The following is a 115,343-nucleotide window of genomic DNA, read 5'->3' as shown; positions in this document are numbered from 1 at the left end:
GGTCAAGAAGACGTGATTCTCGGCCCGCGCGGTGCCGACAACATACGCGCCGCGAGCCTTGGCGACCTGCACCGCCAGATGCCCGACCCCACCGGCCGCGGCATGGATCAGGACGCGCTGCCCGGGCCCGAGATGGGCAAGCCCGACCAAACCCTGCCATGCGGTCAGCCCGGACAGCGGCAACGCGCCCGCCTCCGACATCGACAGAGCCGCAGGCTTGGCCGCCAGCTCGGCAGCGGGCGCCACCAGGTATTCCGAGTAAGCACCCGCCGCCTTCGGGAACAACGGCATCCCGAAAACCTCCACACCAACCTCGAACCTCGTCACCCCAGGACCCACCGCCTCGACAACACCCGCGAGGTCCCAGCCCAGCGCGAACGGCGGCGACGGAAACAGCGGGAAATACCCGGCCCGAACGGCCGAGTCCACTGGGTTCACCCCCGCCGCCCGCACCCGAACCAGCACCTCGCCGGAACCGGGCTGCGGCCGCTCGACCTCCGTGCGATACAGCACCTCGGGCCCGCCGAACCGGTCTTGAGTGATCGCGTACATCAGATCTCCATTTAGTTGACATGAGGATTATTGCTCATGCAAATATTTACCCCACATTGTTCCTCGCGTCAACTATCCGCACATCAAGCATGTGTTGAGGCGGACCGAACCTGGTCGAGTCGGCACTCATTGGCGACGTCCCGGCGTCGGATCACGGCCACGGCTCCGAAGGCCTGACGATATCGAACTGCAACCCGCTGGAGCCTTCACCGCTACCGGGGTTCTTCTGCCTGCGGACCCAGGAGTGCCAGGAACCGTCGAACCATCGAGCCAGCACCGGGCGGCGCGTCACCAGTGCGCCGTCACGCGGGACCTCCTCTTCGTGCACCCAGTCATCGGTGTGCAGCAGCCTGCCGTGCGGCTCGGATGTGAACCCCGGCTGCTGTAGTGGCACCAGCGCGAAACGGATCTGGTCGAGGGTCACGGCGTGCGGAACCAGCGGCAGCCAATAGTCCGGGACGATGGTTTGCACCGCGTAGGAACCGATATCGCGCGGCGGCGGGCTCTCCGGCGCGATGCGCAACCACCGTTCGCGGCGGTCGACACGGTCGCCCTGCGGGTCGGTGAAGGACTTCTCCACCGCCCACCCGAGGTTGGCGAGTTCGTCGCGCAGCAGTGCGACGGTCTCCAACGGCTCGCCGACAGCGCCGCGTTCGGACGGCATGACCAGCAGACCGTCGTCGGTGCCGCTGACCGTGAACAGATTCCAGCCCTCCTCTTCGCTACCGGCACGGTTGATTTCGTGTTTGCCACCGAACGAATCCGAGACGACGAGTTTGTCCAGCACGGTGAGCGAGCCTGCCGGCACCTCCAGCGGAAGCAGGAAACGGTCGTTGCCGTACACCTCCGCGAACGCGATCAGCAGCAGCCTGCCGGTGTCGAGCTTCTCGACGTCGGTCGAGCCGAGATCGATCTGCGCGTCTTCCATTTCCCAGAACCGGTCCGCGGGAATACCGCCGTATCGGACGGTCGAGGGGATCGCCTCCCTGGTGAACATGTGCAGCGCGCCCGGTGTCGTCGGTGCGGGTGTCGCGGCCGGATCGAGATCGACGGTGAACCAGTCCAAACCGTCGCCGAGGTACTCCTCGGAGTGGAAGACCTTGTCGCCGAAGGACATATCGACGCGATGCTCGAAACGGTGTGGGTCGAAGGTGTCCGGTCCGGCGGCGGGGAACAGGCCGCGCCACCAGGTCAGCCAATCGGCCGGGACGGAACCGAGCCCAGCAACGACGGGTGCGCCGTCGGTGAAGTCGGCCACCAGCCGTTCGGCGTCCGGCACTTTCGGCGCGAGTAACGTCACCAGGTTCGACGGGGCGGTCGGCGGCTGTTGGAAACCGTAGGCCACGAGCACATCCGGCGTGCGTGCCCGTAGACCCTTCTCATCGAGCATCCGCAGGAAATGCGCGCCGCCTTCGATTCTGGTCAGTTCGTCCAGGACCGTGACGTCCTCGGATTCCACCATCTCGTCCAGGGGTCCCGATGCCGGGTCATAAGGCACCCAGGAGTGGTCGACCGCCAGCTCCCCGGTACGGCCCGCGGGCCGCCATGCGGAGATGACGGTGCTGTGCCCGGACAATTCCACCAGCACCGGGGATCCGGCGTCCTGTCCGGCGAATTCGCCGAACTGCCATTGTCTCGTCAATGCCCAGGCGGGGTCGTGCATACGGGCGGTGAGGCCGGAGGCGACCTCATTGCTGCGCGGCAACGGCTCCAGCCGGTAGCGGTCGTCGAGACGGAACCTCGGGTTCCCGAGGATATCGACCATTCTTCGCGGCATCGTTCACTCCTCTGCCAGGGTGCGCCAGAACTCGCTGATCATCGATCCGTGTAGTTGCCCGAGTCCGTCGACGCGCACGGCGGGCAGAATGTCGTCGAGCAATGGCAGATCGCCGATGTCGACGGCGCGCAGCTTGGCCAGCTCTAACGTGTCGCGAACGACCAGGGCCAGACCGTCGGCGGTCCAGCCGCGCTTCGGGTCGGGTGGCACCGCAAGCAGGATCGCCTGTGGCGCTTTGGCATCCGGCCGATCGAAGTGGAACGACACCCCGGTCAACTCTGATTCCACCGGAACCGCGTCGGGCCCGACTTTGGTGGCCGCCAGCGCGTCCGAGCCGGGCAACACCTCCACCCATTCGTCGAACACCATGCCGGTCAGCGGCTGCCCGGCAGGCAGATCGAAGGGGGTGTGCCGAACCAGGTGCTGGCGAGCGAGCGGGCGCTGCAACGGGTTGAATGTGCCGCCGATCCAGGCCCCGTCGCCGGGCAGCTGAGAGGCGGCAAGCGGGCATGGTCGCCCGGCCCGCACGCCGGCCAGCAGCAGGGTCTCGTGCCAGGTGCGGGTGGTCGGGCGAATCGCAGCGAACCGCAGCACCCAGTCCGCCACAGTCGATCCCGTTGCCACCGGCGGCGGCAGCGCCAGCCCGGAGAGCTCCGCGGTGAGCGGAATGTTGGTGCCGAGGAAGTCGGCGAGCGCGAGAGTGACCGCGGTGAGCCAGCCGGGAGTGGTTGCGTCAGTGGACAATGTGACGAGTCGTTGCGGCAGTTGCGCCTCGATGCCGAGTGCACTGCGCTGCTCGACGGTGTCGACGGCGGTGAGGAATCGGGCGACTCGATCGCGCACCTCGGCCAAATCCGGTTCTCCGACCTTCGTCTGCTCACCGACGACATGCCTCGGCAGCAGGGCGGACGCACCGCCGAGTAACCGGTTGATCCGCTCGGTGACGGCACGCACCTCGGCGAAAGTGTCGTCGAATTCGGCTACCGCGCCGGGTATTCCGTGCTGCTTCGCCAGTCGGGCGATGATCCGACGCTGCCCGCTGACGGCGACATCGAGCACGAATCCGAGTGCGCTGAGCCCGAGTACGTCGGCGGTGACCGTGAACGACTGCGAGTGCTGTCCCAGCCTCAATTTTCCGGACAGCCTCCACCCGACGGCCGGCCCGAGCAGGCCCGCCACCCATGCCTCGACCCGAGGCTCCAGCTCGGCGAAAGCATCCGTGCCCCAGCCGGGCTCGCGCGGCGGATCGGGCGGCAACACCGTCGCGAGCCGATGGGTCACCGCACGTCCCCGATGGGGAGTGCGCAGCACGTCGAACCGATCGGGCACGTCCTCGCCGCGACCGAGGGTATCGGCGGCGAGCCCGGAGCGCATGGGGTTGCCGCCGACGAGCTGATGCACGCTCTCGGCGAGCAGCAGGTCACCGACAGCGTCGAGTGCGTCGACCACGTCGTCGAGGATGGGCTTGATCTTCTCCCCTTGCTCGAACAGCAATCCGTGCTCGGTCAGTAGAGCGGGCACCGCACCTTTGGCGTGCGCACGGGCCAACCGCATACCGTCGACGACATTCGCCGCGGCGATGGCGTCGGAACTGCGCTGCCAGAGGTCGGTCGGCGGGTTGGCGTCCGCGGGTTCCGGTACCACCGGTGTCGGAAACACCGTGCGATAGCGCGCTTTCTGGGGATCGAGGTTCGCCTCGTGCAGCGCCCGCTCGAATCGGTACCCGAGCAGGGCGCCGAGGGTCTGACCGCGCCGCACACCGCCGAGCAGCCAACGAGCAACGCGGGCCCGTCGTGAAGTCAGGTCGACAGCGAGCGTGGAATCGCCCTTGTGGGAAGTGAATCCCGAGCGCAGGACCGCGGCGGTCGCCGCGTGATGCAGCGACGGCGCATGGATATAGCCGTCGGACTCCTGCACCGTGCCCGGACGCAGATTCTCCACCCAGCCATATCCCCCGAGACGTATCCCGGACACACCCTCGGCGCGTGTTCGGCTGAGCCGCTGCGTGGCCAACGAGGTCACCCAGGCATCGAGACGGTGCGAGGTGATGTCGAACAATTCGAACAACAGCGGCAGAAAGTCCTGCGGCGCAACCCGGGACAGCGCCTCCAGGCCCGCGAGCAGTTTGCCTGCGGCGGGCAGGCCCTGGCGGCCGAAATCACCGATCGCGTCGAGTTCGGCCTTCGGCGTCAGGGGGGCCATGATCAGTTGTGACAACAGCCGGTCCACCGTCGCGGGTATCGACAGCGCCGACTTCGCGAGATCAGGTCCCTCTTGACCGAACGGCGCGTCGTTGCCGCTGCTCACCAGCCAGGGGAGGAAGTCGGTCGGTGATCCGGACTCATCGGCGAAGCCGACCGTCCCGAAGATCGTCGCGCGCCGATCGGGTGAGACGCCGTCGATAGTCAGCGGCCACCGCTCGAGGTACTGCTCGTGGGTGATTCGGTCGGTCAGCACGTCGATGGCGTCGTGCAGCTGGTCGCGGCTGTTTGCGAACAGCGCGGGGTATTTCGCCGCGTTGGGCGCGAGGCGCTCGGCGACCTTCGCGTAGTCCGGTGGCTTGGAATCAGACACCCACGCGAGATTGCTGACATCCTCGGTGGGCTGCGCCCAGCGCAGTCCGGAAAGAATGCCGCCGACAGCCACGGCGGGCCCAGGAGAACGCAGACTCAGCTTGTCGAACTTCTCCCGGCCACCATTCGGGGACAGCACGCGGCGGATCACAAGATCGTTCGACACCGGGAGACGGGACAGGATGTCGGCTGCGACCTGGTCGGCGGGCAAGCCGTCGGTCACTCGTGGAATCCAGCCGGAGACCAGCGCGGCACGCCAGTGATGTCGTAGCCGCAACAGCCAGGGCAGCATCAGCGTGGCCGCATCGTCGGGCCGGTCGGTCGTCCATTCGTCGACCGTCGAGACCGGAAGCACACCGTAGGGCTGCCGTCCGACCCGGATGGTCGGCAAAGGTCCACGGCTGCGGACGAATTCGGCCATGTGATCCCTGATGGTCAGCCAGAGTCCGAGTCGCGACACCTCCTCCGGTGTGCTGAACAGCCCTTGGTCTTCGACCATCTTGAACGCGAGACCCCACCAGGCCAGGATCGCCAAAGTCTCTGCCGCCGCGTCATCGGTGTGCTCGGCACCCTGGCATTCGGTGAGAAATCCCGCGTCGGTGAGTCCGAGTGCACGAGCCATTCGGTCGGCATCGGTCGGACTCGGTTCGGGTTCACCGGGTTTGGCGGGAATCACGAGCAGCTGGCCCTTTTCGATGACACTCGGATCGGGGATCCGGTTGGCGGCAGCGATGATGGGGAACAGTTCTCCGTCGCCGTAGAAACGTTTCGCCAGCCCGAACAGCGTGTCGTTCGCCACCACCCGGTGGGTGCGCGGGGCGATGTCGGGTTCGCGTGGGGGCGTCGGTCCCGGCGGCGTGCCATCGGGACGCGACGACCACGAGGCTCGGCTCTGCGGCGTGTTGTTGGTCGGTGTACCCGGCGGGAGGAAGGCGAGGCCGTCTGTGTACGCGTGACCGTGCAATGTCGCGCGCAACCGGTCGGCGGCCTCGGCGGGCGCGCGCTGGCTCACGCCGATGACGAAGAGTTCGTCGAGATGGTCCACCTCGGCGGGCAGCCTCAGCACTGTGGCCATGCCCTCGTGCACTGCGTCTTCGAAATCGATGGCCCAGGCGGCATGCCGGCGATCGGGTGCGGCTTCGTCGGCGGCGAGAAAACCCAGCGGCAAGGGGTCGGGGATGTCGGCGCCGACTTCGTCGACCACCACCAGCCCGCCGACCAGGCCCAGGAAGCGCCAGCGCGCGGGCATGGTGGTGACCTCGGGGGCACGTCGCTGACGTGGATTACGCACGGCGGGGTCGGGTAGACCGGGACGCGACACCCTGGTCGCCCAGGCGGCGCGATTCGGGCTGAGGGTCTCGAGCAGGGTGTGCCAGGCTTTGTCACCCGGGTTCAGCCAGTACTCGCGCGCCGCGGCGAATTCGCCGGGGGTGAGTGCGGGGTCGAAGCCGTCGATGTGGATGTCGTCGGGGTAGACGCGGACCTTGATGCTGCGTTTGTCGGCGGTCCATTTCGTCTCGATACGGACGGGCAGCAATACGATCGGCTCTGCACTGTGCTCGCCGAACAGCGGAGAACCCGAATCGAGCACTGCGGCAAGGTTTTCGGTGGTCTCGTCGAGCCTGGCGCGTAAGTGGTCCAGTTCCGCGCGCCTGGCCGCCTGCGCCCGCTCCACCGGCCTCAGTACCGTCTGTGGCGTATTGCCGTGCGGTACCTCGGTGGGGGGCGGATCGCTGGCCACCCAGGCCCGTACCCGGCCGAGCTCGAATTCCTTGTCGTCGGCCAGCGCCAGCTTGTTGTCGTGCTCGAGCCGGACCATATCCAGGGTGCGACGCAGCATGAACGGGCTGACGTCGGGAGTGACCGGACCGGTACCGATGTCGGGAATGATCAGCAGTTGGCCGGGGAAGATCAGATCGGGGTTCGGGATGGCATTGGCGACCGCGATGATCGGAAACAGCTCACCGTTGCCGTAGAAGCGTTGCGCCAGCCCGAACAACGTGTCGTCGGTGACAACACGGTAGGTCCTGGTGACGGGTGGAATGATCAGTCGTCGCCCGATGGCGAGCTTCGTAGGGTCGGCGATTGCGTTGGCGGCGGCGATGATCGGGAAGAGCTCACCGTTGCCGTAGAAGCGTTGCGCCAGCCCGAACAGCGTGTCGCCGGCCACGACGATGTGGATCCTCGCTGTCCCGGGGATCACCGGTGGGCGGCGCTGTCCGGTGAGTTCCGGGATGACCAGCACTTGGCCGACGGCAATGTGGTCGGGGTCCGCGACCCGGTTGGCGGCGGCGATGATCGGGAAGAGCTCACCGTTGCCGTAGAAGCTTTGCGCCAGCCCGAACAACGTGTCACCGGCCACCGCGGTGTGCGTCTTGATGATATCGGGAATGATCAGCGTCTGGCCGACGGCGATGAGGTTCGGGTTGATGATTTCGTTCGCCGCCGCGATCACCGGGAACAGCTCACCGTTGCCGTAGAACTGCTGTGCCAACCGGAACAGTGTGTCGTGTGCGACCACCCTGTGAGTCCTGGCCATGGCTACTCCTGTCGTGTCACGCCGAGCCGAGCATGGTGTTCGGCGAGAAGGCCATCTGGAATGGCCGTTGGAAGATGATGCGGGCGAAGTCGGCGGGATCCGCGCTCTGCCAGGTCGTGGGGTCCGGGCTGTGCGGGGCGGGTGGCGCTGCGCCGCCGAGCCGCTTCACGAAACCGTTGGTGAGGGGCACCTCCGGCCAGCCGAGGTCGTACCAGTGCTCGTACGGGTTGGTCGAGGACTGATCGAATCCGAACTGCGCGCCACGCATCGGTTCGCGCAGCACGAACATCCAGTTCTGGGTGCGGACGGTCGGCTCATCGAGATCGAAGCAGTACAGGTTCGTCCGCTCGTCCACCGGCAGCACGAACTTCGGCTCCTGCCATTGCACCTGGTCGCTTTCGACCTTCTTGTCCACAGACTTCGCGGCAAGCACCAGCGTGCCGGGATAGCGCCGCAGCACCTCGCCGCGCACCAGGAGTACCAGCAGATCCTTCGCGCCTTCGGCACTGTGTTCACCGAGCGGGATATGGGGGTCCCACAGCGCGATCTCGCCGTACTGGGGTTGCACACCGCCGGGGGGCCAGAAGCGGGAAAACGGAGTTCCCGCTTCGTCGGTCGGGAATTCGCGCCAGCGCAGCTCCCTGTTGAACTCCTGGTTCAGGCCGACGAGCAGTGCTTCGACGAACCCCGAGTTGATTTCCAGCAGGGTCACGCTGTTGTCGGGGAAGGTGGTGATTCCCGGGACCGCCCACTCGGGCCAGCGAGCGAGAATCTCCGCGGCAATGGGGAATCCGAATTCGGGATGCGTCATGATCTGGCGCAGCGGTCGCGGATCGCTGTCCGCGCGGGCCGTGACGGCCGCTGACGGGATGATCTCTTTCATCCGCTCGAGCTGCAGCGGCAGCGGCCGAATGACCTTCTGCACACTGCTCGCGATCGCCGCGATGCCCATGTTCACCCGGAATTCGGTGGGTTTCTGGGTCGCCAAGCTCTCGGCCAGCACCGATCGGCGCAGCCCGCGCAACTGCATCGGACGCGGCACCGGGAGCGCGCCGCCCGCCATCGTCTCCGACATCGAGGTGCCGACCTCGGCGAGTTGGCGCGCGGCGTCCGCACCGCCGAAAGCCGCACGCGCGGTGAACGATTCCTGCTGGGCGCCGATCAAGCCGACCAAGGTCTGTGCGGCGAACAACGAGGACGGGTCGCGGGCGACAGCTGTTGCGGCCATCGGCCCGACCGCATCGGAGATTGCGGCGAACCACAGGGCCGGTTTGGCGGGCACCACCTCGGTGCCGCCCGCCGCGGTGGTCAGTACCGAGCCCGTCGGCATTTCTCCTGCGGAAGCCCCCGCGGCACGTGCGCATCGCCGTGCCAACGCGCCGTGTGGGCGGGTGAGCCGGACGAACGCGGTGGATCCGGAGCCGTCGGGAACCGCCGAATCGGCGAGCACCTGCTCGAGCGAACCCTGATCGGCCACGTGGACTTTGGTGCGCAGCAGGTCGGCAAGGCCGGTCAACGGCGCGGGCGCCATCGTCGCAAGGTGTTTGGCTTGCGCGTCCGTACCGGTCTGCTCGGCCAATTCGGTGGCCGCGAGCAGCCGATTCGCCTCGTTGACGGCGCCCACCTGTTCCCAGGCCCGTGCCATCAGGAATTCCTGTTCCAACTGGACATAGCGCGCACCGAGCGCGGCCGCGACACGGAACTGCACCTGGGTGTTCAGCGTGCGCACCCAACCGGATTGCGGCAACGTCTGATCCCCGGTGTGATGACTGCCGTACAGCGGTGGCGCGACGGCCTTTTCGTCACGATCGGGGGGCACACCGACCCGGCCTTTGCGGCCAGCGGGCGCGTCGACCCGCTGCGTGATGAGCTCGCGGTAGCGCTGCATGCTCGCGAGATCCGACCAATGCTCGTCGTGTGTCTCTGATCCCGGAAGCCGCAGCGCGCCTTGCACTTTCACGGTGACCTCGGCTGGTGTACCCGCCGGTGGCTGCTCGTGCGGCCACGGCTGGTGCACATCGATCGGGCGGGACCCGAAGCCGTGCAATGTCGCTAATGTCTCCCCGGCGATCGGTGCGATCCTTCGGGCCAGGTCCTCGAAGGTGCCTTCCTCTCCCGTGCCGAATTCCCACCAGTCATAGACCGGGAGCACAACCCCGCCCTGCTGCCCCGGCGACCAGGCGGCCGCCGCGCCGTCTGCGGGGATCGGCTGGTCGAACCCCGCAGCGACACCAGCCTTCGTCGTCGGTACCACGCACGCAATCCACTGCTTGCCTGCCGCTAGCCGTCGCGGGCAGATCAGCCGAGAAATGACGGTGTCGAGCCCGGTTCGATAGTCCCGGTCGACGGCGTCGTTGGGCGGTCCGTCGCCTTCCACGCGCGCCTCGACATGCACCCAGGAAGCGGCGTCGGCGAGGTCGGGCAGTGCGGTCGCGGGCACGTTGACCGACCACAGCGGACTACCCTGCATGGGCCGTCCTTCCTCGACGGCCAGCACGAGCAGCGCCAGCCAGGGCCTTTTCACCGGTCCTGGAATACTGAACAGCCAAGGCAGTGTCGCGTCGGCGAATTCGATCAGCGCGAGATAGTCGGCTGCGCCATCCAGTGCGCCAGGCGGCGGCTCACGTCGGACCACCATCGACGGCTCGAATCCCACAGTGTCACCGGGGCCCAGTAGTTGCAGGTCGGGACCGGGGAACGGACGGGGCTCCTCCGGCGGCTGATCCTTGACCGACCGACCCACCTCAACCGTGGGAGTGAAGCTCGGCCGCGCATTCTTCGTTTTCCGCGCGACCGCGGCCGCGCCGATCTCGACCGACGATACGAACCAACGACGACTCATCGGTTCATCACCACCTTGGGAACCAGATTCTCGAATGGGCGCTGCGCGAGCCGCCACCGGTCCACTCGTTCGGCGGCGGTGATCGTGCGCGCGAAAGTCTCCGTGAGGAAGCTGCCGCGCAAGCGCAGAATGATTCGTGGTGCCGGCGGGGCGGGGAACCAACCGAGTTCCACCTTGTAGCCGGTCTCGTATCTGTCGTCCATCACATGCGCAGGCCCGGGCTTGACAGCAGCGGTGTTCGACAGCGCGAAACCGCCGGTGTGCTGCTCGAACGCGCCACGGCCGAGTTGTTCGTCATCGCTCATCGCGAAGTACTCGCCGGGCACGAACTGCTCAGGAACAGGTTCGGTCCGCGGCATCTCTATCCCGGGATCGAGATGGGCCGAGGTGATCTGCCACGTCTGCTCGGGCACACCGAGTCGGTGGAATCGATTGATCGCGATGCCGAGCGGCACGACCGACTGACTGACCTGCAACGACGAATCAGGTTGCGCGACTAGGCCTTTCGCGAGATCCTGCTTCGCCGTCTCGGTGAACTTGATGCCCGCGCGTTTCGCGGCCCGGCGCTCCACCGCCCACGCGTCCCGTTGGCCGACGGCCTTGGCCACAAGGTCGAAGATATCGTCGGTCGATTTTGCGAGCGGCGCCGGATCACCCCACCGGACATCGAAATCCAGCGAGACCTCCCAGAACAACACCTCGATGCTGCCCTTGCCGTAGGCATGCCATGGCGCGGGGCCCTCCAGCGTGAAATCCAATCCGATGCCTGCCAGCCGCTCGCCGAAGGCAAGGACCGCGACACCCGCGTAAACGTGCGCTTGGAACGCCAGGGTCGGCTCCCAGACGAACAGCGCGTCGAGTCCGAGCCAACCCTCGAGCCCACACTCGGCGACCGTCGCGTCCAAGTGGAGCTGCGCGCCGAATTGCAGTGAGTTGGACGTCAGGGCCAAGTAGGACTCCGCGCGCAACCCGAGGACGCCGCCGCCGAGGTCCATCGAGAGCCGAGCCAGCTGCGGCACGCCGGGCGGACGGGTGTACTTGGGGTGAAAACCGCCCGCGGACAACACGAATACCGCGTCGTCGCCGCCGCGGAAGAGCAGGTAGATGTCGCCGGTCACCGGAATCCCGACGATCCAGGACCCGGCGAGGGAGACCAGGAAATCGACCATCGGCACCCCGGGGTCGAATTGGCCGTACACGCTGGCTTGCAAGCGGATCAGCGGCACCGCAGGATCCGGCAGCGCGATCAGCGCCCGCCCGAGCATCAGCGCGCGAACCGGAGCCGGCAGTTCGAGAATCACCGCGACGGCGACACTGACCATGCGGCCGCCCCAGTTGATCCGGACCATCGGGCCGACGACAAATCGCCCGGGGGTCACCGGGAAGCAGGATTCCAGCGCACCGACGATCTCATCGGCTCGGGCAATCGCATTGCCGGGAAACAGGATTCGATCGGCATTGCCTTCGCTGACCAGTCCGCGCAGGTGATCGGTGTCGGCGCGTCGGTTGATGCCGACCAGGCCGCCGACCGCGTCGATCGCAAAGCCGAAGCCCAACTGGATACCGGGATAGGGGAATTCGGCGGCCAGCAGGACGAGCAGCGACAGTGGCGGATTGTTGTTGTTTCCCGGCAGTTGCAGGAGTCCGAAAGCGGTGACATGCAGCACGCCGAGAGTGACATCGAGTCCGCCCGCGTAGGCATTCGCGCCGCGCCTCTTGAAGAAGCCACCGCCGGATACCGGTCCGAGCAGCAGCTCGATGCCCATGCCGGACGGGAGTTCGGCCACGAGGTCGGTGCCGATGCCGATCCGGTTGGGCAGCAGGATCGGAATACCGATACCCACCTCGTCGAGGCTCGCGCTCATCGGCAGCGCGGGCGGCTTCGCCAGTACCGACACACTCGGCCGCAACACGAGCCTGCCGCCCTCGTCAATGGCGAGTGCGACCGCGAAATTGCGCACCGAGATGCCGGGCAACTGAAGGTTGATCCTGCGCTCGACGCGCACACTGCCCTCGGCGAAGCGCAGACCTTCGGTCCGGCTCATCGTCAGGGTGAGATCGGTCGGTGAGGTCTCCGCGCCGCTGCCGCCCAACAACCCGGCCAGGATAGCGGGCAACAGTCTGGCCGTGAACTTTTCGACATTGATCTCGACGTGCGCCGGGGTGGCCGGGGACGCGACCAGGGTTGCCGCGAGGCGCTGCGTCGAGATCCCGAGTCCGCCCGCTCCCACAGTGAGTGATTTCTTGCCGACGGTGACGGTGACAGTGCCCGCGGGCGCCGCCGCGGCGCCGCCAGGGGTGAACGTCGCGGTCCACGCGTTGTCGGTTCGGACCGACACGGTCAGATCCCACTCCGCACCGATCACCGAATGGTCGAGTACCGCGTTGGGGGTGACGACCAGATCGATGACCGGGCCCGGGGACACCGCGAGCACCCCACGAGAGCCGTTCTTGGTGAGCACGAAGGCGAGCCCGCGAGTCCCGTCGGACCGCTTCCAGCCATGGGCACGCAGCGGCGATCCGGCGTCACTGACATTGCCGACCAGGTCGTGCACCAGTTTCAACAGACTGTGTTGATCGGGCAGGTTCACCAGCGGCTCGAGTAACTTGCCACTCAGCGCGGGATCGGCCTCCCCCGTGAGCACCGGCAAGTCGAGAGCATTGGCGAGCGAGGCCACCGCCCCGTCCGCCAGCCCCCACAGCAGAGTCGCGACTTTCGCCAATAGTTCCTCGGGGTCCATGGCAGCCTCCTCGCCATATCCGCCGATCGGAGCTACCGATCAGCCATCCCCAAGCTATTGCGCGCACGCGGACCGAACACGAGTAGCGACTACTCGAAATCTCGCTGGCCTCGGATCGGGAACACGCGAGACGTTCGGCCTGTCGTGGTGTTGCCTCACACCACAATCAGCGGCAATCATCACCGTGTGACATACGCCTGACCTCCCACTGCAGGTGGCCGAATGCGAGCCGCCGCGGGTCCCTCGGTCACGCCCAGCCGACCACTCTGATGATTCCCGAGCGGGTGCCGTTCTTCGTCGAACTGGCAAAGGTGACCACACAGGAGATCGCTGCCGAGTTCGCCACAGCGGGAAATATTTCCGTGCGGGAATAGCTGAGGCCACGATACGTTCGACCGGGATGGTTAGTCGAACGAACGAGAGGGGCCGCCCGGTGGCGATCGAGACAGTGGAGTCATCTGTCGGCTTCCGATCCGAGCGAGGACCGATCCTCGGTGCGTTGATGCTGGCGACGGCGCTGGTCGCGCTGGACTCGACGATCATCGCCACCGCGGTGCTCACCATCACGAGCAACCTCGGCGGCTTCAACCAGTTTCCCTGGCTGTTCTCGATCTACCTACTCGCGCAAGCGGTTACGGTCCCCGTATACGGAAAGTTGGCGGACACGGTCGGGCGGAAACCGGTGATCCTGTTCGGAATCGCGGTGTTCGCGCTGGGTTCGCTGCTGTGCGGACTCGCGACGAGCATGCTCGGTCTGATCATCTTCCGCGCCGTACAGGGCATCGGCGCGGGCGCCATCCAGCCCATGACCATGACCATCGCAGGCGACATATACACGCTCTCCGAGCGGGCCAAGGTGCAGGGGTATCTGGCCAGCGTGTGGGCGATGTCATCGGTCCTGGGCCCACTGCTGGGCGGGGTGTTCGCCGAGTACGTCGACTGGCGCTGGATCTTCCTGATCAACCTGCCGCTGTCGGCGCTGGCCGCGTGGATGCTGCTGCGCAGCTTCACCGAGAGCACGCCACGCCGCAAACAGCGCGTCGACTATCTCGGAGCCGCGCTGCTCACCCTCGGCGCGGGGGCACTCATCCTCGGACTTCTCGAGGGCGGTCAGGCCTGGGCCTGGTCCGCCCCGACCAGCATCGCCCTCTTCGCAGGCGGCGCCGTGGCGCTGACGCTGTTCGCCCTGGTCGAGCGGCGGGCCGAGAACCCGATACTGCCGCTGTGGATATTCACCCGGCGGGTGATCGTCGCGAGCAGCCTGGTGTCCATGCTCGTCGGCGCCATCCTGCTCGGAATGACCTCCTACGTGCCGACTTTCACCCAGGGCGTGCTCGGCACCGGCGCCCTCGTCGCCGGGCTGACGGTCGGCGCGCTGACCCTCGGCTGGCCGCTGGCGGCATCCCAGGCCGGAAAGGTGTACCTGCGCATCGGCTTCCGCTTCACCGCATTGATCGGCAGCACCCTGGCCGCCCTCGGCGCCGCGTCGACGCTGCTGATCGACGAGGACTCCACGGTGATCCAGGTCGCGGCGTCATGTTTCGTCATCGGTATCGGGATGGGCTTGGTCGCCACCCCGACCCTTATCGCGGCACAGACCAGCGCGGAGTGGACCGAACGCGGCGTCGTCACCTCGACGAACATGTTCGCGCGGTCCATCGGCAGCGCGGTGGGCGTCGCGGTGTTCGGCGCGATCGTGAACGCCCGCATCGGCGATACCGACCACCCCGCCCCCGCCACGCTGTCCTGCGCGGTGCACCTGGTGTTCGTGACCGTGGCGGCGATGGCCCTGGTGATGGTGGTCGCGTCCGCGATGATGCCGAGCCGGGGCACGAACCTCGCGTAACCCTGGTCTCGATCAGGGTGGTGTAGCCGGATGCGGTCGCGCAGTGACGAACCGCTGACGGACACGGACACCGGTCGCCACAGGATGACGTGTTGCTACGAAACGGCACGCCGATCAGCGATCTCGGCCAGCGCCCTGGCACGCAGATCCGACGGCAGCTGCTCCGCTGCGGTGCGTACCGCATCGACAGCGAATTCCGACAGTGCGTCGAGGGTCGGGCGATACTCCGACCACAGGTCGTGTTCGGCGGCGGCACAGAGCATTTCGGCGAGCTTCGCGGCGGAGGCCAGGTTGACGAAGCGTTCCAGGTGCCGAGCGTCGTCGACCCAGTGCGCGGAACGGATCAGTGCGACTCCGTCGAGGGTCGCTTCGGTTGCCCGCGCGGCATCGTCGGAGATGGTGGCGACCAGATCGCCGAGAGTGATCCAATCCTGGCGGGCGGCAAGCACTTCGGCGACGGCGACCACGGTCGCTGTAGGCAACCCGGCGATCATGGGTGCTGATCGGCGTGCATCGAGGTGCGCCGCGACGTCGGCCAGGAAGTCGGCGGGCAGGCGTTCGGCCACGTCCACGGCGTGCGACACCTCGAGCACTTCCGATGTCTTCGCCGCGAACAGCGCGTTGTGGTTGCGGGTCACCAGTTTCGCGATGATCGGGTTGGGGATCACTTTGCTCGCGGCGACGACCCGGCGCAGACCTTCGGACTGGCCTTCGAAGAACAGGTCGCCGATCTGGAATCGGAAGTCACGCAGATCCGAGGCGGACACGTCGGCGAGGGCGGCGAGCTGATCGACCGGGACACCGAGTGCCCGGGCGAGTTTGATCAGCTGGACGTTCACCGTCGTCTCGGTGCCGCTCACAGCCCGGCCGCCTTCTTGACCGCCGCGCGCAGCAAACGTGGCACGAAGTCCAACAGTGACATCGCCGCGGCGCCGAGATCCTCGCCCTGTTTGCGCCGAGCCTGGTCCAGCACGGCCACGAGTTCGGCCTGCACGTCCTGCGGCAGCGCGGCGATACCGGCGGGCAGGTCGCCGGGCACCAACTCGGCCAGCGTCTTCGTGGTCATCCCTAACCTCCATACGACAGTGGAGTTCCGGCGGATCGCGAGAGCAGGCCGCGCGTCCGGGTGATTACCGACGCGGCCGCGACTACAGCTCACAGTGCTTGCCTCCATGATCATCAGCGATCAGCTCCGACGCAATGCGGGCGCGCCGTTGCGGGAACTCGGTTCGCGCGGGCACCTGGTTGACGGTGCTGCCCGCATGGCCATAACGTCTCGTCGAACGACGAGTCGTCGACCGACGACGGCGCGGAGTCGGCAGATCGGTGGTCGTCATGAGCTTCGGGCACACGGTAGATGTCGCGGTGATCGGCGCAGGCCTTGCCGGTCTGGCGGCGGCGCGGGCACTGCGTGGGCACGGCCTCGAGGTGGTGGTCATCGAGGCACGTGATCGTGTCGGCGGGCGCACACTCAATCACCCGATCGGCGATGGCAAAATCGTCGAAATCGGCGGCCAATGGGTCGGGCCCGGTCAGGATCGGGTACTCGCGCTGATCGCCGAATTGGGCCTGGAAACCTTTCCCACGTATACCGAGGGCCAGCATCTGTTCGAGCATCGTGGCCGACTGCATCGCTACCGCGGCCGAATCCCGTTGATCGCCTCCCCCGCGCTACTCGAGGCATGGATCGGCCTGCAGCGCCTGGATCGGATGGCTCGCGCGGTACCCGCGGACGCACCGTGGTCGGCGCCGCGGGCACACACCTGGGACACCGAGACTGTCGAAACATGGATGCGGCGAAACCTGCGCACCACGGTCGCGCGGCAGGCGATCACCATGGTCTGCAAGGCGGTCTGGGCTGCCGATCCCGCCGACGTCTCGCTGCTGCATCTGCTCGCCTACCTGAATGCAGGCGGCGGGGTCGATCCGATGATCGAAACCGAGGGCGGCGCACAGCAAACCCGCATCGTCGGCGGCTCCCAGCGCATCGCACTCGCGATGGCGGCCGAGCTCGGTGATCGTGTACTGCTGAACACTCCGGTGCGAAAGATCGAGCAGCTCAACGCTTCCGCCGTCGTGCACAGCGACGAGGCCCGTATCGACGCCCGCCGGGTGATCGTGGCGATGAGCCCGGCACTTGCCGGTCGGCTCGTCTACTCCCCAGCACTGCCCGCCGACCGCGATCAGCTCACCCAACGCATGCCCAACGGCTCCGTCATCAAGTGCATGGCGGTCTACGACACCCCATTCTGGCGCGCCGACGGACTGTCCGGACAGGTCACCGCCGCAACGGGTCCGGTGAAAGTCACTTTCGACAACTCTCCTCCCGACGGCGATCCCGGTGTCCTCCTCGCCTTTCTGGAAGGCGGCGACGCGCGGGCGCTGGCTCGCCACACCGCCGAGGATCGCCGCGCGATCGTCTTGTCCTGCCTGGCCCGATTTTTCGGCGCGGCCGCCACCACCCCACGCGACTACGTCGAAAAGGACTGGTCTGCCGACGAATGGACCAGAGGCTGCTACGGCGCCTTCATGCCGCCCAACACCTGGACCGAGTACGGTCCCGCGCTGCGCTCCCCCGCCGGCCGCATACACTGGGCGGGCGCCGAAACCGCGACGACCTGGATGGGTTACATGGACGGCGCCATCCGCTCCGGCGAACGCGCCGCCGCCGAAATCGCCACCATCGCCGAAGTCCCGGCCCGTCCCGGGACGGCCGGCACCGGATAGCCGAAAGCAGTCTTCAGACAGTCACTGCGGCGTACACGAGGTTGTGGTCCGACAGGGCGTCGACGTCCTGGACCGCCGCGTCGCCCACAACGGCGTCGCGCACCACGAGGTGGTCGATGAACTGCGATTTCGGGCCCGAGGTTCGCGGGCGAGTCGGCAGGGCGTCCGAGGGGAGGTCCGCGATGTCGAAGCCGGGGTCGAGGCCGGACTGCGCGGCGGCTCGGTCGATAGTGAAGTCCGATGACCTCCGCTCCCCAGTTCTCCGCATGCACACGATGCAGAACATTCCAGGTGGCCACGGCAATCATCAGTCGCGATGGTAATGACTCGGGCGGCCCCCGCACGACGCAACACCTCGGTGCCGCCTTAGGCCGTGGGACACTCCGCCGCTTCGACGCCACCGCTTCGCTGCGCCGCCGATGATCGTGACCGTGCACGCTCCTCGATCGTTGTCGAACGGCCTGCCGAAGGGCGGCCCTTACTCGACGGGTTCGGGTACGACGGTGCGCTTTCCGAGTCTGTCCAGCACCATGTACCCCGCGCACACCAGCACCGCCCAGACTGCACCGACCACGAGCGCGGTGCGACCGCTTTCGGTGCACAACAGCAGCACGACCACCAGTCCGAGGAACGCGAGCGCGAGCACCGTCGTGTAGGGCGCGGCGGGCAGCCGGTAGTCACTGGCAGGCAGCTCACCGCGCACCACCTTGGCGCGGTAGATCAGGTGGCAGACCAGGATCATGCTCCAGACGAAGATGATGCCGATGGTGCTGACCGAGGTGATATAGGCGAAGGCTTTGTCCGGCGAGATGATGTTGACGATCACGCCGATGACCATCGCCGCGGCCGAGGCCGCGATGCCCGCGAACGGGACCGAACGCGAACTGAGCTTGCCGAGCGCGGCAGGCGCTTCCCCGTGCAGCGACAGGGTGCGCAGCATGCGACCGGTCGAATAGATGCCCGAGTTACACGAGGACAGTGCCGCGGTCAGCAGCACGAAATTGATGATGCCCGCCGCGCCGGGGATGCCGATCTGCTCGAACACCTCGACGAACGGGCTGCGCCCCGCGTGGAAGTTGCGCCAGCTCGACACCGACATGATCACCAGCAAGGCGCCGACGTAGAACAGACCGATCCGTAACGGCAGCGTGTTGATCGCCTTGCGCAGGGTCTTGCGCGGCTCGCGCGCCTCACCCGCGGTGACGCCGACCAGTTCCACACCCACATACGCGAACAGCACGATCTGCAGGACCAGCAGTGATTGCCCGAGACCGTTCGGGAACACTCCGCCGTCGGCCCACAGGTTGGTGACCGTCGGGTTGGCCGCGTGCCCGAAGCCGAAAATCAGCACCCCGATGCCGATCAAGATCATGCCGATGATCGCGGTGACCTTGATGGTGGAAAACCAGAACTCACCCTCACCGAACAGCCGCACCGAGATGAGGTTCGCGGCGAACATCACCGCGAGCACCACCAGCGCGGTGATCCAGGGTTCGATATCGAACCAGTACTGGACGTATTTGCCCGCGACGGTGATCTCGGCCATGCAGGTGGCGACCCACACCGCCCAGTAGGTCCAGCCGGTGACAAACCCGGCGAAGCGTCCGAGGAATTCGTGTGCGTACTCCGCGAAGCTGCCCGAGACGGGCCGATAGGTGAGCAGCTCACCGAGCGCCCGCATGATGACGAAGATGGCGGCGCCCGCAGCGAGATAAGCCAGGATCAGGGCGGGACCGGCTTGTTCGATCGCGCCGCCCGCACCGTAGAACAGGCCGGTGCCGATCGCACCGCCGATGGCGATCATCTGAATCGTGCGTGGATTCAGGCCTCGCGAGTAGCCTTCCTCGCTCGATGCAGTCGATCCGGCCGGATCGATGGGCGCCGTGTCCGCTTGTAGCTGACGGTCAGAGGCTGTCATGGGGGGTCACGCTACCGGCAGTGGATCACCCGCGCGCCACCACCGGGAACGGCCGCCGATCACCTCGACCGAACAACCTGCCGGGACGCCCCGTGTGGCACGACGATTCGGTAGATCTACCAGGTACCGTAGTAAGGCAACCCTAATTCTTGAATATCGGAGGCTACCTTGGCCCGGCCCCGCACCACCCTGACCGTGCAGCGCACCGAGCAGCTCACGCCCCACCTCATCCGAGTTCATTTCGGCGGACCTGGCTTCGCCGCGTTCCGCCCGAGCGAACACAGCGACTCCTACCTGAAGTTCATTTTCCCGCGCGACGGCATCGATGTACTGCGGACCTACACCGTCCGATCCGTCGACACCGCCGCAGCCGAGCTCACGGTGGACTTCGTCTATCACGGCGACGAGGGCATCGCAGGCCCGTGGGCCGCGACAGTCCGGCCGGGCGAGACTATCGACGCCTTCGGCCCGGGCGGCGCATACTCGCCACGTGCGGATGCCGACTGGCATCTGCTCGCGGGCGATGAGGCGGCACTGCCCGCCATCGCCACCGCACTGGAAGCCATGGACCCCGCCGCGCGCGGCCGCGCGTTCATCGAGGTGTCCGGACCAGCCGACGAGCTACCGCTCACGGCTCCCGACGGTGTCGAGGTCACGTGGCTGCATCGCGACGCACGAGCGGCGGGCGAACTACTCGCCGAGTCGGTCCGCAACGCGCCGTGGGACGACGGACGGGTCCAGGTCTTCATCCACGGCGAGGCCAAGTCCGTCATGCACGATCTGCGGCGCTATATCCGTCGTGAACGCGCTGTGCCCGCCGAGTGGGCGGCCTCGATTTCGGGTTATTGGCGACGCGGCCGCACCGAGGAGGGCTTCCGCGCTTGGAAGGCCGACCTCGCCGCGCGGGAGCAGGCCGAACCGACACGCGTGATCAGCTGATCGACCTCGGCGCCGGGGCCATCGCGCAAGCCGGACGATCACGAGATTGCCCGACCGATGACCGAAGTGTCCGAGGCGCTGGCTATTCGCCGATCCGGGCCGGATCCGACAGCAGACCGGTCAGCGCGAATTCCATGTCTCGGCCGGACTCACCGCGGCTACCCCGCGCGGGCACAACACCCTCTCGTAGAACGGCGTTCACCGCCCGATCGCACACAGACCTCGACGCCCCGCAGGCGCCTCCTGACCGAAACACGATGGCCGAGCCCGCTCGATCGCAGCAGGCCCGGACACCGGCTCACCCGTTATTGCTGCGGTGTCCGCAGCGCCTCCTCCACGAACCGTGTCGTGTAGGTGTCCGACAGCTTGATCCGGTCGCGCACCGGTCGCACGTTCGTCGAGTACTTGCCGAGAATGTTCAGGACATTCTGGGCGCCCTCGGGTTTCATCAACCCGTTGCCGTTGAACATGCCGATCGAGTCACCGATCGACTGGACGTAGAGGTCCTTGCCCGCCGACGCGTATTGCGGCGGCATCTTGTCGGCGATCTCCAGTGGAGTGTGCACCTGGATCCACTGCAGGGTCTGCACGAACGCCGCCGCCAGCTTGCGCACGATGTCGGGGTGCGCGTCGACGGTGTCGCACCGCATGTACAGCGACGACGCCGGGTACAGGCCGCCGAGCGCGGCACGGGTGCCCGCTTCGGTTCGCATGTCCACCAGAATCTTCGCCTCGCCCGAATTCACCATCTGCGCGACGGTCGGATCGGTGGTCATGCCCGCGTCGATACCGTTATGGTTCATGCCCGCGATGAAGGTCTGCCCCGCACCGGCTCGCACCCGGGTGTAGTCGGCGGTGGTCATGCCCTCCTTCCCGGTGAGCGCCTGGGTCAGGAAGTCCGTCGACGACCCGAGCGAGGTCACGCCCAGATTCTTGCCACGCAGCTCGGCCGCCGAAGTGATGGTCGCGGCGTCCTGCGCGGACACCAGCTCTACTTCACCCGGCACATCGGCGAACTGCACCACCGAGGTAAGGCACTGTTCCTTGGCCTGCAGGTCGATAGTGTGGTCGTAGAACCCGACAACAGCCTGCACATCGCCAGTGAGCAGCGCGGTTTCCGCGGACGCACCGGACTGTTCACCCAGCAGCTTCACGTCGATGTCATTCTTCTCGAAGAAGCCGAGGCGCTGGGTCAGCATGGCGGGCAGATAGATCACCTTCTCCAGCCCGCCGACCATGATGGTGAGCTGCGGGCGGCCATCGACCATCGGGATCGTGCGGGAGTCCCGGCAGCCGGTCGCCAACAGCAGCGCCGCGATCACCCCGACGACGACCGTTAGATGCTTGTAGTACTTCATCGTCAGATCCCGTGGTTCGAGGTCGCCTGCGAGGGACGCCATTTCAGCAATCGGTTCTCGGCGAGACCTATCCCCCATTCAGCGATCAACGCGATCACGGTGATGATGATCATGCCCGCATAGATGCCCGCGGAATCGAAGGTGCCCTGCGCATTGCTGATCAGCAAGCCCAAACCCTTACTGGATCCGGCGTATTCACCGACCACGGCGCCGATCAGCGCGAAGCCGAAAGCGGTGTGCAGGCTCGACAGGATCCACGTCGTCGCGCTGGGCAGCACGATCGAGCTCAGCACCTGACGACGACTCGCGCCCAGAATGCGGGCGTTGTTGATGACATTGCCATCGACTTCTCGCGCCCCGGTGAAGGCGTTGAAGAACACCGCGAAGAACACCAGGACCACGACGGTCGCGACCTTGGAGCTGAGCCCGAGACCGAACCAGATGATGAACAACGACGCCAGCACGATGCGCGGAACGGCATTGAGCGCCTTGATGAACGGGGCGAGCACCTCCGCCCAGTACTTACTGCGGCCGAGCAGCACCCCGAGCACCACGCCCGCGACGGTGCCGATCACGAAGCCGAGCACCGCCTCCTGCACGGTGGTGTAGATCTGCAACCATATAGATCCGAATTGCGTTCCCTCGGTGAACCATTCGACAAGACGATCCCAGATTGCCGAGGGCTTCGAATAGAAGAACGGGTCGATCCACAGCGTGGCGGTGAGCTCCCACGCGCCGAGCCAGACCACGACGAGCGCGGCGCGCAGGCCCCACGTGCGCAGCCGCGCGCGCCGGGCGTTGCCGCGCACCCGGTCGAGAATCTGCTGCTCGGTTTCGAATTCGGCCTCGGGCGCCGATGCGGCCACCTCGGTCAGGACGTCATGCGACACGGGAGGCTCCCTTGCCTCGGGCTGCCTCGACCTGATCGCGCAGCGTTTCCCAGATTTCCTTGTAGATGTCGCGGAACTCGGTGGTGAGCCGCACCTCCTCGACGCTGCGCGGGCGCTCCAGACCCACGGCGAAGTCGCCACAGACCGTGGCCGGACTCGCGGTCATCACAACCACCCGGTCGGCAAGCACGATCGCTTCCTCCAGATCGTGAGTGACGAAGATGACCGCCGCGCCGGTGCCCGCCCAGACCCGCAACAGTTCGTCCTGCATCAGCTGCCGTGTCTGCACGTCCAATGCGCTGAACGGCTCGTCCATCAGCAGGATCTCGGGATCGGTGACCAGCGTCTGCGCCAGCGCGACCCGCTTACGCATACCACCGGAAAGTTGGTGGGGGTAGTAGCCCTCGAAGCCGGCGAGACCGACCGTGCGCACCCAGGTCGCGGCTTTCTCGCGGGCCTCGGACTTCGAGGCACCACGCAGCCGCGGGCCGAACGCGACGTTGTCCAGGACGCTCTTCCACGGCAACACCGCGTCCTGCTGGAACATGTAGCCGACGCCGCTGGGGATACCCTCGACATCCTTACCACGCACCAGGGTCCGCCCCGCCGAGGCGGGTTCCAACCCCGACACCAGCGACAACGTGGTGGATTTTCCGCACCCGGTCGGCCCGACGACAGCGACGAATTCGCCGGGTCGCACCGTGAGATTCAGATTCCGGACGGCGGTGTGGATACCGCCGCCGGTGCCCGGGAAACGCTTCGTCGCGCTCCGCAGCTCGATCAGTGGTTCGGTCATTCTCTTTGCTCCTACTGGATCAGGTAGACCGAAAGCTACGTGGTCCGAGTCACACATCGAGACTTGTGCGCACAACCGATGCAAACTCCTCGATTCGCAGGTTGTGCGCGTTCTGCTCACGCGCATCCAGGTGCATTATGCTGCGGAAATGGCCAATGAAGGCACACCGGCCGTCCGGCTGCGCACCCAGGTTCTGCTGCTGCAGATCGTGGTCGTCACCCTGACCCTCGGTGTCGCTTTCGCGGTGTTCGGCTACGTCAGCGATCAACGACTGCGCGAGGCGTACGGCCAGCGCGCGCTGGCCATCGCGCGTACCGTGGCCGCCGATCCTGCGGTCCGCGGCGAGGTCGCGCAGTACACGGCGGGCACCGTCGCCCCCGACCTCGAGCAGCGGCAGCAACTCGCCGCGGGACCGCTGGAGCGGATCGCGGTCGACACGACCCAGCGCACCGGCGCACTGTTCGTGGTGATCACCGACGAGGCGGGCATCCGACTGGCACACCCGGACGAAGCACGGCTGGCCGAGCATGTCAGCACCGACCCGTCGGAAGCCTTGTCCGGCCGCGAAATCATCGTCGAGGAGCGCGGTACACTCGGCGACTCGATGCGTGCGAAAGTGCCTGTGGTGGCGGCGGATTCCGATCAGGTGGTCGGCCAGGTCAGTGTCGGTATCTCGACAGCGGCGATCCGCGGGCAGCTGCTCGACGATCTGCGCACCGCCGCACTGCTCATCGGTGCGGCGCTCATTGTCGGCATCCTCGGCTCGGCTGTGCTGGCCCGCAGATGGCGCGGACTCACGCTCGGACTCGAACCGGCCGAACTCGCCGAGCTGGTGCGCAGTCAGGCAGCGGTGCTGCACGGCATCGGCGCGGGCGTGCTCGCGGTGGACTCGTCGTGGCGTACGACGTTCGTCAACGACGAGGCGCGCAGGCTGCTCGACATCGATACCGGCGTCGGTCGTCCTATCGACGAGATCGGTTTGACTCCACGGGTTCTCGAAGTATTCCGGTCGCTCGACGGGCAGCCGACCCCGGCCACGGTCGGTTCGCACATCGTGGTCGTCTCGGCACGGCCGGTCAGCCGCCACGGCCGCGATCTCGGTGCGGTGCTGAGCGTGCGCGACCGCACCGATGTGGAATCGCTGACCCGCCAACTCGATGCGGTGCAGTCGATGAGCACCGTACTGCGCGCCCAACGCCACGAGTTCTCCAACAAGATGCACCTGCTCAGCGGCCTACTGCACGGCGGGCGCACTGACGAAGCCTCGTCTGTCATCGACGAACTGATCGGCGCGGGCCCGCTGGGTGCGGCCACGCCGGGCATCGACGCTATCCATGATGCGTACCTGCAGGCTTTTTTGGCAGCGAAAGCGGCGCACTCGCGTGAAAGCGGCGTCGAACTGGTCCTCGGCCCGAACACCTGGGTAACAGGCAATCTCGCCGATCCCGTCGATGTGACGACCGTGCTCGGCAACCTGCTCGACAATGCGATCGAGGCGGCTCGCACATCGGACAACCCGACGAAACAGGTGGAAGTCGAACTGGTGCAGGAAGATTCGACGCTGCATATCGTCGTCGCGGACAGCGGGGACGGCATCGCCACCGGAGTAATCGACAGCCTGTTCACCGAGGGCGCCTCCACCCGCGACGATCGCGGCGTACCCGGCGGGCGCGGCGTCGGCCTCGCCTTGATCCGCCAGATCGCGCGCGCACACGGCGGCGACGTTCGTCTGGCCAGTGCGCACGGCGACAGCGCGCCCCTGCTCGGCGCCGAGTTCATCGCCAGAATTCCCGGAGTACTCGTAGACAGCGAGATGCCATGGCCACAACAGATCTGACTGTCCTGGTGGTCGACGACGATTTCCGCGTGGCGAACCTACACGCCGGAATCGTCGAATCCATCGCCGGTTTCACCGTCGCGGGCACCGCCAACACAGTGGCGACCGCGCGGGCACTGCTCGCCGCACAGCCCGTCGACCTCGCGTTGGTCGATGTGTACCTGCCCGACGGTTCCGGTATCGACCTGGTCCGTGAACTGCACTGCGACAGCATGGTGCTGACAGCGGCCACCGAAAGCGTCAGCGTCCGAGCCGCGTTGGCCGCAGGCGCACTCGCCTATCTCATCAAGCCGTTCCCGCACACCGTTCTCGCGGCCCGGCTGGCAGGCTATGCCCGCTACCGCCGCACCCTGGCCACACCCCAGGTCGACAACGCGAGCATCGAGGAAGCCGTCCAGGCGCTGCGCCCCGCCGCGACCACCGCCGCGCAGACCACGGTCGCCTCACCCACCAAAGATCTTGTCCTGCACACGATCCTCGAAGCGACAGTCCCGTTGTCCGCAGGCGAGGTCGCTGCCGCCATCGGCATCTCCCGCGCCACCGCGCAGCGCTATCTCGCCAACCTGGTCGGCGCCGGTACCGTCCAGATGCGTCTGCGGTATGGCACTACAGGGCGGCCCGAGCAGGAGTATTCGGCCACGCCGCGTGGGTGACCGCGAGTCTTTCGATCCACGGCAAGGGAACCGTTCGAATGCGCCGTGCGTCAGAGGAAGTAGACAAGCACCGCAGCGAGACGGGCTCGAGCTCTACTACTAGCGTTGGACCATTGTCTTCCCTGAAATCTGATCCTGGAAGAATTCGTCGTCGCGAACCGCCCCATGGACGGCGGCGGCAGCGCAGGCTTCCCGGCCGGGCTGTCGACAAACTCTCCACCGCCTGGCACGTTCTGCAATGGCACGACATCACCGACGACGGCCGTTGGACCGAAATCCGTGGCAGCCACATCACCGGCCACCCCACCACTCCCACCGACCTCGCCACCTGGTGACCGCCGCACCGCACACCTGCGCTGCGCGCCGAGCTCCGCCGAACCCCCAGATCCCAGCCGCACCCTGTCACGGTACCGAAGGTTTGCCTTGCACTGGTTTACCGTGCAGTACCGGTCGAGATGGGAGCCGCACCGCACTTTCCCTTTCCTTGGCTCGAGTGCGATGTGTTGGCTTTCACGTGCCGAAACTCTTTCCGAAACCTGCCTCCACGGCATGTCGTAGCCGCCGCGCCGAAACGTTTGCTGTCAGGTTGCTTGACCGAGGTGCCGTCTCGAGCTGTGATAGCCGGGTGACGCAACGATGGTGGCAGGACCTACCGCCCGCGGCGGGCTCGTTTGTCATGGCCACCGGAATCGTGTCGGTCGGGCTGGCTCTCACCGGCTTCGAAGTCGCCTCCTGGTTCGTGCTCGCCCTCGCGGCGGCGGTCTGGATCCTGCTCGCGATCGACTTCGCGATCCGGCTGCTGTGGCAACGGGCCCGTTGGGAAGCCGAGGCCGATACGCCGCCCGCGTTGACCGCCGTCGCGGCCACCACCGTGCTCGGCACCCGTGTTTCGATGCTCGGCTGGCACACCACGGCGGCGGTCATGCTCGGGCTTGCGGCAGCGGTCTGGCCGGTGCTGATGGTGGCGGTGCTGCGGCAGTGGAAGCGGCCGATGCCAGGTGCAGCGTTCCTCGTCTCCGTGGCGACCCAAGGGTTGGCCGTCCTGACGAGCACACTCGCACTGGTGAGCAAGGTCGATCGGCTCGCGGTGGTGGCGCTCGCACTGTTCTGCCTCGGTCTTGCGCTCTATGTCGCGGCGTTCCTCCGGTTCGATCTACAGCAGGTCTCGACCGGCCCCGGCGATCAGTGGGTGGCCACCGGAGCATTGGCCATCTCGGCGCTGGCCGCATCGAAACTCGTTGCCACCCATCACTGGACCGGCGCCGCACACAATGCGCTGCGGGTGACCGCGCTGATCGTGCTCGCCCTCAACCTGCTCTTCTACACAGTTCTCATGGTCGCCGAGGTCATCCGTCCACGGCCCGGATACGACATCCACCGCTGGGCGACAGTCTTCCCGCTCGGAATGACCGCGGTCGCCGGCTATTCCACCGGCACCGCCATCGATATGTCCGGCCTGCAGACCCTCGGCAAGCTGCTACTGGTGGTAGCTGTCGGCGCGTGGCTGTTCACTGTTGCCGTGTGGCTCACGGACCGAACAACATTCGATGTCGACCCCGTCCCGTGACCCTCGACCGTGACAACCAACGGTGGGCGGACACTCTCGTCATCCTCCCGATCGACGACATGCAGTATTGCCGAACGACCCGGGCTGCTGCTTTGCGCGGTGCCATGCGGCCCGCGCGTGCTGTTGCACGTCCGCGATCGGGCCGGGCGGTAGCGTCTGAGGTGTGAGCAGTCTCGAGGTCGCGATCATCGGGTACGGGCTGGCCGGATCGGTGTTCCACGCACCGCTGATCGCCGCCGAGCCGCGGATGCGGGTAGCGGTGGTGGTCACCGGGTCCAGCGAACGCGCAGCGCAGGCGCGGCGGGAGCACCCCGGTGTGCGGGTCGTCGCCGACGCCGACGAGCTGTTCGGCGACACCGCCGGACTCGACCTTGTCGTCGTCGCGACGCCCAATCGGACCCATGCGCCGTTGGCACGGCGCGCACTGGCCGCGGGCTTGCCGGTGGTCGTCGACAAGCCTTTCGCGGTGACCGTCGCGGAGGCCGAAGACCTCGTGGCGGCCGCGGAACGGGCCGACCTCGCATTATCGGTGTTCCAGAACCGTCGCTGGGACGGCGACTTCCTGACCGTCCGGGCGCTCGACGCCAGCGGCAGTCTCGGCGACGTGCGGCGTTTCGAGTCCAGGTTCGAGCGGTGGCGGCCGGTGCCCAAGGGCGGCTGGCGTGAGGTCGGCGGCGCCGACGAGGGCGCGGGGCTGCTGTTCGATCTCGGCAGCCACCTCGTGGATCAGGCTTTGACGCTGTTCGGGCCGGTGCGCACGGTGTACTGCGAGCTGGATCGCAGGCGGGCCGAGATCCAGACCGACGACGATGCATTCCTCGCCCTCACCCACGAGTCGGGCGTTCGGTCTCAGCTGTGGATGAGCGCGGTAGCCCCGCAGCTCGGACCACGGTTCCGGGTGCTCGGTTCGGCGGCGGGTTATGTCACCTATGGCTTGGATCCCCAGGAGGAAGCGTTGCGCGCGGGCCGTCGCCCCGATGACAGCGACCGACCTTGGGGCGCAGTCGAACCCGAGCGATACGGACAGCTCGGCGCGGACCCCGACACTGTGCCGTACCCGACCGCCCCGGGTGATTACCCCGCCTTCTACTCGGCGATGGCCGCCGCATTGCTCGATGGAGCACCCGTCCCGGTCGACCCACGGGACGCGGTCGCCACGCTGCGCATCCTGGAGGCCGCGCGCCGATCGGCCGAGCACGGCGAGACGGTGACCACGTTCGACTGAACCGCGACAGGCGCGAGCAGGTTTCGACGGATAAGGTGCGGCGGTGAGCAGAGCGGAATTCGTCGAACGCGGCACATCAATCGTGGATCGGCTGACCACAACACAGGTGGCGCCGCCGTGGTGGTTGGTTGTCGGTACCGGGGTAGCAGCGCTTTTTCTGGTCGGATACGGACCGGTCTGGCGGTTGACCCGCAACGTCGTCACCATCGCGCACGAGGGCGGCCACGCGCTGTTCGCACTCCTGACCGGCCGCAGGCTCAACAGCATCACCCTGCATTCGGACACTTCGGGTTTGACGGTGTCGAGTGGAAAACCCTACGGCCTCGGCATGATTCTGACCGCCATGGCGGGCTATCCGGCGCCGCCGCTGCTCGGCCTCGGCTTCGCGGCACTGCTGGGGGCCGAGCGAATCACCCTGATGTTATGGATCGCGATCGCCCTGCTCGCCGCGGTGCTGATCAAAGTCCGCAATATCTACGGCCTGCTGACAGTGTTCGGCTTGGGCGCCATCGTTTTTGCCGTGTCCTGGTTCGGAACCGACACGCTCCAAGCGGGTTTCGCATACCTCGGCGCGTGGTTCCTACTGCTCGCGGGGACCAGACCGGTGATCGAGTTGCAGCGCGGCCGACGGCGGCGCTGGAACAATCCGGGCGGCGCCGACTCCGACGCCGATCAGCTGGCGCGGCTCACCCACCTGCCCGGCCTGCTGTGGGTGTTGGTGTTCGGTGCGATCGCAGTGGCGGCGCTGGTCGTCGGCGGCGGACTGTTGCTCGTCGATGCGACCGGGATCTGCATTCCCAGCCTGTCCGACGGCACCTGCCCCCCGCCGACCGGCTAGGCGTCCGGCCGGGTTTCCCACGCCGCCATGGCCTCCCGCACCAACTCCGCCGGTGCGCGCGTCGCATCCACTGCGATGCCCCGCTCGTCGGCGGACAACTCTTCCAATGCCGCCAACTGTGAATCGAGCAGACTCGACGGCATGAAATGACCACGCCGCGCTGCCATTCGCTGCGCGAGCTCGTCGCGCGATGCGGCAAGATGCACGAAGAACGTCTCGGGTGCGGCCACCCGCAACCGATCCCGATAACTGTGCTTCAGCGCCGAACAGCTGACCACCCCGCCGTGTCCCTGCCGTTGCCCCAACCACGCTGCCACGATATCGAGCCACGGCGCTCGATCCGCGTCTGTCAGCGGCACTCCGGCCGCCATCTTCGCGATGTTCTCGACCGGATGAAAATCGTCCCCCTCGGCGTACTCGACCTGCAATGCCTCGGCAAGCAACCTGCCGACCGTCGACTTGCCGCACCCGGAAACACCCATCACCACAACGACCGGCACCGTGACCTCCTCGGTCATACCGCCTCCTCAGCTGCCCTCGGCCCGGCCCGTTGTTCTCGGCCTCGGCTGTCGGAGTCACACACTAACCGGGAGTGGCTCGCCCAATTGGACCTCCAACGGCTCGGGCCGGCCCAGGACCCGGATCGCCGGCATCTGCCGCAGGGGTGCACCCTTCGCGGATTCGACCACCACGATCGGTGCACATCGTCAGTGCCGGGCAGGCCGCTACCCGTGTCGCGGTGGCTTCGCGGTGTAGGCGCTGACCGGGGCCGAGGCGACGAACCGCTGCCAGGTCTCGGTGCCTTCGGTGTGATCGGGGCAGGTGTTGTCACCGTTGCGGTAGGCGCGGCCGACCCGGCCGGGTACCGGGATGCGGATGGTTCGGCGCGGTCGGGCGCGGAACGCACGCCACACCTCGAGCAGCTCTGCCAGCGTCTGCACTTCTGGTCCGCCGAAATCGGGTGCCCGGCCGAGTGGTTCGCCGTCGATCAGGTCGGCGATCCGGGTGGCGACGTCGGCGGCAGCGACGGGCTGGAAGCGGAAGTCCACTGGCAGCGGCGCCAGCGGTAGCCGCTCGACGGCCTGCAGGGCGAATGCGATCAGCTCGTGGAACTGGGTTGCGCGCAGAATCGTGTGCGGCACGTCGCTGCCGGTGATGAGTTGTTCGCAGGCGAGCTTGTTGCGGTAGTAGGCGAACGGTATTCGGTCGATCCCCACGATGGATACATACAGCAGGTGGCTCGCGCCGGTCGCCGCCGCGAGCAGGTGTTCGGTCTGCGCGATATCGGGACGGCCGACCCGCCGGAAGTCCGATGCCGCGTGCACGATCAGGGCCGCGCCCGCGGCCGCCTCGGCGACACCGGCACCAGTACGCAGATCACCGACGTGCGTGCCCGCACCTGGACGCCGGGACAGTACCCGCACATCATGTCCCCGCTCGCGCAGTCGATCGACGACGAGCTTGCCCAGCACGCCGGTGCCGCCGGTGACGAGTGCGGTGCTCATAACTCACTACTACCGGCGACAGGGGCAGCACACAAGGACTCGGTCGGATATATCACGTGCCGGCGCGAACAGTGCGGCACAATCGGCCTGCGACCCGGCCCAGGCCACAGCGACACCGAATCCTGCGTTGCGGGCGGCGGGCCGGACCGCACGCGCCACCCGGCCATCGTGCCGGGCGCGTCGGATCCGGCCGAGCGGTCGGTAGTCATCCCGTCGAGTCCGCAGCTGCCACCCCCGCAGCCTCCGCCAGATCTTCGACCAGGACGGTCTCGGCCACCTCGAAACCGATTGCCGCGCAGTGATGTCACACCAGCAATGGATCAGCCGACCGGCCTGCTGGACGGCAGGTTCACGAAGCTCGGCGCGGCCGGGTCGAGTCGCAGGTGCTGTGGCTTGAGTTGGGTGTTGTTGAGCAGGGGCCGGAAAGCCAGCGCCTTGGGCGAGTTGCCGGCGAAGACGTCGACACGCAGGCGGTGACCGGGCTGGAGTATGGCCTGGGTGGGTATGACGGCGATATCCAGTGGTGTCGCTGTGCCCGCCACCACCGGGTGCAAGCTGCCGATGGTGATCGGGTTGTACGGAGCGGTGTAGTCGCCGTTGGCCGAACGCGCACTCCTCGCCTCGTCGACGGTGCGCATCGAAGCGGTGAGCTGGCCGGTGCTCAGGACGGTCGAGACACCCTCGGGAGTGACGTCGTTGATGGTGACGTTCCAATAGCCGTCGGTCGCGTCATGAATCGTATTGAGGTGCACATTGATCGGGCCGGAGATCACCGTGGGCTCGGTGACCGGTGCACTGGTGAAGGTGAGCCCGTTGCTTTCGGCGATGCGGGAGTCCTTGGCGCAGAGGTCGAGTATCGCGCTCATGCCCGCCGAGCCCTGGGCGGTGTCACGCGAGCACACCGTGGTCAGTCCCGGCGCGACCGTCAGCGTGGCCTGGTCTTTCGGCTTCACGCTCGTCAGTGATCCGTCGTGGAGGCTGTCGTCGGTGCTGCCGCTGGGTGCGGCGGAGAGGTAGACGCGGCGATGATTGACGTCGTGCTGCGGGAACTGTGCCATGGTGATCCACCCGCCGCCCTGCTGCCAGATGTTGATCGGGCCGAAATCACTGATCCCGTGGTCGATTCCCTTGAGCCACTTGTCGAACCACACCCGCTGCATCACATCCAGTCGCGGCGGGGCGACACCATAGCCGGTGCCCGCCCCCGGATTCGCGTGATAGGTGTCGCCGACCACGAGCTGCTTCTTACCCGCGGGCAATGGGATGGCGTTGTACAGCTTGGTCGCACTGTTGGCGAAGATATCGTGCCAGCCGCCGTATACGAAGGTGGGCACCGTGATGCGCTCTGGATGCCCCAGGATGCCTTCGCGGAAGGAGCTGTCGGCGTCCAGCGCGGCTTCCAGAGCGGGCGGCACGTCGTCGAGCGACGGCGTGAGCAGCGCCTGGATCAGCAGATCCACGTTCGTGTTCGGATCGGACATGCGTTCGTGGAGCCACTCCCAGTCGAAAGTGCCGTTGAACATCGACTGAATGTCGGGCACCAGCTTCGTCTGGTTCACATTGCTGAGCCACAGCGGCAGGAAGGTGGTGCCGACACCGCCGCCCGGGGCGACCACATCGCGCATGAGGTCGCTGCCCGGCTCGACCGGGAAGATGGCTTTCAGCTCGAGCGGGGCATTTTCGGCCGCCCGCAACTGGTTGATCCCCGCATAGGAACCGCCGCTCATCGCGATGTCGCCGTTCGACCACGGCTGGGTCGACGCCCAGTGGATCACCTCACGGGTGTCGAGCTGCTCACGTTCGCCGAGCGTTTCCCAGCTGCCCTGCGAGAAGCCGGTACCGCGGACATCGGCGACCACGAGGGTGTATCCGCTGCGGATCAGGTGGTGGTCGACGCCGAGAACCGTCCGGACCGTGCCGCCGTCGAGTGCGTGTAGCAGGTCGCCGAATCCGCTGATCGGTGTGCCTGACAGATTGATGCGCCGGGCGAGATCCATGGTCAGCGGCTGCAGACCGGGGATGGCCAGCGCGGAATCGACCAGGGTGGTCAGGAGCTTGCTGTACGGGGTGAGGTTCACGATCGTCGGCAACGGCTGCTCGACGACCGTGCCGGAGGAGTCCGCCGGCCGATACACATTGGCTTTGAGCACGACTCCGTCGCTCATCTGGATCGGGACATCCCAGTCGATGTGGATCTCCGGATACTGCTGTGGACCGTCGTGCAGTGCGGTCCACTCCTCGGTATGGGTGCTGCCGGTCGCTTCCTGCGCCACCACGGTCCCGGCGGCGCCGACGACCATCGTCGCGCCCGCGGCGACCGCGACCGCTTTTCGCAACATGTGGACGAATTGCCGTGTCACTGCACGACCCGACAACATGACCCTCCTCGAGCGATACGCGGTACGCCGACAACATCAACCCTGAGTGCGAGTCCGACCCTAGCAATCGGAGGGCGAATAATCGGGCAGGCGCGGCCTGGCCGATTCGTCGCATTTCGCACGATTCGTCCCTATTGTCGCGTCCGCTGCCGACTCGCTTCCCGCTGCCGGAGTCGATAACGTCGACATCCGATCTAGTCCGGCAACGAGGAGATCCGAATGGGTTCAACGATTTTCGCGGTGTTCTTGCCACTTGCCCTGGCGCTGGTGATGTTCGGCCTCGGGCTGACACTGACCATCGACGACTTCGCCCGCGTCCTGCGCTATCCCAAGGCCGCCGTCGTCGCGCTGGTGTGCCAGATGGTGCTGCTCCCCGTGATCTGCCTCGGCCTGATCTATCTGTTCCGGCTCGAAGGCGCGCTGGCCGCAGGCATGATGCTGCTCGTTGCCGCGCCCGGCGGTCCGTCGGCCAATCTGTTCAGTCATATCGCGGGCGGCAATGTGGCCTTGAACATCACTCTCACGGCGATCAACTCGGTCCTCGCGGTATTCACCCTGCCGCTGGTCGTCACGCTGGCGTTCACACTGTTCATGACCGAAGACGCGTCCATCGGGCTGCGGCCGGACAAGTTCCTGCAGGTATTCGCGATCGTGCTGGTCCCGGCCGCGATCGGCATGTGGGTGCAGCGCCGTTTCACCGCATGGGCCGACCGGATGCGCAAGAACGTCAAGATCGTGTCGGCTGTGGTGTTACTGCTGGTCGTCGTCGCGGCGGTGGGCCGCGAATTCGACACCCTGACCGAGAACATCGGCAAGCTCGCCGCCATCAGCCTCGTGTTGTCGACCCTGAGCTTCGTGATCGGCTACACGGTGCCGAGACTCTTCGCGGTCGACGCCGACCAGGCGATCGCCTCGGCCATGGAAATCGGCATCCACAACGGTGCGCTCGCCATCGCCGTCGCGTCGACGGTTCTGCACAACAGCGCGATGGCGGTACCGCCCGCCGTGTACGGAGTGCTGATGAACATCCCCGCCGTGATCGCGGCGTATCTGCTGGCCCGACGTGTTCGCAGCACCCCTGCGGCAGAGCTCGCGTCCACGTGAGCGAACACCCCGGTCGGCAGGTGGGTAGCCTTTCGGGAGTTCGAATTCGATCCGAAGGGAAACCGACGTCGCGATGCGACCGCTTGACATGGACGATCCGACGCGGATCGGCGACTACCGCCTGCTCGGCCTGCTCGGCTCGGGCGGGATGGGCCGGGTGTACCTCGGGCGCAGTTCGGGTGGCCGCACCGTCGCGGTGAAGGTCATCCGGCCGGATCTCATCGGCGATACGCAGTTCCGCGAGCGTTTCCGCCGCGAGGTCACCGCCGCGCGGCGCGTCGGCGGTCAGTTCACCGCCGCAGTGCTCGACGCGGACGTCGACGCCGATCCGCCGTGGCTGGCGACCGGCTATGTGGCCGGATTCTCGCTGACCGAGGCGGTCGAGCAATTCGGCACGTTCACCGAGAACCCGCTGCTGGTCCTCGCGCACGGCTTGACCGAGGCGTTGATCGCGGTGCACGAGGCCGGGGTGGTGCACCGCGACCTCAAGCCGTCCAATGTGCTGCTCGCCATCGACGGCCCCAAGGTGATCGATTTCGGCATCGCCCGTGCGGTCGAGGACAGTGCGCTCACCACCACGGGCAGCGTCATCGGCTCACCGAGCTTCATGTGCCCGGAGCAGGTGCTCGGCAAGCCGGTCGGTCCGGCGGGTGACGTCTTCGCACTCGGCGGTGTACTGGTGTTCGCGGCGACCGGACACGGGCCGTTCGGTGTCGGTGAGACGGTCCAGATGCTGTTTCGCGTGGTCTATGAGGAGCCGCAGCTCGACGGCGTGCCACCGCGGCTGCGCCCGTTGGTCGCCGCCTGCCTGGCCAAGGACGAGGCCGCCCGCCCGACGCCACAGCAACTGCATACCGCGCTGCTCGACCTCGGCGTGCCCCAACGCGCGGGCTGGCTGCCCGCGCCGGTGCTCGAGGAAGTCAGCAGGCGCGCGGTACAGCTGCTCGACCTGGATTCCGGCCCGGTTCGGGTACCGGACGAGCTGCGCGGACAGGTCTCCGATCCGTCGCGGTCCGCTCCGACGATCTCCCGACAGGCGCTGAACTACTCGCCTCCGGCACACTCCGATCCGCACGCGGCACCGCCCTACGGAGCCGGACAACGCGGCACACCTCCATACGGTCAGCACGGCACTCCGCCCTATGGGAACCGGCCGCAGCGCACGGATCGGACTCTGAAGCAGGGGGCGCCGTCCAATGTCGCGCAGACGCCGAATCAGGCCTGGCAGCAAGGCACCGGGTCCTACACAGGCGGTACGGACCGGCCTGGCCAGCCCATACCGGCCCAGGGTGCGCGGAGTTCTTCACGTTCCGAAAATGCGCGGCCGAACGGCAAATCGGGTGGCCGTCGCGTCGGGCTGATCACCGGTCTTCTCGTGGTGGCAGTGGCAATTGCCGTCGGCGGGTTCGTCATCGGCGGCCAGCTGAAGGACGAACCTCCCGGAACGCCCATCACAGCCGCGCCACCGGTGGTGGTCAGCACCTCGCGGCCGGAGTCATCCGAACGGGAAACACCCACGACTTCCAGCACCCCCACCAGCGTGAACGACCTGCCGACGGAGTTCGTCGGCCATTGGGCCGGGGTAGCCAAAGATGGGTTGGGCTCCTACGAGATTTCACTGACGCTCAATGCAGGATCAATCGGTGAGCGTGTCGGTGACTCTTCCAACGCCGGCAAACTCATCGGCCTCCGGTGTGGACGAGCGGAGACACTGACCGAGTCGTCCGCTAGTCGGATCACCCTGACAGCCCGGCTGACCGAAAACAGCGGCGGCTGCAATGATGAAGGGTCGACCTCCCAACTGGAACTCCGACCGGACGGCACGCTGTCGTACCGAACCCGTGGCGTCCTGGGCGAAATGATCGGAACCCTGTCCCGACGCTGACCAGCCACTACCTGGACAAACAGTGAACGTGCGCTCACCGACGACAGCGATTGCCCCATTTTTTCTGGACTTCCGGGATTGCTGGAAGCTGGTTATCGACATACTGGGAGCAGCAGTAGTTCACATATTCAGGGATATCAATTTCGCCCGGTGTCGCACAATACTCGGCCAATGTCTCTGCCGCCGCAATTGTCACACCGAAACCAGCAGATTGTGCCGCCACTCCTAGCACAAAACAGGCGGCTACTGCGATTCTCCTCATCGACTCCCCTTCCCCTGTGGACGCGTGTGGCCCCGGTCGATCGAAAGCCAATAGGCCTCCGCCATCGATGTCGAAGAACGTAGTACGGCCTGACATCGCATCGTGGCATGAATTACCGAACTCTCGTCAAGATCGCATGTGGCACAGAATGTTCGCCGATGAGCTCCCCGATGACAGAAGATCCTGCGCCTCCTACCGCACGAGGTTTTCTGCCCCCGCCCAGCGGTGTTCCGCCGGAAAAACCAGGCCTTCAGCTACCCGTGAGCACGAGCAACTGCGACACCGTTCGACCACAACTTCCGATGGGTCGAGTAAGTCCGTGCCGGCAAGAGCTCGGCTGTGTAACGCTGGTTCATGCCGATTCGAAGAACTGGCCTGCGCACTCCAGAGCCTGTCCGACTGTCACACACGCGGCGGGGCATCGCGGCCATTGCGGTTCTGGTCGCGAGTGCAATATCCGCCTGCGGCACCGGTTACGAGTCGAATGTGTCCGCCGGCACCGCCACCGTGGCGACCGGCAGCAACCCTGCCGGAGTTCCCGACCTGACCGCGGGGGAAGACGTCGCCCGCGACATCGAAGTCCCCTGGGGACTGGCTTTTCTGCCCGGCGGCGACGCACTGGTCGCGGAGCGCAACAGCGGACACATCCTGCGGGTGTCTCCGGGCCGGGCCCCCCAGCAGGTGTACAAGGTCCCCGGTGTCGCCGCGCGGGGCGAAGGTGGCCTGCTCGGTTTGGCCATCTCGCCGCAGTATGCCGAAAACGGTTACGTGTACGCGTATTTCACCGCCGACACCGACAACCGCATCGTCCGGTTCCGGCTCGACGGGGAGCCCGAGGCAATCTTCGGCGGGATCGCGAAGGCCGATAGCCACGATGGTGGCCGGATCGCGTTCGGCCCGGACAACATGTTGTACGTCGGCACCGGTGACGGTGGACAGGGCGCGCGGGCGCAGGATCCCGCGAGCCCCAATGGCAAGATTCTGCGACTCACGCCCGAAGGCGGCCCCGCGCCGGGGAATCCGATCCCCGGCTCGCCGGTGTACAGCCTCGGCCATCGCAATGTGCAAGGCCTGGCCTGGGATCGCGCGGGCAGACTATTCGCCGCCGAGTTCGGGCAGGACGCCTTCGATGAAATCAATCGGATCGAACCCGGCCGCAATTACGGTTGGCCGCTGGTCGAGGGCATGGGCGGTGCCGGCCGTGGATTCATCGACCCACAGCTCGTCTGGGCCCCCTCGGACGCATCGCCGTCGGGCATCGCCATCGCCGCCGACACCCTCTACGTCGCGGCTCTCCGCGGTGAAAGACTGTGGATTGCAATGCTTCACGACGGCGTGGCGAGCGATCCCATGGCGCAGCTCGAAGACTACGGCCGCTTGCGCACGGTCGCGGCCGCACCGGACGGCGCACTGTGGCTCACCACGTCCAATACCGACGGACGTGGTGATATTCGCTCCGGTGACGACCGGATCATCCGCTTCCCCGCACGCTGAGCGAGGCCGCACGCACGGTGGAACTCGCCGAGTCCGGGACCCTCACGGCAGATTCGTCATCGTTCCCGATCGGCGACCTCGACTCGACAGCATTGCGCGGGGATCCTTTCTCCATTCCTCACGCCTTGTCGAAAACTACTGGCGTACCGAGCAATTCGAGTTCCGCCTCGGACAGCTCCCGTTCGGCGTCGAACGTCGTGTCGCGGGCAAGGAGTTCGGCGTAGCGACCGTTCGATTCCACCAGCTGCCGATGGGTTCCGCGTTCGGCGATCCGACCGCGGTCGAGGACCACGATCTGGTCCGCGGCTCGAATGGTGGACAGGCGGTGAGCGATGGTGATGGTGGTGCGGCCTTCCGACAGGGCATCGATCGCGGTCTGGACTTCGCGTTCGGTTCGCGTGTCCAGCGCGCTGGTCGCCTCGTCCAGCACCAGGATCGGCGGATTGCGCAGGATGACCCTGGCGACCGCGAGACGTTGTTTCTCGCCGCCGGAGAACCGGTAGCCGCGCTCGCCGACCATCGTGTCGTATCCGTCGGGCAGGCTCGCGATGTGGTCGTGGATCTGCGCGGCCCGTGCGGCGGCGTGCAATTCCTCGTCCGTGGCATCGGGCTTGGCGAAGCGCAGGTTGTCGGCGACCGAGGCGTGGAACAGATAGGTCTCCTGGGACACCACGCCCACGGCGCCGGCGAGATCGGCGAAAGACAAGTCACGCACATCTGTTCGGTCGATCGTGACCCGGCCCGCGGTGGCATCGTACAACCGTGCGACGAGATACCCGAGGGTCGTCTTGCCCGAACCCGTCTCGCCGACCACGGCCAGGCTGCTACCGGCAGGCACCGTGATGTCGATGTCGCTCAACACATTCCGGGTGCCGGACCCGTAGGAGAAGCCGACCTGCTCGAATCGAACCTCGCCCGCGGCCTTCGGCAGCGGCAGCGGCAGCGGCCGTTGCGGCTCCTCGATGTCGGGCTTCAGATCCAGGTACTCGAAGATGCGTCCGAACAATGCCAGCGAGCTCTGCACCTCTACACCGGTGTACAGCAGCTGCACCATCGGCCGAAGCAAGCTGCTCTGCAGGGTGGTGAAGGCGACCAGCGTGCCGATCGACACCAGGGGATGCCCGGTAGCGACGGTCAGTCCGGCGGCCCAATACACGATGGCGGGCATCGCCGACATGACGATCTGGATCGTCGACTGCCGCCAGCGACCGGCCATGCCCGAGCGGATCTCCAGGTCGACGAGTCCACGTGACTCCTGCGCGAAATTGTCGATCAGCGCGGGCGAACGGCCCATGGTGCGGCCGAGCAGGATGCCGCTCACCGAGAGAGATTCCTCCACGATCGCCGACATGCCTGCGAGCTTCTGCTGTCGCTGCGCGGTGATCTTCCTGCGTTCGTTGCCGACACGGCGACTCACCCAGACGAAGAACGGCAGCATGATCAGCGACACCGCGGTCAGCCGCCAGTCGAGCGCGATCATGGCGATGATCGAGGCGACGACAGTGGTGAAGTTGGAGACCAGCGAGGTCGCGGTCGAGGTGACCGTCGACTGCATGCCGCCGATGTCATTGGCGATCCTGGACTGCACCTCGCCGGTGCGGGTCGCGGTGAAGAAGGCCAGCGGCATGCGCTGCAGCCTGGCGTACACCGCGGAGCGCAGGTCGTGCATGACGTTCTGTCCGACGGCGGTCGAGATATAGGTCTGGAGCACGCCGAAAACGCTGGTCGTCGCCGCCACCGCGACCATGCCCGCGGCCAGCAGGGTCAGCAGACCGGTGCGGCCGTTGGGCAGCGCCTCATCGAGAACACCACGCAGCATGAACGGCGAGGCGAGCGAGACGATGGACGACAGGCCGACCAGCGCGGCGACCAGCGCCAAACGGGCCCGATAGGGCCGGAACAGCCGGACGATCCGACCGAGTTGAGAGGGTGGGGGCTGCACAGGCGCCTCCTTTCGCGGAAACTGCCCATACAACTGAGCGTGGCTCACAATTATTCCATTGAACAATGAGCTAGGCTCAGCTTTGTGGACACCGCTCCCGAAAGTGACCTGCCCGAACTGTTCCTGCGCGCGGCCAAGCGGATCCGCCGCAACCAGTCGGCCCGTCTCGCACCGCTCGGCCTGACCCCCGCCCAAGCCCGCGCGCTGCGCATCATCGCCCGCCACGGCGAGCCGCTACGGATGGCTGGGCTAGCCGAACGGCTGGATATCGTTCCACGCTCGGCCACCACGGTCGTCGACGCCCTCGAGTCCACCGGTCTTGTCGCCCGCGCCCCCGACCCGTCCAACCGACGGTCCACCCTGGTCACCCTCACCGACGCAGGCACCGCCGCCCTGTCCCGGATGTCGGCGGCCCGTCGCGCGGCCGCCGAAGAACTCTTCTCCGCGCTCTCCTCCGACGAACGCGAAACCCTTCGCCACCTGCTGGCCACCCTCGACACGGTCGATGGCTGTCAGCCGGCCGGTCCTGCCGAACGATCGAAGAAAGACACCCGGGCACGCGGACTTCGGCCCTAGGCTTTGTCCATGACGCCGCTGCAGCGCTATATCGTCGAAGAAATCGCTGCCGACCATGCCGACGGGTTGCTGACCCGCCGCGAGGCCCTGCGCAGGCTCGGACTGCTCGGCGTGGGCACGCCCACGGCGTCCGCGTTGCTCGCCGCATGTTCGAACGATGGCCGGTCCGCCGATCAGGCGCCATCGACGAGCGGTTCGGCCGTACCGACGACGCCGGGGATGAGCACCGCGGTACCCACCACAACGGTGACGTTTTCCGGCCCCGACGGTCGCGAGTTACAGGGCGCCTGGGCGGCGGCGGCCCGGCCACGCGGCACGGTACTTGTCATCCATGAGAACAAGGGCCTCACCGACCACATCCGTTCGGTGGCAGGACGATTCGCAGGCGTCGGGTATTCCGCGCTCGCCGTCGACCTGCTCTCCGAGGCGGGCGGCACCGCCACCTTCACCGACCCGGCCGCTGCCACCGCCGCACTCAGCAAGATCCCGCAGGACCAGTTGGTCGCCGACTTGCGCGCCGGGATCGACGAACTGGAACGGCGAGCGCCGGGTAAGAAGATCGGCGCCACCGGCTTCTGCTTCGGCGGCGGCCTGGTGTGGTTGCTACTGACGTCCGGCACCCCGAAATTGGCCGCGGCCACCCCGTTCTACGGCCCCTTCCCGGACGGCGGGAACCTCTCCGGGTCCAAGGCCGCGGTGCTGGCCGTCTACGCCGGGCTCGACGCTCGCATCAACGCGTCGCGGCCCGGCGCAGAAGCGGCGTTGAACCACGCTGACCTGCCATTCGAGGTGTTCATGGCACCGGAGGCCGACCACGCGTTCTTCAACGACACCGGCCCGAGGTACAACCCGGCTGCGGCGAACGACGCCTGGCGGCGGGTGGTGGATTGGTACGCCGGGTGGCTCGGCTAGACGGCTAAGTGGTCGGCGCCTGGGTGGTCGAGGTCTGCGGTGCCGGTGACTCCGCGGTCGTCGACGGTGGAGCCGGTGACTCCGTGGTCGAGGTCTGCGGCGCGGGCGACTCCGCGGTCGTCGACTGTGGAGCCGGTGACTCCGTGGTCGGCACCTGCGGTGCAGGGCACTGCCCCGTCTGCTCACCGAGCACATTGATCTCGGCGTTCGACCGCGGATCACCCGCGTAATTGATCTGATCGGTGCACTTCACATACGTGTCTGCAGGCGGCGACCCCAGCGGCGCGGGACACTGCCCCGTCTGCTCACCGAGCACATTGATTTCCGCGTTCGACCGCGGATCACCCGCGTAATTGATCTGGTCCGTGCACTTGACGTAGGTGCCGGTGCTCGGCTGCTGCCCAGGGGCGGGTTGCACCGCAGGACCGGCAGAGCCCGGGATTTCCCGACTCGTCGTCACCGTCGTCGATGCGGACGAGCTGCTGGTCGAGGCCACCCTGCTGGTGGATGTCGACGTTACCGTCGCTTGGCCGTCCTGATCACCCGAACACCCGGTAGCCGCCACGAGAATCGGCACCATCACCATGATTGCCGCTGCGGTGGTACGCAGCCGTGACCTACTGAGATTGAGCATCGTTCGGAACACTTCCCTTCTGAGCTCTCGACCCTCTGGACATCGTGACCATCAAAAACGATCCGGCGCCTATGACAGTTGCGGGTACAGACACCGCCACCGGGATAGAAAGAGCCGCAGCTCGATTCGTATCCTAGACCGACACATCGGGCTGACGCGTGCACCCCTCGACATGTCGACGACCAGCAGTGAAACCACCGCTGTTCACGCTCGCAACAACGCCGCTATCTCGTCTCGCAGTACCGCTTCCGGAGACTCCAACCGCAGATGCCGGTGCGCGGAGACAACAACCTTGCCCGCCACCAGAACCTCACGCACGTCGCTTGCGGTGGCTGCGTACAGCGCGGCGGCGGGGTCGGCACCCGTGGTGCGCACCGAGTCGAGGTCGACGGTCACCAGGTCCGCTGCCGCGCCCGCTTCGATTCGCCCGACCTCCGGCCAGCCGATCGAGCCGTGATCCGTTGCCGCGCTGTACAACTGCGCCGGTCCGAAACGTCCGCGCGATCGGCTGACCAAGCGTTCGTTCAGCTCGAGCGCCCGCCATTCCTCGAAGGCGTCCACCACCGCGTGACTGTCGCTGCCGAGGCACAGCCGTACGCCGGCGTCGGCAAGCGCCCGCCCGGGACCGATGCCGTCGCCGAGATCGCGTTCGGTGGTCGGGCAGAAGCACACGCCTGCACGCATTCCGGCGAGCAGCCGAATATCCGCGGCCGTCACATGTGTCGCGTGCACGGCGGTCGTCCGAGGTCCGAGCATCCCGGTCTCGGCGAGCAGCGCGGTCGGGGTACGGCCGTGTGCGGCAAGACAATCGCGATTCTCCGCGGGTTGTTCGGACAGGTGGACGTGCACCGGCCCGCCCGCTGCCTGTTGTGCGACGACCCGCAGCGCCGCGGGCGGCACTGCCCGCACCGAGTGCGCGGCCACCCCGGTGCGCACGAGGTCGGTCTTCGGGACGAACGCCGCGGCGCGTTCGGCCCAGGCGCCGACATCGCCATCGCTGAACCGCCGTTGATGTTCATCGAGTTTCCAGCCGAATCCGCCGGACAGATAACAGGTGTCGAGCAGGGTGAGTCGGATACCCGCATCCACGGCGGCGGCCGCCAAGGCCGCGCTCATCGCGTTCGGATCGTCGTAGCGCGCACCGTTCGGCCCGTGATGCAGGTAGTGGAACTCGCCGACACTTGTGTACCCCGCGAGCACCATCTCGGCGTATACCCCACGCGCCAGCCGGTAATACGAATCGGGATCCAGCCGCGCGGCGACGGTATACATCCGTTCCCGCCACGTCCAGAAGGTGCCGCGATCATGCTGGGTGCGCCCACGCAGCACTCGGTGGAAGGCGTGCGAATGCGCATTGGCGAATCCGGGAATGGTCAGCCCCGCCAGAATTTTCCCCGACCGCTCGGTGCCGACCGCCACCGAGCGGATCACCGGACCGTCGACCTCGAGGGACACCGACTGCGCGAGACCGTGCGGCAACCACGCGTACTCGGCCCAATACACGCTCATCCGATCGGCTCCTCTCGCGGCACGCGCACCGGAGACTCGCGTAGGGCGAAATCGTCTGCCCGGTAGCGATATCCGGTCCCCCAGCTGCTCATCCGGCTAATTCCTCCAGCACGTGCGCGAGGCTCACCGCACCGAAATCCACGTCGATCGGTTCCGCGTGTTCTTCCGGGGCGTGGCTGATGCCGGTCGGGTTACGCACGTAGAGCATCCCGGCGGGGACGTGTGCCGCGAGGATCCCCGCGTCATGTCCCGCTCCGGTGGGCAATGCGGGAACGCCGCCGAGTACCCTGTCCATCCTGCGACGCAGCGGTTCGTCGAAAACCACATCGTCCGAATAGGATTCCTCGGTGATGGTCACCCTACAACCCTCCTCGGCCGCCGCGATGCGCGCGACTTCGGCGATATCGTCGACGAGGGCGGCGGTGCGGCCTGCACCCGGTACTCGGGCGTCGAGCCAGAGATCGACAGTCGAGGCGATCACATTGGTGCCGCCGGGAACCGGGACGAGTCGTCCCACAGTCGCTCTGGCATCGCGGGCGGCGGCAGCGGCACGGCGGGCGGCGGCGATCACCGCGGCGGCGGGCAGCATGGGGTCGTGACGGTCCGCGATCAGGGTCGCGCCCGCGTGGTTGCCCTGCCCGGAGAAAGAGAATCGGTAGCGGCCGTGCGCGATGATGGAGCTGCCGGTGGCGACCGGGCTGTCCATGTCGATGAGGCCGCGGCCCTGCTCCACGTGTAGCTCGATGAAACAGCCGATCATGGAGAGCGATTCGGGATCGGCACCGAAACGCTCGGGGTCGTGCCCGGCTTTCGCGGCGGCTTCGGCGAGGGTGATGCCCTCGGTGTCGCGCAACCCCCTGGCCCGATCCGCGTCGAGTGCTCCGGTCAGCAGCCGGGAGCCCAGGCACGGCACGCCGAACCGGCCGCCCTCCTCCTCCGCGAACACCAGCAGCGCCAAGGGCTTGGTTGGGCTGAAACCCTTGGCGCGCAGAATATCTACGGCGGCGATGGCACTCGCGACGCCGAGCGGACCATCGAACGCACCACCTCCCGGAACCGAATCGAGGTGACTGCCGGTGACCACAGCACCCCGCTGCGGTCGTCCCCACCACGCCCAGATATTGCCATTGCGATCGGTGCGCACCGCGAGCCCGCGCATACCTGCCTGCTCGATGAACCACTGGCGCAGTGTCAATTCCGCATCGTCGAACGCATGCCGCGAATAGCCACCGCGGCCGGCATCACGGCCGACATCGGCGATCTCGCGCAATAGTCGATCGGCGCTCATGCCCGTGCACCGACCAACCGATGCGGCACACCGCTCGTTCGGGCACACGAGATCACTTGTTCCGCAATCACTTACCCTCCTGCATAGGTATCCGGACCCCGCGTTCTGCGGCGACCACACCGGCACGTTCGTATCCGGCGTCCACATGCCGGATGACGCCCGTGCCAGGGTCGTTGGTCAATACCCGCTCGATCTTCTGCGCGGCCAGCGAGGTCCCGTCGGCCACACAGACCTGTCCGGCGTGGATGGAGCGGCCCATCCCGACGCCGCCGCCGTGGTGGATGGACACCCAGCTCGCACCGGAGGCGGTGTTGACAAGGGCGTTGAGCAGTGGCCAGTCGGCGATGGCGTCGGATCCGTCGGCCATCGACTCGGTCTCGCGGTAGGGGGATGCGACGCTGCCGGAGTCCAAGTGGTCACGCCCGATCACGACGGGCGCGCGCAATTCACCGCTGGCCACCATCTCGTTGAAGCGCAGCCCTGCCAGGTGTCGCTCGCCGTAGCCGAGCCAACAGATCCGTGCCGGAAGTCCTTGGAAGGCAACGCGTTCCCCAGCCAGCGTGATCCACCGACGCAGCGATTCGTTGTCGGGGAACAGATCCAGGATCGCTCGGTCGGTCGCGGCGATGTCCGCCGGGTCCCCCGACAGTGCGACCCACCGGAACGGCCCTTTGCCCTCGCAGAACAGGGGACGGATGTAGGCGGGCACGAACCCCGGGAAGTCGAAGGCCCGTGCGCACCCGCCGAGCTCGGCCTCGCCGCGCAGTGAGTTGCCGTAGTCGAAGACTTCCGCACCGCGATCGAGGAACCCGAGCATCGCGTCGACGTGATCGGCCATGGATTCCCGAGCCCGATCGGTGAATTCGTCCGGCTTCTTCGCCGCGTAGTCCGACCAGTCGTCGAGATCGACGCCGCGTGGCAAGTAGGCAAGCGGGTCGTGCGCAGAGGTCTGGTCGGTGACGATGTCGACCTCGAGACCGGCCTCCAGCAGTTTCGGCAGCACCTCGGCGGCATTGCCGATCAGTCCGACCGACAACGCCCTTCGCTGCTCACGCGCTGCCGAGACCCTGGCCACCGCATCGTCGAAATCATCGGCGATCTCGTCGAGGTAGCGGTCGTGCACCCGCCGCTGCGCGCGTGCCGGATCACATTCGACCACCAGTGCCACACCGCCGTTCATGGTGATCGCCAGCGGCTGCGCGCCACCCATGCCGCCGAGCCCTGCCGTCACGGTGAGGGTGCCCGCGAGACTGCCGCCGAATCGCTTGTCCGCCACGGCGGCGAAGGTCTCGTAGGTACCCTGCAGGATGCCCTGCGTGCCGATATAGATCCATGAACCCGCGGTCATCTGCCCGTACATGGTCAGACCGAGCGCCTCCAGCCGCCGGAACTCCGGCCAGTTCGCCCAGTCGCCCACCAGATTCGAGTTGGTGATCAACACCCGTGGCGCCCACTCGTTGGTCCGGAATACCCCCACCGGCTTTCCCGACTGCACCAGCAGCGTCTCGTCCGCCTCGAGCGTTGTCAGGCATCGGCTGATCGCATCGAAACTGGCCCAGTCCCGAGCCGCCTTTCCGGTTCCGCCGTACACAACCAGATCCTCCGGCCGCTCGGCCACGTCGGGATCCAGGTTGTTGTGCAGCATCCGCAGCGCCGCCTCGGCCTGCCAATTCCGCGCGCTCAACCCGGTCCCCCGAGGTGCCCGTACCAACCGTCCCATCACAACGACTTCCTTCCATGGTCGAGTGGCACAGTGCTACGGCCGACGTCGAGAAGGCCCGTCGACGGTGTGCCGCCCGCTTCGCGACGACCGATCGAGCACAGCGAGAGCGTGGACGGGTGGCACGGGCTGGTAGAGCGCTGGGTGGGAAGGGGTTGTGCCATCAGATGTCTCCCTGGGGAGGGAATCGGTTATGGACCCAGGTGGGGGGCTATTGCACGCAGTAGTTCACCGGAGGCGATGAGGTCGGTGGCTGCCGCGATCTCGGGGGCCAAGTGGCGGTCGGGACCAGGGCCGCCGACCTTGGTGCGCAGCAACGCCAGGGCCGCGGCGGTGGCCGGAGCAGGACGCAACGGGGCGCGCAGGTCGAGTGCTCGTGCGGCGGTCAGGTATTCCACCGCGAGGACCGAGGTCAGTCCCGCTACCGCCCTGCGCAGCTTGCGTGCCGCCGACCAACCCATCGAGACATGATCCTCCTGCATGGCGCTGCTGGGGATCGAGTCGACCGATGCGGGTGCGGCGAGCCGCTTGAGTTCGCTGACGATGCCCGCCTGGGTGTACTGGGCGATCATATGACCGGAGTCGACGCCGGGATCCTCGGCCAGAAAAGCCGGAAGGCCGTGGGAGCGGGCGACATCCAGCATCCGATCGGTGCGGCGCTCGGACATGCTCGCCACATCGGCCACCGGGATGGCGAGGAAGTCGAGGACGTAGGCGATCGGGGCGCCGTGGAAATTGCCATTGGATTCCAGCCGACCGTCGGCGAGCACCACGGGATTGTCGATGGCGGCGGCCAACTCTCGCTCGGCGACGGTCGCCGCGTGGCTGACGGTGTCGCGTGCGGCGCCGTGTACTTGCGGCGCGCAGCGCAGCGAGTAGGCGTCTTGCACGCGGTTGCAGTCAGGGCCGCGGTGGCTGGCAACAATCTCGGAACCGGCGAGGGCGGCCAGCATGCGCCGCGCCGAGCACGCTTGACCGGGATGCGGGCGCAGCGCCTGCAGGTCCTCAGCGAACACTCGGTCGGTGCCCAGCAATGCCTCCACGCTCATAGCGGCCGTCAGGTCGGCGATATCGAGCAGGCGGTGCAGGTCGGCGAGTGCGAGGACCAGCATGCCGAGCATGCCGTCGGTGCCGTTGGTGAGCGCGAGGCCCTCTTTCTCGGCGAGAACGATCGGATCGATTCCGTTGGCGCGCAACGCCGTTGCTGCCGCGACCACGACGCCCGCGGAATCGATGACTTCACCCTCCCCCATCAGGGCCAGTGCCACCGCGGCCAGCGGCGCGAGGTCGCCGGAGCAGCCGAGGGAGCCGAATTCGTGCACGATCGGGGTGATGCCCGCGTTGATCACGGCGGCCAGGGTGACCGCGGTTTCCGGCCGCACACCGGTGTGCCCGGTGGCCAGGGTGCGCAGGCGCAGCAGCATCATGGCGCGCACCACTTCCGGCTCGACCGCAGGGCCTGCGCCTGCGGCGTGCGAGCGGATCAGCGAGCGTTGCAATGCGGCGCGGCTCTCCGGCGGAATGTGGCGGGTCGCGAGCGCGCCGAAGCCGGTGGACACGCCGTAGGTCGGGACACTTCCCGCGGCCAGCGCATCGACGTGCTGGCGGGCCGAGGTCAGGCGTTTCTCGGCGGCCTCGCTGAATCGGACCTTCGCACCGAGGCGCGCGACGGCGACGACCCGCTCCATGGTCAACGGCCCGTCCAACTCGACCGTCGGTAACTGCGTGGCATCCGGCATATGTCCATTCCACAGGGCGCGGCGCCGGTGGAGAATGAGGCGCGGCCAGGTTTTGTCTGAAATCCGAGACAACCCGAGGAAGTGGGCATGGGTCCGAGTAGCGATATCCCGGCATTGCGGCGTGGATTGGCGATCCTGCAACTGATGGCCGGCCGTGCCGGGCCGGTGTCCGCCTCTACCATCGCCCGCGAGCTCGACCTGCCCCGCTCCACCACCTACCACCTGCTCGCGGAACTCGAGCAGACGCGATTCGTCACCCGGTTGCCCGCCGAACGCCGCTACGGCCTCGGCATCGCGGCATTCGAGCTCGGGTCGGCGTATCTCCGCCACGACCCCCTCGAACGACTCGCGCGGCCGTTGCTGCGCGAACTGGTCGAAGACGTCGGGCACAACGCGCATCTGGGCGTGCTACACGGCAACGAACTGCTGTATCTGATCAAGGAGCGACCGGCCCGCCCGGAAACCCTGGTGACCGACGTAGGTGTGCGGTTGCCCGCCCACCTGACGGCCTCCGGGCGAGCAATTTTGGCACACCTGCCCGCCACACACGTCCGAGCCCTGTTCCCCGCTGCCGCGACATTCGTGCGCCGCACCGACCGCGGACCGGCCTCCCTCGCGCAGCTGCGCACCACCCTCGCCGCGGAACGCCGCCGCGGCTGGGCCAGCGAGGACGGGCACGTGACCGTCGGTTTCGCCTCCGTCGCCTACGCCGTCTTCGACCACGACCACCGCCCGATCGCCGCCATCAGCGTGACCCTGCGTCATCACTGCACGCGAGAGCCTTGCGACGCCGACTGGTCCCTACTCGCCACCCGAGTCCGCCATACCGCAGACAATCTCACCCGCCGCGTCGGTGGGCGGGTCGAGTAGGCGGCGCCTGCGCTCGGGGCCGGAGCGCGGATCAGCGACCGACTACGTCCGAACCACCCATCAGGCGGTGGCCTCGCCCGAGCGCAGAATCACCAGTTCCGTTGCTGTCCTAGGGTTTCCGAGCAGGCAATACCGAAACATGGTGACCCGTTCGGACCGCATGCCGGCTCGCGACCGACACATCGGGCCGCCCAGCCGAGTGCCCGACGCTCAGTCCTGCGCCAACGCTGCGCGAATCGCCGCGACATCGGGGTTGATCAGGACGTTGCCGTTGACAACCGTGGTCGGAGTGACTTCGTCGCCACCGGTGAGGGTGCGCAGGGTGGCCGCGGCTTCCGGATCGCGGTTGACGTCGACCTTGCGGAACGGGATGCCTGCCAGCCGCAGGCCGATGCCGAGGCGCCGACAGTAAGGGCACCACCGTCGCCAATAGATGTCGATGGGGTGGCCTGAAGCGGGGTGTGGGGACACAGCACCATCCTTCTCGGAGTCGGGAGTCTATGGCGCAACCACGCCACTACTCTCGTCGCCGCCTGTCACGCAACGCGCCGCGCGACAGGTCCGGCCACGGTGGACGGCGGAGCACCGCGAGAGTGGCGATCACCGCCGACAGCAGGCCGATCAACTCTCCGAGCATGGCTATCCGCGTGCCGTCGACGGCCGGTGTCCATGAGGTCTTTCCGTCGTGAATGGCGAACACTCCGACCGGTCTCGCGGTCGGCCGCAGCATGCCGCCGATGCGGGTGACGGTGATGACCGTGGCCCCTTCCGCGGTCTCATAGGGCGCGCCGTACACGAGCGAGCCTGCGATTTCCGCCGGAAGTTGCTTGCTGCGTACCCCAGGCTTCATTCCGCCCCTGCCCTCGTGATGCCGCATGTCACCCAACTGTCCCTACGCAGAGACGGCGACTCGAAAAGCGTAGTACACGACGAACCCCACGGCCGCCTCGCGCCCGACCCGCGAGGGCAGGGCGGGTTCGCGGCCGTAATCACCGATACGTCTTCAGGGTGAGGGCATCCGGTTCGTCCTCCGGCGGGTTCGCCGCCATCGCGTCGAACACTTCCTGCGGCGGCGGCTCCGCGAAGAGCATGCCGACCACCTCGTGCGCACCGTCCTGATTGATCTTCACGTAATCGCGCAGCTCCCGCTCGTATGCCGCAAAGGCGTGGGTGTAATCGCCTGCGGCCGAAGCGAGTTCGCCTGCGAGCACATAGGCGCCGATCAAGGCCTGCGAGGTGCCGCGACCCGACATCGGCGAGGCGCACGCGCAGGCGTCGCCGAGCAGTACGATCCGGCCGGTCGACCAGCTGTGCATCTGCACCTGACTGATGGGGGTGAAGTAGAGGTCGGTGGCGGTGGCCAGATCCTCGAGCAACCGGGGCACCTCCCAACCGTCACCTGCGAAACGCTCGGTAATGATCCGCTTCTGTTCGTCGATGTCGTGCCGGTTGTAGTCCAAAGGCTCCGAACCGAAGTAGAACGAGGCCCGCGCCTCAGCGTTGTTCCTGACGCTGAAGACATTCACCGACTTCCCATTACCGAGTTGGCAGGCCCGGCCCTCGTGGTCGAGGTCGAGGAAGTTGTCGGTGGAGATGATGGCGTTGTAGACCCCGAGGTGGCGGATGAACTGCGAATGTTCGCCGAACGCGAGGGCCCTGACCTTGGAGTACAGCCCATCTGCACCGACAACCAGGTCGAATCGTCGCGCCGGGCCGCTTTCGAAGCTCACCAGCACCCCCGCCTCGTCCTCGGCAAGTGCGGTGATCGAGTTGTCGAAAATGTATTCGGTTCCGTGCATGGTGAGCCCGTAGAGGATGTCGGTCAGATCGCTCTTGAGCACTTCGAGATCGCCCGCGAAAATCGCCGAAGGCATGGTCACCAAATGCTTGCCTGCACCATCGACCACTTCACTGTCGCGAATGTCGGTGCTGTACTCGCGCACCTCGTCGAGGATGCCCATGCGTTCCAGGACGGCCATGGCCTCGCCGCGGAAGTCCACGGCGTACCCACCGGCGCGTGGTTCCGGCGCCCGCTCGACCACCGTCGGCGCAAAACCGTAGCGGCGCAGCCAGTATGCCAGCGCTGGACCGGCTACACCGGCTCCGGAAATGAGGATGTTCGGGCTCGTCATCACGTTCTCGTTTCTGTGCGTTTCCGTGTTACTGGATACAACGTACATGACACCATGTACGTTGTACATACAGTACTACCCGGAAACTTGCAGCGAGATCCGCTACTATGACAATCATGCGTACTAGTACACCTGGCGGCACCGATGCCATCCCGCCCTACCGGCGTATCGCCGCAGAGATCCAGGACCGGATCACCTCGGGCGAACTGCGGACGGGCGATCGAGTGCCCTCGGCTCGGCAGATCACCAGAGAGTGGGGCGTCGCCATCGCCACCGCCACCAAGGTTCTCGCCACGCTGCGCCAAGAGGGCGCGGTCCGGGTGGTGCCCGGAGTCGGCACCGTGGTGGATGCACCACAGGCCGCGCCGCAGCAGGAGAAAACAGCGGACACCGAGCTCACCGAGCAACTCGTGGTGCGGGCCGGAATGGCCATCGCCGACACCGAAGGACTTACCGGACTCTCGATGCGCCGCATCGCAACCGATCTCGGCGTGCCGACCATGTCGCTGTACCGCTATGTGGGCAGCAAGGATCGCCTGGTACTACTGATGGCCGACGAGGCATTCGGCGAAGCCGAGTTCCCCCACCCACCGCCCACGGGTTGGCGCGCGCGACTCGAAGTGCTCGCCCATCTGCAGTGGGCGATGTACCACCGTCATCCCTGGGTCGTCACCGCATCGTGGGTGAGCAATCCGGTGCCGACCCGAAAGCTCTTGCGACACACCGAGTGGGCCGTCCGATCGTTGGACGACCTCGGTCTCGACCCGGACGCGGTGCTCTACGCTCACGTCTCGCTGTACAGCTACGTGCGAGGCATCGCGGTCAATCTCGAGGTGGAGTCCGCCGCACGTCGGGACGGTGCGCCGATCGAGCCTTGGGACGCGAAAGAATCAGAACTCGAACACCTGCTACAGAGCGGGCAATTCCCCACCCTGGCAAGTCTCAACGAGCGCAACGACTTCCAGTTCGACATCGACACGCTCTTCGAGTTCGGCCTGCAGCGCCTGCTGGACGGGTTCGCGAGGTTCGTGGATCCACACCACTGACGCAAATCTCGCTTACCGCCACCAACCCAGGAAGGTCATGCGATCTACGGATCCCGTCACACGACCTCACCTCGTTGGGTTGACCTCGCGCGCGCGGCCTGCCACCGCGGGGGCGCGGCGGGCGCCGATCAGTAGAGCGACCGACTACGTCCGAACCACCCATCAGGCGGTGGCCTCGCCCGAGCGCAGAATCGTCAGTTCCGTTGCTGTCCTCGGGTTCTCGAGCGGCAACACCATCATCGCGACCGACTCGAACCGCATGCCGGCTCGCGACCGAGGCATCGGGCCGCCGAGCCGAATGCGCTCAGTCCCGCACCAACGCTGCAGTCCTATTGCGTAACCACGCCGCTACTCTCGTCGCCGCCTGTCACGCAACGCGCCGCGCGACGGGTCCGGCCACGGTGGACGGCGGAGCAGCAAGCCAATCAACTCACCGAGCATGGCTATCCGGGTGCCGTCGACGGCCGGTGTCCATGAGGTCTTGCGGTCGTGAATGGCGAACACTCCGACCGGTCTTGCGGTCGGCCGCAGTATGCCGCCTATGCGGGCGACAGTAATGACCGTGGCCCCCTCGGCCGTCTCATAGGGCGCGCCGTACACGAGCGAGCCTGCGACTTCCGCTGGAAGTTGCTTGCTGCTTACCAAAGGCTTCATTCCGCCCCCTGCCCTCGTGAAGCGGCACGTCACCCAACTGCCCCGCAAAGAGACGGCGCCTCGTGAGTCGGAGCTCGCGGGACGCGAAAGACCCATCTGCCACTGCTACTCCGCAAGGCTGGGCAACAAGGTCATTGCCTGTAGGTCGACACGTGGTGCGGCTGCCGCTGGGCCGCGTACGGAACGAGAACGGCCTTGGTCGCGCCCCGTTCGAGCCAGTGCACCCCGTACTTCCACTCGAAACGAACCGGCCAATATCGCGGGTCCTCGTCGAATGGCGGGAGTTCGCGGTAAAACGCAACACGATTGATTCCGGGTCGCAGTGAAAACAATGGCCACACGGCTCCCATACCGGCTTCGCCCACGAGTCTGTCGAAGTCCTCAGTGGACGCGCCACGCACCAGCGCTGCGGTCCGGGGGTGCGGCAAGATCTGCGCGTAGCGTGTTCCGGTGGCGGTTTCGGAATGCACGATTCGATCAAGACCGATGTCCAACCAGTCCGGGGTGACCTGAACTTGTGTCAGGTTTGTTGAGCGCATGACATCGATGGCTTCGGCGATGAATGGCCGAGTGCATTGCCAGGATTCTTCCCAGTGCATCCAGTAATCGTGGCTATTTATGCGCCCGAGAATCATGTTGAGCGTGCGGGCCTGACCGGCAGCATCAGGACCCTTCTGAATGAACTCTATCGAGGGATGGATCGCCTCAATGGTCTGCCGATAGTCGCACGGGTCCCCCGGCCCGAATTCGTTGATGACGAGGATCTCGGTGACATTCCTCAAATCATCGGGACAATGTTGCGCCAGAATCGACCACAACGCGATGCACAGCTGGCTGAGTTTGCCCTGTTTCACGAGGAACGTGGAGCACGTGAAAATCACGGTTCAGCGTAACCCGAGCCACATCGGCAACATCGTCCGCTAGCCAGCCATGGGAACTCCCGCCCATGACGCGATGCCACGCAGCCCGTGACGGAAGTACTTGAAGCACAAGGTTTTCCGTACTGTGACGTGGGTTAATATGCGCTGCCGAGCCGATGGGCTTGCCACCCGATCCCATACTTCGGACGACCAGCGGCCCAATATGGGATGCCATGCCTCGAGCACTGGAGGCCCACATCTGTGGTCAAGACCACACAACGACCAGAAGCGCTGATCAGATCCGCCAATTCACCTGTTCTTCCAGGTCAGATCACTTACACCGGGAAAGGTTTATTGATCGTGATGAGTTACTGGATCGCCGCACCGAGACGAACAGGGCGGTGACGGAGATCTGGCCTGCGACGGTGCCGATACGACAATGGCGGCACTCGCGCGGCAGCCCTGCGGCTGCGGCCGCTTCTCCCACAACACCACACCGCGATATCGGGAGGTCGCCCGGGCATCCTGGTGAGCGCGTCCGGCAGCACGCGCCTGCGGCTGAATGAATTCGCCACCCGACAATGGAAACGTTGGCCCTGCCGGCAGGGGTAACCTGCGGTTATGGACGCAGACTCGGCAACCTTCGGTGTCGAGGAGGAGTTTCTCCTTGCGGATCCGCGCACCGGTGCGCCCGTTCCGAAGAACGTGGAGGTAGCGCAGACGGCGGCAGAGCTCGGTTTCGACCTGCAGCTCGAACTCACCCGCTGTCAGGTGGAGACGAGCACCACTGTGCACACCAGTGCGACCGAGCTGCGCGATGAGCTGCGTGACCTGCGCAGAGGCACGGCTTCGTGCGCCGAGAAGAACGATGCCCGACTGCTCGCGGTCGCGATTCCGCCGACGATACCGCGGCAATTTCCGATCACCGACACGCCCCGCTATCGGCGGATGTCGGTGGACTTCGGCATGCTCGCCCACGAGCAGGGGTTGTGCGGGTGCCATGTACACGTCGGGGTTCCGAACCGCGAGGTCGCCCTACAGGTCAGCAATTTCCTACGGCCGTGGTTGCCGCTGTTCCTCGCACTCACCGCGAATTCCGCGATCTACCGTGGGACCGACACCGGTTATGCCAGCTGGCGCAGCATCCTGTGGCGACGCTGGCCGAGTGCGGGACCGCCGCCCTATTTCGGATCGGTGCGCGACTACGACGCCATGGTGGCGATGATGCTCTCCAGCGGCAGCATCTTCGACGAGAAGATGGTCTATTGGGATGTCCGCCCATCGATGTCGTTTCCGACCGTCGAGATCCGCGTCAGCGACGTGCCCGCCACAGTCGAGGAGACCGCGCTGCTCGCGACCTTGGTCAGGGCCACCGTTCTCATGGCACGAAAGTCCTTGGCCCAGGGGCGGAATGCTCCCCCGGTGACAGCCGAGGTGCTGCGCGCGGCGTACTGGAAGGCCGCGCGCAGCGGCATCGACGGCGACAGCGTCGACCCGGTGGACGGTCGCGTCCGCCCGGCGGTCGAGCAGCTGGCCAAGCTCGTCGAGCACGTCGAACCCGCGCTGGAGGAGCTGGGTGATCGCACGCTCGTCGCCGACTCGATCACCGCTGTCCTCGCCCGCGGCAACGGCGCGATACGCCAGATCAATGCTTTTCGTGAACGGGGCGACGTCGACGACGTCATCGCCGAGTTGACCGCGGCGACCCTGCAGGGATGCCAGGACCGCAAGCCGCGGATCAGATGGGCATGAACCCGGCGCCGACGTCCCCGCGCCGATTGATGTCGTTCATGATCACGCTCATGGTGGTGCCCACCTCCGGGCCGAAGCAGCCGAGGGCCAGGTAGGCGTTGACCATCCCGACCAGTGTCGAGCCGACGACGACCGGTGCGCCGGAGTCACCCTCCAGCACGCACATCTGGGTCCAGGTCTCGCTCTTGGTCCCGAAGACATCGCCCCAGGCGACACCGCAGGTGTTGCCGGTGGTGCGACCCTTCTTGCACACCACCATCGGGAACTGCGCCGGAGCACCTATATCGGTGATGGTGACGGACCCGACCTGGTTGACGGGGGTGATCCGGCCCGGGTCGAACTGGATGATGCCGTAATCCAGGTCACGATCGGAATGAACGAACCGGCCGACCACGCCGTAGTTGGGGTTCGCCTCGGCGACCACCTGGGAACCAGGTTCCCCGCAATGCCCAGCGGTGAACCCGACCAATCTGCCCGCAGCGTCGCGACCGACGGTGGTCACGGTGCACTGAAACCGACTATCGATGATGATGCCGGAACCGCCGCCGACAGCGGGAGCGGCGGGTGCGGCGATGGCGGCGCCACTACCGGTCCCGACCAGGGCCGCGACCGAAACGAAGGCGAAACCCGCGTTGGCCGCCTTGATCAATGTGAACATGTCCCTCCAGAATGGGAAGTTCGTTCGCCTCACGCTGCATGTGAAAAGTGTTCATCATACGAGACCTGCGCACGAAGTTTGGTCAATGTCCTGGCCAGAATCCGCGACACCTGCATCTGCGAGACTCCGAGGGAATCGGCGATCTGTTGCTGAGTCTTCGACTCGAAGTACCGCATGATCAGTATCAGCCGTTCCCGCTCTGGAAGCGCGGCTATCAGCGGACGCACCGCCATCGCGTCCTCCATCAGGCCGTAACAAGACTCTTCGGCACCCAAGGTGTCGGCAAGGGACAGCGCGGAGCCCTCGCCCTCGGCGGCGGTCATCGCGTCGAGCGAGTTCGCCCGGTAGCCGTTGCGCGCGACCAGCGCCTGGGTGACCTCCACCAGCTCCAGATCGAGTTCCCGGGCGATCTCGCGGGCGCTCGGCATGCGGCCGAGGCGGTGCGACAGCGTTTCGGTCACCGGACCGATCTTCAGCTGGATCTCCTTCAGCCGACGCGGCACCCGCACCGACCAGGTGCGGTCACGGAAGTGCCTGCGGACCTCGCCCATGATGGTCGGCACCGCGAACCCGAGAAACGAGCTGCCGCGGGACACATCGAAACGGTCCACCGATTGCACCAACCCGAGTCGTGCGATCTGCAGCAGGTCATCGAAGGATTCGCCGCGGCCGGAAAATTTGCGGGCGATGTGCTCGGCCAACGGCAGGGCGAGGTCGATGATGTGGTTGCGCAGCGCGGTGTGGTGTGGGTCGGTGGCATCGAGCGCCGCCAACTTCTCGAGCCAGGGCTCGATATCGTCGTAGCTGTCACCGCGGCGGGCGCGGAGCCGCGATTCGGTCTGTTCGGTGGTCGACTCGTCCATCCGGTCTACCTCGTTCCCATCGGAATTCGATTCCTGTTGGGTACCCGTTCACCCGCGAATCAAAAGGAGGCGAGCACCACCTGGGTCGCCGAATGGTCAGGAATCCGCACCGGACCTGCGCCGATACCGCAGCAAATTGGAGCGGATCCGGCCGGAAACCACCCGCGCCCACTCGGAAATAGCTGATCGCTATCGCAGTCCGGAGGGACCCAGCGAGCTGATGTCTGCCAGTCAGACGCCGGTGCGGCGCGGCAGCGCCAGCTGCAGTTCGAGCAGCAGGCGGTCGGCCGGGTCGGAGAGGTCGACGCCGACGATGTCTTCGACTCGGCGGATGCGATAACGCAGCGTATTCGGGTGTACCTGGAGCGCTGTGGCCGCGTTGCGCACGTCCCCGTGCTCGCGTAGATAGGTTTCGACGCTTTCCTGCAGGTTCGCGGCGTGCTTGCGGTCGTAGTCGAACAGCGCTTGCAGGCGGGGGTCGTGCAGGTCGGGTCGCGCATCGACCAGGTCCAGGATTTCGGCGAGCAGGACTGCGGTGCGGGACTCGGCCAGCGTCGTCACCCGGCCCTTGGGGAAGGTGGTTGCCGTGCTGTCGAGGACCCGATCGACCTCGGTTCGCGCGCTCGCCACATGGGTGAGATCGGCAACGGGGATGGCGATGGCCGCCCGCAGCACCAGCGACCGCTTCGTTTCGAACTGCGCGACCAGTTGGCGCGTCCAGGCGTTCACCGCGCGCACCGACTGATAGTGCGGCAGCAACACATAGACCCGTTCGCCGAGTACCGCGGTGAGCGAGTCGCGGCGAAATGAGCTGGCGTGCAAGCGCAGTGCGTTGGCCACGGATGCGGATTCCGTCGATGCCTGAGCGCTGTCGTTGAGCGCGAATCCGACCACCGCGGCAGGACCGGTCACCGGGATGTTCAGTGCGCTCGCCACCGAGGGGACGTCGACTCCGCTGCCTCGGGCACCGAAAAGCCTTTGTATCAGCAATGTTTCGGTGGACGGTGCGTCGAGACTGCGGGAGATGATGCGAGCGGCGATCGCCGATGCGCCGCGCAGCACCTCCGCGGCGTCCGGCTTGAAAGGCTTGTCACCCTGTTGGAGCCAGATCGTGCCGAGAACCCTTGGTGTACCGGCGGTTCCGTCCGAGGGACGCCGAATACTGACCACCAGTCGGTGTTTGATGTCCAGTTCTTGGTGCGCGGGCAGATCGATGACCTCGTCGGTCTGGCGCAACTGGTCGAACACCCCCCACTTCTGCAGAATGCGCAGGTAGTCGCGCGGTCCTTCGCGGCCGAGAATGGACAGGATTCGCAACTGGTCGGCGGCCTCGTTGGAGGCGGAATAGGCGAGCACATTCGAGTGCGGGTCCTCGATGGACACCATGCCGCCCGCGTTCTGAGCGACGATCTGGGCAAGGCCGAACAGATCGGTGTCGGTGGCGAGGCGATCGTGCGCCTCGGTGGTCGAGCGCTGTCCGCGCGCACGTTCGAGCATTCGGCGAACCAGCGGAAAGACCTGATCCCAGCGCGCCTGCTGATGCACAGCCACCAGCGCGACACCGGCGCGGTGTGCCGCCGACCGAACGGCGTCGGACTCGTGCGCGATCTTCGAAAGTACCGCACGCGGCCGATTCGCGACGGGGCATCTGCCCACGGCGCGCAACCACTGCACGGCCTCGGCTTCGGCGATGCCGACATGCAGGTACATATCCTGCATCGGTAAGCCCGAGTCGGTCTCCACAATCAGGTCGGAACTGTCGACCAACGCCACCGACCGTATCGCGACCGTATCGCCTGCGGGAGCGTCCAAGAGCTCTACCACTGCGGTGTCCAGGGCGTCGAGCAGCTCACGCAGTGTGCTTGCCTCAGTCTGCGCACTTGTTGCCACTACCGCCACCTCACTTCCGCAATCCAGTACATCACTTTAGCCAGCTGGACAATGTCGTACGGCTATCTTTGTTCGACTGGCTCATCCTTCCTGCCGTCTTCCGGTGTTGACTACCGATCAATCGTCGTCGTCCACGACTTTTCGAAACTCCATACACCCCAGGAGGATTCATGGACACCATTGCCACCACCCCGCAACCGGTCAACGAACCGGTCGGGACCTTCGCCCCCGGCAGCGCGGAACGTGCGCGGTTGCAGGCGAAACTGGCCGAACTGCAGACAACACCGACCGAGATCCACCATGTCATCGGCGGAGTACACCGGCGCACCCCCGGTCCGACCATCGACGTCGTGCAGCCGCATCGGCACGCCGCCGTGCTCGGCACGCTCACCACGGCGGGACCGGACGACGCCAGGGACGCGGTCGAAGCGGCCACCGCTGCGGCGCCCGGGTGGCGTGCGTTGTCGTTCGAGGATCGCGCCTCGGTGTTCCTGCGCGCGGCGGACCTGTTGTCGGGGCCGTGGCGCGAGACAATTGCCGCCGCGACCATGCTCGGGCAGTCGAAAACCGCCTACCAGGCCGAGATCGACGCGCCCTGTGAGCTGGTCGACTTCTGGCGCTTCAATGTGCACTTCGCACGACAGATCCTGGCCGAGCAGCCGATCTCGACCGCCGGGGTATGGAATCGCCTCGAATACCGCTCACTGGAGGGGTTCGTCTACGCGATCACCCCGTTCAACTTCACCGCGATCGCCGCAAACCTGCCGACCGCGCCCGCACTGATGGGCAACACCGTGGTGTGGAAGCCCGCGCCGACGCAGGCGGTCGCCGCCTACTGGACGATGAAGCTGCTGGAGGCCGCTGGCCTGCCGCCAGGAGTGATCAACCTGGTGCACGGCGCAGGCCCCGAGGTGTCGGATGTGGTGCTGACCGACCGCAGGCTCGCAGGCATCCATTTCACCGGCTCCACCAAGACCTTCCAGCATTTGTGGCGTGCGGTCGCGAACAATATCGCCGACTACCGCACCTACCCGCGACTGGTCGGCGAAACAGGCGGCAAGGATTTCGTGCTCGCGCACAGCTCCGCCGACCCCGCGGTGCTGACCACGGCCCTGATCCGCGGCGCCTTCGACTACCAGGGTCAGAAGTGCTCGGCCGCCTCGCGTGCCTTCGTCCCGAAATCGGTGTGGACGAAGATGGCGGGCGATCTCATCGACAAGGTCTCCGGTCTGACCTACGGCGACGTCACCGACTTCGGCAATTTCGGTGGCGCCGTGATCGACAAGCGCGCCTTCGACCGCAATGCCGACGCGATCGCCCGCGCCAAAGCGACGCCGAGCCTGACGATCGCCGCGGGCGGCCACACCGACGACAGTGTCGGCTACTTCGTCGACCCCACCGTACTGCTCGGCGACGACCCCGCCGACGAGGCGTTCAGCACCGAGTATTTCGGTCCGATCCTTGCCGTCCACGTCTACGACGATGCCGTCGCCGGTTCCTTCGACGCCGCCCTCGATCTCGTCGATCAAGGCTCGACCTACGGTCTGACCGGCTCCATCATCGCCGAGGACCGCAATGCCGTCGCCAAGGCGACCGACAGTCTGCGTTTCGCGGCGGGCAACTTCTACATCAACGACAAGCCCACCGGCGCGGTCGTCGGTCAGCAGCCTTTCGGCGGCGGTCGCGCGTCCGGAACCAACGACAAGGCAGGCTCGGCTCAGAATCTGCTGCGCTGGACCTCCGCCCGCACCCTCAAGGAGACCTTCGTCCCGCCGACCGATCACCGGTACCCGCACCAGGCAACCGAATCGGGGGTCGAGTGATGGCAAACTCCGGACTGTTGCGGCCCGCTATGCTGGCCGCCTCGCGCTCACCACGCATCGAGCGCACCGTCTCGCGGATGCCCGCGACCAGGAAACTCGTCGACCGGTTCGTCGCGGGCCGATCCGAGGACGAGGCGATCGCCAGCGCCGCGGCCCTGCTCGGCTCCGGCAGGTACATCACCATCGACTATCTCGGCGAGGACACCACCGAGCTCGACCAGGCAATCGATACGGTGTCGCACTATTTGGAGCTGTTGTTGCAGCTCGCCCGGTTGCGCGAGCTGATCGACAACACCGGATCCATCGTCGGACCGCTGGAAGTGTCACTCAAGCTCTCGGCACTCGGGCAGTCTCTGCCCGGTGACGGACACAGGATCGCGCGGGATCACGCCTACCAGATCTGCGCGGCCGCAGCCGCGGCCGGCGTGTGGGTCACCATCGACGCCGAGGATCACACCACCACCGATTCCACGTTGTCCATCGTGCGGGAGCTGCGCGCGGACTTTCCCGCGCTGGGCACCGTGCTCCAGGCCTACCTGCACCGCACCGAATCCGACTGCCAGGACATGGCGGGTCACGGTTCGCGAATTCGCCTGTGCAAGGGCGCCTATAAGGAGCCCTCCTCGGTCGCCTACCAACGCAAGACCGACGTCGACGAGGCCTACTTGCGCTGCCTGCGCATCCTCATGAACGGCGACGGCTACCCGATGGTCGCCACCCACGACCCGGCGATCATCGACGCCGCGCAGCGCTTCGCGACCGAAGTGGATCGCAAGGCCGACGAGTTCGAGTTCCAGATGCTCTACGGCATCCGGGACGCCGAGCAACGGCGTTTGGTCGAAGCGAAGCATCACCTGCGGGTCTACCTGCCCTATGGCGACCAGTGGTACGGCTATTTCATGCGTCGGTTGGCCGAACGTCCGGCCAACCTGGCTTTCTTCCTGCGCTCGCTCGTTCCGGGGAGTCAGCGCTGAGCGCCGCACCAGGGCACGGGCTGTAGTCCGATCGGACAAAGGCACCTGAACGTTATTTATCCAACTCGCCGATCACACCGCAGCTGTGGTCGTATTAGCTAGCTCCAGCTGAATGTGTGATCTGGGTTACTGCATGGTGGCAGTGACGCAGAGGACGAAAGGATGTCTATGTCCATCGCGGAGTTGCGCAGCCAGATGTTGCGCCGCAAACCCCTACGGGAACTCGACGACGATGTGCCCGCCGATGAGCAGCTCTCGCGATCGCTCGGCCTGTGGCAGCTCACGGCGATCGGCGTCGGCGGCATCATCGGCGCAGGCATTTTCACTCTCGCCGGCGCGGTAGCGCACTCCGTCACCGGTCCCTCGGTGCTCATCTCCTTCCTGATCGCCGGCGTCGCCAGCGCGGCTGCCGCGCTCTGCTACGCCGAGTTCGCGGGCATGGTGCCCAAGGCCGGATCCGCGTACACCTACGGCTATGTCTCCCTCGGTGAGCTCGCGGGCTGGTTCATCGGCTGGGACCTGCTGCTCGAATACATCGCGGTGGCCGCGGTCGTCGCGATCGGTGTCTCCGGCTACTTCCGATTCCTGCTCGAACAGGTCGACGTCTCGCTGCCCGACTGGATGATGGGCGCGCACGGCACCGGCGAAGGCCATGTGATCGACGTTTTCGCGATGCTGTTCTGTCTGGGCACCGCGTGGCTGCTTTCGCGCGGCATCAAGAGTGTCGGCCGGTTCGAGACCGTCGCGGTCGGCATCAAGGTCGCCCTGGTGGTGCTCATCGTCGTGCTCGGTGTCTTCCACATCGACAGCTCCAACTACACCCCGTACTTCCCGTTCGGCACCGGTGCGGTGTGGACCGGCGCGGCGACAGTGTTCTTCGCGGTGTTCGGCTACGACGCGATGAGCACGGCGGCCGAAGAATCCACCGACGGCAAGAAGCACCTTCCGAAGGCCATCATCTACTCGCTCGCCATTGCGATGGTGCTCTACGTCCTTGCCACCCTGGTACTGACCGGCATGCAGAAATACTCCGAGATCAGCCCGACGAGTGGCTTCTCCACCGCCTTCGAATCGGTCGGCATGCCGGGCATCGCGAACATCATCGCGATCGGCGCCATCGTCGGCATCGTCACCGTGGTGCTCACCTTCATGCTCGGTGTCACCCGCGTGTGGTTCGCGATGAGCCGCGACGGGCTGCTGCCCGAGTGGTTCGCCAAGACCCATCCGGTGCGCAAGGTGCCGACCAGGGTGACCTGGATCGTCGGTATCGGCGCCGCGATGATGGCGGGCCTGCTCGACATCACCGTGGTCGCGGAACTCACCAATATCGGCATTCTGATGGCCTTCATCGTCGTGTCGGTGGCCGTGATCGTGCTGCGGCGCACCCGGCCCGACGAGCCGCGTGAGTTCAAGCTGCCCTTCATGCCCGTGATCCCGCTGATCGGCATCGGCTTCTCGATCTACCTGATCTGGTCGCTGCCGTGGGAGACCTGGGTGCGCTTCGTGGTCTGGCTGGCCGTTGGGCTCGCTGTCTACTTCGGCTACTCCCGCACCCACTCCAAGCTCAACGCGGACGCCGCGAAACCGGCTGCCGCAGGCTGATGAGGGGCGATAGGGGTGGCGCGTATACGCGCCACCCCTATCGTTTTTTCGGGCCCTTTCCGGTTGCCCGCACCGAACCGGCTCAGCCCACCGGGCTGCCTGATTCGGCACGCGCACGCACCCGATCTCGGCGTGAGCGCTCGGGCACAGCGAGCATCACGAGTGCGAAAGCCAGCACCGCCAACCCACCCCAGGACACCATCGGCAGGCGTTCACCGAGGACGACCACCCCGAGTATCGCCGCTACGGCGGGCTCGGCGAAGGTCAGTGTGACGACCACCTGCGCCGTGGTGTGTCGCAGGGCGTAGCCGAACAGGCGGTAGGCGACGAACGTCGGGAACACCGCAAGATGCAGCACCACCCCCACTCCGCGCAGGGTGAACAGCCAGGACAGGTCGGTGCCGAGCACGACTGGCAGCACCAGCAGCCCACCGATGCCGAACATCGTCCCCAGCACCGAGTTCGAGGCGTGGCCTCGCGCGATGAGGCGTGCGCTGATCAACGAGTAGACGGCGTAGCACAACCCGCCGACAGCGGCGAGCACGATGCCGGTGAGGTCCACCGGGGCGTCGTCGCCGCGCAGTTCGGGGCCGAGCACCAGAACTGCGCAGCCGAGCACCGCCGCCACCGTGGCGCAGAGCCATCGTCTGCTCGGGCGGGCACGCCCGATGATCCAGGCCAGCAGGCCGGCAAAGACCGGGGCGCTGCCGAGGGTGATCACGGTGGCGACGGCAACGCCCGTCCGCGCGACGGCCGGATAGAAGGTGATCGGATATCCCGCTATCGCGACCGCTCCGAGCAGCAGTAATCCACGCTCGGCGCGGGTGCCGCGCTGGCGGGCGCCGCGGTGGGAGAGAAAAAGCAGCAGACCACCGAGGGCGAGGCCCGCCGAGCCGATGGCCGCGGCCGGGGCGCCCGCCGGGGCCAGGGAACCTGCGGTTCCCGTCGTACCCCAGAACACCGAGGCGGCGAGAATGGGCATCGGCCCGCTGAGGAAACTGGGTCGCGGGCGGTGAACGGACTGAGAAACAGGCACAGACGTGGTGCGATTCGGCACAATCGTGAACTTCCGTGGTCGAATTCCGGTGGGATGTGGATTCGAAACGGGCGCACGACGCAGCCAGGACTACCCTCGCGGGTCAGCCGGGATGTTTGTCAAGGAGTCAGCAGGTGCGCCCGGTCAGGCGCACGGCGGCGGAGTGACGACATGCCAGTAGGTGTTCACCGGTCGATCGTATACGGAGGCCGCCGGAAATAGCCTCCGAATATTGTTTGTCGAGGGGCAGATCAGGCGAACGATGTTCTGTACCGTCGAGATTGTGCGGAAGAACGAGACGCCTGCCGTACCGGCCGTCACCAGCAAGTCGAGTCAGGCCGTCCCGATCGATGAGATCGACCGGGTCCTGCTCGATCAGCTCGCGCGCGATGGACGCATCACGAACAATGCCCTCGCCGCGATTGCGGGGATCGCGCCGTCGACCTGTCTCGGCCGAGTCAGGTCGCTGGTCGAACGCGGCGTGATCCGTGGGTTCCATGCCGATATCGATCCGGCCGCGCTCGGCCGGAACCTCCAGGCCATGATCGCGGTTCGGGTACACGGCAACGCACGTCAGCACCTCGCCCAGTTCGGAGAGCAATTGTCCGAACTCGACGAGGTGCTGAATGTGTACTTCATCGCGGGCGCCGACGACTACCTGATCCATGTCGCCACGGCGAACACCGACGGGCTGCGGGTTTTCGTACTCAACCATCTGAGCGCGCACCCCGCGGTCGCCTCGACCGAAACGATCCTCATTTTCGAGCACGTTCGGCCGCGAAACCTCATATTCCCCTAGGCGGCCAGCTGCTGTGCCACGTAACCGTGTGCGGCAGCGACCGATTCGGACAGCAGCACACCCTTGTGGGTACTGAGCCCGTTCGCCAGGCCGGCATCCGCGGCCGTCGCATCGCGCCACCCGCGATCGGCGATCGAAATCGCGTACGGCAGTGTGGCATTGGTGAGCGCGACGGTCGAGGTGTAGGGCACCGCGCCGGGCATGTTCGCCACACAATAGAAGACCGACTCGTGCACCCGATAGGTCGGGTCCGCATGGGTGGTCGGTCGGGAGTCCGCGAAGCAGCCACCCTGATCGATCGCGATATCGACCAACACCGAGCCCGGCTTCATCTGCGCGACAAGCTCATTGGACACCAGCGTGGGCGCCTTCGCGCCCGGCACCAGCACCGCACCGATCACCATATCGGCTTCCCGGACCAGGTTCTCCACCTCGAAGCTGTTGGAGATGATGGTGCGCACCTGACCGCGGTACTGGGCGTCCACCTCACGCAGCCTGGCGATATTCAGGTCGAGGACCGTCACATCCGCGTGCATACCCACGGCGACGGCAATCGCATTGCTACCGGAAACGCCCGCGCCCAGCACGACTACCTTGGCAGGGCGCGTGCCCGGCACGCCCCCCATCAGCACGCCGCGTCCACCGCCGCTGCGCATCAGGTGGTAGGCGCCCGCCTGCGGGGCAAGCCTGCCCGCGACCTCACTCATCGGAGCCAGCAGCGGCAGCGACCCGTCGCGGCCGGTGACCGTCTCGTAGGCGATCGAGGTGATGCCGGACTTCAGCAGTGCGTCGGTGCAGTCCTTGGACGCCGCCAAGTGCAGATAGGTGAACAGCACCTGGTCCTCGCGCATCCGCGAATACTCCTCGGCCACCGGCTCCTTCACCTTCAGCACCAGGTCGGCGACACCCCAGACCTCGTCGGCGGATTCCAGCACGCGCGCGCCGAGGACCCCGTATGCCTCGTCCTCGAAGGCCGAGCCGCGACCGGCCCCCGCCTCGATGTATACCTCGTGTCCCCGGGAAACCAGCTCGTGCACCCCGGCGGGCGTGCACGCGACCCGGTACTCGTGATTCTTGACCTCGCGAGGAATTCCGATCTTCACCAAGACTCCTGAACGTTGATTCGTCGGATTGCGATCGGTGCCCCCGATGAGGCGGGGATCACCACACGAGTGAGTATGAAGATTATGCAAGATCAGGTCTATATAGATGAATATAGTTCTCAGATTTCCCTAGATTGATATCATCGATTCAGTATCCGAGGCATTTCGGGGCCTCAGCTTGAAACATCTTCGGACTGGTCACGCGGCGGCAGTTGATCGAGCGCCCACTGCGCCCACTGCTGATTCATCGCATAGAACCGCTGGCCCCACACCATCGCCATCCGGCCGTAATTCGACAGGTCGTTGTCATCCCAGTCGGTGGTCGCCTCCAGCTCCGCAAGAGCCGCGACCCCTTTGGCGGACCCTGCCTCGATGTCGGACAGGTACTCGCGCGCCCGCTCAGGCGGAATGACACCGAGGAAGAACACGCGCAGCAGCATCTCGTTGCGCACGACGCGCTTCGGCTTGGTGTCGGTCAGCCAATCTCGGAGATCGGCCCGGCCCGCCTCGGTGAGCGTGTACTCCTTGCGCCCACGCGGCCCTTCGTCCGACACGGCGATGAATTCCGCGTCGGCCAGCTTGGCGAGCTCGGTGTAGATCTGGCTCTGCGTCGCGGGCCAGACATTGGCCAGCGAACCCTTGAATCGCTGCAGCAGGTCATAGCCGCTGGCCGGGCGGTCTGCCAGCAGACCGAGCAGGGCGTATCGAAGGCTCATCCCCTCAGCCTACATTCCACTATTGACATGTTCGGAGACCACGCTCTAACTTAGACATGTCACAATTGGAATGTCACGGCACGAGGAGCTCCACGAACATGTCGTACCTGCGCACCTTCGCACCTTGGATCGCCTATGCGGTGATTCCGTCCGCGCACTGGCAGTGGGCGGCACTGCTCGCCTTCGGCATCGCCGCCGTCACCATCGCCCAGCAGACCAGGGCGGGCCTACGGGTGGAGGCCATGATCATCGACATCGGTTCGGCCATATTCTTCGCCGCACTGACGGCACTCGCCTTCGCCGACCCGAACACTGCCCTGCACCCCTACACTCCAGCCATCTCCTCCGGCGTGCTCGCGCTCATCGCGGGCGTTTCCTTGGCCGTGCGGATGCCGTTCACGCTGGGTATCGCCAAACAGGCCACGCCACGTGAACTGTGGGAACACCCCGTCTTCATCCGCACCGGCTACATCATCACCGCCGTGTGGACCGCGAGCTTCGCCGCCGGCGGTATCGCCCTCGCCGTTGTGGCCCACTCCTCCTCGACGTTGCGCACCAGCGCCCAGGTGGCCGCCTTCGCGATCCCCATGGTGTTCACCATCCGCTACGTCGCCTATATCCAGGGCAGGGCGCAAGCGCTCGGCCGGCCCGTTTCCTGACTCCCGCAATAGATCGGTGTCACCCATGACCACTCCGCTCCCCCACCTCATCGGCAACTACGCGCCCGTCACCGAGGAACTCACCGCCCACGAGCTATCGGTCACCGGCCGGATTCCGGCCGAGTTGAGCGGTTGGTACCTGCGCAACGGCCCGAATCCGCACGCCGCCGTCTCGTCACACTGGTTCCTCGGTGACGGGATGGTGCACGGCGTCCGGTTGGACAACGGGCGCGCGATCTCCTATCGCAACCGGTGGGTCCGCACCTCCACTTTCACCGACGGAGCCCGTAGCTACGACAGCCGAGGCAACAGGAATCTTGCGGCCGGCGTCGCCAACACCCACATCATCCGACATGCGGGACACACGTTGGCATTGGTCGAGTCGTCCTATCCTTATGAATTGACCTGTGAGCTGGACACCGTGGGCCCCTACGACTTTCACGGCAAGCTGCGCACGGCGATGACCGCGCACCCGAAGACCTGCCCGACCACCGGTGAGCTGCATTTCTTCGGCTATGACGTCACCGGACCGACCTACTTGACCTATCACCGCGCCGACGCCGCCGGCAATCTACTGCTCAGCCGCCCTGTCGAGGTACCCGCCGCCACCATGCATCACGACTTCAACCTCACCACCGAGCACGTCGTATTCATGGATTTGCCGGTGGTTTTCGATATCGAGACCGCGAAAACCGGTGCAGGAATGCCATTCCGGTGGCGCGACGACTACCAGGCCCGCCTCGGTGTGCTGCGCCGCGACGATCCGCACGGCGCGATCCGATGGTTCCCCATCGATCCCTGCTACGTCTTCCACTCGCTCAACGCCCACGACGAACCGGGGCGCATCGTGTTGCACGTGATGCGCTACCCGCAGCTGTGGCGCACCGAATCGCACACCTACGACGAGGCCAGCCTCTGGCGGTGGACCATCGACCTGACCACCGGCACTGTCACCGAAGAGCAACTCGACGACCGCGCCGCGGAGTTCCCGCGAATCGACGACCGGCTGGCCGGACTGGACGCCCGCTTCGGACATGTCACGGTGTCCGGCGAATCCGGAACCGGCGCAGTGATCCGCTATGACCTGTATACCGGCAGCCACACCACACACGAGTTCCACGCGGGGCAGCTCCCCGGCGAGGCCGCGTTCGCCCCTGCTGACGAGCGACCCGACGGCGCAGGCTATCTGATGACCTACGTGTACAACGCCGATGCCGATCGCAGCGACCTGGTCGTGCTCGATGCCACAGACCTGGCCGCACCACCCCTGGCCACCATTCACCTGCCTGCCCGCGTCCCCCAGGGCTTCCACGGCAACTGGCTGCCCGATCTCTGAACGGCATCGCGCCGCGCCGGGTCGGCCACCAGCGAACCGTGCGCCGGTTGTCCACCACGTCAGCGCCGGCGGGTCGACGGTTGCCGCGTCAGCGGGCGCCTCGATCGGAACAACCGCCGGTCACGGGTTCTCGTCCGCTGGCCGGAACAGGGTGAGCGCGGCAGGTTGACTGATGAAGGTGAAGTCCTTGCCACGATGGTCGACCTCGCCGTCGGTGGCCAACGAGACGGGAGCACGGGTGACGCCGACATCGAGCCGGTCGGCCCGGCGGTGGACGTAGGTCGCCGAACGTTCCAGCGTTCCGGTGAGGGTCGCCCAGACCAGGCGCGTACGCGAGAAGGCGAGGTCGGCACGCAGATAGCGGATGTCGAGGGTGCCGCGGTGGATTTCGGGGCGCGACATCGGGATCTGATGTGACGGGTGGTAACGGCCATTGCCGACGAACAGCATCCAGATGGCCATGCGCTCGCCGTCGATGGTGGTGTGCAATGGCTGCGCACGAAAAAGTAATCGCACCATGGCAATTCCCGCGGCAGGCCATTTGCCGATGCGCTTCTCCCACCGCTCACGCAGCCGGACGAAATCCGGGTAACCGCCGAGACTGGCCGTGTTGATGAAGGTTTGGGATTCGGATCGGTCGAATTGCACGCGGGCGGTGTCGATCCGGACCACCTCCCCGGTATCGAGAGCTCGCAGCGTCCGCGCCATGTCCTCGACGCCCGCGTCGCGCGCGAAATGATTGAGTGTGCCGCCCGCGAACACCGCGAGTGGCAGTCGGTGGTGCACGGCCGCGGCCGCCACGCTCGACACTGTCCCGTCGCCGCCGAGGACGCCGAGCGCGACGATGTGCTCGCGGCCGAGCAGCTCGTCGAGTTGGGTGTCGAGGTCGGCTTCGGGGTCGAGCTCGAGGACCTGCGCCGCGGGCAGGCGTGTCCGCAGCTGTTGCAGGGCGTCGTCGGCGGCGCCACTGCCGGAGAACGGGTTGCCGACCAGGAGCAGCCCGTTCCCACCTCGCACCGGCTCGATCTGTGTGGTCGGCCCGAGCGTCGCCGGATCGTCGGGACGCGCCGCCCACCAGCGGCGGGTTGCCAGGGCAATCGCACCCCCGAGTGCCGCACCTGCCACGACGTCCGACGGCCAGTGCACTCCTATGTGCACCCGCGAATACCCGACCGCCAGTGCGACCGGCGCAACCAGAAACCCCGCTGTCGGCGATTCGAGCGCGACACCCGTCGCGAAAGCCGCGGCCGAGGCGGCGTGCCCCGAAGGAAACGACGACGACACCGGTGGTGAAACCAGTCTGCGCACGAAAGGCACCGACTCGTCCGGCGGTCGTCGGCGCGGAAACAATGGTTTGGCAATGCCATTGGCCACCGCACTCGCGACACTCACCGCGAGCAGCCCCCGCACCGCGCCGCGCCGCGGGGCCCGCTCGCCGACCACGACGAGGGCGGCAGCCACTCCCATCCACAATCGGCTGTAGTTGGCGCTCATGCTCAGGCTCCGCAGTAACCGGTCGGCTGCTGTGGGTGGCACCCGCGCGCTGCGGTCTACGAGCAACCGATCCAGGCCGTTTGTCCGCCTGTGCAGCTGCACGCTCGAAGTCTCACGGTTTCGGCGTCGCATTGCCGAAGCCTATCGACTGTCGCCGATCCATGTCGTCGCCACCGGCCCGCCGATTGTCTTCAGCGGTGGACCGATAGTCAGGACTTCGGTTCCACCACAGAAGAATTGGACACGGGCACGGCTGCCGCTCCGGCTACGGAATCGGGTCGGCCGAGCCGTCCGCGGAATCCGGTGCACTGCAGCAGTGACCTTCCAATGTGGCAGCGCTCGTGACAGCTAGCGCCGTGAGCTCGACGGGGAGCGCGGGCCCTTCGGCGACGACACCCGATCCACTCGATCAATCGACGCATTCGGTCACCGTCGTGGCGCGATGGGACCGCGCGGGTGTTCGGCAGCGTCGGGCCATGGCCATGAGGGGTAGCTCCTCGCTAGAATTTGTCTGCGAGTAAGGCGTGTCCGCAGGTTGTTCGCCCGCATGCGAGGTAGCCACGCATACGCTATCGCTGGTTTGTTGTCAGGTTCGTCCCGCAGCCAGGAGGATCAGTGACCGCCGTTGAGCCACAGCCAGTGCCGCAGTTGGTAGCGACGCGGCCGTTTCCTGCGCGGTTCGGGCCGAAGGGCTCGGCCATCTACCGGCTGGTCAGCACGACCGACCCGAAGATGCTCGGCCAGATGTACCTGTTCACGTCGATGTCGTTCTTCATGGTCGGCGGCCTGCTTGCCCTGCTGATGCGCGGTGAGCTGGCCAGGCCGGGTCTACAATTCCTTTCGCCGGAACAGTTCAATCAGCTGTTCACCATGCACGGCACGATCATGCTGCTGTTCTACGCGACAGCCGTGGTGTTCGCGTTCGCGAATATCGTGCTTCCCCTGCAAATCGGCGCACCCGATGTCGCATTCCCCCGTCTGAACGCCATCAGCTACTGGCTGTACCTGTTCGGTGCGACCATGGCTACCGCGGGCTTCGTCACCCCGGGTGGCGCCGCCGACTTCGGCTGGACCGCCTACAACCCACTTGCCGACATCGTGCACTCGCCGGGCGTCGGCGCCGATCTGTGGATCTTCGGCCTCGCGGTATCGGGCCTGGGCACCATCCTCGGCGCGGTCAATATGATCACGACGGTGGTGTGCCTGCGCTGTCCCGGCATGACGCTGTTCCGGTTGCCCGTGTTCACCTGGACGATTCTGGTGACCAGCATTTTGATCCTGCTCGCATTCCCGATTCTGACCGCGGCCCTGCTCGCGCTGTACTACGACCGGCACCTCGGTGGCCACATCTACGATCCGGCGACCGGCGGCACGCTGCTCTACCAGCACCTGTTCTGGTACTTCGGTCATCCCGAGGTGTACATCATCGCGCTGCCGTTCTTCGGCATCGTGTCGGAAATCTTTCCGGTGTTCAGTCGCAAACCGATTTTCGGTTACACCGCGCTGGTTTATGCGACGTTCGCCATCGGCGCCCTGTCGATCGCGGTGTGGGCCCACCACATGTACGCCACCGGGGCCGTCCTGCTGCCGTACTTCTCGTTCATGACCTTCCTGATCGCGGTGCCGACCGGGGTGAAGTTCTTCAACTGGATCGGCACCATGTGGCGCGGTCAGCTGACCTTCGAGACGCCGATGCTGTTCTCGGTCGGGTTCATCGTCACCTTCTTGTTCGGTGGCCTGTCCGGTGTCCTCCTGGCCAGCCCACCCATGGACTTCCACGTGTCCGACACGTATTTCGTTGTCGCCCACTTCCATTACGTGCTCTTCGGCACCATCGCGTTCGCCACGTACGCCGGCATCTACTTCTGGTTCCCCAAGATGACCGGTCGCATGATGGACGAGCGGCTCGGAAAGTGGCACTTCTGGACCACCTTCCTCGGCTTCCACACCACCTTCCTCGTCCAGCACTGGCTCGGCGCCACCGGCATGCCGCGCCGCTACGCCGACTACCTGCCCGGTGACGGCTTCACCACGCTCAACACCATTTCCACCATCGGCTCGTTCATTCTGGGCGCCTCGGTGCTGCCGTTCGTCTGGAACGTCTTCAAGAGCTTCCGCTACGGCGAAGTAGTCACGGTGGACGATCCGTGGGGTTACGGCAACTCCTTGGAATGGGCGACGACCTGCCCACCGCCCCGGCACAACTTCCACGAGCTCCCCCGGATCCGGTCGGAGCGACCAGCCTTCGAGTTGCACTATCCGCACATGGTCGACCGGATGCGCACCGAAGCGCACGTCGGCTGGGGTGCGCCCGTACACACCACCCACGAGGTGCACGAGGCGCACGCACCGAAGTAGCCGGGCCGGGTGGCTGCCGCTGCGCTCAGCCGCCGAAGACGACGCAAGACCAGCCGACATGGGCACCGGTGCCGACACGGATGTCCACGGTCGCGACGATGTTGTTGTCCGGCGGTTGGAGGGCGGCGAGCCTGTGCGTGCCCACGGTGGTCGGGACCCAGGCGAAGAGGGCGACGCCTCCCGTCGGGGCGATACCGCCGAGTGGGACGCCGTTGTCGTAGAAGTACACCCGGTCGACGGCCTCGGTGAGAATGGCCTCCAGCGTGTACGCACAGCCGGTGCCATAGTTCGTGGCGAGCCCGTAAGCATTGTCGGGGAAGACACCGAGCTGTCGCACCGCTGCGCCCGCGGTCGGTGTGGCGAAGGTGATGGCGGCCGTCGCCGCCACGAGCGTCGCCGCACCGGCCACCACGCGCAGACGACGGCGTGCTGTGGTGGCTGCCCTGGTTGCGATGGTCCGGTAAATCGTCATTCAAGTCCTCACCGCTCGACGCTGGAGCCCGAGCGTCGGCGTGATACCTCGAATCGTCGATCTACCAGGGCATATAGTGTGCGCAATCACCAAGTAGAACCTGTCTGGGCAGCTGCCCGTGCGAACGATGATATCGGCTCGACCGCGGCGCGACCGCTCGATCGTCAAGACGGTTCGTCGAAATCGCCGCAGGTCAGCCGCGCGAACTCGGACGACACGGCGAGCTGGACGGCGCATGGCCCGCTCGTCGAACGACGGGCCCGCGGTCGAAATGCCCGATCGCGGGCCACGTCGAGGGCGCGCACGACCGCGATCAGCCCCTCGGTGTGCCTTTTCAGTTCGATCGTTCGGGAGCAGGGTAGGACGAGAAGATCCGCCGCGTGCCGGGAACCAGAGCAGGGTCGCGCATGGTTGTCGCGCACAACAGCGGCGGGGATCCGCTCGATCGAGTAATCGACGACCCCGTCAGCTCGCCGTCACCGGTTATTCCGAAGTGACAACGCACCGCTGCGCGGCGTGCAGAATCGCCTGCTCGGCATCCCGGCTGAGGCGGCCGACCAGGTCCGCGGCGGACTCGATCCCGGTGATGAGATCGACAGCCTCGCCCGCCCACACCGGTAGGTAGTCCGGGTCCTCTCGTTCGGCCGCATCGCGATATTCCTGTAGCGCGACGGAATCACCGGCCAGTTCCGCCTCGCGGCCGTGCCAGCGGTCCAGGAATGCGTTGCGTAGGGTGCGGGCCGGATACTCGGCGGGCCACGGGGACCCCCGCGCAATATCGAGGGCCCGATTGCGCTCGGTGTCGCTCGCCCGCGCGGTGATAATGGCTTTGGCTTCGGCCGCCGAGATCAGTGCCTCGTGGGTCGCCTCGAAGCGGGTTCCGATGAGGGCGCCCGCGGCGCCGAGCGTCAGCGCCGCGGCGAGACCGCGGCCGTCGGCGATGCCGCCCGCGGCGAGCACCGGTGTGCCCGCGGCCAGGTCGACAACGCTCGGTACGAACGGCAGCGTCGCCCGAGCACCGCAGTGCCCGCCCGCCTCACCGCCCTGTGCGATGACTACGTCCGCTCCCGCATCGAGCGCGCGGCCGGCCTCATCCATGCTGGTCACCTGTACCAGCAGCCGGATGCCGGCATCACGAATCATCGCGGCGTACGGGGCCGGGTCACCGAACGACAGCATGATCGCGTGCGGGCGGCGCTCGACCACCGACAACACGATGTCCCGGTCGACCGCCCAGATCAACAGGCCGATGCCCCATGGCCTGTCGGTACGGGCAGCAGCGCGCCCGCATTCGCGATCGAGCCACTCGCGATCACCCCCACCGGAGCCGATCAACCCCAGCCCGCCCGCCTCGGACACCGCCGCGGCCAGCACCCCGCCGGCCACACCACCCATCGGCGCGAGCACGATCGGATGCTCGATCCCGAACATCTCGGTCAGATCCGTCCGCAAGCCCATCACCACCCCTTTCCGTCGCCATCCCAACCTACTATTCCCAACGAACCGGACACGATTGCGGCGACCGTCGAGCAAGCCCCGCCACCATGTCCCGTTCATCAGGTCCGGTCAGTGGATCCGGGGTGCGCCGGCCGATCATCACCGCCGCGCGAGCCGCTCAGGCTGCGTCGTCGCTCAATTGACGCGCGGCGACTCGAGTACGGCCATAGCGGCGTTGTGGCCAGGGATGCCGCTGACACCGCCGCCGCGCACTGCGCCTGCGCCACACAGGAATACGGTGCGGTGTCCGGTCGACACACCCCAGCGGATGGCAGGATCGTTGTCCGCGTCGTCGGCTCGGTACGGAAAGGCCAGATCTCGGTGGAAGATGTGGCCGCCGGGGAGACCGATCTCGTGTTCCAGGTCGAGTGGGGATTTCGCCTCGATACACGGGGAGCCGTGCTGGTCGAGGGCGAGACAATCGGTGATCGGCTCGGCGAGTACCGCATCCAGTTGCGCAAGAGTGGCCTGCACCGCTGCGGTCTTCGCTGCCTCGGGATCGGTGTCGAAAAGCCTGGCAGGCGTATGCAAACCGAACAGGGTCAGCGTGTGCAGACCGGCGGCGTCCGGCGCGAGGATCGAGGGGTCGGTCAAGGTGTGGCAGTAGATCTCCGACGGTGGCGCCGAGGGGATGTGCCCACCGGCCGCTTCCCGATAGGCGTGCTCCAGTTGGGTATACGATTCGGCGATATGGAAAGTCCCGGCGAATGCGTCGCGCGGGTCGGTGGCCGCGTCACGCAACCGCGGGAGCCGGCGTAGGACCATGTTCACTTTGAGTTGGGAGCCTTCGGGTTTCGGCTCATCGGGCTCGCCGAGCAGGCGTCGCAGCTCGTGCGGTGCCGCGTTCACCAGCACGTGGCCTGCTGCTACGGCACCGTCGCGGAAGCGCACTTCGGTCGTGACGGCATCGGTTTCGACTGCCATCACCTCGCAGTCGGTGACCAGTTCCGCGCCCGCGGCACGAGCAGCGACGGCAAGTGCGTCGGTGAGCGCGCCCATACCGCCGATCGGCACATCCCAGTCGCCGGTGCCGCCACCGATCATGTGATAGAGGAAGCAACGGTTCTGGCGCAACTCCGGATCGTGTGCGTGAGTGAAGGTTCCGATGAGCCCGTCGGTGAGCACGACGCCCCGCACCGTGTCGTCGGCGAACTCCGCCTCGATCGTCTCCCCCAGCGGTCGCTCGAACAACGCCGACCAGGTGGCGGAGTCGCCGACGATGCCTTGCAGTTGCGCCCGGGTGGGCAACGGCTCGGTCATCGTCGGGAACACTCGTTGTGCGAGCGCGCCCGTCCTTCCGTAGAACCGCTGCCATGCCTCGAAATCGTGATCGGACCCGGTGAGCCGCTCGAAGCTCTGCCGTGTCCGAGCCGCCGAGCCGGTGTCGATCAGCAATCCGCCCACACCCACCGGCGTGAACGAAGAGATCCGCCTGCGCCGCATCGCGAACCGCAATCCCAACTCCCGCACAATCTGCTGCGGCAACAAACTCACGAGATACGAATAGCGCGACACCCGCGCATCGACGCCCGCGAACACCTGTGCCGACACCGCCGCACCACCGGTGTAAGCCTGTCGCTCGAGCACGAGCACCGACCGCCCCGCCTGCGCCAGGTAGGCAGCGGCCACCAACCCGTTGTGACCACCACCGACGACAACCACATCGTAGAAGGAACCACTCGGCTTCATCCGTCCTCGATACCACGAATCGCCGCTCACGGTCCCGGTATGCACGAGTACAGCGGCGGGTCGCAGCTGCCGTCGCAGTCCCGGTTGGCTACGTCGGTGAACAGCAACGTCGTTTCTCGGTGGATTCTGGCGTCAGCTGATGGTCGTCACCTGTGCAAGGCACTTCACCGAGGCCTGGACGAAAGCGCTTACTCCATACGGGGGTCATCTCCCGATACGCCAATCTCTGAAGCAAGACCTGCTGAACCACTTGTCACAGCGCAAGGTAGAAGCGAGACAGGTCGCGAATGGCGCAGACAGGTCGCGTAACGACGTCGTCCACCGCAGTCCCTTCTCCAGCGGGCGGGATGGCAGTTCGAGTTCACCGCCACCTACCAAGCAACCGTGTCCTGCTACTTCGAGAATCTGGACAGGACAGGAGCCACCGGTCCGCACAAGTTCGGTGGCACCGGCAAGAACGAAACGGCGGCGGTCAACGACGCCAAGAGCAAAGCCCAAGCGGCAGTGCCTCAGGGTAAGAAAGTGAAGCACTGCCGAACCGGGAACGTATCGAAGCGCTGACAGAAAGGTCTCTGCATGGAGGACGACGATCGCCGGATCTGGCAGAGAGCAGTTGGTCTCGGCCTGCCCGACTCCACCGGGCCCGGATCTCGAGGCAGCGACGAGATCCACCCGATTGCACTGAAGCTCGAAGAGAGTGCCCATGGGATTCGAGGGGTGAACCGCATCCCCTGCTACACCGAGTTCGGCCCGATCATCGAGTTCGACGAGTTCGCTCACCGAGTTCGAGGTGACGCCTACGACCCAGCGACGGTGCCGGTCGAATGCACCCTCGCTGTCTATGTGACCGCGGACGAACTGGACGAACTGGACGAACTACTGCGAGCGGTCATGGAAGATCTCGGCGTCGCCGACGATGGATACTCAGCAGCCGCCGACCGAAAGGTCACTGTCGGCCTACGGGCCAACTCGCCGGAATCGCCAGACGCCAGTTTTTACCAGCACCTCGTCGACCAGTATCAGAATCAAATCGGCGCCGACTGACATAGTCCTCCGACGAAGAATCACCAAGCCCGCAGAGTGCCCTGGACAGAATCCCGGACGGACATCGAGCCCGTAGCCGATCTCTCCACGCTGAAGTCGGCTGCGGGGCATTCGGACCAGTAGTCCCGCGCGGCGAATCCTGTTGAGGCAGACAAGGCGACCCGGCCTCTGGGTCGGATCACTGATCGGCGGTCGGACATGGGCCATGGCCTCTCTCCCGCAGGCCACTCGCAACTACCGATGTCGCGCAGACGGTGCGCACACTTCTGGGTCGACAAGGCGACAAGTAACAGGCGCGGGTCGATCGCGAATCCGCCGGGTTTCGATGTTTTCCTGCGATTGACCCGCGCTCGCTTCACACTTATCTTCTGGCAAACGCCGTATGAGGGCAGCGTTTTCACCCGGGAGCAAAAATGACCGAAGCCCACGCACCGCAATCCCCAACACCGTCGGACGACGAACGAAGGCTCGCCGAACTCGGTTACAAACAAGAGCTATCCCGATCCTGGTCCGGATTCTCGAACTTCGCCATCAGCTTCACCATAGTCTCGATCTTGACGGGCGGATTGGCCAGTTACGGAATCGGTCTGGCCAACGGTGGACCGATCACCATGGCCTGGGGTTGGCCGCTGGTCTCGGTGATGGTGTTGTTCGTCGGTCTCGCCATGGCCGAGTTGGCCTCCGCCTACCCGACTTCCGGCGGCCTGTACTGGTGGGCTGCAGAGCTCGGCGGTCCGGTGTGGGGATGGTTCACCGGCTGGTTCAATCTGATCGGCCAGATCGCGGTGACCGCGGCCATCGATTACGGCGCGGCCATTTTCACCACCGCGGTGCTGAATGTCATCGGCATCGACATCGGAACCGATCGCACCGCGATTTTTCTCGTCTACATCGTCATTCTGGTGTTGCACGCGGTACTGAACGCGATCGGGCCGCATCTGTCGGCGGTGATCAACAACGTCTCGGCATGGTGGCATGTCGGCGGTGTAGCGATCTTCGTCATCGTGCTCGGGTTCGGCGCGAGCCACCATCAGAGCGTCGGGTTCGTCTTCACCGAAACCGTCGACAACAGTGCGGTCGGCTTCGGCGGGGTGGCGTTCAGCTTCCTACTCGGATTGCTGCACGCCCAATACACTTTCACCGGCTACGACGCCTCGGCGCACATGTCGGAGGAAACCCACGACGCTGCGCGCACGGCAGCCAAGGGCATCATCAACACGATCCTCGTCTCGGCCGTCGCCGGTTACTTGCTGATCATGGCGGTAACTTTCGCAATACCGAATCTCGACGACGCGCTGAATCCGGAAAAGAACAGTGGCTACCCGGTGATCTACATCCTGGAGAATTCGCTGAGTTCGTTCTGGTCGGGTCTACTGCTGATCATCGCGGCAATCGCCCAATTGTTCTGCGGATACGCCTCGGTGACCTCCGCGTCGCGCATGCTTTTCGCGTTCTCGCGCGACGGGGCGGTGCCGGGATCGGCACTCTGGAGCAAGCTTTCGGAGCGGAAGGTCCCGGTGAACGCGGTGCTGTTCATCTCCTTCTTCGCATTCGTGCTGCTGATTCCCTCGATGCTCGTGCCCGCGGCGAATGCGCCGGCCGCGTACGCGGCCGCCACCTCCGTCGCGACCATCGGCCTCTACATCGCCTATGGCATCCCGATCCTCTTGCGACAGCTGCACGGCAGCAGATTCCGCACCGGCCCTTGGCAACTCGGCCCCTGGTATCGGCCGGTCGGTATTGTCGCATTGATATGGATCGTGTTCATCAGCCTGCTCTTCATCCTGCCGACCGATGACCGTGGCTACCCATGGAACAACGAATTCACTTGGAACACCGTAAATTACGCACCGATCACACTGGTCGGCGTGGTCGGCGCGATCGGGATCTGGTGGTTCGTGTCGGCCAGGCGTTGGTTTACCGGGCCGAAGCGGACGGTGGAAGACACACCGCCGTCTACCGGAGTCTCCGAAGACGAAGCACCAGCCACCGCCTGACCAACTCGGCCGGCCGACCCCTGGCCGACACTGCGGCACCGCCGTCGGCGGCGCAGTGGACACCAGGGGCGGCGAGCCTTGTACCTCACCCTTACGGCGGCACCGTTCAGCCGACTACTCCACACTCGACGTCACCCACTATATTGCAGTTCAAGTGCAATAATACCTAAGGTGGGCTACCGAGCAGCGATCTCCCCTGTGAGCTTGCAGCCAGCCGGATCGAGACAGGAGATCGCCAATGGTCGACGATGATCGCGGGAACGCGGGCGGCAAGCCGGGAGCGCGCGTATCCCGACGAGGCGTGTTCGGCGTCGGGGCGGCAGCACTCGCGGCGGCGGGTGTAGGCGTGGGGCTGACCGCCTGCGGCGACTCGGAGGAGGTGCATCCGTCCGCCTTGCCCACCGACCCGTCCGGACACATCACGGAGGCGAACCGGCAGGTCTCGGCCACCATGCCGTTCTCCGACACCGCCGACTTCGCCGATGCCGATCGCGGTTTCGTCGCCGCGCTCGAGCCCGGTGTCGTCAAAGACCCCGCAGGAAAGGTGGTGTGGGACAACGATTCCTACAGCTTCCTGCGTGATCCGTGTCCACTGTCGGTGAATCCGAGCCTGTGGCGACAGTCCCAACTGACCGTCAAGCAAGGGCTCTACGAGATCGCGCCGGGCTTCTACCAGGTCCGCGGCCTCGATCTGTCCAATATGACGCTGGTCGAAGGCACAACCGGCGTGGTCGTCATCGACCCGCTGATCTCCACCGAGACCGCGGCGGCCGGTCTTGCCCTCTATCGCGCCCATCGCGGAAATCGCCCGGTCACCGGCCTGATCTATTCACACGCACACATCGACCACTTCGGCGGCGCGATGGGCGTCACCACCACCGAAGACGTCGCCGCGGGACGCTGCCCGGTGCTCGCGCCGTCCGGCTTTCTCGAACACGCGGTGGCGGAGAACATCTACGCGGGCACCGCGATGGCGCGGCGGGCCGCCTACATGTACGGCGCCGCTCTGCCGCGCGGACCCAAGGGGCAGATCGGGACGGGTCTCGGTCAGACAACCTCGATCGGAACCACTACCCTCATCGACCCGACCCTCGACATCACCCACACCGGCCAGGAAGAGATCATCGACGGGGTGCGCATGGTGTTCCAGATGACACCGGGCACCGAGGCGCCCTCGGAGATGAACTTCTACTTCCCCGACCGCCGCATCCTCTGCATGGCCGAAAACGCCACGCACACCATGCACAACATCCTGACGCTGCGCGGCGCGCTCGTTCGCGACCCGCACATCTGGTCGAGGTACCTGACCGAGTCGATCAACCTGTACGCGCGCCAATCGGATGTGGTGTTCTCCTCGCATCACTGGCCGATGTGGGGCACCGACAAGATCGTGGAATTCCTTTCGCTGCAACGGGATCTCTACGCCTATCTCAACGATCAGACGCTGCGACTGCTCAACCAGGGTTACCTCGGCAGCGAGATCGCCGAAATGATCCAGCTGCCGCCCGCGATCGCCGAGAACTGGTCGACCCATGGCTATTACGGCTCGGTGAGTCACAACGTCAAGGCGATCTACCAGCGGTATATGGGCTGGTTCGACGGCAATCCCGCACACCTGTGGGAACATCCACCGGTCGAATCGGCCAGACGGCACGTCGAGGCCATGGGCGGGGCGAACGCGGTATTGCAGAAGGCACAAAAGGCTTACGACGCAGGCGATTACCGCTGGGTCGCCCAGATGGTGAACTACGTGATCTTCGCCGAGCCCGACAACACCAAGGCAAAGCACCTCCAGGCCAGCGCCTTCGAGCAACTCGCGTACGGCGCCGAGAACGGAACCTGGCGCAACTTCTATCTCAGCGGCGCCTACGAGCTGCGCAACGGCCCCTTCGGCACCCCGACCAAGGCCAATGCGCAAGGCATGCTGTCGGCGCTCACCGTGGACCAAGCCTTCGACGCTATCTCCCTGTTCCTCGACGGACCGAAAGCCTGGAACATCACCCTCGTCGCCGACTGGCGTTTCCGTGACGCCGACAACCGCGTGCAACGCACCGAATTGCGCAACGGTGTCCTCATCCACTACCCCCGTGCCGCCGGGGACAATCTGCCCGCACCGGACGCGACCGTCACCCTGACCAGAGGCGCGTTCGCCAAGACCATGCTCGCGGGCGGGAACATGCAAGAGGCAGTGCTGAAGGGCGAGATCACCGTCGAGGGCAATGTCGTCGCGCTCAAGCAGCTGTCCGGAGTGTTCGACAAGCCCAACCCGAACTTCGCGATCGTCACTCCGTAGCTTCGTGCGGCCGCTCGAGTCCTGACGGCGACGCCCCGACCGATGCGCGAACGCACCATTTCGATCGACAAGGTGCGAAATGCCATGGGATCAAGGAAAACTGAGGGTGTCGTCGACAGTGCCGCGCCGGTTCGCCGTGCGTCGGCCGACGCCAGCGGCGGCGACAGGTCAGGAGGTATTCGGCGATGGGCGAAATGCGGGCGCAATTCGGCGTGCTCGGCGCGGTGGAGCTGCGGATCGACGGGGTGGCCCAGAATGTGGGCGGGCCGAAGCAGCGAGCGGTATTGGCATATCTGGTGCTCAACGCCAACCGGCATGTGTCGGTGGAGGCGCTGGCCCAGGCGGTATGGGAGGGTAATCCGCCGCCGGACGTGCGGATGAGCCTGCACGCCATCGTGTCGAACCTGCGAAAGCCGATGCGGGATGCCGGCCTCGACACACGGCCGTTGCTCGCGGATGTCGGGGTGGGCTATCGGGTCGCGGCGGCCGAGGATGCCGTCGACGTGCACCGATTTCATGCGCTGCGCGGATCGGGACGACAGGCGCTGGCCACCGGAAGTTTCGCCGCGGCAAGCGAATTCATGACCGCCGCACTCGGACAATGGCGTGGTCCCGTCCTCGCGGACCTGCGTGGGCTCGGATTCGCCGACACCTATGCCGCCGCCCTCGACGACGAGCGGATCGGCGTCATCGAGGCGCGCGCCGAGGCCGATATCGCACAGGGCCATGCGGACACGGTCGTCTGCGGGCTGACGCTGCTCGTGGACTCCTACCCGTTACGAGAACCGTTGTGGGAGCGACTGATTACGGCGCTGTATCTGAGCGGCAGACAGTCGGACGCCCTCGAGGCACTACGACAGCTCCGGGCGCGGCTCGCCGAGGAAGTCGGCATCGAGCCCGGCCGGACGATCCGCGAGTTGGAGGCACGCATGTTGCGGCAGGAACCGCTCGATGCCCGCGCGGTCGCGGCCGCCGCCACCTTCCGCGCGACCACGATCATCGACCGGGAATCGCTCGAACACCAGGCGTTTCTGCGTGATCCAACCGGGCGCCGATACCAGGTCAACGGCCCGCTCACCCGGATCGGACGGTTGCCGCACAACGACATCGTGCTCGAGAGCGCCAAGGTCAGTCGCCACCATGCGGTGATCGTCTGCAACGGCCCGGCACACGTCATCAAGGACCAGAGGTCCTCCAACGGTGTCTATGTCGACGGAGTCCGAGTCGCGGACAGCGCCCCACTCGCCGACGGCTCCATCGTCCGCATCGGCGACACCGATCTACTCTTCATGCGGGTCCCTCTCGACCCGCCGTGAGCGTAGCCGAGCCATTGGTGTTTGTTCGGCACCGATCGTTGCGCTGGTCAACCCGTTCCAGATTTCCGATCTCGGCGCCGAGCATGGGCCGCCTCCTGCACCACGGTATCCAGCCGAAGTCGGCTGGACAACCTGGAGAAGGGGCGCAGACCTTGGTCGCATCCGTCGCCGAAATCCTGCGTCGCGCAGGGCCATCGCGGTAGCGATCTCGAACTCGCCGTGCCGGATGCCGATGCCCGCCGCCGGTCCCGCCGCGGTTCGCCAGAGCTACGCAAGCCCAGTCGCAAACCTCCAGCCTTCCGTGCGCGGGGTTTCACCGCGGCGACAGCGGCCTGGTGGCGCGTCCGACCGGGATACATCACAGGCGATCCGCTCGGTGGCCGGTGGAGCTCCAGCCCTGCCGCCACAGTCGTTCGAACCCGTCCAGCAGCAGATCGAGCGCGAATTCGAATTCGAACTGGTCGTCACAACCGGAGCCGACGACCGAGTGGCGGTCGTGATTCGCGCTCGCGATCTGCACGATGTGGGGGTAGCGGGTGGTCATGTCAGCGAGTGAGGGTCGCTGCGGATCACGGTCCCGGGGAGCGTCGAACAGTTCCTGGCTGAAACCGAATATGCGACTTCCCAGCGCGTGCATCACATGGTGGGTGAGGTCGACAGAAAGACCGCCCGCCAGGAACATCCCGATCATCGAATCCATGTACGCCAACACCATTGGCGTCGGCGTGGCGCGCGACTCGATCACGCGCGACGCCCACGAATGCCGCAGGAGCGCGCGCCGCGCCGCCAGAATTCGCTGCCGAACCGCGGACCTCCAATCGACGCCCGGTTCTGGCGAACCAATCTCCCCGACGATGACATCGACCATGCCGCCGAGCAGTTCCTCTTTGTTGCTGACGTGCTTGTACAACGCCATCGGCACCACGCCGAGCTCTTGCGCGAGCGTGCGCATGCTGAGGGACTCGATGCCGGTGTCGTCGGCGAGCGCGACCGCGGCGCGCAGCACCCGATCTCTGCTCAATGGCGTGCGGCGCACTTGCGGCTTGTCGGCCAACCGATCCTCCTCTTGACGAGGTGTACATCGTACACCTAACATTCCCGAGCATCCGGGTGTACGTCGTACACTTCGGTCGCGATGGAGGAGTGCAGATGAGCTCGACGAGGACGGCGGCAATGGCCGCAGGCGTGCTGTTCCTGATCACAGAGATCACCGCCATGGCAGGACTCGCGCTGTACCAACCGGTCCTGCACGACACGAACTACATCGTCGGCGCCGGCGCCGACGATCGCGTGCTGATGGGCGGGCTCGCCGAGCTCATCCTCGCCGTCGCCGTCATCGGCACCGCGGTCACGCTGTATCCCCTCCTGGCACAGCACAACCACAGCGTGGCCCTCGGCTACGTGTGCGGCCGTCTGCTGGAAGCCGCCGTCATCACCGTCGGCATAATCACCGTTCTGTCTGTGGTGACCCTGCGACAGAACCTCGCGGGAACCGGCCTGCCCGCGGACACCACACTGGTGACCATCGGCAAAACCCTTGTAGCCATCCATGATTGGACGTTCCTACTCGGCCCCAACGTCATTCTGGGAGTCAACAGCCTGCTGCTCGCCACTCTCGTGTACCGATCCCGCCTCGTGCCACGCTTGCTCGCCATGCTCGGTCTCGCCGGCGGCGTACTCATCTGCGCATCGGCGACAGCCGTCATGTTCGGCGGCTACGAACAGATCTCCGTCTGGGGCACGGCAGCGGCGCTCCCGGTGTTCGCATGGGAGGTCGGTCTCGCGGGGTATCTGATCGTCAAGGGATTCGTGCCGCCGCAGGATTCCCCATCAGAGCAACCACGGACCGCACCATCGGCCGCCTGAGCCGTGCCGGCCGACACGGTGCGCCGTAACGTGATGCCGAGATGAACTTCCGAAGGAAGAACACCATGCCCGATCGAACAGGTGAGAGCACGCCACCGGACGTGGTCGCGATCCTGCGCCGCTGGCAGGAATCCGGCGCGGTGTGGCGGGTGATCGGCCGACGATCAGGAAAAGTGACAGTCGGCCTCTACGAATGCACCGGCGGCGCGGAAGTCGATCGCCTCACCTCCGCCGACGCGGCCGTGCTTCGTTTCATCGACGATCGCCACAGCAGCGAGGATTGAGCAGCTCGGCAGCCACACTCGGGACATACGCCGCCGTACGGTCGCCCTGGTTGACACCTTCGGCCAGTCGGCGTGTACTCAGGCACCTGAACATTCGTCCAACCAGTCGCACCGAGGCGACCTCCGTCGCGCTCGGTGGCCGGGACCGAGAGGAACGTGATGAGCGAGGATACGAGCGCCCGCACCGAGGGGCTCGCCTTCACCGGGGTCGCCGAGCAGGCCGAGGCGATCCGCTCGGGTCAGGTGTCGGCGGTCGAGCTCACTCGACAGACCCTCGCCAGGATCGAGCGGCTGGAGCCGGAGCTCAATGCATTCATCAGAGTTCTCGGCGACCAGTCGCTGGCACAGGCCGAGGCCCTCGACGCACAACAGGCGCGTGGTAGCCAGCTCGGGCCGCTGCACGGCGTGCCGATGGCGATCAAGGATGAAGTGGATGTCGCAGGCGTCCCAACGACTTTCGGCGGCGCATCCATGACGACACCCGCCGCGGCCGATTCCGAGATCGTGCGCAGGCTGCGGGCCGCCGGTGCGATCATCATCGGCAAGACCGCGTTGCCGGAGTTCGGCACCTTCCCGTTCACCGAGTCGGCGGCGCATGGCTACACCCGCAACCCGTGGGATCCGACGCGCACGCCCGGCGGCTCCAGCGGCGGCTCCGCCGCCGCCGTCGCCGCCGGCATCGTCGCCGCCGCCACCGGCGGTGACGGCGGCGGCTCGATCCGGATACCCGCGGCGTATTGCGGCCTGTTCGGGCTGAAACCGCAACGGGGACGAGTCAGCACGGCACCACACCGCGACCTGTGGCGAGCGCTGGGCACCTTGGGAGTGCTGACCCGAACGGTCGCCGACAGCGCACTGCTCTACGACATCATCAGCGGCAGCCGCGCGACCGACCGCTGGCAGGCTCCCGACCTCAGCTTCGCCGCGATCGAGCAGGCGACTCCGCTGCGGATCGCGGTGTCGCTGCGCTCCGCCGTGCGGGGTCTCCGGCCCGACCCGGAGTGCGCTGCGGCAGTGCGCTCGACCGCAGACACGCTAGCCGAACTCGGCCATCACGTCGAGGACTTCGACCCGTATTACCCCGATGTGGCCTCGGCGTTCTTTCCCCAGTTCCTCGGTGGGGTCCGGGAGGAGGCCGTCCGGGTCGATCGCCCGGACCTGCTCGAGCGACGCACCCGCACGGTCTCGGCCATCGCCCGCGTCCTCGCACCGCAACCGGTCCTGCGTTGGGCCGAACGTCGCGGCGAACAGGTCGCCGCGACCATCAACCAGATCTTCGACACCTACGACCTGCTGCTGACCCCGACCATGCCGCACCTCCCCGCGCCGATCGGCAGGCTCGACGGCGCCGGGGTCCTGCGCGCGCTGCAACGCAGTATCCCGATAACCAGTTACACCGCTATCTGGAACGTCTGCGGCAACCCGGCCGCCTCCATCCCCGCAGGCTGGACGGCCTCGGGGCTACCGCTCAGCGCCCAAATCATCGCCCGCCCCCACGACGAACTCGGCATCCTGCGCGTCGCCGCCCAACTCGAACAAGCCCGCCCGTGGGCCGACCGACGACCCGACGTCGAACCGATTTTGCCGTGACAGCGGCCGCCGCTGGAGTTGCACAGGAGCTTTGTTCCACGGTAGGGCTACTCGCTGATCAGATCGAAGCGATCCGTGGCAGCAGCCCGACAACCTGCTCGGTGAATTCGATCGGGTTCCGATCGGGCATGATGTCGAGTTGCTCGATGCCAAGGGCCGCGAGCTGCTCTGCCGCTTCCAGAAAGGCGTCGGGGCTGTCGAGAACCGGCTCGATGTACACCGCGGTCTTGCGAATAGTGTCGTAGTCGCGACCTTCCGCCTCGCAATGCGCCCGCAGAATATCGAGCTTGCGTGCTACCTCCTCGCGGTCGGAGGCGAAAAGGTTGCAGGCATCCGCGTACCGCGCCACCAGCAGGAGCGTCTTCCGCTCGCCGCCACCACCGATGAGGATCGGCGGCCTGGGGCTGCTCAACGGCGCAGGGACACAGAGGGTTTCGGCGAGTCGGTAGTGCTCGCCGTCGAACGGCCCGTTGTTGTCGCTCCACATCTGCAGACAGATCTGCAGCGTCTCCTCGAGTCGCTCGAAGCGCTCCGCCATCGGAACCACCGGTACTCCGAGCGCGAGCTGTTCGCGCTCGTACCAGGACGCACCGATTCCCAGCTGTGCACGACCACCCGACAAAACGTCCAGCGTCGTCACGATCTTTGCCAGCAATCCGGGGTAGCGGTACATCACACCGGTCACCAAGAGCCCCAACCGCATGCGCTCGGTAACCGCTGCCACGTAGCCCAGGGTCGTGTACCCCTCGAGCATCGGCTCGTCGGCGGTCGCTTGGTGCTCCATCTGAAGGTAGTGATCCATGACCGTGAATTGCGAGAAGCCGCCCTGCTCGGCAATCCGAGCGGTCTCGGCGAGCGTGGTGGCGATCAGCCTCGGCTCCGCCGGATGCGAATAGTTCCAGTAATGCAGTCCGAGTTCCATCCGTCTCCCTCTGTGTGCAGACGCGCCGACAGTTCAGTCCCTGAACCTTGTCACATGACGCAGCCCCTCTGACCAAGGAGTCAGAGGGGCTGCACTTCGGGCGTACGCAAACTCTGGCGAACTGTGCGGTGCCGGGCAGGATCCGAGCACGGTGTGGTTACCTACGCGACTCCTGACGGTGGAACAGGAATTCGACGAGCGTGATCATGGACCGCAGACACGTGCTCCGGTTACGCGCGTCGAGTGACGTCAAGGGGGTGCCCGGTGCGAGATCGAGCGCGTCCCGGATCTCCTCGAGCGGGTAGCGTTTGGCGCCCTCGAACTGGTTGACCGCTACCGAATACGACACACCGCGCTCCTCGAGCACCGAAAGCACCTCGTCGGCCTTCTCGATGCGCCGGGTGTCGACGAGCACCAGCGCACCGAGCGCGCCACGCGCCAGCTCTTCCCACAGGGGGACGAAGCGCTTCTGGCCCGGCGTCCCGAAAAGGTACAGCGCGAGTTCGGGATTCAGCGTGATGCGGCCGAAGTCCATGGCGACGGTGGTCTGCGATTTTCCCGGTAGCCCCGCCATATCATCGACGCCGACGCTCGCCTCGGTGATCGTCTCCTCGGTGCGCAGCGGCTTGATCTCGGAGAGGCTGTTCACGAAGGTAGTCTTGCCGACACCGAAATTTCCTGCGACCAATAGCTTTACCGACCTGGTTACTGTGTCGGGAACATAGTCGACATCGCGCTCAGGCCGGGAGAGCACGGAGTCCATTGAGTACCTCCTCGAGCAAAGAGATTTCCGGCACGACAGCGGCCGGGCGGGGCATGACGAGGTAATCGCTGTCGAGAAGATCGGCCACGACGATCTTCACCACCGACGGCGGCAGATCGAGATAGGCCGCGATCTCGGCCACCGAAAGCGCACTGCGACGGCTACACAGATTCAGTACCTGGCGGGCGTCAGGACTGACTCCCGGTGTCGGGTCCTTGGAGACCAATACCAAAGTCACCAGGTCCAATTCACGACTCGGTCGCGTTCGTCCCCCGGTCCGCACATACGCACGGACCAGATCGGGATCCCGCCGCGACCCACTCATGACTGCGCCTTATCAGCGCTCGACTGCGTGGTACTCACGGCAAGCCGCCGCTATCAGCCCTCCCACGTGGCTGGCTGCCGAGCTCGTGCCCGACCCGCCCGGCAAGCTCGTTCATGCGGTGCACGACTAAGCCGACATCGGCGTCGGTGTTGGTGGCAACGCCGAGCAGCGCACCCTCACCGGCCGCGGTAATGAGGATCATCCCCTGGTCGTACTCGGTCATGTTCTGCCGCACGCCGTTCTCGATGCCGCCACAGAACTCGCCGAGCGCCTTGCCGAGTGATCTCAGACCCGACGCCGCGGCCGCGAAACGTTCCGCGTCGTCCTTGGACACTCCACCGGAGTGTGCGATCCGCAAGCCGTCGTCGGACAGCAATACAGCGAATCGGACACCCGGGGCATTCAGATCCTCGAGTAGCCAGCCCAGTTTGTTGGCGCTTTCAGCCCCCGTTGTCATCGGTGTGCCCATCAGGAGGTCATCCCTTCGGTGTGGTCGGATGGGGTGTTGTTGGCGATCGGCAGGCTGTCTGTCGCGGCGGCGCGGCCGGTCTTCGAACCGCTTTGCCATGCTGCCGCGACATCGGGTCGCGCGAGACCGGGTTCGGTGTCGGAGCGCGCCCCGCCTACCGGAGCCGGTGCTGGTGCCGTGGTTCGGCGACGCCGCTTGGGTAGGCCGCCACTGGTGATGTCATGCACAGAAAACGCCTGCTCCTCGTCCGACCGTTCGTGCGCGCCGACCGCAACCGGTACCGGTAATGGCTCCGCTGGAGCAGCAGCGGGAGCGACGGCGGCAACACCGCCTTTGCCGGGTTGTGGTGCGACCAGCAGCGCTTCGGGGATGTACACCATCGCGCGCATGCCGCCGTACACGTTGGGGCCATCGATGTAGACGGTGAATCCATAGCGGCGGGCCAACGCCGCGATGCCGGGGAAACCGACCTTCGGCGACGGGCCGAGCTGGTGGATGTCGACCGGGCGCTCGTGGGCGAGCACCTGCCGCGCTTCTTCCATCTGCTCGGGGTTCATCCGCACGCCCGCATCGTCGACGATGACGGTAACGCCGTGATGACCCTCCTGGAAGCTGACGTCGACATAGGACGTCGGCGGCGAATAACGCAGCGCGTTGTCCAGCAGCGTGGCGAGCGTGTGCACGAGCGGTTCCACCGCGCGGCTGATGACGACACGATCGAGCTGGTTGGGTCGCACGCGCAGGTAGTCGCGCACACGACCGGTCGCGCCGCCGACGACGTCGGTGAGCGACTGCGCGGGCCAGCGGCGGCCCGGCAGGCCACCACACACGATCACGTATGACTGCGCCTGGCGCAGCATCTGCTGAACGGTGTGGTCGATGCGGGTGAGAGTCGCGTAGACCTCGTCGTCACGGTGTTCGCGCAGCGCGGCGCTGACCACCTGGCTGACGTCCGCACCGAGGCTGACCACCGAGGTGCCGAAGGATCGCACCGCCGCGCTCGTCGCCGCCCGCGAGGACGACTCGACCTCGGCCCGCGCCGACTCCTGCGCGGTCTTGACCGCCGTCGTCGCCTGCTCCTCGGCCTCGCGGTTGACCGACTCCCTTGTCTCGATCTGCAGGAGTCTCAGCTCGTCGGCATAGCGCTCGGCAATCCACCGCAACAGCTGTGCGAACCGCGAATTCTCCATGCCCGCAGGCACTTCGATCGAGGGCGTGGCGACCTCTCCGCGGCGGACCGCGTCGGACACCGAGGGCAATGTGGTGACGGCAAGGTGCTCGACTGCTTCTTCGAGCACTCGATTCTGCTGTGTCAGTGCCTCATGTTCCCGGGCCAGCTCGGCGGCGCGAACTCGCTGCTGCCTGGCGGATTGCGCCAGGTACAACGCCGCCGCCACGGCAAGCACCAGCGCGGGGGCGAGGATCCATGAAAGCACCACGGCGATATCTTGATTCATCAGTTCTCTCGTCGTATTCGGGCTCGAAGCTCACCGGACAAGCCGGGCCACGTCACGGTCTGTGTCGAGACTTCTGTGCGGTTCCATTGGGTGCCACAGGCTTCTGCCACAGCGCTTCGTCTCGCCTTCCTCGCGACGCCGACCATGAGCAACCCTGGTCGGATCAGGTCCGCGTCGGAGACCAGCGCCTGGAACGGCAAGCGGAGGCGCACAAGCATTTACCCCGACGACTCGGCCACATTAGCAGCATTGCCAGGAAGTCTCTCCTGATACGAGTTCATGCCTGGGAACGAGCTTCGGTGCCGCGGAGTACATCTCACACGATGCAGTGTCGGATCGGGCTGCCGCCAGGCTCTTTCCCCTTCGCCACGCGGTCGCGGCCCGCCGTCGAGGACCCCGTTCGAGCAGGTTGCTACAGAACCGCGGGTACCGGATACCATGCCCGAATGGCAAAGCTGAAGGTCTCCGTCGATGTGCCGATCTCCCCGGAACAGGCGTGGTCGCACACTTCCAACCTCACCGAGCTGGACAAGTGGCTCACCATGCACGAGGCCTGGCGCAGCGAGGTTCCCAGCGAGCTCACGGTGGGCACGAAGCTCGTCGGCGTCGCCTCGGCGAAAGGGTTGCGCAACCGGGTGACCTGGACGGTGCAGGCCGCGGAGCCACCGCGCAGGCTGGCGCTGACCGGAGCGGGCAAAGGCGGCACCAAGTTCGGTCTGGAAATGCTGGTTGCCGCTCGAGGCGCGGGCTCCGCGGTCACCGTCTCCATCGAGCTCGGCGGGCCGCCCCTGTTCGGCCCCATCGGCTCCGGCGTCGCCCGCGCACTCAAGGGCGACATCGAGCGCTCACTCGAGCGCTTCGTCGCGCTGTACGCCTAGGCAACCGCCGAACAATCGAACGGCCGGGCACCGGTGTGGACACCGATGCCCGGCCGCATTGGACCAGATGACGCGTTGTCAGTGCACCAGGGCCGCCGGCGCGTCGGCGACCTCCGGATTCTTCGGCTTCGTGCGCGGCAGGAACAATGCCGGGGCCAGCGTCAGCACGATGAGGACCACCGCCACGATGTAGGTGTGACTGAAGGCCTCGGCAGCCTGCTTCAGCCCGGTTTCGATGGCACCCGGCGGAAGCTGGCCTGCGATAGCGGGATTGGAGTTGGACGCAATCGCGGGCCCGGCGAACTGCTGGTCCTTCAACAGGTTCGTCAGCACCACCGACATGGTCGCGGTGCCGATCGAGCCCGCGGTCTGGTTGACGATGTTCATCAGGGTGGAGCCGCGGGCAACCTGCTGGTGGGTCAACGTCTGGATCGCCGCGGTCATGATCGGCATCATCGTGCAGCCCATGCCGAGACCCATCACGAACAGCGCGCCACACATCGCGATGTAGGAGGTGTCCGCCTCCAGTTGGGTGAAGAACAAGGTGCCGATCGCGATCAACGTGATTCCGACGAGCACGATCTTGCCCGGTCCGATCTTGTCGACGAAGCGGCCCGCGATCGGCATCGTCAGCATGGCGCCGAGACCCTGTGGCGCAATCAGCAATCCGGCGGCCAGCGCGGATTCACCGCGGACCTGCTGCAGGTAACTCGGCAGCAGCAGCCCGGCACCGAAGAAAGCGATCGCGAACAGCACCATCGTGAGGACCGCGAAAGTCAGCGACCGGTTGCGGAACAAGTGCAGATCGATCAATGGATGCTCGGTGCGCAACGCGTGGAAAACGAACGCGACCATGAGGACCAGACCGATGGCAGCGGGCGCGAGCACCCTCGCCGAGGCGATCGTGCCCTGTTCCGGAATTGATGACACACCGAACAGGAACAGCGCAAGACCGGGCGAGGCCAGCAGCATGCCGAGGAAGTCGAACGACTCCGAGGGTTCGGGTTTGTCCGAGGGGAACACGATGAATGCCAGGGTGAGCGCGATGACGCCGATCGGCAGGTTGATCAAGAAGATCCAGTGCCAGCTGAACGCGTCGATCAGCCAGCCGCCGAGAATCGGGCCGCCGATCGGGCCGAGCAGCATCGGCACGCCGAGCACCGCCATCACGCGACCGACTCGCTGCGGGCCCGCGGCATGGGTCATGATCGTCATACCCAGCGGCATCAGCATGCCGCCGCCGATGCCCTGGATCACCCGGAAGGCAATGAGCGACTCGATGTTCCAGGCGAAGCTGCACAGCACCGATCCGAGCACGAAGAACGTCAGCGCCATCATGTACAGACGTTTGGTGCCGAACCGGTCCGCGGCCCACCCGGTGAGCGGAATGACGGTCGCCAGCGCGAGGGTGTAGCCCGTCATCGTCCATGCCGCGATCGCGTAGCTCGTCTCGAACTCGCGCTGGAATGTGGGGATCGCGACGGTCACGACGGTGATGTCGAGGATCGACATGATCGCGCCGAGCACGACCACGCCTGCCACCTTGAACACCGCCGCGTCCAGCTTGTCGGTTGACGGGTCCGTTCCCGCCTGAGTATCCGGAGGTTGGTTCACCGGTTAAGCCTGTCATCTCTCCGCCGGAAGAACCAGCACATTCTGGCTATTCCACTGGTGAACAATAGTTGCTTCACGCAATCAAGCAATATATTATTGTTTCATGCAAGCAAATAAAGACCAGATCGCCGAACTGGCCAGGACGACCACGCGCTTCTCCGACGCGATGCGCACCGGCATGGCCAAGGCATTCGATCCGGTCCGAGTCGGCGTGCTGCAACTGGCCGTCGAGCACGGTCCACTGCGCCCGGGCGAGGTGGCCGAACGGCTCAGCGCCCTGCCCTCCTCCATCACCAGACACGTCAAGGCGTTGACCGACGCGGGCCTGGTACGGACACGCGTGGACGCGGAGGACCGGCGCGCGGTGCTGCTCGAAGCGACCGACTCGGGCCGCGCGGAGCTGCGGCGGTTTCTCGACGTCGGAACGCAGGTCTTCGGCGCGGTTGTCGCCGACTGGCCGGCCGCCGATGTGGTTGCCCTGACCGCACTGCTCGACCGGTTGATCGAGTCCTGGGCGGGGCACGGCACGCAGCAGCAACGTGCCGGGCGGCGCACCACGGCCTTCGGCTGGAGCCAGGAATAACAGTGTTCGTGAATTGCACCGATTGGAAGGAAAAATCATGTCTGCCAACAAGTCCCTGCGGGTCATCGTCGCCGGTGGCGGCATCGGCGGTCTCGCGCTGGCCAATGGCCTGCGCAAGGCGGGAGTCGAGGTCGCGGTGTACGAACGCGACCGCCACCGCACCGACCGGGTGCAGGGGTTCCGCATCCACATCAACCCGAGCGGCAGCCGAGCGCTGCACGAACTGCTGCCCGACACCGCCTACCGGGCGTTCGTCGCCGGCTCCGGCAAGGGCGCTACTCGATTCGGCTTCGTCACCGAGCAGATGAAGGACCTGCTGCATCTCGACTCCGAGCTGATCGAGGGCGAGCGCGACGAGATCGATCGCAACTACGGCATCAGCCGGATCACGCTGCGCCAGATCCTGCTCGCCGATCTCGGCGCGGTGGTGCACTACGACAAGGCCGTCACCGGCTACACCGAATTGCCCGACGGCCGGATCGAGGCCCACTTCGCCGACGGCGGTTCGACTGTCGGTGACGTCCTGGTCGGCGCGGACGGCGGGACGTCGCGCGTTCGCGCGCAACGCCTTCCGCACGCGCAGCGGGTGGAGACCGGCATCGTCACCGTCGCAGGCAAATTCACGCTGACCGACGACAGCAGGCGACGGCTCACACCGAAGTTCTCGGCCTCCCCCCTTGCGGTCATGCCGCCCAAGGGATGTGGGATGTTCATCGCGCCGCACGAGTTCGATCGGCCGGATCCGCAGTACTCCGGTATCGGCGGCAACGACGGCGCGGCCGCGCTCGTCCCCGGCGCGCTGTTCGACAACACCCAGCCGTATGTCTTCTGGGCCTACGCCGCCAAACGCGGCGACTATCCCGCCGACGTCGAGCTGGAATCGCTGGACTCCGCGCAACTGCACGACATGGTCAACCGGCTCACCGCCCGGTGGGCGCCCGAATTGCGGGAACTCATCGGTGGATCCGATACCGACACGGTCACACTCATTCCGATCCGCACCTCGGTCCCGGTGCCGCCGTGGGAGACAACGAATGTCACGCTGCTCGGCGACGCGATCCACAGCATGACGCCCTTCCGCGGCATCGGCGCCAATGTCGCGCTGCGCGACGCCCGACTGCTGTGCGAGAAGTTGGTCACCGCGGCCGGCGGCGCCCAACCGCTGCGCGCCGCCATCCACGACTACGAGGCGCAAATGATCGAGTACGGTTTCGCCGCCGTGCGCGACTCATTGACCGCCGCCGAGCAGACGGTGTCCGACAACTCCGTCGGGCGGGCCATCGGCAGGACGGTTTTCCGGGTAGCGCAGGCGCTGCCACCGCTCAAGCGAAAGATGTTCGCGGGATTCGGCTCCGAATGACCCGGTGGTCGGCCGGTTCAGCCCACGAGGCCCCCTGCGGACGCTACGACCCAGGCGAGCTCGGGATGGACGATGTCGGAATGGGCTCCCGACGGTGGCGAGCCCTTCTTCACGACGCGGGCCGCATCGATATTCACCAGCCTGGCACCGTCGAAGTCGTATCGGGTTCCTACGTCGAGCAATGCGGTGACCGCGACGTCAGGCTGGTGCCCGTCGTGACCGATGCCGCCCCAACGGTAGGTCGCATCATCGAAGCCGGCGGCGTCCTCGCGGCCGAGCAGCGACGCCAGCGGATACAGCGTGCCGACGGCAGAGTCATGCTCGGAGTAGCAGGCAGTGATCGGGCCGTCGACGCGCGCGTCCTTCCCGTTCAAGGCCCCGCTGCGCCGCGCGTCGAACGGCAAAGACGCGGCAAAGGCGAAGTGGGAGAACGCCCCTTGCAGCAGCGTGACCGAGCGAACGGTGCTGTTCGGGGGCAGCCCGGCGAGCGCGTAGGACACTACGCGTGCGCCGAAGCTGTGGCCGATCAGATCGATACGCAGCGCGGGCCGTCGCGCGAGCAGCCGTCCGAGCAGCGGTCCGAGGCCGCGCTCGCCGATGGTGGCCGCTCGATGCTTCATCTGGAAGTAGGTCAATTGGCGGGCGGCCTCCTGCGCACCGTGCCAGAGTCGGCCGAACGTATCACCGAATCCCGCGGCCCCACCGGCACCACCGGTGACGATACCGAGGTCTTCGAGTTGGGTCGCGAAGCGGGAGAACAATTCTGCGCCCGGATCGGGTTGCGCGATGAACGGCGGTTCGTCGGCCTGTTCGCCGTCGCCGTCGCCGGTGGTCACCGCGGCGATCGTCTGGATGAGATCGCGCGCACGCTGTAGCGCCGCATCGTCATCGGGACGCGCAACGAGGAGTTCGAGCAGTTCATCGACGTCGGCGCGCTGCTGATCGGGAAACGCCGCACGGATCATCGCCTGCATGTCCGCGTTCGGCGGTGCGGGCGGCGGGAATTCGGGTGCGCCGTCGAGGCCGGCGGCTCCCCCGCCGCCGCCGAGATCGACAGCCGCGGCCGGTTCGAAGTCAGGAATCGGTTCGTCGGACCAGCGGCTGGACGGCCAGAAAACACCGAGCAGCAAAATCTTCCGATTCGGCAATCCGTGCGCTGCCAGCAGTGGCGGCAGTTGCGCGTAGAAGGCTTCGTACAGGCGGCTCGCCACGCTCGGCGTGTTGTTCCATCCGTGGGTGAAGACAAGTAGATCCGTTGGTTCGATCGTGTCGAGTTCGGCGGCGAGCGCGCGCTCGCCATCGGGGTCTACATCACCGTTCTCGTCGATCCTGAGCTCCAGCAACGGCAGCCCACCGATGTCCTTGGTCATTGTTTTCTCCGATGTTCTAGACGTTTTGCAGTGCGCGCATCAGGTCGACGAGACCGGCGCCCTCGAAATAGCGCTCACGGCCGAGCGGAACCGCCGATTTCACGAAGATCTCTTTGATCTCCTCGGCCTGGGTGATGAACTCCGGTCGCACCGAGAGGAATGCGGCAATCGCTCCGGAGACATGCGGCGCGGCGAAGCTGGTGCCGGTATCGGCGCCGTAGCAGGCGACGCCGGGAGGAATGTCGGTGATCCCCCATTTCGCCGCCGCTTTCCCGGTGGCGCAGGAGGTGATCCGCTCGCCGGGTGCGACCAGGTCGGGTTTGAGTCTGCCGTCGCCGGTCGGCCCCTTGGACGAGAAGTACGAAACACCATAGGTGTGTGGCGATTCGCGGTGCGTCGACCCGACGGTGATGGCACGCTTGGCATTGCCGGGATCGTTGATGGTCATGGTGAGACCGACGTTGGTCTGCCGCTCCTTCGCGCTGAACCGGCCGTATCCGGTATTGCCTGCCGCGACCACGACGACCACCCCCGACCGCACCAGGCGGTCGACCTCTTTGCACAGCGGGCTCTGCCCGCAGGCGAACCATTCGGCATCGAACTCGTAGCCCAAGCTGATGTTGACGCCGTGGATCTTCGTCAATCTGTCGTTGTCGCCGTTGACTTCCCGGACGTACCGCAGTGCGGCCATCACCGAAATCATGTCGGAGGTGCCCTCCGAACGCAGCACCTTCAAGCTGACCAGGTGCGCCTGCGGCGCCATACCGGAAACCGCTGCGGGTTCGACCTGTCGGACACCGCGCAGCGGCTTCGCGTCGAGTTCGGTGTACTGCTCGGTGACCACCCGCAGGTTCTCGCCGGGAAAGGCATTCGGGAGATAGCCGGCGATTATGCCTGCGACGTGAGTACCGTGGCCCAACCCGTCCTGCAGGGCCGCATCGGCGGTCTCCGGGCCAGGATTGATCGACTGGGTGAAGTCGCGATGCAACGAGAAGACATCGTCGGCCAGCACGGTTTTTCCGGCATCGAAATGCGGATGCGTCCGATCGATCCCGGAATCCACCACCGCCCAGCGAATTCCGCGGCCGCATGCGTCGAACGCGCGCCGCGCCGCGTCGGCCTTGACCGTGCGTCCCGACACATCGATCAGCGGTTTGACCGGGAAGTTGGGCCAGATGCGATGAATCACGTTCTGCCCGTGGTCATTCTGTCCCTGCCCATGGTCGATCTCGACCAGCTGTTTGACCTGCTCCATCGACATCTTGGCACGCACATACTCGTCGAACAGTTCGACCGCCGCAGGCCTGCGGTCCGCATGGTTGACCTGTTCCAGCAGCTGCGTCAGCGCGGCGGCTGCCGCCTTCACGCCCCCCGGGTAGCCGACATTCAATTCGATGACGACCGATATCGGTTCGTTGTCGTCGCTGGGCTGATCGAGTACGCGGGCTCGCACATCCGGATCCAGCAGTGGCCTGGTGATTACGCTCGGCTGGATGGGGTTGCGCTGGTCCGGGCTCTGGGTCACAGAGGGCAGGTCGGGGTTCGTCAAGCGGCGGCGCGCCTCGTGGGCGGCGTACTTCCCGGATTCGGTGATGCGCCATAGATGGCGGTTCGACAGCACGAAGCCCTCGTCACCGAGATACCGCCGGGCAGAGTAGACGCGTGACTGCCAACGCACGAGATTCGCCCGCGCCGGGTCCGGCTGGCGGTCTTCGGCACTGGGATGGAACTCGGGCATCGCCTCGATCAGGTCGATCGCGTGTTCCGGAGTTGCCTGTTGCACATCCAGCAGCGCAACGAGAAGAAGGTCTCCGAGGTCGGGGATCGGAGTAAGGGCCATGCGCGTCTCCTTATCTCAGCGCGCGCCGGCTACAGCGTGGACATATGGGCGGATCAGGCGATCAAGTCCTCGATCACCTTCTCGTGCATTGGAACGAACGTGCATCCCGGCGACGATCGCGCTGCCCGTCGCGCATCGCCGCCGGGATGTCACCCGCTACCCACCGACGGTAGGATCGCGCACGCGCAAAAACACGGGTAGTGCCCTACTCGTCCTCACCAGCGCAGACACGACTTCATTGGAGTACTGGAAAGTGCCCTTGACGCGGCAGGGATCCGGTGACCGGGGCACCGCAGCGATGACGGGATCACATTCGACTCCCCGCGGCCGGATCGTCGACAATCCGACGCTGAACAGCGGAGTGGTCCACCTCATGGGCACGATCGCGTGGACACCCCCAGGCACTGCGGTCGTTACCGTGAAAGACCCCGATCCGGTATGGTGCGGCCCGTGACCGCCCACCCCGACGCGCCGCACCGACGCCGCCGTCAGCGTGCGCTGCTCGTCGGCGTGCTCGCGGTGCTCGGTCTGATCACCGGAAGCACCCTGACGCAAGATATGTCGACCGCGGAAACGTCGCAGCTTTCGAATACCTCCGAGACTTCCCCGTCACCAGTCTCGACGGAGTCCCTGCGGTTCGATTCGATCCACGGGCCACCGAGTTGTGGCGGAAACGGACACATCGGGGCCGCCGCTGCGGTGCCGGTCATCGTGCCGCAACGCGATAGCGGTCAGCTACCCCTCGCGCTGCGCGGCACACGCCTGACCGCAGATCCCGTGTGCTGGTATTCCTCGGCCGATGAGCGTCAAGGAGTTGCCGACCGGCAGCTGGCTGCGCCGCACCTGACGACGGTACTGCGGATTTAGACGGCGCAGACCTGCCGTGCCCGGACTCGCTCCGGAACCTTCGGTCTGGCCCGTTCATGCCTTCCTCCACAGTCCATGCCTGCTCCATATTCCGGAGTGGGTCGTCAGGAGCACCCGAAAATGTCGCGTCGAAACAACTCCACACGTCCCCGTAAAGCTTCAGCCGAGCCGCCTGTCCGGGAAACCCGGTCGCGCACTCGCACGATCGCCGCCGCACTCGCACTCGTGGTGGCGGGCGGGCTCGTGATCGCCGCCGTTGTCCTCACCGGCGGCAAGGATTCCGATGCCGGTCGCGGCGGTGACACCACGCCGGTGGCCGCCGAGGGCAACGAACAATTCCGCGCATTGGCGAAGCTGGCCCGCCGTGATCAGCACGACCCGATGGCGCTGGGATCGGCGAACGCACCTGTGGTGATGATCGAATACTCCGACTTCCAGTGCTCGTTCTGCCGCCAGTTCACCCAGAACACCGAACCGACGCTGATCGAGAAGTACCTCGACACCGGGACGTTGCGCATCGAATGGCGTAACTTCCCGATCTTCGGCACCGAGTCCGAGGATGCCGCACGGGCGGCATGGGCGGCCGGACAGCAGGGCAAGTTCTGGGAGTTCCGCAAGGCCGTCTACGACAGCGCGCCGAAGAAGAACACCGGGGCGCTGACACCCGAAAGGCTGGCCGGATTCGCCGAGCTGGCCGGAGTGCCCGACCTCGCAAGGTTCCGCGCCGACCAAAACTCGGAATCCGCGCGGGCGGCGCTGCACACCGATGCCAACGAGGGTTTCGATCTCGGCATCACCGCCACACCCGCGTTCCTGATCAACGGCAGGCCGGTTCTCGGCGCTCAGCAGGTCGAACAGTTCATCGCCCTCATCGAGGCCGCCCGGCACAGCGGCGAGGGCCTCGGGAAATGACCGGCGGCATCGGCTATCTCGCGGCGTTCCTCGGCGGCTTGCTGGCCCTGCTCAGCCCGTGCAGCGCGCTGCTGCTGCCGAGCTTCTTCGCCTACTCTTTCGGCACGCCGGGAAGGTTGTTCACCCGCACCGGGTTGTTCTACCTCGGCCTCGCGACCACCCTCGTTCCGCTGGGCGCCGCGGGGTCGTTCGCGGGGCGGCTGTTCATCGGCCACCGTGACCTGCTGATCGCCATCGGAGGTTGGACGATCATCGCGATGGGCGTGCTGCAAATCGTCGGCCGCGGGTTCGCGGTGGGTTTCGCACAGCGCGCCGCCGCCCGCCAGCGACACCCGGAGCAGGCGGGCGCGGTCTACCTGCTCGGCATGGTCTACGGCCTGGCCGGCTTCTGCGCGGGGCCCATCCTCGGGTCGATCCTCACGGTGGCGGCGGTCGGCGGTTCGCCGATCAACGGCGGACTTTTGCTCGCCGTTTACGCGTTGGGGATGTCGGTCCCGCTGTTCGTGCTCGCCCTGCTGTGGGACCGTTTCGGTCTCGGCGACAGACACTGGCTACGTGGGCGGGCGTTCACCGTCGGGCCGCTGCACCTCCACACCACCGCCACCGTCTCCGGACTCTTTTTCATCCTGCTGGGCGCACTCTTCTTACTGTTCGACGGCGCCTCGGCGCTACCCGGGCTACTGAGCGCCGAGACCGAATTCACCCTCGAGCAGAAGGTGCGGCAGTTCGGCGACACCGTCTCCGACACCGCGGTGTTGCTCATGCTCGCCGCCGCGCTGCTGGTCAGCCTGGCCTGGTGGCTGCTGCGCACCAGCAAAGTGGAGCGCTGACAGCCGACCAGGAATCTCCCCATAATTTGAGCCGTTCGACTACAGCCTTCAGGGGCGGTCGCCAGACTCGGCCTGATGCGCGTCACGCCGTTTCGCCACGCCCCTGGCGGCTCCCCGCGTATGCGAACTCGCGCAGTTGCTGGATGACTTTCGGGACTATCTCGACCTCAGCGGGATGATTGAGCATCGGGTCGAAGTAGTCGGTTCGGTACTCGTCATGGGCCAGACGCAGGTTGATCTCCGCGAGTTTGCGAGTCGGGCCGCCGATGGGGCTGCCGATCAGATCGAAATGCAGGTCGTGCTCCTGCAGATATTCCACGAGGGCTTCGATGGAGGCGGATTTCGGTTGTGCCGCATCGGGTTCGGCGAATACCCAAGTAGGCATCGATTTGCCGAAACGATACGGCAGCAGGCTGCCGTATCTGGCGCGTGCCCAGCCGGTCGCGACGGTGAACACGAACCGGCCGACCGTGCCGCGGCCCGTGGTGGCGAGGGCGAAGTCCCATGGCTGGTCGTCGCGAGCCAGGACGCGAAAGGCGAACCCGAGCACATCCGGTACGGCTCCCGGTAGCCCGGCGCCCTTCGACAGGCGGGCGATGACCGCCCGTTCACCGCTGCCGAACAGGTTCTCGAAATCGTATTCGGCGTGCAGCCTGCCCGACAGATGCAGTCCGTCAGGATGGAAGACCCGCGCATGCCGGAACCTGGCTCCGGCAGCGAACGCGTGACGCACGACTGTGGCAGGTACATCGACCATGACGACTCCTCCGGGGTAGACGACGTGTCGTTTCCCGGTTGCCCCGCGGGAGGCCGGATAAACGGTAGGCGATCTCGAGGCGTCGATGGCCCGATCCGGGGTATCGAGCCCTCGACGCCAGAAGCCGGGACATTCGTCCGAATCCCATGAGTCGGTGGACAGGGTGCGGACAACACTCCGCCGGTAGGGACCACATTCGACGTCGCGGCGTCGAACGACATGGCGCCGACCAGCGACATTCTCCGGCTCAGTCGTGGCACGCCGATCGATCACGGCGGGCATCATCGGCTCGACCGGCGGTCAGCAGCACCACGAGACTCCGACCACTGCCCTCGGTGCCAGATACGGGCTCGTGCTCGGCAGACCCCGAGACCGGCCGACCAGGTGATCGGCCGGCCCATAGTTCGTCGCCCGGGGTGACACATCGCCCGATCGAGCCATCCCGAACGGCCCCGCCGAGGCACTTCCCGTGCTTGAATTGACGTCTAGAACGCGTTCCAGTGTGGGAGGTGGCCATGGCCACACCGTCGATACCCGAGGGCTTCGATTTCACCGACCCCGACCTGTGGGCAAGAGGCCGACCGGTCGAGGAGTTCGCGGAACTGCGGCGCACCACGCCCGTCTGGTGGAACGCGCAGCCCCACGGCGTGAGCGGGTTCAACGACGGCGGCTACTGGGTGGTCACCAAACTCGAAGACATCAAGGAGATTTCTCGGCACCCAGAAATCTTCTCCTCTACCGAGAACACCGCGATCATCCGTTATCAGCCGCGGATCACCCGCGAACAGATCGACATGCAGCGGGTAATCATGCTCAATATGGACCCACCCGCGCACACCAAGAGCCGCCGCATCGTCTCGAAGGGATTCACGCCGCGTGCGGTGGAGAGCCTGCGGCGCGCACTCACCGAGCGAGCGGCCGCCATCGTCGCCGACGCCAAACACATCGGCAGCGGAGATTTCGTCGAACTGGTCGCCTCCGAGCTGCCGCTACAGGCCATCGCCGAGCTACTCGGAGTCCCGCAGCACGACCGCAAGAAACTGTTCCACTGGTCGAATCAGATGATCGGCGCCGATGATCCGGAATACGCTGGTGACGCGGCCACCGCACAACTCGAATTGACCGGCTACGCCTGGAATTTGGCCGAGGAACGGCGCACATGCCCCGCCGACGACATCGTCACCGCACTGGTGCATGCCGACATCGACGGCGAGCATCTCAACTCGGAAGAATTCGCCTTCTTCGTCATCCTGCTCTCCGTGGCAGGCAACGAAACCACCCGCAATTCCATCACCCACGGCATGAAAGCATTCGTCGACCACCCCGACCAATGGCAGCTCTACCGGGAACGCCGCCCGCGCACCGCACCCGACGAGATCGTGCGCTGGGCAACCCCCGTCGCCGCCTTCCAGCGCACCGCTACGCGTGATGTCGAACTCGGCGGCCAGACGATCAAAAAAGGCCAGCGAGTCGGAATGTTCTACAGCTCGGCCAATTTCGACGAAACGGTCTTCGACGACCCCTTCACCTTCAACATCCTGCGCGACCCCAACCCGCACGTCGGTTTCGGCGGCGCGGGCACGCATTACTGCCTCGGCGCGAACCTGGCCCGCCTCGAGATCGACCTGATGTTCAACGCCATCGCCGATACCATGCCCGACATCACCCAAGTCTCCGAACCCGAGCTCCTGCGCTCGGGCTGGCTCAATGGGATCAAACGCTGGGAAGTCAGGTTCGATTAACGCCGACCCCAGCACTGGCATCCCAGTCACGATCCCCACAGCGAAAAGCCCCGAATCTCTTCAGGCAGTTGGAGATACGGGGCTTTCGTATGGCTACGGGCGGTCGAACTCGCCGTCATGCACCCCAGCGGCGAAGGCATCCCACTCGCCCGGGGTAAAAACCAGCGCCGGGCCGGTCGGATTCTTCGAATCACGAATACTGACCAAGCCGCCGTTGAGGAACGCCACCTCCACACAATCGTTCCCAGCAGAGCTGCGGCTGCTCTTGAACCACTTCGCATTGGATAGGTCAGCGTTCACGACCCGAACTCCTTCGCTCCCTGTAGATATCGTCAAGCTACAGTCGGTCGAACTCGCCGTCATACACCGCAGCTGCGAAGGCATCCCACTCCCCCGCAGTGAACACCAATGCCGGACCAGTCGGATTCTTGGAGTCACGCATGCCGACCTTGCCCCCATAGAGGAACGCGACTTCCACACACTCGGAGTTCCCGGAGCTGTGGGTGCTCTTGAACCACTTAGCCCCCGCCAGGCGGTCATTGTTCACCGTCATAAGTCCCTTCTTGCTACCTGCCGGAGCAGGTTCCTGCTGGCCACCGCATCAAGCGCGGTGTGTTGGATCGTTGCGTGCGCCCTACGGTACTTCTCGACGTCGGACTCACTTTCAAGGTACGTGTCACCCGTGAAGTTCTCGACATAGATCACGGTCGGTTCGGCGACGCCCTTCGCGTACGGCCTGAAGTCGAGAATGACGAACGGCCCGGCTGGCGTGCCGAGCGGGAACCCGCCTTTGAAAGGCAGGATGCGGATCGTGATATTCGACTTGGTGCTTATGTCGGCAAGGTGTCGCAGTTGGGCTGCCATGACGGCCTCATCGCCAACCATCGAGTGGAGCGCCGACTCGTGCAGCACAAGGTCGACGCTGACCGGAGCCTTCTTACGCGTGATGATCTTCTGGCGCTGCAACTTCAGCTCGATCCGCCGGTCGTGTTCCTCCTCGGAGTCCCGTGGGAAGTAGATCCGATTGAGCGCGCGTGCGTAGTCCGCGGTCTGGAACAAGCCCGGGACGAGGTCGGGCCGGAAGATCGCCATTGCGTGTGCATCGGTTTCCAACCGCATGTAGACATCGAAGTTCCGACGGATGAGGTCATCGAAGGTGTTGTACCAGGTCTTTTCGGCGACCTGATGCGCGAGGTCAATCATGGCCGCGACCTTGTCGTCAGGAATTTCGAGAATCTTGCCGAGTTCTTTGAGGTCCCTGTCCAACACCTTGCCGGGCTCGCCCCGTTCGAGGCGAGAGTACTTGCTGTGACTCCACTGCATCGCTGATGCGACTTCCGCCTGAATCAGCGAGGTGTTCTCCTCCCGCTGCCTGCGAATGAACCGCCCCAACTGACGGCGTGGCAGTGAGGCTCGGGGTGCTTCTTCGACCATGTACCGACTCCTCGCGCAGTCCCAAAGTGGCAGTGCTTCGCTGCCACAATGACAGCGGCCCTGGCCTTTGGATGAGGTTCCCGGGATTCCCGTAATGACAGTGCCAGCTCGGCGTGTCGATGGTGTGCTGAATATGCGCCCGGAGAGATGGCTCCTCCTCATCAGGAGGTTGATAGGGGCCGGGCGCACCTAGCCGCCACCAATCCGACCAGGAGTCAGGATGCCCGCTCCCACGATTGCCGAGGAAATCCTCGGCCGATGCCACTACTACCGCACCGCGTGCGCACTCCCCTGCCACGTCGATGAGCGAGGCAGACTAGCCATCACCATCGGCGGCACACTTCGCGCACTCGTGCTCGCCGAATACTGGGGCTACCGAGTGCAGGAAGAGCTGGCCGCGTGGCGGATGAGTGGGCCGACGATCTGGCATCCGGTGCAGCGGCTGACGATTTTGACGGGCCCCTACCCCATCGATGACTACGACCCCGCAGTGCGAGATCTGTTGCGGTGCACCGACTCGGTGCTGGTCGAACCAGGCAGGCCGATCATCCTGCCGTCACCTGGTGATGGTGTCCGTGGTTGGGCATCGCCGATCAGGGATCTGTTCCGGCCGACCATGGCAACCGTTCTCACCACTCTGGCCGAATACGCGGCGCGGGAGAGTCGATGAGCGCAGTCATGTTGGTTCTCCCCTACGGCAGCGGGGATGAGCCTCCCGAGTTCGATATCAATGCCCGGCCGTCCGCGCTGAAGGACAAACTGCGCCATGACAACCCCCACTGGCCGGTGTCGAGCCGCGCCGACGCCGAGAAGGCACTGAGCGTCCACCAGATCTGCGATCCGCTGGAGTGTTCCACCAGGGTTGCCGCAATCATCGTGACGCGCAACAACTTCGAGTACTTCCGAAACCGGATGCGATGACTGCGCCACGGGCTGCCGAACCAGACGTACATCTGCGAATCGACCTACATGGAGTGATCCTGCACTACGCCGCACACCCTGTGGCCGCTGATCGACTGATCGAAGACCAGCGGACCGACCACTACATCGACAGCGTTTCGGTGGTCCCCGGTGACGGCAGCGGCCTAGCCCGCCTTCCCTGCGAACAGCTCTATCTAGCGCCCTGAGCAGGCCGAACCGAGGCACGAGAAGGATGGCCTTCATCGCCATGACCGCGCCCGGATGCGCTGCTTTCGATAGCGCGGCAAGCACATTCGCAGATTTGTGGAACCGGCGATCAAACCTCTTTTTCGAAGATCATCCGGGACGGTACTCCTTCCCTGTCATCCACGGAGCGGAGCACGATTTCGGTCTCGGGCAGCCGGACAGTTTCTGCGCCTCGAGGACCTCGGCGGGCTACCGTCGGCGGTGGCGTGGGTGATGGGCGAGGATGCGTACACACGGGAGGCGCTGGGGCGATCAAGATCAATGCTATCGGGGACCCAACACGTTCTGGTCATGGACCGTGAAAGCCTCTTGTGCCGCGCGTATTTCGGCCGCGACCGCGCGCAGGGCGCAGGCGCGGCCATCGTATCCCAGCGCAGCGCGGCATGCTGTAGTTCACGCGCGGGGTGCAACGCGGTTAGGATCAGTACCCATGGGTTGGGATGGCGGGCCCGGGCCATATTCGAACGATTCACACGCCCTGGCGGGCCGCTGGACGGCCGCACTGACGGGTGTGGTCCGTGACCACGTGGTGCCGATGAGTACCGAAGAGTCACGCGCGCTGTTGGCCAGGCTGGCAGGTGAATTCGAGGCGGTCGGCGCGGTGCCGGAACCGGCCACCCGAGCCGCCGAGCTGGGGGCAGAGCTCGCCCGTTCGCATTTCGTCGGAGATGAGGTGCTGGGTCGCAGCATTGCCGTGCTCGGTGCGCATTTCGGTGCGGCGGGGGTCATTCCGCCCGAACGTCTCGCCGAGATGCTCGGGGCCTTCGCCAACGGCTACGTCACGGCATTTCGCGCCTGGCTGCTCGCCGAACAGGAATGCGTCAGGGCCGCCGAGATCATCGCGAAGCGCAACGCCGAGGAACAACTGCGGGACAGCGAAGCCCGGTTGCGCGCGTTGTTCACCCAGGCCGGGATCGGCATCGGGCTTTCGGACCTGGGCGGCCGGATCATCGAGGTCAATACCGCGTTCGCCACCATGCTCGGCTATCTGCCCGAGGAAATGTGCGAGCTCTCGGTCACCGATCTGGTACACCCCGACGACGATCACGGCCTGTGGGACCTCTATATAGCGCTGCTGCGGGGTCAGCAGGACAACGTGCAAATGGAGAAGGCGTACCTCCATCGCGACGGCCACACGGTGTGGACCAACCTCAATGTCTCACTCATCCGGGACGAGCACGGTGACCCGCAGTACACGTTGGGGCTGGTGGAGGACATCTCCGAATGGCGCGCACTGCGTGAACATCTGAACTATCGGGCCCACCACGATCAACTGACGGGGCTCCCGAACCGATCCCGTTTCATCGACGCGCTCACCTCCGCGTTTGCCGACCCCACCCGCAACTTCGGTCTCTGCTATGTCGACCTCGACCATTTCAAGGTCGTCAACGACACCTTCGGACACGCGATCGGCGACGCGCTGCTCATCCAGGCCGCCGCCCGCCTGAGCGCCTGCGCCACCCGGCCGGGCCAGCTCGTCGCTCGCATGGGCGGCGACGAATTCGTCATCCTTGTCCCACAATCGGTGAGTGCGAGCGAGGTGGCCGAGACCGTGCTCGATGCCTTCACCCCACCATTCGACATCCACGGCAACCACCTGACCGTCAATGTGAGCATCGGCGTGCTGGCAGCCCGCACCGAGCACACCAGTGCCGACGAACTCCTGCAGGCCGCCGACACCACGATGTACTGGGCCAAGGCCGCGGGCCGCAGCCGCTACGTGGTCTTCGACGCGGACCGGGGCAGACGCGAGCTCACCCGCACCGAACTCTCGGCGGCCATGCCCGCGGCGCTGACCCGTGACGAACTCTTCCTCGACTATCAGCCGATCGTCGACCTCGCCGACGCGCAGATGGTGGCGGTGGAAGCCCTGGTGCGCTGGCGACATCCCGAGCTGGGGGTGCTCAGCCCGGCTCAGTTCGTCGACCTCGCCGAAGAAAACGGCCACATCGGCGCACTCGGAGCGCTGGTCCTCGAACGGGCCTGTCGCGACAGCCGCGACTGGCACGACCGCTACCCGGGCAGCACGCCGACCGTCAGCGTCAATGTCTCCGCCGCCGAGGTCTCCGACCCCACGTGGCTGGACCGTGTGCAACATGTCTTGTCCGACACCGGTATCCCGCCCGAGAGCCTGCAACTCGAGCTGACCGAACGTGCCTTCATGCAGACCAGCGGACGCCCGCTGCAAGCCCTGCGGACTTTGGCAGCGCTCGGTGTCCACATCGCGATCGACGATTTCGGCACCGGCTACTCCAATTTGGCTTATCTCAGCCAACTTCCGCTCGACGTGATCAAGCTGGCGGGCCCCTTCGTCCACCGTATCCGAACCCCCGACGCGGCCAGCCCCTCCGATGTGCTGGTGCTGGAATCGATCATCGAACTCAGTCACGCCCTCGGATTCACCGTCACCGCCGAATGTGTCGAGACCAGCTACCAAGCCAGCCGACTTCACGACCTGGGTTGCGACACCGCCCAGGGCTGGCTGTTCCATCGGCCCATGCCAGTCGAGGAGGTGACCGATCTGCTGGCAGAACGGTCACCCGCGTCGTACCGTGTGGCTCGCACCGGAGCCGCACGACCTGGTCGGTAGCGCCCCGGCCGGTCAGTAGTTCAGGACGGATTCCCCAGCAGGCGAGCCCACTCCCGGCGTGGTGTTGGCCACCGTGACTGCCACCCCATTGACGGCGATCGTCACCCCGCCCGCGACGCCGGGCGCGTGCGCGACCGCAGCCGCACCCCCCCCAGTGTGACGGCAAAGGTCCCCGCTGTCGGTGTGGTGACCACCAGGTTTCCCGCGAGCACGCCGGCTCCGAAATTCGCATTCTGACCTGGTATAAGAACTGTTCCGGGCACTGTCGGACTCCAAAATATCTACCGGGAAATAGCGAATATTCGCCAAACCCGATGGGGACGGCATTAATTCGATTGCCGCTCCATCGCATCGACCTGATCGCGCAGCCAAATCGTACGTCCAATAATGTTCCGCCACACACACTTTCAGTCACGTAGACCCATAGAGATCGGCCGGTTCGCTACCCTGAAGGACAGGCAACGATCGAGAGCCTCTCCCGCGGACACCATTCCGGTGCCCCGATGTGAAAACCTCGCGATGAACTCGGCCACCATGCCTATGATTCAACAACGGTCTCCGCGGGTAATCCGGGCTGCCGGAGGCTATGCACAACGAGGAGCAGCATGAACGTCAGAACCGACCTCGAATACGAACTACGCGGGCCGTTGGCGACGCTCGACCTACTCACCGACCAGGAGGCCGCCGACCTGCTCATGCTGTTGCGCGCGGCCAGGCAACACGAGGCAGACGCGCTGTCGGAGTCCATCGACAAAGTAGTGGGCTCACTGCCCCGGCCACTGCGCGGACCGGCGCGCCGGATCATGTTCGGGGACCGCCGGCACTGATGAGCGACCTGGTAATTCGCGCACAGATCGTGCTACTGGCGCGCACGCTGCACGTCCCAGCGGAACGACTGGCGCACTTGGAACGACTCGGCGCGGCACACCTGCACGAATTGCAGGAACGCATGGCGGGCATCATCTTCGACCAGCACGCCGAAACTTTCCACCGAATCAGCAAGCTGGTACCGATCATTCCGCTCGGCATCTCGATGCCGCTGGTTCAGCGGATAGTGCCGCCGATGATGACAGGCCGGGCCGCAGGCGCCATCGGCGTCGTATATCCGAAGAAGGCCGCCGAGACGGTCTCCCTGCTCGGCACATCGTACGCGGCGGACTGCGCACCCTATATGGATCCGCGCACTGTCGGCCAGATCGCCGATGTGGCACCACCCGAACCGATCGTGAACGTCCTCAACGAGGTGCTGCGGCGCAAGGACTACGTCACGGCCGGACCGTTTCTCGGCTACGCCACACCAGCTTTGATCGATGCCGTCGAGCAGGGGGTACACGACGACGAGGGCCTGATCTACGCCGCCGCCTACGCGTTCTCGGCTACCAGCATCAGCGCCATCCTGCGGCAGTTGCTGTTCGGGCAGTGGCAACGGCTTCCGCGGATCGTCCACACCGTGCTGGTCGGATCGTCGAATCTCCAGCTCGCGGCGCTGTCGGCCTTCGCGCGCTGCGACGACGACGTGATCACCGCGGTCGGCGACATCATGTTCGCCATCGGATCCACCGAGTCGATCAGCAACCTCATCGTCACCGCCGTTCACGTGGGTGCGATACCGGAGCTGCTCACGTTCACCAGCCACCTGAGCCCGACCGCGCTGGACCGGATGGCCGCGAATCCGGTCGTCGGCAACGAGGCGGCGCTCGCCGCGATCATCAAGGACCTCGACGGCCGCGACGAACCCGCCATGTGGGGCGGGCTGTTCCAACTGGTCGGGCGCGTCGACGCCGACGCCCAGCGCCGAACCGCGCGAATGCTCGCGGACATGTCCGACCAGGCCGTGGCGGCGCTGCCCTCCATCGCCACCGTAGCCAATCTCTGGCCGATGCTGCTGCCGGTGCTCGCGGCCGCCGATGCCGACGTGCACGCCAAGATCGGCGCGGTCTGGGCTACGCTGCCACCGGAACGTCGCGCAGGCCTGGAATTGCGCATCCACGAACTACACCTGGACACTCGACTGGCCGCGATGACGAACGAGATTCCCTCGGTGTCGGTGGAAGAGGTGTTCTTCAGACGGCGTCAGATGGGGCGGCGACGTGGTCCCGTCGACAGTTGGGAACTGCACTGATCCGGTTCGCGCGCAAGCAGTTGCCCTCGGCAGGCCCTGAGCTATCTTGCAGCTGACCCACGCCCCGGGTAATCTGTGCTGCACGTCACATTCAAGTGTTCGAGTGTGACCACCGGTTCCGACAGCACCGCGGGGTGGGTGTCGCATCGAGAGTCGCCGAAGCGGACGCCTGCCGAAGTTCTGTGCCGAGTCGACTTCGACGAGCGATAGCAGAAGCAGTGGGGCGCACCGCGTTCGGTCGCTATTGCACGGATTGCGGAGTGAAGATCGAGTTCATCTCGATGGCCCCGAGGTTCACGTACGACTACCTCACCGCAGGCGACAAGATCCCAGGAGAACATCATGTCCGATCTGGTATCCGACAGCACACGAAATCTCACCCCGGACACTCCCGCACCCGATGCGGATCCGGAATTCGCCGCGCGCGCAGAGGCATTCGGCGAGCGAATGCTGGAGATCCTCAACAACGGGTTTCTGACCCTCATGATCAGCATCGGCCACCAGACCGGCCTCTTCGACACGATGAACGGATTACCACCCGCGACAAGCACGGACATTGCCCGAGCCGCGAACCTGAACGAGCGCTATGTGCGCGAGTGGTTAGCCGCTCTCACCGTTGGCAAGATCGTCGACTACCACCCTGGCGATCGCACGTTCGCACTGCCACCCGCGCACGCGGCCGCCCTGACCAGGGCGGCGGGTCCGGACAATATCGCAGCCTTCACGCAGTACATTCCCCTGACCGCGAGCGTCGAGCCCGAAATCGTCGACTGTTTCCGGCGCGGCGGCGGCGTTCCCTATTCGAAGTACGACCGTTTTCAGCAGGTCATGGCCGAGGAAAGCGCGGCGATTCACGATGCCGCGCTGATCGACGTCACCATAGCCCTGGCCCCCGGACTTCCCGAGCGGCTGCGCGAGGGCATCGAAGTCGCCGACGTGGGCTGCGGCAGCGGACACGCCGTCAACCTACTCGCCAGGAACTTCCCCGCCAGCCGGTTCGTCGGCTACGACTTTTCCGAGGAGGGTGTCGCTGCCGGTCGCGAGGAAGCTCGGGCCACGGGGATCACCAACGCGAGTTTCGAGGTTCGCGACGTCACAAATCTCGAAGCCGCCAACCGGTTCGACCTGATCACCGCGTTCGACACGATCCATGATCAGGCCCACCCGACCGAGGTTCTGCGTGGTATCGCCGCCGCGCTGAAAGACGACGGCACCTTCCTGATGGTGGACATTCAGGCCTCCAGCAATCTCGAGGAGAATATGGAGCACCCGCTCGGACCGAGTATGTACGCCATTTCCACCATGCACTGCATGACAGTGTCGCTGGCGCTCGGCGGCGATGGACTCGGGACCATGTGGGGTGAGCAAGTCGCGACCCGCATGCTGCGAGAAGCGGGGTTCGGTTCGGTGGACATCGAACACATCGACGCCGATATCCTCAACAGCTATTACATCGCGAGAAAGGCTTGAAGGCTCAGCGCACCGCGCGACCCCGACCCGCGATAGTCCAGGACTCACCGCGTCAGATCGTTGTGCCGCATCGACATTGACCAACCTGAGCAAAACGGCTCGGGCACGTCCGGGCTGCCAGCGGCCCGTGGTCTGGTCCGCGCGCAGCTCCGCGAGCATCGATAGCACGTAGGGTCCCCCTCGAGCAGGTAGCGGAGCTCGGCGCATTGGGCGGTGACGGTGGCCAGCAACGCCTTGGCCGCATCGGTACTGGCTGGACCGACTGGCCCGCGCCCTGCCGATTCCGCCGACGGGAAACCTTGGACACCGACGGCTAACCTCGAAGCATGTGCCGAAACATCACCGGTCTTCGTGGGTTGGAGCCCGCGGCGACTTCCGAGGAAATACATGCGGCGGCCTTGCAGTACGTCCGCAAGGTCGGCGGCTTGTCCAGCATCTCCGCATCGACCCGCCCTGCGGTCGATGCCGCCGTCGCCGATATAGCGGCGGCCACCACTCGACTGCTCGCCCAACTACCCGATCGCAAGGTTCCGCCCAAGAACCTGCCGCCACTGCGACGACCCGAAGTACAGGCCCGGCTGCACGCACACGACTGAACCACTGTCATTGCGACGATCACGCTGCGCGCCGCAGGCGCCACCCGATGATCGCCGCGACGCCTACGCCGACGATCAAGCCGCCCACCGCGGCCGACCGCCGCAGCCGCTGCGACCGCCGTCTGCCGAACAACTCGGCCCGGCGCCTCGCGATCTCCGCGGTCTGCTTGGCCACCGCGCGCAGTACGCGCACCGCCAGCTCGGGCGGCGGTGTCGACTCGTCCAGAATGGTGATGACGGCAAGCGTCTCGTGGATGGCGCGAACCGAGGACGCGAACGCCGCCGCCGTCGCCGCATCGGCGTTCGCAACACGTTGTTCGATGTGCCGTCGCGCGAGATCGTCGACCGCATCCAGCGCATAGGGATAGGCAAGATCCAGCAGGTCTTCAACGGGCTGCTCGGTATCGGTCATCGGAGCTCACTTCTGGTCAGACGAGTCTGGCGTCGGTTCGTTCCATTGCGGATACGGCACCCGTCATGCTGCGTCGCTGCCTGCATATAAAAGCTTCGGCGCGTCGGCAATGTCGGATGGGTCTGCGAACAGCACCGACCAGTCCGTGATCGATCAGCTGCGGTCGATGCGCACCCTCGGACTGCCGCTGGCCGCGACGATCCACCCACCGATTCCACCGTCCGAGCGCGTCCGGAGGATCGAAACGAGTGACGCTTCCTTCCTCGCGTAGGAGGAGCTTCGGCACGTCACGGCGACCGGACGGGCGCGAGGGCACCAGTCGTTCCGCGCGCGGGTTCGGCATTCTTCGTGCACGCGACCAATGGACAACCCAACGCCTGCGCGTCGCCATCCCCGCCGCCGTGCTCAGGACGATCCTTCGCTGGCTCAACCCGAAGAGCATCCCGTCATCGATATCCTGGGGCATGCCCTGATGACAGCGCAAATATTTCCCGCTCGCCAGTTATGACCGGTGCGGGACGGACACATCGCGGAACGCGACCTCTTCGAACTCGGAGCAATCCCTGCGCAGCCGACCAGTGTTCGCCCGCAGGAAGCCGGCGGTCAGGGGTGTCCTACGACTCCGTTGGCGCGCGCTGACCAGAGGTCTTGTCGCGCGTCTGCCGGTCGTTCGTTGCGCCCAGCTCGCCAACCGCCGCAGACTCTCATGCGCGGCACTCCCGGGCGCGGCCGAGAGGACGACCAGCTCGGTTCCGGTTTCGTCCGGCAGCGTGAAGTTTCCTGATGCAACTCCAGGTCACCGACCAGCGGATGGACATAGGCTTTGCTGCCGGGGGCCCGGCTGCGAACGTCAGTGTGCGCCCACAACTTCCGGAAGCGGTCTCTATGCACGGCCAGTTCGTCGATGAGCGAGGTCAGCTGCGGTTTGTCCGGGTACTTCCCAGCCCCAGGACGCAGCTGACCGACGGTGTCGCGGGTGCAGGTTTCCCAACCGGCGAAGAGGGTGCGGCCGTCCTCGTCCAGAAAGATGTACCTGGCGATATTCAAACCCTGCATCGGGCGGCTGTAGAGCATTAGGGCGAGCGGGTTGGCCGCCGCCACATCAAGCCGGTGATCGACAGATGAACGCGGTCCGTCGGCGATCAGATCGAGCACGCGGATCAGCTCCAGCCGAATCCGTCCCCCCAACACCGACCTGACCGCGCGCTGCGGCCTGCGCGTGGGCCGGTGCGGTGCTCGCTCTCCACCGCGTCGAGCCCGAGGATTCCGGCGAGCGCGTCCAGGACCTGCGCGGAGGGCTGTGCGGACCGTCCCCGCTCCAGGCGCGCGTAATAGTCGACGCTCACCCCAGCGAGTATTGCCACCTCTGCACCCTACGGCAGAAGCTGCGGACACTCGGCTAGTGCCTCGTCCAGGAACGTTGACGCGGTAATCCATCAGGATGGAGGGTTGATCCGCGGCTGATGACCGGTGATGCTGCCTGGTGGAGTTGGTGCCGGTGGCTCGGAAGCCGGATGTATTCGTCAGAGCGGTGACCCCGGAAAGAAGGTCACAAGCTTGCCCAGATCGCGCAGCGTAGCAAGGTTCCGGTGCGGATGCGGCGTGCGGTCGTGGTGATGGCCTC

The 115,343-nt window shown here is 66.0% G+C and carries 98 protein-coding genes and 2 pseudogenes (1 of these 100 only partly in view); 46 read left to right on the top strand and 54 right to left on the bottom strand.

The window, feature by feature from the left end:
- From AB0M74_RS08340 to AB0M74_RS08315, 6 genes and pseudogenes are all read right to left on the bottom strand, one after another.
- Nucleotides 1-552: the 5' portion of an NADP-dependent oxidoreductase gene (locus tag AB0M74_RS08340; RefSeq protein ID WP_364903293.1), read on the bottom strand. Its footprint begins 375 nt before the window's first position; only the first 552 of its 927 coding nucleotides appear in the window; it begins with the start codon at nucleotides 550-552; the stop codon falls past the left edge of the window.
- A gap of 151 nt (nucleotides 553-703) precedes the next feature.
- Nucleotides 704-2,329, bottom strand: coding sequence for a hypothetical protein (locus tag AB0M74_RS08335; protein ID WP_364903290.1), 1,626 nt, complete (start codon nucleotides 2,327-2,329; stop codon nucleotides 704-706).
- A 3,243-nt stretch (nucleotides 2,330-5,572) separates the two neighbouring features.
- Nucleotides 5,573-5,725 (bottom strand): annotated as a pseudogene (locus AB0M74_RS08330) (LysM domain-containing protein); the annotation flags it as partial.
- A 1,071-nt stretch (nucleotides 5,726-6,796) separates the two neighbouring features.
- A pseudogene (locus tag AB0M74_RS08325) lies at nucleotides 6,797-7,441 on the bottom strand (LysM peptidoglycan-binding domain-containing protein); the annotation flags it as partial.
- Nucleotides 7,442-7,457: 16 nt separating this feature from the next.
- Nucleotides 7,458-10,283, bottom strand: a complete 2,826-nt coding sequence (locus tag AB0M74_RS08320; RefSeq protein WP_364903287.1) for a hypothetical protein — start codon at nucleotides 10,281-10,283, stop codon at nucleotides 7,458-7,460.
- Nucleotides 10,280-13,024 (bottom strand): DUF6603 domain-containing protein, encoded by a 2,745-nt coding sequence (locus AB0M74_RS08315; RefSeq protein WP_364903283.1) that lies wholly within the window; start codon nucleotides 13,022-13,024, stop codon nucleotides 10,280-10,282. The genes AB0M74_RS08320 and AB0M74_RS08315 overlap by 4 nt, the downstream gene beginning before the upstream one ends.
- Before the next feature lie 433 nt (nucleotides 13,025-13,457).
- Between AB0M74_RS08315 and AB0M74_RS08310 the strand changes: the two genes are divergently transcribed.
- Nucleotides 13,458-14,870, top strand: coding sequence for an MDR family MFS transporter (locus AB0M74_RS08310; RefSeq protein ID WP_364903280.1), 1,413 nt, complete (start codon nucleotides 13,458-13,460; stop codon nucleotides 14,868-14,870).
- A gap of 95 nt (nucleotides 14,871-14,965) precedes the next feature.
- On the opposite strand, the gene AB0M74_RS08305 is transcribed toward AB0M74_RS08310, so the two are convergent.
- A complete protein-coding gene (locus tag AB0M74_RS08305) occupies nucleotides 14,966-15,730 on the bottom strand; it encodes a hypothetical protein (protein ID WP_364903278.1) in 765 nt (254 codons plus the stop codon).
- Entirely contained in the window at nucleotides 15,727-15,936 is a 210-nt protein-coding gene (locus AB0M74_RS08300) for a hypothetical protein (protein WP_364903275.1), read from the bottom strand. Before AB0M74_RS08300 ends, AB0M74_RS08305 begins: the two co-directional genes overlap by 4 nt.
- Before the next feature lie 269 nt (nucleotides 15,937-16,205).
- Between AB0M74_RS08300 and AB0M74_RS08295 the strand changes: the two genes are divergently transcribed.
- Nucleotides 16,206-17,597: an FAD-dependent oxidoreductase gene (locus tag AB0M74_RS08295; protein WP_364903272.1), complete on the top strand. Its 1,392-nt coding sequence runs from the start codon at nucleotides 16,206-16,208 to the stop codon at nucleotides 17,595-17,597.
- 13 nt (nucleotides 17,598-17,610) lie between these two features.
- On the opposite strand, the gene AB0M74_RS08290 is transcribed toward AB0M74_RS08295, so the two are convergent.
- Nucleotides 17,611-17,865 carry a hypothetical protein gene (locus tag AB0M74_RS08290; RefSeq protein WP_364903270.1) on the bottom strand — a complete coding sequence of 85 codons (255 nt, stop codon included), beginning with the start codon at nucleotides 17,863-17,865 and terminating at the stop codon, nucleotides 17,611-17,613.
- A 210-nt stretch (nucleotides 17,866-18,075) separates the two neighbouring features.
- Complete coding sequence (locus AB0M74_RS08285; RefSeq protein WP_364903267.1) at nucleotides 18,076-19,515, bottom strand: amino acid permease; 1,440 nt, start codon at nucleotides 19,513-19,515, stop codon at nucleotides 18,076-18,078.
- A gap of 168 nt (nucleotides 19,516-19,683) precedes the next feature.
- Between AB0M74_RS08285 and AB0M74_RS08280 the strand changes: the two genes are divergently transcribed.
- Nucleotides 19,684-20,454 carry a siderophore-interacting protein gene (locus AB0M74_RS08280; RefSeq protein WP_364903265.1) on the top strand — a complete coding sequence of 257 codons (771 nt, stop codon included), beginning with the start codon at nucleotides 19,684-19,686 and terminating at the stop codon, nucleotides 20,452-20,454.
- Nucleotides 20,455-20,759: 305 nt separating this feature from the next.
- Here the strand turns inward: AB0M74_RS08280 and AB0M74_RS08275 are convergent, their stop codons facing one another.
- From AB0M74_RS08275 to AB0M74_RS08265, 3 genes are read right to left on the bottom strand one after another with little or no spacing between them, the layout of a single operon-like run.
- Entirely contained in the window at nucleotides 20,760-21,812 is a 1,053-nt protein-coding gene (locus AB0M74_RS08275; protein WP_364903262.1) for an ABC transporter substrate-binding protein, read from the bottom strand.
- Between the two features lie 2 nt (nucleotides 21,813-21,814).
- Nucleotides 21,815-22,702 (bottom strand): ABC transporter permease, encoded by an 888-nt coding sequence (locus tag AB0M74_RS08270; RefSeq protein ID WP_364903258.1) that lies wholly within the window; start codon nucleotides 22,700-22,702, stop codon nucleotides 21,815-21,817.
- A complete protein-coding gene (locus tag AB0M74_RS08265; protein ID WP_364903256.1) occupies nucleotides 22,692-23,498 on the bottom strand; it encodes an ABC transporter ATP-binding protein in 807 nt (268 codons plus the stop codon). The genes AB0M74_RS08270 and AB0M74_RS08265 overlap by 11 nt, the downstream gene beginning before the upstream one ends.
- 148 nt (nucleotides 23,499-23,646) lie before the next feature.
- Here AB0M74_RS08265 and AB0M74_RS08260 point away from each other — a divergent pair, with 148 nt between their 5' ends.
- The 6 genes from AB0M74_RS08260 (at nucleotide 23,647) to AB0M74_RS08235 (ending at nucleotide 29,618) form a co-directional block, all read left to right on the top strand.
- Nucleotides 23,647-25,335, top strand: coding sequence for a sensor histidine kinase (locus AB0M74_RS08260; protein ID WP_364903253.1), 1,689 nt, complete (start codon nucleotides 23,647-23,649; stop codon nucleotides 25,333-25,335).
- Complete coding sequence (locus tag AB0M74_RS08255; RefSeq protein ID WP_364903250.1) at nucleotides 25,317-25,988, top strand: response regulator; 672 nt, start codon at nucleotides 25,317-25,319, stop codon at nucleotides 25,986-25,988. The genes AB0M74_RS08260 and AB0M74_RS08255 overlap by 19 nt, the downstream gene beginning before the upstream one ends.
- A gap of 113 nt (nucleotides 25,989-26,101) precedes the next feature.
- Nucleotides 26,102-26,323 carry a hypothetical protein gene (locus tag AB0M74_RS08250; protein ID WP_364903247.1) on the top strand — a complete coding sequence of 74 codons (222 nt, stop codon included), beginning with the start codon at nucleotides 26,102-26,104 and terminating at the stop codon, nucleotides 26,321-26,323.
- A 290-nt stretch (nucleotides 26,324-26,613) separates the two neighbouring features.
- Entirely contained in the window at nucleotides 26,614-27,555 is a 942-nt protein-coding gene (locus AB0M74_RS08245; protein ID WP_364903244.1) for a tellurite resistance/C4-dicarboxylate transporter family protein, read from the top strand.
- Nucleotides 27,556-27,718: 163 nt separating this feature from the next.
- Nucleotides 27,719-28,780 (top strand): Gfo/Idh/MocA family oxidoreductase, encoded by a 1,062-nt coding sequence (locus AB0M74_RS08240; protein ID WP_364903241.1) that lies wholly within the window; start codon nucleotides 27,719-27,721, stop codon nucleotides 28,778-28,780.
- A gap of 43 nt (nucleotides 28,781-28,823) precedes the next feature.
- Nucleotides 28,824-29,618: a M50 family metallopeptidase gene (locus tag AB0M74_RS08235; RefSeq protein ID WP_364903238.1), complete on the top strand. Its 795-nt coding sequence runs from the start codon at nucleotides 28,824-28,826 to the stop codon at nucleotides 29,616-29,618.
- Here AB0M74_RS08235 and AB0M74_RS08230 read toward each other — a convergent pair.
- From AB0M74_RS08230 to AB0M74_RS08220, 3 genes are all read right to left on the bottom strand, one after another.
- Entirely contained in the window at nucleotides 29,615-30,136 is a 522-nt protein-coding gene (locus AB0M74_RS08230) for a gluconokinase (protein ID WP_364903235.1), read from the bottom strand. The two genes, AB0M74_RS08235 and AB0M74_RS08230, sit on opposite strands and share 4 nt — an antisense overlap.
- Nucleotides 30,137-30,343: 207 nt before the next feature.
- Nucleotides 30,344-31,123: an SDR family oxidoreductase gene (locus tag AB0M74_RS08225; RefSeq protein WP_364903232.1), complete on the bottom strand. Its 780-nt coding sequence runs from the start codon at nucleotides 31,121-31,123 to the stop codon at nucleotides 30,344-30,346.
- Nucleotides 31,124-31,443: 320 nt separating this feature from the next.
- Nucleotides 31,444-33,501: a CocE/NonD family hydrolase gene (locus AB0M74_RS08220; RefSeq protein ID WP_364903229.1), complete on the bottom strand. Its 2,058-nt coding sequence runs from the start codon at nucleotides 33,499-33,501 to the stop codon at nucleotides 31,444-31,446.
- Between the two features lie 219 nt (nucleotides 33,502-33,720).
- On the opposite strand from AB0M74_RS08220, the gene AB0M74_RS08215 reads away from it, so the two are divergent.
- Both AB0M74_RS08215 and AB0M74_RS08210 read left to right on the top strand, forming a co-directional pair.
- On the top strand, nucleotides 33,721-34,605 hold the full coding sequence (locus tag AB0M74_RS08215) for a bile acid:sodium symporter family protein (protein WP_364903227.1): 885 nt from the start codon (nucleotides 33,721-33,723) through the stop codon (nucleotides 34,603-34,605).
- A gap of 88 nt (nucleotides 34,606-34,693) precedes the next feature.
- Nucleotides 34,694-36,490, top strand: coding sequence for a protein kinase (locus tag AB0M74_RS08210; protein ID WP_364903225.1), 1,797 nt, complete (start codon nucleotides 34,694-34,696; stop codon nucleotides 36,488-36,490).
- A gap of 34 nt (nucleotides 36,491-36,524) precedes the next feature.
- Here the strand turns inward: AB0M74_RS08210 and AB0M74_RS08205 are convergent, their stop codons facing one another.
- On the bottom strand, nucleotides 36,525-36,752 hold the full coding sequence (locus AB0M74_RS08205; RefSeq protein ID WP_364903222.1) for a hypothetical protein: 228 nt from the start codon (nucleotides 36,750-36,752) through the stop codon (nucleotides 36,525-36,527).
- 486 nt (nucleotides 36,753-37,238) lie between these two features.
- On the opposite strand from AB0M74_RS08205, the gene AB0M74_RS08200 reads away from it, so the two are divergent.
- Nucleotides 37,239-38,246, top strand: a complete 1,008-nt coding sequence (locus tag AB0M74_RS08200) for a PQQ-dependent sugar dehydrogenase (protein ID WP_364903219.1) — start codon at nucleotides 37,239-37,241, stop codon at nucleotides 38,244-38,246.
- Between the two features lie 118 nt (nucleotides 38,247-38,364).
- Here the strand turns inward: AB0M74_RS08200 and AB0M74_RS08195 are convergent, their stop codons facing one another.
- Nucleotides 38,365-40,188, bottom strand: a complete 1,824-nt coding sequence (locus tag AB0M74_RS08195) for an ABC transporter ATP-binding protein (protein ID WP_364903216.1) — start codon at nucleotides 40,186-40,188, stop codon at nucleotides 38,365-38,367.
- Nucleotides 40,189-40,272: 84 nt separating this feature from the next.
- On the opposite strand from AB0M74_RS08195, the gene AB0M74_RS08190 reads away from it, so the two are divergent.
- Together AB0M74_RS08190 and AB0M74_RS08185 are read left to right on the top strand one after the other, a co-directional pair.
- Nucleotides 40,273-40,764 carry a MarR family transcriptional regulator gene (locus AB0M74_RS08190; protein WP_364903214.1) on the top strand — a complete coding sequence of 164 codons (492 nt, stop codon included), beginning with the start codon at nucleotides 40,273-40,275 and terminating at the stop codon, nucleotides 40,762-40,764.
- 9 nt (nucleotides 40,765-40,773) lie between these two features.
- The gene (locus AB0M74_RS08185) at nucleotides 40,774-41,676 is read left to right on the top strand and encodes a dienelactone hydrolase family protein (protein WP_364903212.1); all 903 of its coding nucleotides are present in this window, start codon (nucleotides 40,774-40,776) and stop codon (nucleotides 41,674-41,676) included.
- 4 nt (nucleotides 41,677-41,680) lie between these two features.
- Here AB0M74_RS08185 and AB0M74_RS08180 read toward each other — a convergent pair whose 3' ends face one another.
- From AB0M74_RS08180 to hutH, 5 genes are all read right to left on the bottom strand, one after another.
- The gene (locus tag AB0M74_RS08180) at nucleotides 41,681-42,310 is read right to left on the bottom strand and encodes a hypothetical protein (RefSeq protein WP_364903209.1); all 630 of its coding nucleotides are present in this window, start codon (nucleotides 42,308-42,310) and stop codon (nucleotides 41,681-41,683) included.
- 204 nt (nucleotides 42,311-42,514) lie between these two features.
- Nucleotides 42,515-43,819 (bottom strand): formimidoylglutamate deiminase, encoded by a 1,305-nt coding sequence (locus AB0M74_RS08175; RefSeq protein WP_364903206.1) that lies wholly within the window; start codon nucleotides 43,817-43,819, stop codon nucleotides 42,515-42,517.
- 88 nt (nucleotides 43,820-43,907) lie between these two features.
- Nucleotides 43,908-45,107, bottom strand: coding sequence for an allantoate amidohydrolase (locus tag AB0M74_RS08170; RefSeq protein ID WP_364903203.1), 1,200 nt, complete (start codon nucleotides 45,105-45,107; stop codon nucleotides 43,908-43,910).
- 67 nt (nucleotides 45,108-45,174) lie between these two features.
- Nucleotides 45,175-46,827, bottom strand: a complete 1,653-nt coding sequence (hutU, locus tag AB0M74_RS08165) for a urocanate hydratase (protein WP_364903200.1) — start codon at nucleotides 46,825-46,827, stop codon at nucleotides 45,175-45,177.
- Between the two features lie 191 nt (nucleotides 46,828-47,018).
- Nucleotides 47,019-48,566, bottom strand: a complete 1,548-nt coding sequence (hutH, locus tag AB0M74_RS08160; protein ID WP_364903197.1) for a histidine ammonia-lyase — start codon at nucleotides 48,564-48,566, stop codon at nucleotides 47,019-47,021.
- Between the two features lie 87 nt (nucleotides 48,567-48,653).
- Between hutH and AB0M74_RS08155 the strand changes: the two genes are divergently transcribed.
- Nucleotides 48,654-49,436, top strand: a complete 783-nt coding sequence (locus AB0M74_RS08155) for an IclR family transcriptional regulator (RefSeq protein WP_364903194.1) — start codon at nucleotides 48,654-48,656, stop codon at nucleotides 49,434-49,436.
- 210 nt (nucleotides 49,437-49,646) lie between these two features.
- Here the strand turns inward: AB0M74_RS08155 and AB0M74_RS08150 are convergent, their stop codons facing one another.
- From AB0M74_RS08150 to AB0M74_RS08140, 3 genes are all read right to left on the bottom strand, one after another.
- Nucleotides 49,647-49,907 (bottom strand): glutaredoxin domain-containing protein, encoded by a 261-nt coding sequence (locus tag AB0M74_RS08150; protein WP_364903191.1) that lies wholly within the window; start codon nucleotides 49,905-49,907, stop codon nucleotides 49,647-49,649.
- Between the two features lie 46 nt (nucleotides 49,908-49,953).
- Nucleotides 49,954-50,286 (bottom strand): hypothetical protein, encoded by a 333-nt coding sequence (locus AB0M74_RS08145; RefSeq protein WP_364903188.1) that lies wholly within the window; start codon nucleotides 50,284-50,286, stop codon nucleotides 49,954-49,956.
- Nucleotides 50,287-50,425: 139 nt separating this feature from the next.
- Nucleotides 50,426-51,568, bottom strand: coding sequence for an FAD-dependent monooxygenase (locus AB0M74_RS08140; protein ID WP_364903185.1), 1,143 nt, complete (start codon nucleotides 51,566-51,568; stop codon nucleotides 50,426-50,428).
- Nucleotides 51,569-51,684: 116 nt separating this feature from the next.
- On the opposite strand from AB0M74_RS08140, the gene AB0M74_RS08135 reads away from it, so the two are divergent.
- On the top strand, nucleotides 51,685-52,614 hold the full coding sequence (locus tag AB0M74_RS08135) for a TetR/AcrR family transcriptional regulator C-terminal domain-containing protein (RefSeq protein ID WP_364903182.1): 930 nt from the start codon (nucleotides 51,685-51,687) through the stop codon (nucleotides 52,612-52,614).
- A 348-nt stretch (nucleotides 52,615-52,962) separates the two neighbouring features.
- On the opposite strand, the gene AB0M74_RS08130 is transcribed toward AB0M74_RS08135, so the two are convergent.
- Nucleotides 52,963-53,268 (bottom strand): hypothetical protein, encoded by a 306-nt coding sequence (locus AB0M74_RS08130; RefSeq protein WP_364903179.1) that lies wholly within the window; start codon nucleotides 53,266-53,268, stop codon nucleotides 52,963-52,965.
- Between the two features lie 131 nt (nucleotides 53,269-53,399).
- On the bottom strand, nucleotides 53,400-54,122 hold the full coding sequence (locus tag AB0M74_RS08125; protein WP_364903176.1) for a hypothetical protein: 723 nt from the start codon (nucleotides 54,120-54,122) through the stop codon (nucleotides 53,400-53,402).
- A gap of 627 nt (nucleotides 54,123-54,749) precedes the next feature.
- Here AB0M74_RS08125 and AB0M74_RS08120 point away from each other — a divergent pair.
- The gene (locus tag AB0M74_RS08120; protein WP_364903173.1) at nucleotides 54,750-55,880 is read left to right on the top strand and encodes a glutamate--cysteine ligase; all 1,131 of its coding nucleotides are present in this window, start codon (nucleotides 54,750-54,752) and stop codon (nucleotides 55,878-55,880) included.
- Here the strand turns inward: AB0M74_RS08120 and AB0M74_RS08115 are convergent.
- The 3 genes from AB0M74_RS08115 to AB0M74_RS08105 all read right to left on the bottom strand — a co-directional run bounded on the left by AB0M74_RS08115 (nucleotide 55,867) and on the right by AB0M74_RS08105 (nucleotide 59,291).
- Nucleotides 55,867-56,538: a S1 family peptidase gene (locus AB0M74_RS08115; protein ID WP_364903170.1), complete on the bottom strand. Its 672-nt coding sequence runs from the start codon at nucleotides 56,536-56,538 to the stop codon at nucleotides 55,867-55,869. The genes AB0M74_RS08120 and AB0M74_RS08115 overlap by 14 nt on opposite strands.
- A gap of 29 nt (nucleotides 56,539-56,567) precedes the next feature.
- Entirely contained in the window at nucleotides 56,568-57,401 is an 834-nt protein-coding gene (locus tag AB0M74_RS08110; RefSeq protein ID WP_364903167.1) for a SigB/SigF/SigG family RNA polymerase sigma factor, read from the bottom strand.
- 231 nt (nucleotides 57,402-57,632) lie between these two features.
- Complete coding sequence (locus AB0M74_RS08105; RefSeq protein ID WP_364903165.1) at nucleotides 57,633-59,291, bottom strand: helix-turn-helix domain-containing protein; 1,659 nt, start codon at nucleotides 59,289-59,291, stop codon at nucleotides 57,633-57,635.
- Between the two features lie 170 nt (nucleotides 59,292-59,461).
- Here AB0M74_RS08105 and pruA point away from each other — a divergent pair, with 170 nt between their 5' ends.
- The 3 genes from pruA to AB0M74_RS08090 all read left to right on the top strand — a co-directional run bounded on the left by pruA (nucleotide 59,462) and on the right by AB0M74_RS08090 (nucleotide 63,690).
- On the top strand, nucleotides 59,462-61,114 hold the full coding sequence (gene pruA, locus AB0M74_RS08100) for an L-glutamate gamma-semialdehyde dehydrogenase (RefSeq protein WP_364903162.1): 1,653 nt from the start codon (nucleotides 59,462-59,464) through the stop codon (nucleotides 61,112-61,114).
- A complete protein-coding gene (locus AB0M74_RS08095; RefSeq protein WP_364903159.1) occupies nucleotides 61,114-62,088 on the top strand; it encodes a proline dehydrogenase family protein in 975 nt (324 codons plus the stop codon). Before pruA ends, AB0M74_RS08095 begins: the two co-directional genes overlap by 1 nt.
- Nucleotides 62,089-62,256: 168 nt before the next feature.
- On the top strand, nucleotides 62,257-63,690 hold the full coding sequence (locus tag AB0M74_RS08090; RefSeq protein WP_364903666.1) for an amino acid permease: 1,434 nt from the start codon (nucleotides 62,257-62,259) through the stop codon (nucleotides 63,688-63,690).
- 82 nt (nucleotides 63,691-63,772) lie between these two features.
- Here the strand turns inward: AB0M74_RS08090 and AB0M74_RS08085 are convergent, their stop codons facing one another.
- The gene (locus AB0M74_RS08085) at nucleotides 63,773-64,672 is read right to left on the bottom strand and encodes a DMT family transporter (RefSeq protein ID WP_364903156.1); all 900 of its coding nucleotides are present in this window, start codon (nucleotides 64,670-64,672) and stop codon (nucleotides 63,773-63,775) included.
- A gap of 337 nt (nucleotides 64,673-65,009) precedes the next feature.
- Here AB0M74_RS08085 and AB0M74_RS08080 point away from each other — a divergent pair, with 337 nt between their 5' ends.
- Nucleotides 65,010-65,525, top strand: a complete 516-nt coding sequence (locus AB0M74_RS08080) for an Lrp/AsnC family transcriptional regulator (RefSeq protein ID WP_364903153.1) — start codon at nucleotides 65,010-65,012, stop codon at nucleotides 65,523-65,525.
- On the opposite strand, the gene ald is transcribed toward AB0M74_RS08080, so the two are convergent.
- Together ald and AB0M74_RS08070 are read right to left on the bottom strand one after the other, a co-directional pair.
- Entirely contained in the window at nucleotides 65,522-66,628 is a 1,107-nt protein-coding gene (gene ald, locus AB0M74_RS08075) for an alanine dehydrogenase (RefSeq protein WP_364903150.1), read from the bottom strand. The genes AB0M74_RS08080 and ald overlap by 4 nt on opposite strands.
- A 173-nt stretch (nucleotides 66,629-66,801) precedes the next feature.
- Nucleotides 66,802-67,344 (bottom strand): PadR family transcriptional regulator, encoded by a 543-nt coding sequence (locus tag AB0M74_RS08070; protein ID WP_364903147.1) that lies wholly within the window; start codon nucleotides 67,342-67,344, stop codon nucleotides 66,802-66,804.
- A gap of 98 nt (nucleotides 67,345-67,442) precedes the next feature.
- Here AB0M74_RS08070 and AB0M74_RS08065 point away from each other — a divergent pair, with 98 nt between their 5' ends.
- Nucleotides 67,443-68,003 carry a hypothetical protein gene (locus AB0M74_RS08065; RefSeq protein ID WP_364903144.1) on the top strand — a complete coding sequence of 187 codons (561 nt, stop codon included), beginning with the start codon at nucleotides 67,443-67,445 and terminating at the stop codon, nucleotides 68,001-68,003.
- Nucleotides 68,004-68,028: 25 nt separating this feature from the next.
- Entirely contained in the window at nucleotides 68,029-69,339 is a 1,311-nt protein-coding gene (locus AB0M74_RS08060) for a carotenoid oxygenase family protein (protein WP_364903141.1), read from the top strand.
- Nucleotides 69,340-69,459: 120 nt separating this feature from the next.
- On the opposite strand, the gene AB0M74_RS08055 is transcribed toward AB0M74_RS08060, so the two are convergent.
- Nucleotides 69,460-70,833, bottom strand: coding sequence for a phosphatase PAP2 family protein (locus AB0M74_RS08055; protein WP_364903138.1), 1,374 nt, complete (start codon nucleotides 70,831-70,833; stop codon nucleotides 69,460-69,462).
- A gap of 615 nt (nucleotides 70,834-71,448) precedes the next feature.
- Here AB0M74_RS08055 and ctaD point away from each other — a divergent pair.
- Nucleotides 71,449-73,191, top strand: a complete 1,743-nt coding sequence (gene ctaD / locus AB0M74_RS08050) for a cytochrome c oxidase subunit I (RefSeq protein ID WP_364903135.1) — start codon at nucleotides 71,449-71,451, stop codon at nucleotides 73,189-73,191.
- Between the two features lie 25 nt (nucleotides 73,192-73,216).
- Here ctaD and AB0M74_RS08045 read toward each other — a convergent pair whose 3' ends face one another.
- The 3 genes from AB0M74_RS08045 to AB0M74_RS08035 all read right to left on the bottom strand — a co-directional run bounded on the left by AB0M74_RS08045 (nucleotide 73,217) and on the right by AB0M74_RS08035 (nucleotide 76,849).
- Nucleotides 73,217-73,663, bottom strand: a complete 447-nt coding sequence (locus AB0M74_RS08045) for a hypothetical protein (protein WP_364903132.1) — start codon at nucleotides 73,661-73,663, stop codon at nucleotides 73,217-73,219.
- 483 nt (nucleotides 73,664-74,146) lie between these two features.
- Complete coding sequence (locus AB0M74_RS08040; protein ID WP_364903129.1) at nucleotides 74,147-75,121, bottom strand: nitronate monooxygenase; 975 nt, start codon at nucleotides 75,119-75,121, stop codon at nucleotides 74,147-74,149.
- A 174-nt stretch (nucleotides 75,122-75,295) separates the two neighbouring features.
- Complete coding sequence (locus tag AB0M74_RS08035; RefSeq protein WP_364903127.1) at nucleotides 75,296-76,849, bottom strand: NAD(P)/FAD-dependent oxidoreductase; 1,554 nt, start codon at nucleotides 76,847-76,849, stop codon at nucleotides 75,296-75,298.
- Nucleotides 76,850-77,425: 576 nt separating this feature from the next.
- On the opposite strand from AB0M74_RS08035, the gene AB0M74_RS08030 reads away from it, so the two are divergent.
- The 4 genes from AB0M74_RS08030 (at nucleotide 77,426) to AB0M74_RS08015 (ending at nucleotide 83,499) form a co-directional block, all read left to right on the top strand.
- Nucleotides 77,426-77,893 carry a hypothetical protein gene (locus AB0M74_RS08030; RefSeq protein WP_364903124.1) on the top strand — a complete coding sequence of 156 codons (468 nt, stop codon included), beginning with the start codon at nucleotides 77,426-77,428 and terminating at the stop codon, nucleotides 77,891-77,893.
- Nucleotides 77,894-78,306: 413 nt separating this feature from the next.
- The gene (locus AB0M74_RS08025; RefSeq protein ID WP_364903121.1) at nucleotides 78,307-79,890 is read left to right on the top strand and encodes an amino acid permease; all 1,584 of its coding nucleotides are present in this window, start codon (nucleotides 78,307-78,309) and stop codon (nucleotides 79,888-79,890) included.
- A gap of 451 nt (nucleotides 79,891-80,341) precedes the next feature.
- Nucleotides 80,342-82,183, top strand: a complete 1,842-nt coding sequence (locus tag AB0M74_RS08020; protein ID WP_364903663.1) for an alkyl sulfatase dimerization domain-containing protein — start codon at nucleotides 80,342-80,344, stop codon at nucleotides 82,181-82,183.
- Nucleotides 82,184-82,368: 185 nt separating this feature from the next.
- Nucleotides 82,369-83,499, top strand: coding sequence for a BTAD domain-containing putative transcriptional regulator (locus tag AB0M74_RS08015; protein ID WP_364903119.1), 1,131 nt, complete (start codon nucleotides 82,369-82,371; stop codon nucleotides 83,497-83,499).
- 358 nt (nucleotides 83,500-83,857) lie between these two features.
- Here AB0M74_RS08015 and AB0M74_RS08010 read toward each other — a convergent pair whose 3' ends face one another.
- Nucleotides 83,858-84,553 carry a TetR/AcrR family transcriptional regulator C-terminal domain-containing protein gene (locus AB0M74_RS08010; protein ID WP_364903116.1) on the bottom strand — a complete coding sequence of 232 codons (696 nt, stop codon included), beginning with the start codon at nucleotides 84,551-84,553 and terminating at the stop codon, nucleotides 83,858-83,860.
- A 95-nt stretch (nucleotides 84,554-84,648) separates the two neighbouring features.
- Between AB0M74_RS08010 and AB0M74_RS08005 the strand changes: the two genes are divergently transcribed.
- The 3 genes from AB0M74_RS08005 (at nucleotide 84,649) to AB0M74_RS07995 (ending at nucleotide 87,239) form a co-directional block, all read left to right on the top strand.
- The gene (locus AB0M74_RS08005; RefSeq protein ID WP_364903113.1) at nucleotides 84,649-85,365 is read left to right on the top strand and encodes a DUF4386 domain-containing protein; all 717 of its coding nucleotides are present in this window, start codon (nucleotides 84,649-84,651) and stop codon (nucleotides 85,363-85,365) included.
- Nucleotides 85,366-85,430: 65 nt separating this feature from the next.
- Entirely contained in the window at nucleotides 85,431-85,649 is a 219-nt protein-coding gene (locus AB0M74_RS08000) for a hypothetical protein (RefSeq protein WP_364903111.1), read from the top strand.
- A 159-nt stretch (nucleotides 85,650-85,808) separates the two neighbouring features.
- Nucleotides 85,809-87,239 carry an amidase gene (locus tag AB0M74_RS07995; protein WP_364903108.1) on the top strand — a complete coding sequence of 477 codons (1,431 nt, stop codon included), beginning with the start codon at nucleotides 85,809-85,811 and terminating at the stop codon, nucleotides 87,237-87,239.
- Between the two features lie 58 nt (nucleotides 87,240-87,297).
- Here the strand turns inward: AB0M74_RS07995 and AB0M74_RS07990 are convergent, their stop codons facing one another.
- From AB0M74_RS07990 to AB0M74_RS07970, 5 genes are all read right to left on the bottom strand, one after another.
- Complete coding sequence (locus tag AB0M74_RS07990) at nucleotides 87,298-88,161, bottom strand: LLM class F420-dependent oxidoreductase (protein ID WP_364903106.1); 864 nt, start codon at nucleotides 88,159-88,161, stop codon at nucleotides 87,298-87,300.
- A 157-nt stretch (nucleotides 88,162-88,318) separates the two neighbouring features.
- Nucleotides 88,319-88,924, bottom strand: a complete 606-nt coding sequence (locus AB0M74_RS07985) for an ATP/GTP-binding protein (protein WP_364903104.1) — start codon at nucleotides 88,922-88,924, stop codon at nucleotides 88,319-88,321.
- On the bottom strand, nucleotides 88,899-89,249 hold the full coding sequence (locus AB0M74_RS07980) for a DUF742 domain-containing protein (protein ID WP_364903100.1): 351 nt from the start codon (nucleotides 89,247-89,249) through the stop codon (nucleotides 88,899-88,901). The genes AB0M74_RS07985 and AB0M74_RS07980 overlap by 26 nt, the downstream gene beginning before the upstream one ends.
- Nucleotides 89,250-89,283: 34 nt before the next feature.
- Nucleotides 89,284-89,718, bottom strand: a complete 435-nt coding sequence (locus tag AB0M74_RS07975) for a roadblock/LC7 domain-containing protein (RefSeq protein WP_364903098.1) — start codon at nucleotides 89,716-89,718, stop codon at nucleotides 89,284-89,286.
- Nucleotides 89,718-91,175, bottom strand: coding sequence for an ATP-binding protein (locus tag AB0M74_RS07970; protein WP_364903095.1), 1,458 nt, complete (start codon nucleotides 91,173-91,175; stop codon nucleotides 89,718-89,720). Before AB0M74_RS07970 ends, AB0M74_RS07975 begins: the two co-directional genes overlap by 1 nt.
- A gap of 446 nt (nucleotides 91,176-91,621) precedes the next feature.
- Here AB0M74_RS07970 and AB0M74_RS07965 point away from each other — a divergent pair, with 446 nt between their 5' ends.
- Nucleotides 91,622-92,053 (top strand): SRPBCC family protein, encoded by a 432-nt coding sequence (locus AB0M74_RS07965; protein WP_364903093.1) that lies wholly within the window; start codon nucleotides 91,622-91,624, stop codon nucleotides 92,051-92,053.
- A gap of 78 nt (nucleotides 92,054-92,131) precedes the next feature.
- Here the strand turns inward: AB0M74_RS07965 and AB0M74_RS07960 are convergent, their stop codons facing one another.
- A complete protein-coding gene (locus tag AB0M74_RS07960; protein WP_364903090.1) occupies nucleotides 92,132-93,667 on the bottom strand; it encodes a DHA2 family efflux MFS transporter permease subunit in 1,536 nt (511 codons plus the stop codon).
- A 103-nt stretch (nucleotides 93,668-93,770) separates the two neighbouring features.
- On the opposite strand from AB0M74_RS07960, the gene AB0M74_RS07955 reads away from it, so the two are divergent.
- Complete coding sequence (locus AB0M74_RS07955) at nucleotides 93,771-94,250, top strand: MarR family transcriptional regulator (protein ID WP_364903087.1); 480 nt, start codon at nucleotides 93,771-93,773, stop codon at nucleotides 94,248-94,250.
- 37 nt (nucleotides 94,251-94,287) lie between these two features.
- Nucleotides 94,288-95,610, top strand: a complete 1,323-nt coding sequence (locus AB0M74_RS07950) for an NAD(P)/FAD-dependent oxidoreductase (RefSeq protein WP_364903084.1) — start codon at nucleotides 94,288-94,290, stop codon at nucleotides 95,608-95,610.
- Between the two features lie 17 nt (nucleotides 95,611-95,627).
- Here AB0M74_RS07950 and AB0M74_RS07945 read toward each other — a convergent pair whose 3' ends face one another.
- Together AB0M74_RS07945 and AB0M74_RS07940 are read right to left on the bottom strand one after the other, a co-directional pair.
- The gene (locus tag AB0M74_RS07945; protein WP_364903081.1) at nucleotides 95,628-96,980 is read right to left on the bottom strand and encodes a serine-threonine protein kinase; all 1,353 of its coding nucleotides are present in this window, start codon (nucleotides 96,978-96,980) and stop codon (nucleotides 95,628-95,630) included.
- Between the two features lie 16 nt (nucleotides 96,981-96,996).
- Nucleotides 96,997-98,820: a S8 family peptidase gene (locus tag AB0M74_RS07940; RefSeq protein ID WP_364903078.1), complete on the bottom strand. Its 1,824-nt coding sequence runs from the start codon at nucleotides 98,818-98,820 to the stop codon at nucleotides 96,997-96,999.
- Between the two features lie 450 nt (nucleotides 98,821-99,270).
- On the opposite strand from AB0M74_RS07940, the gene AB0M74_RS07935 reads away from it, so the two are divergent.
- From AB0M74_RS07935 to AB0M74_RS07925, 3 genes are all read left to right on the top strand, one after another.
- A complete protein-coding gene (locus AB0M74_RS07935) occupies nucleotides 99,271-99,687 on the top strand; it encodes a hypothetical protein (protein ID WP_364903075.1) in 417 nt (138 codons plus the stop codon).
- A 120-nt stretch (nucleotides 99,688-99,807) separates the two neighbouring features.
- Nucleotides 99,808-100,599, top strand: coding sequence for a thioredoxin domain-containing protein (locus AB0M74_RS07930; RefSeq protein WP_364903072.1), 792 nt, complete (start codon nucleotides 99,808-99,810; stop codon nucleotides 100,597-100,599).
- Complete coding sequence (locus AB0M74_RS07925) at nucleotides 100,596-101,429, top strand: cytochrome c biogenesis CcdA family protein (RefSeq protein WP_364903069.1); 834 nt, start codon at nucleotides 100,596-100,598, stop codon at nucleotides 101,427-101,429. The genes AB0M74_RS07930 and AB0M74_RS07925 overlap by 4 nt, the downstream gene beginning before the upstream one ends.
- 82 nt (nucleotides 101,430-101,511) lie before the next feature.
- Here the strand turns inward: AB0M74_RS07925 and AB0M74_RS07920 are convergent, their stop codons facing one another.
- On the bottom strand, nucleotides 101,512-102,186 hold the full coding sequence (locus AB0M74_RS07920; protein WP_364903066.1) for a phosphodiesterase: 675 nt from the start codon (nucleotides 102,184-102,186) through the stop codon (nucleotides 101,512-101,514).
- A gap of 515 nt (nucleotides 102,187-102,701) precedes the next feature.
- On the opposite strand from AB0M74_RS07920, the gene AB0M74_RS07915 reads away from it, so the two are divergent.
- A complete protein-coding gene (locus AB0M74_RS07915) occupies nucleotides 102,702-103,928 on the top strand; it encodes a cytochrome P450 (protein WP_364903063.1) in 1,227 nt (408 codons plus the stop codon).
- Nucleotides 103,929-104,021: 93 nt separating this feature from the next.
- Here AB0M74_RS07915 and AB0M74_RS07910 read toward each other — a convergent pair whose 3' ends face one another.
- From AB0M74_RS07910 to AB0M74_RS07900, 3 genes are read right to left on the bottom strand one after another with little or no spacing between them, the layout of a single operon-like run.
- Nucleotides 104,022-104,228, bottom strand: a complete 207-nt coding sequence (locus AB0M74_RS07910) for a DUF397 domain-containing protein (RefSeq protein ID WP_364903060.1) — start codon at nucleotides 104,226-104,228, stop codon at nucleotides 104,022-104,024.
- Nucleotides 104,229-104,265: 37 nt separating this feature from the next.
- Nucleotides 104,266-104,481, bottom strand: a complete 216-nt coding sequence (locus AB0M74_RS07905; protein WP_364903057.1) for a DUF397 domain-containing protein — start codon at nucleotides 104,479-104,481, stop codon at nucleotides 104,266-104,268.
- Nucleotides 104,478-105,362, bottom strand: coding sequence for a helix-turn-helix transcriptional regulator (locus tag AB0M74_RS07900; RefSeq protein ID WP_364903054.1), 885 nt, complete (start codon nucleotides 105,360-105,362; stop codon nucleotides 104,478-104,480). Before AB0M74_RS07900 ends, AB0M74_RS07905 begins: the two co-directional genes overlap by 4 nt.
- A gap of 220 nt (nucleotides 105,363-105,582) precedes the next feature.
- Here AB0M74_RS07900 and AB0M74_RS07895 point away from each other — a divergent pair, with 220 nt between their 5' ends.
- The 8 genes from AB0M74_RS07895 to AB0M74_RS07860 all read left to right on the top strand — a co-directional run bounded on the left by AB0M74_RS07895 (nucleotide 105,583) and on the right by AB0M74_RS07860 (nucleotide 113,307).
- A complete protein-coding gene (locus AB0M74_RS07895) occupies nucleotides 105,583-106,032 on the top strand; it encodes a hypothetical protein (protein WP_364903051.1) in 450 nt (149 codons plus the stop codon).
- Nucleotides 106,029-106,283 carry a hypothetical protein gene (locus AB0M74_RS07890; RefSeq protein WP_364903047.1) on the top strand — a complete coding sequence of 85 codons (255 nt, stop codon included), beginning with the start codon at nucleotides 106,029-106,031 and terminating at the stop codon, nucleotides 106,281-106,283. The genes AB0M74_RS07895 and AB0M74_RS07890 overlap by 4 nt, the downstream gene beginning before the upstream one ends.
- Nucleotides 106,280-106,489, top strand: coding sequence for a hypothetical protein (locus AB0M74_RS07885; RefSeq protein WP_364903044.1), 210 nt, complete (start codon nucleotides 106,280-106,282; stop codon nucleotides 106,487-106,489). Before AB0M74_RS07890 ends, AB0M74_RS07885 begins: the two co-directional genes overlap by 4 nt.
- A gap of 470 nt (nucleotides 106,490-106,959) precedes the next feature.
- Entirely contained in the window at nucleotides 106,960-109,119 is a 2,160-nt protein-coding gene (locus tag AB0M74_RS07880) for an EAL domain-containing protein (protein ID WP_364903042.1), read from the top strand.
- A gap of 605 nt (nucleotides 109,120-109,724) precedes the next feature.
- Nucleotides 109,725-109,946, top strand: a complete 222-nt coding sequence (locus AB0M74_RS07875; protein WP_364903040.1) for a hypothetical protein — start codon at nucleotides 109,725-109,727, stop codon at nucleotides 109,944-109,946.
- Nucleotides 109,946-111,241: a hypothetical protein gene (locus AB0M74_RS07870; RefSeq protein ID WP_364903037.1), complete on the top strand. Its 1,296-nt coding sequence runs from the start codon at nucleotides 109,946-109,948 to the stop codon at nucleotides 111,239-111,241. The genes AB0M74_RS07875 and AB0M74_RS07870 overlap by 1 nt, the downstream gene beginning before the upstream one ends.
- Before the next feature lie 447 nt (nucleotides 111,242-111,688).
- Nucleotides 111,689-112,711 (top strand): class I SAM-dependent methyltransferase, encoded by a 1,023-nt coding sequence (locus tag AB0M74_RS07865; protein WP_364903660.1) that lies wholly within the window; start codon nucleotides 111,689-111,691, stop codon nucleotides 112,709-112,711.
- Nucleotides 112,712-113,037: 326 nt separating this feature from the next.
- Complete coding sequence (locus tag AB0M74_RS07860; protein ID WP_364903034.1) at nucleotides 113,038-113,307, top strand: DUF2277 domain-containing protein; 270 nt, start codon at nucleotides 113,038-113,040, stop codon at nucleotides 113,305-113,307.
- A 19-nt stretch (nucleotides 113,308-113,326) separates the two neighbouring features.
- Here the strand turns inward: AB0M74_RS07860 and AB0M74_RS07855 are convergent, their stop codons facing one another.
- The 3 genes from AB0M74_RS07855 to AB0M74_RS07845 all read right to left on the bottom strand — a co-directional run bounded on the left by AB0M74_RS07855 (nucleotide 113,327) and on the right by AB0M74_RS07845 (nucleotide 115,083).
- Nucleotides 113,327-113,719, bottom strand: a complete 393-nt coding sequence (locus AB0M74_RS07855) for a hypothetical protein (protein ID WP_364903031.1) — start codon at nucleotides 113,717-113,719, stop codon at nucleotides 113,327-113,329.
- Nucleotides 113,720-114,322: 603 nt separating this feature from the next.
- Nucleotides 114,323-114,910 carry a hypothetical protein gene (locus tag AB0M74_RS07850; RefSeq protein WP_364903029.1) on the bottom strand — a complete coding sequence of 196 codons (588 nt, stop codon included), beginning with the start codon at nucleotides 114,908-114,910 and terminating at the stop codon, nucleotides 114,323-114,325.
- Nucleotides 114,880-115,083, bottom strand: a complete 204-nt coding sequence (locus tag AB0M74_RS07845; protein WP_364903026.1) for a helix-turn-helix transcriptional regulator — start codon at nucleotides 115,081-115,083, stop codon at nucleotides 114,880-114,882. The genes AB0M74_RS07850 and AB0M74_RS07845 overlap by 31 nt, the downstream gene beginning before the upstream one ends.
- Between the last annotated feature and the right edge of the window lie 260 nt (nucleotides 115,084-115,343).

The sequence above is a fragment of the Nocardia sp. NPDC051463 genome, from assembly GCF_040681975.1.
Classification (GTDB): domain Bacteria; phylum Actinomycetota; class Actinomycetes; order Mycobacteriales; family Mycobacteriaceae; genus Nocardia.
The sequence above is the reverse complement of the archived record's forward strand: the minus strand, read 5'-3'. Positions and strand labels throughout refer to the sequence as shown.

Bases quoted from the DNA above. Each gene is read 5' to 3' on its own strand.
- AB0M74_RS08335 (WP_364903290.1), bottom strand. From the start codon at position 2,329: ATGCCGCGAAGAATGGTCGATATCCTCGGGAACCCGAGGTTCCGTCTC.
- AB0M74_RS08320 (WP_364903287.1), bottom strand. From the start codon at position 10,283: ATGAGTCGTCGTTGGTTCGTATCGTCGGTCGAGATCGGCGCGGCCGCG.
- AB0M74_RS08315 (WP_364903283.1), bottom strand. From the start codon at position 13,024: ATGGACCCCGAGGAACTATTGGCGAAAGTCGCGACTCTGCTGTGGGGG.
- AB0M74_RS08300 (WP_364903275.1), bottom strand. From the start codon at position 15,936: ATGACCACGAAGACGCTGGCCGAGTTGGTGCCCGGCGACCTGCCCGCC.
- AB0M74_RS08295 (WP_364903272.1), top strand. From the start codon at position 16,206: ATGAGCTTCGGGCACACGGTAGATGTCGCGGTGATCGGCGCAGGCCTT.
- AB0M74_RS08290 (WP_364903270.1), bottom strand. From the start codon at position 17,865: ATGCGGAGAACTGGGGAGCGGAGGTCATCGGACTTCACTATCGACCGA.
- AB0M74_RS08285 (WP_364903267.1), bottom strand. From the start codon at position 19,515: ATGACAGCCTCTGACCGTCAGCTACAAGCGGACACGGCGCCCATCGAT.
- AB0M74_RS08275 (WP_364903262.1), bottom strand. From the start codon at position 21,812: ATGAAGTACTACAAGCATCTAACGGTCGTCGTCGGGGTGATCGCGGCG.
- AB0M74_RS08265 (WP_364903256.1), bottom strand. From the start codon at position 23,498: ATGACCGAACCACTGATCGAGCTGCGGAGCGCGACGAAGCGTTTCCCG.
- AB0M74_RS08260 (WP_364903253.1), top strand. From the start codon at position 23,647: ATGGCCAATGAAGGCACACCGGCCGTCCGGCTGCGCACCCAGGTTCTG.
- AB0M74_RS08255 (WP_364903250.1), top strand. From the start codon at position 25,317: ATGGCCACAACAGATCTGACTGTCCTGGTGGTCGACGACGATTTCCGC.
- AB0M74_RS08230 (WP_364903235.1), bottom strand. From the start codon at position 30,136: ATGACCGAGGAGGTCACGGTGCCGGTCGTTGTGGTGATGGGTGTTTCC.
- AB0M74_RS08225 (WP_364903232.1), bottom strand. From the start codon at position 31,123: ATGAGCACCGCACTCGTCACCGGCGGCACCGGCGTGCTGGGCAAGCTC.
- AB0M74_RS08220 (WP_364903229.1), bottom strand. From the start codon at position 33,501: ATGTTGTCGGGTCGTGCAGTGACACGGCAATTCGTCCACATGTTGCGA.
- AB0M74_RS08215 (WP_364903227.1), top strand. From the start codon at position 33,721: ATGGGTTCAACGATTTTCGCGGTGTTCTTGCCACTTGCCCTGGCGCTG.
- AB0M74_RS08210 (WP_364903225.1), top strand. From the start codon at position 34,694: ATGGACGATCCGACGCGGATCGGCGACTACCGCCTGCTCGGCCTGCTC.
- AB0M74_RS08205 (WP_364903222.1), bottom strand. From the start codon at position 36,752: ATGAGGAGAATCGCAGTAGCCGCCTGTTTTGTGCTAGGAGTGGCGGCA.
- AB0M74_RS08185 (WP_364903212.1), top strand. From the start codon at position 40,774: ATGACGCCGCTGCAGCGCTATATCGTCGAAGAAATCGCTGCCGACCAT.
- AB0M74_RS08180 (WP_364903209.1), bottom strand. From the start codon at position 42,310: ATGCTCAATCTCAGTAGGTCACGGCTGCGTACCACCGCAGCGGCAATC.
- AB0M74_RS08175 (WP_364903206.1), bottom strand. From the start codon at position 43,819: ATGAGCGTGTATTGGGCCGAGTACGCGTGGTTGCCGCACGGTCTCGCG.
- AB0M74_RS08170 (WP_364903203.1), bottom strand. From the start codon at position 45,107: ATGAGCGCCGATCGACTATTGCGCGAGATCGCCGATGTCGGCCGTGAT.
- hutU (WP_364903200.1), bottom strand. From the start codon at position 46,827: ATGGGACGGTTGGTACGGGCACCTCGGGGGACCGGGTTGAGCGCGCGG.
- hutH (WP_364903197.1), bottom strand. From the start codon at position 48,566: ATGCCGGATGCCACGCAGTTACCGACGGTCGAGTTGGACGGGCCGTTG.
- AB0M74_RS08155 (WP_364903194.1), top strand. From the start codon at position 48,654: ATGGGTCCGAGTAGCGATATCCCGGCATTGCGGCGTGGATTGGCGATC.
- AB0M74_RS08145 (WP_364903188.1), bottom strand. From the start codon at position 50,286: ATGAAGCCTGGGGTACGCAGCAAGCAACTTCCGGCGGAAATCGCAGGC.
- AB0M74_RS08140 (WP_364903185.1), bottom strand. From the start codon at position 51,568: ATGACGAGCCCGAACATCCTCATTTCCGGAGCCGGTGTAGCCGGTCCA.
- AB0M74_RS08135 (WP_364903182.1), top strand. From the start codon at position 51,685: ATGCGTACTAGTACACCTGGCGGCACCGATGCCATCCCGCCCTACCGG.
- AB0M74_RS08130 (WP_364903179.1), bottom strand. From the start codon at position 53,268: ATGAAGCCTTTGGTAAGCAGCAAGCAACTTCCAGCGGAAGTCGCAGGC.
- AB0M74_RS08120 (WP_364903173.1), top strand. From the start codon at position 54,750: ATGGACGCAGACTCGGCAACCTTCGGTGTCGAGGAGGAGTTTCTCCTT.
- AB0M74_RS08115 (WP_364903170.1), bottom strand. From the start codon at position 56,538: ATGTTCACATTGATCAAGGCGGCCAACGCGGGTTTCGCCTTCGTTTCG.
- AB0M74_RS08110 (WP_364903167.1), bottom strand. From the start codon at position 57,401: ATGGACGAGTCGACCACCGAACAGACCGAATCGCGGCTCCGCGCCCGC.
- pruA (WP_364903162.1), top strand. From the start codon at position 59,462: ATGGACACCATTGCCACCACCCCGCAACCGGTCAACGAACCGGTCGGG.
- AB0M74_RS08095 (WP_364903159.1), top strand. From the start codon at position 61,114: ATGGCAAACTCCGGACTGTTGCGGCCCGCTATGCTGGCCGCCTCGCGC.
- AB0M74_RS08090 (WP_364903666.1), top strand. From the start codon at position 62,257: ATGTCCATCGCGGAGTTGCGCAGCCAGATGTTGCGCCGCAAACCCCTA.
- AB0M74_RS08085 (WP_364903156.1), bottom strand. From the start codon at position 64,672: ATGCCCATTCTCGCCGCCTCGGTGTTCTGGGGTACGACGGGAACCGCA.
- AB0M74_RS08070 (WP_364903147.1), bottom strand. From the start codon at position 67,344: ATGAGCCTTCGATACGCCCTGCTCGGTCTGCTGGCAGACCGCCCGGCC.
- AB0M74_RS08065 (WP_364903144.1), top strand. From the start codon at position 67,443: ATGTCGTACCTGCGCACCTTCGCACCTTGGATCGCCTATGCGGTGATT.
- AB0M74_RS08060 (WP_364903141.1), top strand. From the start codon at position 68,029: ATGACCACTCCGCTCCCCCACCTCATCGGCAACTACGCGCCCGTCACC.
- AB0M74_RS08055 (WP_364903138.1), bottom strand. From the start codon at position 70,833: ATGAGCGCCAACTACAGCCGATTGTGGATGGGAGTGGCTGCCGCCCTC.
- AB0M74_RS08045 (WP_364903132.1), bottom strand. From the start codon at position 73,663: ATGACGATTTACCGGACCATCGCAACCAGGGCAGCCACCACAGCACGC.
- AB0M74_RS08040 (WP_364903129.1), bottom strand. From the start codon at position 75,121: ATGGGCTTGCGGACGGATCTGACCGAGATGTTCGGGATCGAGCATCCG.
- AB0M74_RS08035 (WP_364903127.1), bottom strand. From the start codon at position 76,849: ATGAAGCCGAGTGGTTCCTTCTACGATGTGGTTGTCGTCGGTGGTGGT.
- AB0M74_RS08030 (WP_364903124.1), top strand. From the start codon at position 77,426: ATGGAGGACGACGATCGCCGGATCTGGCAGAGAGCAGTTGGTCTCGGC.
- AB0M74_RS08025 (WP_364903121.1), top strand. From the start codon at position 78,307: ATGACCGAAGCCCACGCACCGCAATCCCCAACACCGTCGGACGACGAA.
- AB0M74_RS08020 (WP_364903663.1), top strand. From the start codon at position 80,342: ATGCCGTTCTCCGACACCGCCGACTTCGCCGATGCCGATCGCGGTTTC.
- AB0M74_RS08015 (WP_364903119.1), top strand. From the start codon at position 82,369: ATGGGCGAAATGCGGGCGCAATTCGGCGTGCTCGGCGCGGTGGAGCTG.
- AB0M74_RS08005 (WP_364903113.1), top strand. From the start codon at position 84,649: ATGAGCTCGACGAGGACGGCGGCAATGGCCGCAGGCGTGCTGTTCCTG.
- AB0M74_RS08000 (WP_364903111.1), top strand. From the start codon at position 85,431: ATGCCCGATCGAACAGGTGAGAGCACGCCACCGGACGTGGTCGCGATC.
- AB0M74_RS07995 (WP_364903108.1), top strand. From the start codon at position 85,809: ATGAGCGAGGATACGAGCGCCCGCACCGAGGGGCTCGCCTTCACCGGG.
- AB0M74_RS07990 (WP_364903106.1), bottom strand. From the start codon at position 88,161: ATGGAACTCGGACTGCATTACTGGAACTATTCGCATCCGGCGGAGCCG.
- AB0M74_RS07985 (WP_364903104.1), bottom strand. From the start codon at position 88,924: ATGGACTCCGTGCTCTCCCGGCCTGAGCGCGATGTCGACTATGTTCCC.
- AB0M74_RS07980 (WP_364903100.1), bottom strand. From the start codon at position 89,249: ATGAGTGGGTCGCGGCGGGATCCCGATCTGGTCCGTGCGTATGTGCGG.
- AB0M74_RS07975 (WP_364903098.1), bottom strand. From the start codon at position 89,718: ATGGGCACACCGATGACAACGGGGGCTGAAAGCGCCAACAAACTGGGC.
- AB0M74_RS07970 (WP_364903095.1), bottom strand. From the start codon at position 91,175: ATGAATCAAGATATCGCCGTGGTGCTTTCATGGATCCTCGCCCCCGCG.
- AB0M74_RS07965 (WP_364903093.1), top strand. From the start codon at position 91,622: ATGGCAAAGCTGAAGGTCTCCGTCGATGTGCCGATCTCCCCGGAACAG.
- AB0M74_RS07955 (WP_364903087.1), top strand. From the start codon at position 93,771: ATGCAAGCAAATAAAGACCAGATCGCCGAACTGGCCAGGACGACCACG.
- AB0M74_RS07950 (WP_364903084.1), top strand. From the start codon at position 94,288: ATGTCTGCCAACAAGTCCCTGCGGGTCATCGTCGCCGGTGGCGGCATC.
- AB0M74_RS07945 (WP_364903081.1), bottom strand. From the start codon at position 96,980: ATGACCAAGGACATCGGTGGGCTGCCGTTGCTGGAGCTCAGGATCGAC.
- AB0M74_RS07940 (WP_364903078.1), bottom strand. From the start codon at position 98,820: ATGGCCCTTACTCCGATCCCCGACCTCGGAGACCTTCTTCTCGTTGCG.
- AB0M74_RS07930 (WP_364903072.1), top strand. From the start codon at position 99,808: ATGTCGCGTCGAAACAACTCCACACGTCCCCGTAAAGCTTCAGCCGAG.
- AB0M74_RS07925 (WP_364903069.1), top strand. From the start codon at position 100,596: ATGACCGGCGGCATCGGCTATCTCGCGGCGTTCCTCGGCGGCTTGCTG.
- AB0M74_RS07920 (WP_364903066.1), bottom strand. From the start codon at position 102,186: ATGGTCGATGTACCTGCCACAGTCGTGCGTCACGCGTTCGCTGCCGGA.
- AB0M74_RS07915 (WP_364903063.1), top strand. From the start codon at position 102,702: ATGGCCACACCGTCGATACCCGAGGGCTTCGATTTCACCGACCCCGAC.
- AB0M74_RS07905 (WP_364903057.1), bottom strand. From the start codon at position 104,481: ATGACGGTGAACAATGACCGCCTGGCGGGGGCTAAGTGGTTCAAGAGC.
- AB0M74_RS07900 (WP_364903054.1), bottom strand. From the start codon at position 105,362: ATGGTCGAAGAAGCACCCCGAGCCTCACTGCCACGCCGTCAGTTGGGG.
- AB0M74_RS07895 (WP_364903051.1), top strand. From the start codon at position 105,583: ATGCCCGCTCCCACGATTGCCGAGGAAATCCTCGGCCGATGCCACTAC.
- AB0M74_RS07890 (WP_364903047.1), top strand. From the start codon at position 106,029: ATGAGCGCAGTCATGTTGGTTCTCCCCTACGGCAGCGGGGATGAGCCT.
- AB0M74_RS07885 (WP_364903044.1), top strand. From the start codon at position 106,280: ATGACTGCGCCACGGGCTGCCGAACCAGACGTACATCTGCGAATCGAC.
- AB0M74_RS07880 (WP_364903042.1), top strand. From the start codon at position 106,960: ATGGGTTGGGATGGCGGGCCCGGGCCATATTCGAACGATTCACACGCC.
- AB0M74_RS07875 (WP_364903040.1), top strand. From the start codon at position 109,725: ATGAACGTCAGAACCGACCTCGAATACGAACTACGCGGGCCGTTGGCG.
- AB0M74_RS07870 (WP_364903037.1), top strand. From the start codon at position 109,946: ATGAGCGACCTGGTAATTCGCGCACAGATCGTGCTACTGGCGCGCACG.
- AB0M74_RS07865 (WP_364903660.1), top strand. From the start codon at position 111,689: ATGCTGGAGATCCTCAACAACGGGTTTCTGACCCTCATGATCAGCATC.
- AB0M74_RS07860 (WP_364903034.1), top strand. From the start codon at position 113,038: ATGTGCCGAAACATCACCGGTCTTCGTGGGTTGGAGCCCGCGGCGACT.
- AB0M74_RS07855 (WP_364903031.1), bottom strand. From the start codon at position 113,719: ATGACCGATACCGAGCAGCCCGTTGAAGACCTGCTGGATCTTGCCTAT.